Source organism: Bradyrhizobium sp. 14AA (genome assembly GCF_054185205.1).
Genome location: NZ_JAVAYM010000022.1, coordinates 55,667 through 164,762, shown reverse-complemented (window position 1 = coordinate 164,762; position 109,096 = coordinate 55,667). Strand labels below are relative to the sequence as shown.

General features: G+C 64.0%; 118 protein-coding genes, 1 tRNA gene, 3 pseudogenes and 1 riboswitch (2 of these 123 cut by a window edge). Of the genes and pseudogenes, 63 read left to right on the top strand and 59 right to left on the bottom strand.

What is annotated here, in order from left to right:
- The 7 genes from RAD15_RS32365 to RAD15_RS32335 all read left to right on the top strand — a co-directional run.
- Positions 1-1,438 carry the 3' portion of a form I ribulose bisphosphate carboxylase large subunit gene (locus RAD15_RS32365; RefSeq protein ID WP_458182507.1) on the top strand. It extends 23 nt beyond the left edge of the window, so the window shows 1,438 of its 1,461 coding nt (coding positions 24-1,461); its start codon lies beyond the left edge, outside the window; it ends in the stop codon at positions 1,436-1,438.
- A gap of 11 nt (positions 1,439-1,449) precedes the next feature.
- Positions 1,450-1,857, top strand: a complete 408-nt coding sequence (locus tag RAD15_RS32360) for a ribulose bisphosphate carboxylase small subunit (RefSeq protein ID WP_458182506.1) — start codon at positions 1,450-1,452, stop codon at positions 1,855-1,857.
- Between the two features lie 98 nt (positions 1,858-1,955).
- Positions 1,956-2,888, top strand: coding sequence for a CbbX protein (gene cbbX / locus RAD15_RS32355; protein ID WP_458182505.1), 933 nt, complete (start codon positions 1,956-1,958; stop codon positions 2,886-2,888).
- Complete coding sequence (rpe, locus tag RAD15_RS32350) at positions 2,885-3,586, top strand: ribulose-phosphate 3-epimerase (protein WP_458182503.1); 702 nt, start codon at positions 2,885-2,887, stop codon at positions 3,584-3,586. The genes cbbX and rpe overlap by 4 nt, the downstream gene beginning before the upstream one ends.
- A gap of 321 nt (positions 3,587-3,907) precedes the next feature.
- Positions 3,908-4,981, top strand: coding sequence for an FIST signal transduction protein (locus RAD15_RS32345; protein ID WP_458182501.1), 1,074 nt, complete (start codon positions 3,908-3,910; stop codon positions 4,979-4,981).
- Positions 4,982-4,983: 2 nt separating this feature from the next.
- Positions 4,984-6,855: a putative bifunctional diguanylate cyclase/phosphodiesterase gene (locus tag RAD15_RS32340; RefSeq protein WP_458182524.1), complete on the top strand. Its 1,872-nt coding sequence runs from the start codon at positions 4,984-4,986 to the stop codon at positions 6,853-6,855.
- A 189-nt stretch (positions 6,856-7,044) separates the two neighbouring features.
- Positions 7,045-7,257: a hypothetical protein gene (locus RAD15_RS32335; RefSeq protein WP_458182500.1), complete on the top strand. Its 213-nt coding sequence runs from the start codon at positions 7,045-7,047 to the stop codon at positions 7,255-7,257.
- 17 nt (positions 7,258-7,274) lie between these two features.
- Here the strand turns inward: RAD15_RS32335 and RAD15_RS32330 are convergent, their stop codons facing one another.
- On the bottom strand, positions 7,275-8,111 hold the full coding sequence (locus RAD15_RS32330; RefSeq protein WP_458182498.1) for a universal stress protein: 837 nt from the start codon (positions 8,109-8,111) through the stop codon (positions 7,275-7,277).
- Positions 8,112-8,316: 205 nt separating this feature from the next.
- Between RAD15_RS32330 and RAD15_RS32325 the strand changes: the two genes are divergently transcribed.
- Both RAD15_RS32325 and RAD15_RS32320 read left to right on the top strand, forming a co-directional pair.
- Entirely contained in the window at positions 8,317-9,858 is a 1,542-nt protein-coding gene (locus RAD15_RS32325) for a Do family serine endopeptidase (RefSeq protein WP_458182496.1), read from the top strand.
- A 267-nt stretch (positions 9,859-10,125) separates the two neighbouring features.
- On the top strand, positions 10,126-10,488 hold the full coding sequence (locus RAD15_RS32320; RefSeq protein ID WP_458182523.1) for a hypothetical protein: 363 nt from the start codon (positions 10,126-10,128) through the stop codon (positions 10,486-10,488).
- Between the two features lie 6 nt (positions 10,489-10,494).
- Here RAD15_RS32320 and RAD15_RS32315 read toward each other — a convergent pair whose 3' ends face one another.
- Together RAD15_RS32315 and RAD15_RS32310 are read right to left on the bottom strand one after the other, a co-directional pair.
- Positions 10,495-10,779 carry a DUF6496 domain-containing protein gene (locus RAD15_RS32315; protein WP_458182495.1) on the bottom strand — a complete coding sequence of 95 codons (285 nt, stop codon included), beginning with the start codon at positions 10,777-10,779 and terminating at the stop codon, positions 10,495-10,497.
- An 85-nt stretch (positions 10,780-10,864) separates the two neighbouring features.
- Entirely contained in the window at positions 10,865-11,059 is a 195-nt protein-coding gene (locus RAD15_RS32310) for a DUF3072 domain-containing protein (protein WP_458182493.1), read from the bottom strand.
- A gap of 114 nt (positions 11,060-11,173) precedes the next feature.
- Here RAD15_RS32310 and RAD15_RS32305 point away from each other — a divergent pair.
- Both RAD15_RS32305 and RAD15_RS32300 read left to right on the top strand, forming a co-directional pair.
- Positions 11,174-11,391, top strand: a pseudogene (locus tag RAD15_RS32305) (hypothetical protein).
- Between the two features lie 18 nt (positions 11,392-11,409).
- Positions 11,410-11,619: a hypothetical protein gene (locus RAD15_RS32300; protein WP_458182491.1), complete on the top strand. Its 210-nt coding sequence runs from the start codon at positions 11,410-11,412 to the stop codon at positions 11,617-11,619.
- 87 nt (positions 11,620-11,706) lie between these two features.
- Here RAD15_RS32300 and RAD15_RS32295 read toward each other — a convergent pair whose 3' ends face one another.
- The gene (locus RAD15_RS32295) at positions 11,707-11,952 is read right to left on the bottom strand and encodes a hypothetical protein (protein WP_458182489.1); all 246 of its coding nucleotides are present in this window, start codon (positions 11,950-11,952) and stop codon (positions 11,707-11,709) included.
- 95 nt (positions 11,953-12,047) lie between these two features.
- Positions 12,048-12,305, bottom strand: coding sequence for a hypothetical protein (locus RAD15_RS32290; RefSeq protein ID WP_458182487.1), 258 nt, complete (start codon positions 12,303-12,305; stop codon positions 12,048-12,050).
- Between the two features lie 112 nt (positions 12,306-12,417).
- Between RAD15_RS32290 and RAD15_RS32285 the strand changes: the two genes are divergently transcribed.
- Positions 12,418-12,669 (top strand): hypothetical protein, encoded by a 252-nt coding sequence (locus RAD15_RS32285; protein WP_458182486.1) that lies wholly within the window; start codon positions 12,418-12,420, stop codon positions 12,667-12,669.
- Positions 12,670-12,764: 95 nt separating this feature from the next.
- Here the strand turns inward: RAD15_RS32285 and RAD15_RS32280 are convergent, their stop codons facing one another.
- Positions 12,765-14,255 carry an HWE histidine kinase domain-containing protein gene (locus RAD15_RS32280; protein ID WP_458182484.1) on the bottom strand — a complete coding sequence of 497 codons (1,491 nt, stop codon included), beginning with the start codon at positions 14,253-14,255 and terminating at the stop codon, positions 12,765-12,767.
- A 13-nt stretch (positions 14,256-14,268) separates the two neighbouring features.
- Positions 14,269-20,559 (bottom strand): HAMP domain-containing protein, encoded by a 6,291-nt coding sequence (locus tag RAD15_RS32275; RefSeq protein ID WP_458182482.1) that lies wholly within the window; start codon positions 20,557-20,559, stop codon positions 14,269-14,271.
- A 283-nt stretch (positions 20,560-20,842) separates the two neighbouring features.
- On the opposite strand from RAD15_RS32275, the gene RAD15_RS32270 reads away from it, so the two are divergent.
- Positions 20,843-21,139: a hypothetical protein gene (locus RAD15_RS32270; protein WP_458182480.1), complete on the top strand. Its 297-nt coding sequence runs from the start codon at positions 20,843-20,845 to the stop codon at positions 21,137-21,139.
- A 15-nt stretch (positions 21,140-21,154) separates the two neighbouring features.
- Here RAD15_RS32270 and RAD15_RS32265 read toward each other — a convergent pair whose 3' ends face one another.
- A complete protein-coding gene (locus RAD15_RS32265; RefSeq protein ID WP_458182479.1) occupies positions 21,155-21,673 on the bottom strand; it encodes a DUF4142 domain-containing protein in 519 nt (172 codons plus the stop codon).
- Between the two features lie 96 nt (positions 21,674-21,769).
- On the opposite strand from RAD15_RS32265, the gene RAD15_RS32260 reads away from it, so the two are divergent.
- From RAD15_RS32260 to RAD15_RS32250, 3 genes are all read left to right on the top strand, one after another.
- Positions 21,770-21,964, top strand: a complete 195-nt coding sequence (locus tag RAD15_RS32260) for a hypothetical protein (RefSeq protein ID WP_458182477.1) — start codon at positions 21,770-21,772, stop codon at positions 21,962-21,964.
- Positions 21,965-22,080: 116 nt separating this feature from the next.
- Positions 22,081-22,212 carry a hypothetical protein gene (locus RAD15_RS32255; RefSeq protein ID WP_257787559.1) on the top strand — a complete coding sequence of 44 codons (132 nt, stop codon included), beginning with the start codon at positions 22,081-22,083 and terminating at the stop codon, positions 22,210-22,212.
- Positions 22,213-22,280: 68 nt separating this feature from the next.
- The gene (locus RAD15_RS32250) at positions 22,281-22,499 is read left to right on the top strand and encodes a hypothetical protein (protein ID WP_458182476.1); all 219 of its coding nucleotides are present in this window, start codon (positions 22,281-22,283) and stop codon (positions 22,497-22,499) included.
- Positions 22,500-22,642: 143 nt separating this feature from the next.
- On the opposite strand, the gene RAD15_RS32245 is transcribed toward RAD15_RS32250, so the two are convergent.
- Positions 22,643-22,891 carry a hypothetical protein gene (locus RAD15_RS32245; RefSeq protein ID WP_458182475.1) on the bottom strand — a complete coding sequence of 83 codons (249 nt, stop codon included), beginning with the start codon at positions 22,889-22,891 and terminating at the stop codon, positions 22,643-22,645.
- Between the two features lie 172 nt (positions 22,892-23,063).
- Here RAD15_RS32245 and RAD15_RS32240 point away from each other — a divergent pair, with 172 nt between their 5' ends.
- The gene (locus RAD15_RS32240) at positions 23,064-23,231 is read left to right on the top strand and encodes a hypothetical protein (RefSeq protein WP_458182473.1); all 168 of its coding nucleotides are present in this window, start codon (positions 23,064-23,066) and stop codon (positions 23,229-23,231) included.
- Here RAD15_RS32240 and RAD15_RS32235 read toward each other — a convergent pair.
- The 7 genes from RAD15_RS32235 to RAD15_RS32205 form a co-directional block, all read right to left on the bottom strand.
- On the bottom strand, positions 23,228-23,716 hold the full coding sequence (locus tag RAD15_RS32235) for a DUF3147 family protein (RefSeq protein ID WP_458182471.1): 489 nt from the start codon (positions 23,714-23,716) through the stop codon (positions 23,228-23,230). The two genes, RAD15_RS32240 and RAD15_RS32235, sit on opposite strands and share 4 nt — an antisense overlap.
- Entirely contained in the window at positions 23,716-24,063 is a 348-nt protein-coding gene (locus tag RAD15_RS32230) for a DUF3147 family protein (protein ID WP_458182470.1), read from the bottom strand. The genes RAD15_RS32235 and RAD15_RS32230 overlap by 1 nt, the downstream gene beginning before the upstream one ends.
- The gene (locus tag RAD15_RS32225; RefSeq protein WP_458182467.1) at positions 24,060-24,635 is read right to left on the bottom strand and encodes a phosphatase PAP2 family protein; all 576 of its coding nucleotides are present in this window, start codon (positions 24,633-24,635) and stop codon (positions 24,060-24,062) included. Before RAD15_RS32225 ends, RAD15_RS32230 begins: the two co-directional genes overlap by 4 nt.
- 78 nt (positions 24,636-24,713) lie before the next feature.
- Positions 24,714-25,604, bottom strand: coding sequence for an SDR family oxidoreductase (locus RAD15_RS32220; RefSeq protein ID WP_458182466.1), 891 nt, complete (start codon positions 25,602-25,604; stop codon positions 24,714-24,716).
- Between the two features lie 66 nt (positions 25,605-25,670).
- Complete coding sequence (locus RAD15_RS32215; protein WP_458182464.1) at positions 25,671-26,222, bottom strand: DUF4142 domain-containing protein; 552 nt, start codon at positions 26,220-26,222, stop codon at positions 25,671-25,673.
- Positions 26,223-26,309: 87 nt separating this feature from the next.
- Positions 26,310-26,537, bottom strand: coding sequence for a hypothetical protein (locus RAD15_RS32210; RefSeq protein WP_458182462.1), 228 nt, complete (start codon positions 26,535-26,537; stop codon positions 26,310-26,312).
- Between the two features lie 8 nt (positions 26,538-26,545).
- Positions 26,546-28,333: a thiamine pyrophosphate-requiring protein gene (locus RAD15_RS32205; RefSeq protein WP_458182460.1), complete on the bottom strand. Its 1,788-nt coding sequence runs from the start codon at positions 28,331-28,333 to the stop codon at positions 26,546-26,548.
- Positions 28,334-28,477: 144 nt separating this feature from the next.
- Here RAD15_RS32205 and RAD15_RS32200 point away from each other — a divergent pair, with 144 nt between their 5' ends.
- Positions 28,478-28,852 (top strand): PRC-barrel domain-containing protein, encoded by a 375-nt coding sequence (locus RAD15_RS32200; RefSeq protein ID WP_458182458.1) that lies wholly within the window; start codon positions 28,478-28,480, stop codon positions 28,850-28,852.
- 22 nt (positions 28,853-28,874) lie between these two features.
- The gene (locus RAD15_RS32195; protein ID WP_458182456.1) at positions 28,875-29,033 is read left to right on the top strand and encodes a hypothetical protein; all 159 of its coding nucleotides are present in this window, start codon (positions 28,875-28,877) and stop codon (positions 29,031-29,033) included.
- Positions 29,034-29,092: 59 nt separating this feature from the next.
- On the opposite strand, the pseudogene RAD15_RS32190 reads toward RAD15_RS32195, so the two are convergent.
- Positions 29,093-29,479 (bottom strand): annotated as a pseudogene (locus RAD15_RS32190) (winged helix-turn-helix transcriptional regulator); the annotation flags it as partial.
- On the opposite strand from RAD15_RS32190, the pseudogene RAD15_RS32185 reads away from it, so the two are divergent.
- From RAD15_RS32185 to RAD15_RS32165, 5 genes and pseudogenes are all read left to right on the top strand, one after another.
- Positions 29,459-29,629: pseudogene (locus RAD15_RS32185) on the top strand (short-chain dehydrogenase); the annotation flags it as partial. The pseudogenes RAD15_RS32190 and RAD15_RS32185 sit on opposite strands and share 21 nt — an antisense overlap.
- A 62-nt stretch (positions 29,630-29,691) precedes the next feature.
- A complete protein-coding gene (locus RAD15_RS32180; RefSeq protein WP_458182454.1) occupies positions 29,692-30,693 on the top strand; it encodes an NAD(P)H-dependent flavin oxidoreductase in 1,002 nt (333 codons plus the stop codon).
- Positions 30,694-30,801: 108 nt separating this feature from the next.
- Positions 30,802-31,221, top strand: a complete 420-nt coding sequence (locus tag RAD15_RS32175) for a hypothetical protein (RefSeq protein WP_458182452.1) — start codon at positions 30,802-30,804, stop codon at positions 31,219-31,221.
- A 144-nt stretch (positions 31,222-31,365) separates the two neighbouring features.
- Positions 31,366-32,940, top strand: coding sequence for an alkaline phosphatase D family protein (locus RAD15_RS32170; protein WP_458182451.1), 1,575 nt, complete (start codon positions 31,366-31,368; stop codon positions 32,938-32,940).
- Between the two features lie 277 nt (positions 32,941-33,217).
- Positions 33,218-34,036 carry an aldo/keto reductase gene (locus RAD15_RS32165; RefSeq protein ID WP_458182449.1) on the top strand — a complete coding sequence of 273 codons (819 nt, stop codon included), beginning with the start codon at positions 33,218-33,220 and terminating at the stop codon, positions 34,034-34,036.
- Between the two features lie 70 nt (positions 34,037-34,106).
- Here RAD15_RS32165 and RAD15_RS32160 read toward each other — a convergent pair whose 3' ends face one another.
- Together RAD15_RS32160 and RAD15_RS32155 are read right to left on the bottom strand one after the other, a co-directional pair.
- The gene (locus RAD15_RS32160; protein ID WP_458182448.1) at positions 34,107-34,334 is read right to left on the bottom strand and encodes a hypothetical protein; all 228 of its coding nucleotides are present in this window, start codon (positions 34,332-34,334) and stop codon (positions 34,107-34,109) included.
- A gap of 97 nt (positions 34,335-34,431) precedes the next feature.
- Positions 34,432-34,884: a hypothetical protein gene (locus RAD15_RS32155; protein ID WP_458182447.1), complete on the bottom strand. Its 453-nt coding sequence runs from the start codon at positions 34,882-34,884 to the stop codon at positions 34,432-34,434.
- A 157-nt stretch (positions 34,885-35,041) separates the two neighbouring features.
- On the opposite strand from RAD15_RS32155, the gene RAD15_RS32150 reads away from it, so the two are divergent.
- A complete protein-coding gene (locus RAD15_RS32150; protein ID WP_458182445.1) occupies positions 35,042-35,314 on the top strand; it encodes a helix-turn-helix domain-containing protein in 273 nt (90 codons plus the stop codon).
- Positions 35,315-35,332: 18 nt separating this feature from the next.
- The gene (gene hpaD, locus RAD15_RS32145; protein ID WP_458182444.1) at positions 35,333-36,187 is read left to right on the top strand and encodes a 3,4-dihydroxyphenylacetate 2,3-dioxygenase; all 855 of its coding nucleotides are present in this window, start codon (positions 35,333-35,335) and stop codon (positions 36,185-36,187) included.
- 4 nt (positions 36,188-36,191) lie between these two features.
- Here hpaD and RAD15_RS32140 read toward each other — a convergent pair whose 3' ends face one another.
- Together RAD15_RS32140 and RAD15_RS32135 are read right to left on the bottom strand one after the other, a co-directional pair.
- Positions 36,192-37,424 carry an aminotransferase-like domain-containing protein gene (locus RAD15_RS32140; protein ID WP_458182442.1) on the bottom strand — a complete coding sequence of 411 codons (1,233 nt, stop codon included), beginning with the start codon at positions 37,422-37,424 and terminating at the stop codon, positions 36,192-36,194.
- Between the two features lie 77 nt (positions 37,425-37,501).
- On the bottom strand, positions 37,502-38,023 hold the full coding sequence (locus tag RAD15_RS32135) for a DUF3124 domain-containing protein (RefSeq protein WP_458182440.1): 522 nt from the start codon (positions 38,021-38,023) through the stop codon (positions 37,502-37,504).
- Between the two features lie 67 nt (positions 38,024-38,090).
- On the opposite strand from RAD15_RS32135, the gene RAD15_RS32130 reads away from it, so the two are divergent.
- The 4 genes from RAD15_RS32130 (at position 38,091) to RAD15_RS32115 (ending at position 43,493) form a co-directional block, all read left to right on the top strand.
- Positions 38,091-39,821 carry a cation:proton antiporter domain-containing protein gene (locus RAD15_RS32130; RefSeq protein ID WP_458182438.1) on the top strand — a complete coding sequence of 577 codons (1,731 nt, stop codon included), beginning with the start codon at positions 38,091-38,093 and terminating at the stop codon, positions 39,819-39,821.
- Positions 39,822-39,998: 177 nt separating this feature from the next.
- Positions 39,999-41,075 (top strand): 3,4-dihydroxy-2-butanone-4-phosphate synthase, encoded by a 1,077-nt coding sequence (gene ribB, locus RAD15_RS32125; protein ID WP_458182436.1) that lies wholly within the window; start codon positions 39,999-40,001, stop codon positions 41,073-41,075.
- 131 nt (positions 41,076-41,206) lie between these two features.
- Positions 41,207-42,421, top strand: coding sequence for an acyl-CoA dehydrogenase (locus tag RAD15_RS32120; RefSeq protein WP_458182434.1), 1,215 nt, complete (start codon positions 41,207-41,209; stop codon positions 42,419-42,421).
- Between the two features lie 148 nt (positions 42,422-42,569).
- A complete protein-coding gene (locus tag RAD15_RS32115) occupies positions 42,570-43,493 on the top strand; it encodes an MBL fold metallo-hydrolase (protein ID WP_458182433.1) in 924 nt (307 codons plus the stop codon).
- A gap of 130 nt (positions 43,494-43,623) precedes the next feature.
- Here RAD15_RS32115 and RAD15_RS32110 read toward each other — a convergent pair whose 3' ends face one another.
- Together RAD15_RS32110 and RAD15_RS32105 are read right to left on the bottom strand one after the other, a co-directional pair.
- A complete protein-coding gene (locus tag RAD15_RS32110; protein WP_458182432.1) occupies positions 43,624-44,478 on the bottom strand; it encodes a DUF1499 domain-containing protein in 855 nt (284 codons plus the stop codon).
- A 235-nt stretch (positions 44,479-44,713) separates the two neighbouring features.
- A complete protein-coding gene (locus RAD15_RS32105; RefSeq protein WP_458182430.1) occupies positions 44,714-46,342 on the bottom strand; it encodes a fatty-acid--CoA ligase in 1,629 nt (542 codons plus the stop codon).
- A 63-nt stretch (positions 46,343-46,405) separates the two neighbouring features.
- On the opposite strand from RAD15_RS32105, the gene RAD15_RS32100 reads away from it, so the two are divergent.
- A complete protein-coding gene (locus RAD15_RS32100) occupies positions 46,406-47,485 on the top strand; it encodes an extensin family protein (protein WP_458182428.1) in 1,080 nt (359 codons plus the stop codon).
- Between the two features lie 36 nt (positions 47,486-47,521).
- Here RAD15_RS32100 and RAD15_RS32095 read toward each other — a convergent pair whose 3' ends face one another.
- Positions 47,522-48,208: a L,D-transpeptidase gene (locus RAD15_RS32095; protein WP_458182427.1), complete on the bottom strand. Its 687-nt coding sequence runs from the start codon at positions 48,206-48,208 to the stop codon at positions 47,522-47,524.
- A gap of 336 nt (positions 48,209-48,544) precedes the next feature.
- Between RAD15_RS32095 and RAD15_RS32090 the strand changes: the two genes are divergently transcribed.
- Together RAD15_RS32090 and RAD15_RS32085 are read left to right on the top strand one after the other, a co-directional pair.
- Positions 48,545-49,522, top strand: a complete 978-nt coding sequence (locus RAD15_RS32090) for a magnesium transporter CorA family protein (RefSeq protein WP_458182424.1) — start codon at positions 48,545-48,547, stop codon at positions 49,520-49,522.
- 185 nt (positions 49,523-49,707) lie between these two features.
- The gene (locus RAD15_RS32085) at positions 49,708-49,926 is read left to right on the top strand and encodes a hypothetical protein (protein ID WP_458182422.1); all 219 of its coding nucleotides are present in this window, start codon (positions 49,708-49,710) and stop codon (positions 49,924-49,926) included.
- Positions 49,927-50,075: 149 nt separating this feature from the next.
- Here RAD15_RS32085 and RAD15_RS32080 read toward each other — a convergent pair whose 3' ends face one another.
- Both RAD15_RS32080 and pdxH read right to left on the bottom strand, forming a co-directional pair.
- Positions 50,076-50,828: an SDR family NAD(P)-dependent oxidoreductase gene (locus tag RAD15_RS32080; protein ID WP_458182522.1), complete on the bottom strand. Its 753-nt coding sequence runs from the start codon at positions 50,826-50,828 to the stop codon at positions 50,076-50,078.
- Positions 50,829-50,855: 27 nt separating this feature from the next.
- On the bottom strand, positions 50,856-51,497 hold the full coding sequence (pdxH, locus tag RAD15_RS32075) for a pyridoxamine 5'-phosphate oxidase (protein WP_458182421.1): 642 nt from the start codon (positions 51,495-51,497) through the stop codon (positions 50,856-50,858).
- Positions 51,498-51,610: 113 nt separating this feature from the next.
- Between pdxH and RAD15_RS32070 the strand changes: the two genes are divergently transcribed.
- Both RAD15_RS32070 and RAD15_RS32065 read left to right on the top strand, forming a co-directional pair.
- Positions 51,611-52,018: an RT0821/Lpp0805 family surface protein gene (locus RAD15_RS32070; RefSeq protein WP_458182419.1), complete on the top strand. Its 408-nt coding sequence runs from the start codon at positions 51,611-51,613 to the stop codon at positions 52,016-52,018.
- A 110-nt stretch (positions 52,019-52,128) separates the two neighbouring features.
- Positions 52,129-53,097 carry a DnaJ C-terminal domain-containing protein gene (locus RAD15_RS32065; RefSeq protein ID WP_458182417.1) on the top strand — a complete coding sequence of 323 codons (969 nt, stop codon included), beginning with the start codon at positions 52,129-52,131 and terminating at the stop codon, positions 53,095-53,097.
- A 325-nt stretch (positions 53,098-53,422) separates the two neighbouring features.
- Here the strand turns inward: RAD15_RS32065 and RAD15_RS32060 are convergent, their stop codons facing one another.
- A complete protein-coding gene (locus RAD15_RS32060) occupies positions 53,423-54,196 on the bottom strand; it encodes an anti-sigma factor family protein (protein ID WP_458182415.1) in 774 nt (257 codons plus the stop codon).
- A gap of 106 nt (positions 54,197-54,302) precedes the next feature.
- Complete coding sequence (locus tag RAD15_RS32055; RefSeq protein ID WP_015687803.1) at positions 54,303-54,791, bottom strand: sigma-70 family RNA polymerase sigma factor; 489 nt, start codon at positions 54,789-54,791, stop codon at positions 54,303-54,305.
- 172 nt (positions 54,792-54,963) lie between these two features.
- Between RAD15_RS32055 and fabI the strand changes: the two genes are divergently transcribed.
- The 4 genes from fabI (at position 54,964) to RAD15_RS32035 (ending at position 58,925) form a co-directional block, all read left to right on the top strand.
- Positions 54,964-55,779 carry an enoyl-ACP reductase FabI gene (gene fabI / locus RAD15_RS32050; protein WP_458182413.1) on the top strand — a complete coding sequence of 272 codons (816 nt, stop codon included), beginning with the start codon at positions 54,964-54,966 and terminating at the stop codon, positions 55,777-55,779.
- A gap of 15 nt (positions 55,780-55,794) precedes the next feature.
- Positions 55,795-56,394 carry a histidine phosphatase family protein gene (locus RAD15_RS32045; RefSeq protein ID WP_458182412.1) on the top strand — a complete coding sequence of 200 codons (600 nt, stop codon included), beginning with the start codon at positions 55,795-55,797 and terminating at the stop codon, positions 56,392-56,394.
- 177 nt (positions 56,395-56,571) lie between these two features.
- Positions 56,572-57,660, top strand: a complete 1,089-nt coding sequence (gene aroC, locus RAD15_RS32040) for a chorismate synthase (protein WP_458182410.1) — start codon at positions 56,572-56,574, stop codon at positions 57,658-57,660.
- 74 nt (positions 57,661-57,734) lie between these two features.
- Positions 57,735-58,925: an adenylate/guanylate cyclase domain-containing protein gene (locus RAD15_RS32035; protein ID WP_458182408.1), complete on the top strand. Its 1,191-nt coding sequence runs from the start codon at positions 57,735-57,737 to the stop codon at positions 58,923-58,925.
- Positions 58,926-58,946: 21 nt separating this feature from the next.
- On the opposite strand, the gene RAD15_RS32030 is transcribed toward RAD15_RS32035, so the two are convergent.
- From RAD15_RS32030 to RAD15_RS32005, 6 genes are all read right to left on the bottom strand, one after another.
- Entirely contained in the window at positions 58,947-59,708 is a 762-nt protein-coding gene (locus tag RAD15_RS32030; protein ID WP_458182406.1) for a hypothetical protein, read from the bottom strand.
- Positions 59,709-59,787: 79 nt separating this feature from the next.
- Positions 59,788-60,093, bottom strand: a complete 306-nt coding sequence (gene clpS / locus RAD15_RS32025) for an ATP-dependent Clp protease adapter ClpS (protein WP_458182404.1) — start codon at positions 60,091-60,093, stop codon at positions 59,788-59,790.
- A gap of 43 nt (positions 60,094-60,136) precedes the next feature.
- Positions 60,137-60,478, bottom strand: coding sequence for a DUF190 domain-containing protein (locus RAD15_RS32020; RefSeq protein ID WP_458182402.1), 342 nt, complete (start codon positions 60,476-60,478; stop codon positions 60,137-60,139).
- 2 nt (positions 60,479-60,480) lie between these two features.
- Complete coding sequence (gene crcB / locus RAD15_RS32015; RefSeq protein ID WP_458182401.1) at positions 60,481-60,909, bottom strand: fluoride efflux transporter CrcB; 429 nt, start codon at positions 60,907-60,909, stop codon at positions 60,481-60,483.
- A gap of 6 nt (positions 60,910-60,915) precedes the next feature.
- On the bottom strand, positions 60,916-61,305 hold the full coding sequence (gene crcB, locus RAD15_RS32010; protein WP_458182399.1) for a fluoride efflux transporter CrcB: 390 nt from the start codon (positions 61,303-61,305) through the stop codon (positions 60,916-60,918).
- 19 nt (positions 61,306-61,324) lie between these two features.
- On the bottom strand, positions 61,325-62,533 hold the full coding sequence (locus RAD15_RS32005; protein ID WP_458182397.1) for an MFS transporter: 1,209 nt from the start codon (positions 62,531-62,533) through the stop codon (positions 61,325-61,327).
- A gap of 122 nt (positions 62,534-62,655) precedes the next feature.
- Positions 62,656-62,733, bottom strand: a riboswitch (Fluoride riboswitch).
- A 260-nt stretch (positions 62,734-62,993) separates the two neighbouring features.
- Between RAD15_RS32005 and RAD15_RS32000 the strand changes: the two genes are divergently transcribed.
- On the top strand, positions 62,994-63,860 hold the full coding sequence (locus tag RAD15_RS32000) for a DUF1194 domain-containing protein (protein ID WP_458182396.1): 867 nt from the start codon (positions 62,994-62,996) through the stop codon (positions 63,858-63,860).
- A 164-nt stretch (positions 63,861-64,024) separates the two neighbouring features.
- A complete protein-coding gene (locus RAD15_RS31995) occupies positions 64,025-64,660 on the top strand; it encodes a hypothetical protein (RefSeq protein ID WP_458182395.1) in 636 nt (211 codons plus the stop codon).
- A gap of 30 nt (positions 64,661-64,690) precedes the next feature.
- On the opposite strand, the gene RAD15_RS31990 is transcribed toward RAD15_RS31995, so the two are convergent.
- From RAD15_RS31990 to RAD15_RS31980, 3 genes are all read right to left on the bottom strand, one after another.
- The gene (locus RAD15_RS31990) at positions 64,691-65,461 is read right to left on the bottom strand and encodes an enoyl-CoA hydratase/isomerase family protein (RefSeq protein WP_458182393.1); all 771 of its coding nucleotides are present in this window, start codon (positions 65,459-65,461) and stop codon (positions 64,691-64,693) included.
- A 19-nt stretch (positions 65,462-65,480) separates the two neighbouring features.
- Complete coding sequence (locus tag RAD15_RS31985) at positions 65,481-66,122, bottom strand: carboxymuconolactone decarboxylase family protein (RefSeq protein ID WP_458182392.1); 642 nt, start codon at positions 66,120-66,122, stop codon at positions 65,481-65,483.
- A gap of 151 nt (positions 66,123-66,273) precedes the next feature.
- Entirely contained in the window at positions 66,274-67,332 is a 1,059-nt protein-coding gene (locus tag RAD15_RS31980; protein WP_458182391.1) for a class I SAM-dependent methyltransferase, read from the bottom strand.
- 255 nt (positions 67,333-67,587) lie between these two features.
- Here RAD15_RS31980 and RAD15_RS31975 point away from each other — a divergent pair, with 255 nt between their 5' ends.
- On the top strand, positions 67,588-68,190 hold the full coding sequence (locus RAD15_RS31975; RefSeq protein ID WP_458182390.1) for a hypothetical protein: 603 nt from the start codon (positions 67,588-67,590) through the stop codon (positions 68,188-68,190).
- A gap of 20 nt (positions 68,191-68,210) precedes the next feature.
- Here the strand turns inward: RAD15_RS31975 and RAD15_RS31970 are convergent, their stop codons facing one another.
- On the bottom strand, positions 68,211-69,041 hold the full coding sequence (locus RAD15_RS31970) for a GntR family transcriptional regulator (RefSeq protein WP_458182521.1): 831 nt from the start codon (positions 69,039-69,041) through the stop codon (positions 68,211-68,213).
- Positions 69,042-69,210: 169 nt separating this feature from the next.
- On the opposite strand from RAD15_RS31970, the gene RAD15_RS31965 reads away from it, so the two are divergent.
- The 5 genes from RAD15_RS31965 to RAD15_RS31945 are packed head-to-tail and all read left to right on the top strand — an operon-like array spanning position 69,211 to position 74,142.
- Positions 69,211-70,146, top strand: coding sequence for a hydroxymethylglutaryl-CoA lyase (locus RAD15_RS31965; protein ID WP_458182388.1), 936 nt, complete (start codon positions 69,211-69,213; stop codon positions 70,144-70,146).
- On the top strand, positions 70,143-71,357 hold the full coding sequence (locus RAD15_RS31960; protein WP_458182386.1) for a CaiB/BaiF CoA transferase family protein: 1,215 nt from the start codon (positions 70,143-70,145) through the stop codon (positions 71,355-71,357). The genes RAD15_RS31965 and RAD15_RS31960 overlap by 4 nt, the downstream gene beginning before the upstream one ends.
- A gap of 39 nt (positions 71,358-71,396) precedes the next feature.
- The gene (locus RAD15_RS31955) at positions 71,397-72,443 is read left to right on the top strand and encodes an ABC transporter substrate-binding protein (protein WP_458182384.1); all 1,047 of its coding nucleotides are present in this window, start codon (positions 71,397-71,399) and stop codon (positions 72,441-72,443) included.
- Positions 72,440-73,288, top strand: a complete 849-nt coding sequence (locus tag RAD15_RS31950) for an ABC transporter ATP-binding protein (RefSeq protein WP_458182382.1) — start codon at positions 72,440-72,442, stop codon at positions 73,286-73,288. Before RAD15_RS31955 ends, RAD15_RS31950 begins: the two co-directional genes overlap by 4 nt.
- Positions 73,289-73,290: 2 nt before the next feature.
- A complete protein-coding gene (locus RAD15_RS31945) occupies positions 73,291-74,142 on the top strand; it encodes an ABC transporter permease (protein WP_458182380.1) in 852 nt (283 codons plus the stop codon).
- A gap of 38 nt (positions 74,143-74,180) precedes the next feature.
- Here the strand turns inward: RAD15_RS31945 and RAD15_RS31940 are convergent, their stop codons facing one another.
- The 8 genes from RAD15_RS31940 to RAD15_RS31905 all read right to left on the bottom strand — a co-directional run bounded on the left by RAD15_RS31940 (position 74,181) and on the right by RAD15_RS31905 (position 83,222).
- Positions 74,181-75,428 (bottom strand): class I SAM-dependent RNA methyltransferase, encoded by a 1,248-nt coding sequence (locus tag RAD15_RS31940; protein ID WP_458182379.1) that lies wholly within the window; start codon positions 75,426-75,428, stop codon positions 74,181-74,183.
- On the bottom strand, positions 75,421-76,155 hold the full coding sequence (locus tag RAD15_RS31935; protein ID WP_458182377.1) for a TlyA family RNA methyltransferase: 735 nt from the start codon (positions 76,153-76,155) through the stop codon (positions 75,421-75,423). Before RAD15_RS31935 ends, RAD15_RS31940 begins: the two co-directional genes overlap by 8 nt.
- Before the next feature lie 26 nt (positions 76,156-76,181).
- The gene (locus RAD15_RS31930; protein WP_458182375.1) at positions 76,182-76,736 is read right to left on the bottom strand and encodes a nucleoside 2-deoxyribosyltransferase; all 555 of its coding nucleotides are present in this window, start codon (positions 76,734-76,736) and stop codon (positions 76,182-76,184) included.
- A 37-nt stretch (positions 76,737-76,773) separates the two neighbouring features.
- The gene (gene dxs / locus RAD15_RS31925; protein ID WP_458182374.1) at positions 76,774-78,702 is read right to left on the bottom strand and encodes a 1-deoxy-D-xylulose-5-phosphate synthase; all 1,929 of its coding nucleotides are present in this window, start codon (positions 78,700-78,702) and stop codon (positions 76,774-76,776) included.
- A 609-nt stretch (positions 78,703-79,311) separates the two neighbouring features.
- A complete protein-coding gene (locus RAD15_RS31920; RefSeq protein ID WP_008132970.1) occupies positions 79,312-79,563 on the bottom strand; it encodes an exodeoxyribonuclease VII small subunit in 252 nt (83 codons plus the stop codon).
- Between the two features lie 72 nt (positions 79,564-79,635).
- Positions 79,636-80,565, bottom strand: a complete 930-nt coding sequence (locus RAD15_RS31915) for a histone deacetylase family protein (protein WP_458182372.1) — start codon at positions 80,563-80,565, stop codon at positions 79,636-79,638.
- A gap of 134 nt (positions 80,566-80,699) precedes the next feature.
- On the bottom strand, positions 80,700-82,355 hold the full coding sequence (locus RAD15_RS31910) for a bifunctional metallophosphatase/5'-nucleotidase (protein ID WP_458182370.1): 1,656 nt from the start codon (positions 82,353-82,355) through the stop codon (positions 80,700-80,702).
- A gap of 108 nt (positions 82,356-82,463) precedes the next feature.
- Positions 82,464-83,222 (bottom strand): enoyl-CoA hydratase-related protein, encoded by a 759-nt coding sequence (locus RAD15_RS31905; RefSeq protein WP_458182369.1) that lies wholly within the window; start codon positions 83,220-83,222, stop codon positions 82,464-82,466.
- Positions 83,223-83,466: 244 nt separating this feature from the next.
- Between RAD15_RS31905 and RAD15_RS31900 the strand changes: the two genes are divergently transcribed.
- On the top strand, positions 83,467-84,720 hold the full coding sequence (locus tag RAD15_RS31900; protein WP_458182368.1) for an MFS transporter: 1,254 nt from the start codon (positions 83,467-83,469) through the stop codon (positions 84,718-84,720).
- 138 nt (positions 84,721-84,858) lie between these two features.
- Here RAD15_RS31900 and RAD15_RS31895 read toward each other — a convergent pair whose 3' ends face one another.
- On the bottom strand, positions 84,859-86,637 hold the full coding sequence (locus RAD15_RS31895; RefSeq protein WP_458182366.1) for an acyl-CoA dehydrogenase: 1,779 nt from the start codon (positions 86,635-86,637) through the stop codon (positions 84,859-84,861).
- Between the two features lie 251 nt (positions 86,638-86,888).
- Here RAD15_RS31895 and RAD15_RS31890 point away from each other — a divergent pair.
- A tRNA-Gln gene (locus tag RAD15_RS31890) sits at positions 86,889-86,963 on the top strand.
- Positions 86,964-88,272: 1,309 nt separating this feature from the next.
- Here RAD15_RS31890 and groL read toward each other — a convergent pair.
- From groL to RAD15_RS31875, 3 genes are all read right to left on the bottom strand, one after another.
- Positions 88,273-89,925 carry a chaperonin GroEL gene (groL, locus tag RAD15_RS31885; protein WP_458182364.1) on the bottom strand — a complete coding sequence of 551 codons (1,653 nt, stop codon included), beginning with the start codon at positions 89,923-89,925 and terminating at the stop codon, positions 88,273-88,275.
- A gap of 144 nt (positions 89,926-90,069) precedes the next feature.
- On the bottom strand, positions 90,070-90,387 hold the full coding sequence (locus RAD15_RS31880; RefSeq protein ID WP_458182362.1) for a co-chaperone GroES: 318 nt from the start codon (positions 90,385-90,387) through the stop codon (positions 90,070-90,072).
- 772 nt (positions 90,388-91,159) lie between these two features.
- The gene (locus tag RAD15_RS31875) at positions 91,160-91,333 is read right to left on the bottom strand and encodes a hypothetical protein (protein ID WP_458182361.1); all 174 of its coding nucleotides are present in this window, start codon (positions 91,331-91,333) and stop codon (positions 91,160-91,162) included.
- A gap of 83 nt (positions 91,334-91,416) precedes the next feature.
- Here RAD15_RS31875 and RAD15_RS31870 point away from each other — a divergent pair, with 83 nt between their 5' ends.
- Positions 91,417-92,280, top strand: coding sequence for a transglutaminase family protein (locus tag RAD15_RS31870; RefSeq protein WP_458182360.1), 864 nt, complete (start codon positions 91,417-91,419; stop codon positions 92,278-92,280).
- A 544-nt stretch (positions 92,281-92,824) separates the two neighbouring features.
- Here the strand turns inward: RAD15_RS31870 and RAD15_RS31865 are convergent.
- Positions 92,825-93,217, bottom strand: a complete 393-nt coding sequence (locus tag RAD15_RS31865) for a hypothetical protein (RefSeq protein WP_458182359.1) — start codon at positions 93,215-93,217, stop codon at positions 92,825-92,827.
- A 679-nt stretch (positions 93,218-93,896) separates the two neighbouring features.
- Here RAD15_RS31865 and RAD15_RS31860 point away from each other — a divergent pair.
- The 5 genes from RAD15_RS31860 to RAD15_RS31840 all read left to right on the top strand — a co-directional run bounded on the left by RAD15_RS31860 (position 93,897) and on the right by RAD15_RS31840 (position 99,057).
- Positions 93,897-94,088 carry a hypothetical protein gene (locus tag RAD15_RS31860; protein WP_458182357.1) on the top strand — a complete coding sequence of 64 codons (192 nt, stop codon included), beginning with the start codon at positions 93,897-93,899 and terminating at the stop codon, positions 94,086-94,088.
- A 169-nt stretch (positions 94,089-94,257) separates the two neighbouring features.
- Entirely contained in the window at positions 94,258-95,190 is a 933-nt protein-coding gene (locus tag RAD15_RS31855; RefSeq protein WP_458182355.1) for a class I mannose-6-phosphate isomerase, read from the top strand.
- Positions 95,187-97,472 (top strand): glycosyltransferase family 4 protein, encoded by a 2,286-nt coding sequence (locus RAD15_RS31850; RefSeq protein WP_458182354.1) that lies wholly within the window; start codon positions 95,187-95,189, stop codon positions 97,470-97,472. Before RAD15_RS31855 ends, RAD15_RS31850 begins: the two co-directional genes overlap by 4 nt.
- 35 nt (positions 97,473-97,507) lie before the next feature.
- Positions 97,508-98,806 carry a glycoside hydrolase family 130 protein gene (locus RAD15_RS31845; protein ID WP_458182520.1) on the top strand — a complete coding sequence of 433 codons (1,299 nt, stop codon included), beginning with the start codon at positions 97,508-97,510 and terminating at the stop codon, positions 98,804-98,806.
- A gap of 50 nt (positions 98,807-98,856) precedes the next feature.
- Positions 98,857-99,057, top strand: a complete 201-nt coding sequence (locus RAD15_RS31840) for a hypothetical protein (RefSeq protein ID WP_458182352.1) — start codon at positions 98,857-98,859, stop codon at positions 99,055-99,057.
- A gap of 333 nt (positions 99,058-99,390) precedes the next feature.
- Here RAD15_RS31840 and RAD15_RS31835 read toward each other — a convergent pair whose 3' ends face one another.
- The 3 genes from RAD15_RS31835 to RAD15_RS31825 form a co-directional block, all read right to left on the bottom strand.
- Positions 99,391-99,723 (bottom strand): hypothetical protein, encoded by a 333-nt coding sequence (locus RAD15_RS31835; RefSeq protein ID WP_458182351.1) that lies wholly within the window; start codon positions 99,721-99,723, stop codon positions 99,391-99,393.
- A gap of 174 nt (positions 99,724-99,897) precedes the next feature.
- On the bottom strand, positions 99,898-100,182 hold the full coding sequence (locus RAD15_RS31830) for a hypothetical protein (protein WP_458182350.1): 285 nt from the start codon (positions 100,180-100,182) through the stop codon (positions 99,898-99,900).
- 76 nt (positions 100,183-100,258) lie between these two features.
- The gene (locus tag RAD15_RS31825) at positions 100,259-100,456 is read right to left on the bottom strand and encodes a hypothetical protein (protein ID WP_458182349.1); all 198 of its coding nucleotides are present in this window, start codon (positions 100,454-100,456) and stop codon (positions 100,259-100,261) included.
- Between the two features lie 702 nt (positions 100,457-101,158).
- On the opposite strand from RAD15_RS31825, the gene RAD15_RS31820 reads away from it, so the two are divergent.
- From RAD15_RS31820 to RAD15_RS31800, 5 genes are all read left to right on the top strand, one after another.
- Entirely contained in the window at positions 101,159-101,323 is a 165-nt protein-coding gene (locus RAD15_RS31820; RefSeq protein ID WP_458182346.1) for a hypothetical protein, read from the top strand.
- Positions 101,324-101,446: 123 nt separating this feature from the next.
- Positions 101,447-101,650, top strand: a complete 204-nt coding sequence (locus RAD15_RS31815) for a hypothetical protein (protein WP_458182345.1) — start codon at positions 101,447-101,449, stop codon at positions 101,648-101,650.
- Between the two features lie 255 nt (positions 101,651-101,905).
- Positions 101,906-102,175, top strand: a complete 270-nt coding sequence (locus RAD15_RS31810; protein ID WP_458182343.1) for a hypothetical protein — start codon at positions 101,906-101,908, stop codon at positions 102,173-102,175.
- 69 nt (positions 102,176-102,244) lie between these two features.
- Positions 102,245-102,436 (top strand): hypothetical protein, encoded by a 192-nt coding sequence (locus RAD15_RS31805; RefSeq protein WP_458182341.1) that lies wholly within the window; start codon positions 102,245-102,247, stop codon positions 102,434-102,436.
- Positions 102,437-102,803: 367 nt separating this feature from the next.
- The gene (locus tag RAD15_RS31800; RefSeq protein WP_458182340.1) at positions 102,804-103,076 is read left to right on the top strand and encodes a DUF1488 domain-containing protein; all 273 of its coding nucleotides are present in this window, start codon (positions 102,804-102,806) and stop codon (positions 103,074-103,076) included.
- Positions 103,077-103,944: 868 nt separating this feature from the next.
- Here the strand turns inward: RAD15_RS31800 and RAD15_RS31795 are convergent.
- Positions 103,945-104,181 carry a hypothetical protein gene (locus RAD15_RS31795; protein ID WP_458182339.1) on the bottom strand — a complete coding sequence of 79 codons (237 nt, stop codon included), beginning with the start codon at positions 104,179-104,181 and terminating at the stop codon, positions 103,945-103,947.
- A 251-nt stretch (positions 104,182-104,432) separates the two neighbouring features.
- Between RAD15_RS31795 and RAD15_RS31790 the strand changes: the two genes are divergently transcribed.
- Entirely contained in the window at positions 104,433-104,678 is a 246-nt protein-coding gene (locus tag RAD15_RS31790) for a hypothetical protein (protein WP_458182338.1), read from the top strand.
- 180 nt (positions 104,679-104,858) lie between these two features.
- Here the strand turns inward: RAD15_RS31790 and RAD15_RS31785 are convergent, their stop codons facing one another.
- The 4 genes from RAD15_RS31785 to RAD15_RS31770 form a co-directional block, all read right to left on the bottom strand.
- Positions 104,859-105,977 (bottom strand): ATP-binding protein, encoded by a 1,119-nt coding sequence (locus RAD15_RS31785; RefSeq protein WP_458182336.1) that lies wholly within the window; start codon positions 105,975-105,977, stop codon positions 104,859-104,861.
- A 350-nt stretch (positions 105,978-106,327) separates the two neighbouring features.
- Positions 106,328-106,693 carry a response regulator gene (locus RAD15_RS31780; RefSeq protein WP_458182333.1) on the bottom strand — a complete coding sequence of 122 codons (366 nt, stop codon included), beginning with the start codon at positions 106,691-106,693 and terminating at the stop codon, positions 106,328-106,330.
- A gap of 121 nt (positions 106,694-106,814) precedes the next feature.
- Positions 106,815-107,984: an extracellular catalytic domain type 1 short-chain-length polyhydroxyalkanoate depolymerase gene (locus RAD15_RS31775; protein ID WP_458182331.1), complete on the bottom strand. Its 1,170-nt coding sequence runs from the start codon at positions 107,982-107,984 to the stop codon at positions 106,815-106,817.
- Positions 107,985-107,988: 4 nt separating this feature from the next.
- Positions 107,989-108,408, bottom strand: coding sequence for a CopG family transcriptional regulator (locus RAD15_RS31770; protein ID WP_458182330.1), 420 nt, complete (start codon positions 108,406-108,408; stop codon positions 107,989-107,991).
- A gap of 196 nt (positions 108,409-108,604) precedes the next feature.
- Here RAD15_RS31770 and RAD15_RS31765 point away from each other — a divergent pair, with 196 nt between their 5' ends.
- Positions 108,605-108,832 (top strand): hypothetical protein, encoded by a 228-nt coding sequence (locus tag RAD15_RS31765; RefSeq protein WP_458182329.1) that lies wholly within the window; start codon positions 108,605-108,607, stop codon positions 108,830-108,832.
- Positions 108,833-108,930: 98 nt separating this feature from the next.
- On the top strand, positions 108,931-109,096 hold the 5' portion of the coding sequence (locus tag RAD15_RS31760; RefSeq protein WP_458182327.1) for an inorganic diphosphatase. It continues 20 nt past the right edge of the window; 166 of the gene's 186 nt are visible here — the first part of the coding sequence; it begins with the start codon at positions 108,931-108,933; its stop codon lies beyond the right edge, outside the window.

The window sequence follows — 109,096 nt, the reverse complement described above, 5'->3', positions numbered from 1 at the left end:
CCGCGGCAAAGAGCGCTATCGCTCGGGCGTCATGGAATACAAGCGCATGGGCTATTGGGAGCCCGACTACACGCCAAAGGACACCGACGTCATCGCGCTGTTTCGCGTGACGCCGCAGGATGGCGTCGATCCGATCGAGGCGTCGGCCGCAGTGGCCGGTGAATCCTCGACCGCGACCTGGACCGTGGTGTGGACCGATCGTCTGACGGCCGCGGAGAAATACCGCGCGAAGTGCTATCGCGTCGATCCGGTCCCGGGCACGCCGGGCTCGTATTTCGCCTACATCGCCTATGACCTCGACCTGTTCGAGCCGGGCTCGATCGCCAACCTTTCCGCCTCGATCATCGGCAACGTGTTCGGCTTCAAGCCGCTCAAGGCGCTGCGTCTGGAGGACATGCGCTTCCCGGTCGCCTATGTGAAGACGTTCCAGGGACCGGCGACCGGCATCGTGGTCGAGCGCGAGCGACTGGACAAGTTCGGCCGGCCGCTGCTGGGAGCGACGGTGAAGCCGAAGCTCGGGCTTTCCGGCCGCAACTACGGCCGCGTGGTCTACGAGGCGCTGAAAGGCGGGCTCGACTTCACCAAGGACGACGAGAACATCAACTCGCAGCCCTTCATGCATTGGCGCGATCGCTTCCTCTATTGCATGGAGGCGGTGAACCGTGCGCAGGCGGCCTCCGGTGAGGTCAAGGGCACCTACCTGAACATCACCGCGGGCACGATGGAGGACATGTACGAGCGCGCCGAGTTCGCCAAGGAGCTCGGGTCCTGCATCGTCATGATCGACCTCGTGATCGGCTACACCGCGATCCAGTCGATGGCGAAATGGGCGCGGCGCAACGACATGATCCTGCATCTGCATCGCGCCGGTCACTCGACCTATACGCGGCAGAAGAGCCACGGCGTATCGTTCCGCGTCATCGCCAAATGGATGCGCCTGGCCGGCGTCGACCACATCCATGCCGGCACCGTGGTCGGCAAGCTCGAGGGCGACCCCAACACCACGCGCGGCTATTACGATGTCTGCCGCGAGGACTTCAACCCGACGAAGCTCGAGCATGGCCTGTTCTTCGATCAGTCCTGGGCGAGCCTGAACAAGATGATGCCTGTCGCCTCGGGCGGCATCCATGCCGGCCAGATGCACCAGCTGCTCGACCTGCTCGGTGAGGACGTCGTGCTGCAATTCGGCGGCGGCACCATCGGCCATCCCATGGGCATCGCGGCCGGCGCGATCGCGAACCGCGTGGCGCTGGAAGCGATGATCCTCGCCCGCAACGAGGGCCGCGACTACGTCCATGAAGGGCCGGAAATTCTGGCCAGGGCGGCCGAGACCTGCACACCGCTGAAGGCGGCGCTCGAGGTCTGGAAGGACGTCACCTTCAACTATCAATCCACTGACACGCCGGACTTCGTGCCGACCGCGCTCGAAACCGTCTAGGGAGAGCCAAGATGAAACTGACGCAAGGTTGCTTTTCGTTCCTGCCTGATCTGACCGACGACCAGATCACCAAGCAGGTGCAATATTGTCTTACCAAAGGCTGGGCGGTGAATATCGAATTCACCGACGATCCGCATCCCCGCAATACCTATTGGGAAATGTGGGGCCTGCCGATGTTCGATCTCCAGGACGCCGCCGGCGTGATGATGGAGCTCGCGGAGTGCCGCAGGGTGTACAGCGACCGCTACATCCGTATCAGCGGCTTCGATTCCAGCCATGGCTGGGAATCGGTGCGGATCTCCTTCCTCGTCAACCGGCCGCCGCAGGAGGCGGAGTTTGAGCTGGTGCGGCAGGAGGTGGGCGGCCGCGCGATCCGCTACACCACCGTGCGCAAGCAGGCCGTGCACGCGTCAACTTGAGCCATCCGTTCCGCGCGGAGCTCTCCCTGCTCCGCATCCTTGGGCGGACCACTGCTTCGCCGCTCCCCCGCGGCGAAGCTCTTTTCTTCGAGGTGCCAATGCTCGATGTGCCCCATGCAACGACCACTGAGCCCACCGAAACCAGTTTCGACCTCCGCAAGGAGGCCGAGGCGGCCGGGATCACCGGCACGCTGCAACAGCTCGAGCAGGAACTGATCGGATTGAAGCCGGTCAAGAGCCGCGTGCGCCAGATCGCGTCACTGCTGCTGATCGAACGCATCCGGCAGCGTGCGGGCCTGGCCTCCGCGCCGCCGACGCTGCACATGTCGTTCACCGGCAATCCCGGCACCGGCAAGACGACCGTCGCGCTGCGCATGGCCAAGATCCTGCACGGGCTCGGCTTCGTGCGGCGCGGGCAGGTGATCTCGGTGACGCGCGACGATCTCGTCGGCCAGTACATCGGTCACACCGCGCCGAAGACCAAGGAGATCTTGAAGAAGGCGATGGGCGGCGTGCTGTTCATCGACGAGGCCTATTACCTGCACAGGCCCGACAACGAGCGCGACTACGGCCAGGAAGCGATCGAGATCCTGCTCCAGGTGATGGAGAACCAGCGCGAGGACCTCGTGGTGATCCTCGCCGGCTATGGCGAGCGCATGACGAGCTTCTTCGCCTCCAATCCCGGCTTCCGCTCGCGCATCGCCCACCACATCGAATTTCCCGATTATGCGGAGGACGAGCTGCTCGTTATCGCCGAGCTGATGCTGAAGGAGCGGGGCTATCGCTTCTCGGCGGCGGCGCGCCAGGCGTTCGAGAAATACATCGCGCTGCGCCGGACGCAGCCGTTCTTCTCCAATGCGCGCTCGATCCGCAACGCCGTCGACCGCATCCGCTTGCGGCAGGCCGATCGGCTGGTGTCCGATCTCGACCGCATGCTCGACGTCGCCGACCTCGAAACGATCGACCCCATGGACGTTCTGGCGAGCCGCGTCTTCAGCGGCGGCGCCGATGCGCGGAGTGCAAAGCCATGACCAGTGAGATCATCATCGCTCCCTCGATCCTGGCCGCGGATTTCGCGCGGCTCGGCGAGGAGATCGCGGCAATCGACGCGGCCGGCGCCGACTGGATTCATTGCGACGTCATGGACGGACACTTCGTGCCGAACATCAGCTTCGGCGCCGATGTCATCAACGCCATCCGGCCGACGACAAAGAAGGTCTTCGACGTGCATCTCATGATCGCGCCCGTCGATCCCTACCTCGAGGCGTTCGCGAAGGCCGGAGCGGACTTCATCACGGTGCATGCGGAAGCCGGCCCGCATCTCGACCGTTCGCTTCAGGCCATCCGCGCGCTCGGCAAGAAGGCCGGCGTCAGCCTGTGTCCCGCCACGCCCGAGGGCGCGATCGCCTATGTGCTCGACCGGATCGATCTCGTGCTGGTGATGACGGTCAATCCGGGATTTGGCGGCCAGTCCTTCCTGGAATCTCAACTCGCGAAGATCGGACGGATCAAGGCCATGATCGGCGACCGGCCGATCCGGCTCGAGGTTGACGGCGGAATCACGCGCGACAATGCCGCTGCCGTCGCCGCCGCGGGCGCCGATACGCTCGTGGCGGGTTCCGCCGTGTTCCGCGGCAAGAGCGCTGCAGAATACGCCGCCAACATCGCGGCGATTCGCCTTGCTGCCGAGACCGGCCGAGTTCCAAAGCGGCGAGACAACGCAGCGTAGCTGTGCGCATCGGTGGCGACGCACGCATCCGGTAGATTACGGATGGGCATGATGAGGTGATGATACCGAGGCATCGATGGCCTCGTTGCATACGATTTGCCCGGGGTCTTACGGAGAATCCATCACGAGTCGGCCTTGCGCTTCATGCGCGGGTAACCAACGGTGCCGAAGCACCCGTTCGATTAACGGCGGGGCAATGCGCGGCGCGACAATCTGTGGTTCAAGGACTGCAGAGAGCGTGGGATGCAGATTCAATACCTTCACTGGAATGCTGCCCATGGCTGGCGCGGAGCAGATGCCCTGCGCGAGCCTCCCCAACTCGTGCTCTATTTCGGCTGCCGTGAAGGACTGGAGAACGGCGAGCGCTATCGCGAGCTTCGCGGTCGCTATCCCGTCGGCCATATCGTCGGTTGCAGCACCGGCGGACAGATCCATGGCGACGACATCTGCGATGACGTCATCGTCGCCGTTGCCTTGCGCTTCGACCATACGCAGGTGCGGCTCGTGCATGACGTCGTCGAAACCCGCGAGGCGTCGCGCGCCCGCGGCGCGCGTCTTGCGCGCCAGCTGATGGCACCCGATCTGGCGGGCCTGTTTGTCCTGTCGGATGGATTGGCGGTGAACGGCGGTGAGCTGCTTGCCGGGATCACGGAGGTCGTGGGCCCCGACTTGCCCGTCACCGGCGGGCTCGCCGGCGACGGCACCCGTTTTGAACAGACGATCGTCGGGGCGGATTCCGCGCCGCTGCCGAACCGCGTCGCCGCAATCGGATTTTACGGCGCCTCGTTCCATTTCGCCCATGGCTGCGCCGGCGGCTGGGATGTGTTCGGCCCGCGGCGCAAGGTGACGAAGTCGGATGGTCCGGTAGTGGCGGAGCTCGACGGCGAGCCGCCGCTGGATCTTTACACGCGCTATCTCGGTGAGGAGGAGGCTGCGGCCATGCCGGGTTCCGGCCTGGCATTCCCCTTGCGGATTCACGACGAGGCAGAACCGGGTCGGCAGATCGTGCGCTCGGTGTTCGCCGTGGACCGCGATGCCCGGACCCTGACGTTCGCCGCCGACATTCCGGAGGGATGCACCGCGCAGCTGATGCGAGCCAATTTCGACAGTCTCGCGGCGGGCGCCGGCGAGGCTGGCCGGCAGGCGCGCAGCGCTCTCGCGGGCGAGGTTGCCGGCGACAAGCTTGCGATCCTGGTGAGTTGCACCGGCCGCCGCAGGGTGATGGGGCAGCGCACGCAGGACGAACTGGACGCCGTCGCCGCCGAACTCGGCGAGGACGTCGTGCGGATCGGTTTCTACTCCTACGGCGAGATTGCTCCGCCGGCCGCGTCCGGCCGCTGCGAACTGCACAACCAGACCATGACCGTCACTGTCATCGGGGAGGCGGTCGGTTGACCATGCATCGCCTGCTCGCCAGACAGATTCGCCAGTCGACGGACGAATCCGGAAACGTCGATCTGGCCAGGCTCGGCGAGCTCGTCAGCGCGGCCTATGAGGAGAGCGACCGCGACCGCCGCCGCACCGACCGCGCGATCAAGCTGATGATCGAGGAGCTCGAACAGACTCACAAGCGCGCCGAGCAGGACCTGCTGCGGGCGCGCGAGTTCCTCGACAGCATCATCGAGAATATCCCGATCGCGGTGTTTGCCAAGGATGCGAAGGATTCCCGTTACGTCCTGCTCAACCGCGCCGGCGAGGAATATTACGGAATGCCGCGCGAGGTCATGCTGGGCAAAACCCCGGAGCAGATCTTTCCGGACGACATCGCCCGCGTCGTCAACGAGCAGGATCGCCGCGTCGTCGACAGCGGCTCGCCGATGTTCCTGGAGGGGCATCTGCTCGAAGTCGGCGTCAAGGGCCGTGATCGTCTGGTCAATTCGCGCAAGCTGCTGATCAGGGACGACAGTGGCGCGCCGCAATACCTCGTCGGCGTGATCGAGGACATCACGGAGCGGATCACGAACGAGGCGCGGATCAGCCATCTTGCGCATCATGATGCGTTGACCGACCTGCCGAACCGCAGCGCTTTCAACGCAGCGTTGGACGAACGGCTGGAGCGGGCGCAGGAGGTGGCAACCAGTTTTGCGGTGCTCAGCCTCGATCTCGACCGCTTCAAGGAGGTCAACGACGTGTTCGGCCATCCCGTCGGCGACATGCTGATGCGGGCTGCCGCGGATCGTCTTGCGGCGGAAGCCGACGGCGCCTTCGTTGCCCGCATCGGCGGCGACGAGTTCATGATCCTGATGCCTGACCACGTCCGCCGCGAGGACGTTCTGACGCTCGCCGAACGCCTGGTCGAGGCGATTGGAAAGGAGCTCGAGGTCGACGACTATCTCCCCCATGTCGGCCTCAGCGTCGGCATCGCGTTCTATCCGGATGACGGCGTGAATGCCGCCACGCTGCTCGCCAACGCAGATTCCGCGCTCTATCGCGCCAAGCGCGAGGGCAGGGGCAGGGTCCGCTTCTTCGAATCCGAGATGGACCAGGAGCTGCGCGATCGAAGGCTGTTGCAGCACGATCTGCGACTGGCGCTGGAGCAGAACCAGCTCCTCGTCTACTTCCAGCCGCAGGCGCGGATGGATGGCGAGGTCATCGGCTTCGAGGCTCTGCTGCGCTGGAACCATCCGACGCGCGGCTTCGTGCCGCCCGACCAGTTCATTCCGCTCGCAGAGGAGAACGGGATGATCGTCCAGATCGGCGAATGGGTCTTGCGCGAGGCGTGCCGCGAGGCGGCGTCTTGGCCGCGCCCGTTGCAGGTCGCGGTCAATCTGTCGCCGGTCCAGTTCCAGGCCGGCGACCTCGAACGGTCGATCCACCAGATCCTGCTGGAGACGGGGCTTTCGCCGATGCGGCTCGAGGTCGAGGTTACCGAGGGCGTGCTGATCGGTGATTTCACCCGCGCGCTCAATCTGCTGCGGCGGTTGAAGGCGCTCGGCCTCCGTATTGCGATGGACGATTTCGGCACCGGGTACTCCTCGCTGTCCTATCTCCAGTCGTTCCCGTTCGACAAGATCAAGATCGATCGCAGCTTCATCTCCAATCTCGAGGCGACGCCGCAATCGGCCGAGATCGTCCGCGCGGTCCTCAGCCTCGCGCACGCCCTGAAGATGCCTGTCATCGCCGAAGGGGTGGAGACGGAAGCGCAGCGCACCTTCCTGGCCCGCGAGGCCTGCGAGGAGATGCAGGGCTATCTCGTTGGTCGTCCCGACCTGATCGAGCGCTATCTCGATCTGGTCGGCGTGACCGTGGAGCGCCGTCTCTATGCCTAGCTCCCGGTCTTGTGGCGGCAGGATTCCGAGCGCAAGCTAGCGCAGTTTTGGAACTTTCGCGTCGATACGCATTTCCCAAGAATTAACTTGAGGCCGGGCGCGTAGCGGGCGCAGTAAATGTTTTGCACAACCGCCATCGGCCTGACGCAAATCAGGGCAATAAGCCGTGTGAGTGCGAGGGAGGGTCTCATGGAGAACGTACGTCGCTACCGGGCGCTGGCGTCCCTCTGTCGTCAGCAGGCGGCCTACCGGCCGCTCCAGAACTGGGAACTCCTCGGCCAGGCCGAACATTTCGAATATCTTGCGGAAGTCGAACTCAAGGCGCATTTCGACGCGTGCAATGCGCAACGCAACGAGGAAACCGTCGCGGCCACGGCGTGGGAGACGCCTGCCGCGGCGTGAAGGCGGGGCTGGCTTCGCTAATGCGACATCAGCGTCGGGACGGTCATGGCCGACAGCATGGCGCGGGTGACGCCGCCGAGGACGCGTTCCTGCAATCGCGAATGGCCGTAGCCGCCCATCACCAGGAGATCGAGGGTCTCGTCGGCCGCCAGCGACAGGATGGTCGGCTGGATGTCGGCGCGCGCGGCCGACAGGCCGACCGTGCGGGTCGAGAGGCCGCGCCGGCCGAGATGTCTCGCCAGATTGCTCGCTGAAGCCTCGCCGGGGGCCACGTCGGCTTCGTTGATGGTGATGATCACGATCTCTTCGGCGCGCGCCAGGAATGGTGCCGCGTCCCGCATCGCACGGCCCGCGAGACGGCTGCCGTCCCAGCAGATGCCGATCCGGTTCGCCCTGAAGGCCCCACGGAAGGTGTACGGCAGGAACAGCACCGGGCCGCCCGCCTGAAACAGGATCTCGCCGGGTACATCGTTGTCGAATGAGCCTTGCGCCGGATCGGGCTGGAGCATGATGCTGAGGTCGTGCAGTCGCGCCATCTCGCCGAGAAAACCGACTGCATCCGCCGGGATCGCGCCGAGCGGGTGGCAGGCGTGGGAGATGCCGGCGTTCACCGCTTCGCTTGTGAACACCGCGAGCGCGGCCTCGGCCCGCTCCATTGCGCGCTCGCGTTCCAGCTCGAACACGGCCGCTACGGCCGCGCCGCCATCCATGACGTAGGCTGCGCCGGTCGTGACATAGCCGACCGCGACCGCGTCGAGGTGGGCGTTGAGGTACGCCGCGAGCGAGACCGAACCGTCGATCACGGGGCGCATCGGGCGCTCGGTCGGGATGTGGACGAGAATGTCTTTGTACATGACGCGCCTCCGATGGACAGGATCCGGTGGCCGCAGTTTTTCACCGCCCGCACGGGGCGCGTTGAGCTGCATCAAATGTACGATTTTCCAGCGGCGCCGGGCGGCGGATTCTTTGCCAACATTTAATCGCGTGGACGGGACGCCGTAAGGTGGCAACGACCATGTTGGGGGCAAGGCGACATCTCCTCAACATGGATATTTCGACATGAACGATCGCGTCAATTCCGACACCGCGGCCCGCAAGATCTTGAGGCCGCGCCGGCTCGCGCTGCTCGGCACCGTGGCCGCGCTTGGCATGGCGGTGCTGGCGACCGCTCCCGGCTCTTCCCCGTTCAGCGCGATCTCCTTCATCGCGCCGGCACAGGCTGCGGAAAGCGCCGCGACCCCACCGGGCTTCGGCGATCTCGTGGCCAGGGTCAAACCCGCCGTCATCTCGGTGCGGGTCAAAATCGACCAGGACAACGACAAGAGCGCGATGCTGCAGCAGAACCGGATGGATTCCGATGAGGACTCCCCGTTCGACCAGTTCTCGCGGCAGTTCGGCTTCCGCGGCCCGGGCATGAACGGCATGCCGCGCCAGCGCCACCAGACGATCACGGGCGAAGGCTCCGGCTTCTTCATCTCGGCCGACGGCTATGCCGTGACGAACAACCACGTCGTCGACCACGCTGCGTCGGTGCAGGTGACCATGGACGACGGCACGGTCTACACCGCGAAGGTCGTCGGCACCGATCCGAAGACCGATCTCGCTCTGATCAAGGTCGACGGCAAGAAGGATTTTCCGTTCGTCAAATTCTCCGACCAGAAGCCGCGCATCGGCGACTGGGTGGTCGCGGTCGGCAATCCCTTCGGCCTCGGCGGCACCGTGACAGCCGGCATCGTCTCGGCCAGCGGCCGTGACATCGGCAACGGCCCCTATGACGACTTCATCCAGATCGACGCGCCCATCAACAAGGGCAATTCCGGCGGTCCCGCCTTCGACATGAACGGCAACGTAATCGGCGTGAACACCGCGATCTTCTCCCCCTCGGGCGGCTCGGTCGGCATCGGCTTCGACATTCCGGCCTCGACGGCCAAGCTCGTCGTGGCGCAGCTGAAGGACAAGGGCGCGGTCACCCGCGGCTGGCTTGGCGTGCAGGTGCAGCCGGTGACATCGGATATCGCCGACAGCCTCGGCCTGAAGGAAGCGCGCGGCGCGATCGTCGACAACCCGCAGGACGGTAGCCCGGCGGCGAAGGCCGGCATCGAGGCGGGCGACGTCATCACCGCCGTCAACGGCACCGCGATCAAGGATTCCCGCGATCTCGCCCGCACCATCGCCACCTTGGCGCCGGGCACGTCCGTGAAGCTCGACGTCTTCCACAAGGGTGGCAGCAAGACGGTGACGCTCGCGCTCGGCGAGCTGCCGAACGAGCAGCAGGCCAAGGGAGACGGCAAGTCCGACGAGGGCAAGGCGCAGCCGGATGCCGGCACGCCGCGGCTCGGGCTCAGCCTGGCTCCGGCCGGCGACGTCCAGGGCGCCGGCCAGAAGGGCGTCGTCGTCACCGAAGTCGATCCGCAAGGGCCGGCGGCGCAGCGCGGCATCCAGACCGGTGACGTCATCCTCAATGTCGGCGGCAAGGCCGTCGCCAATGTCGGTGACGTCCGCTCGGAGCTGGCGCAGGCCAAATCGTCGGGCAAGCGCAGCGTGCTGTTGCAGGTCAAGAGCGCGGAGGCGACGAGGTTCGTCGCGGTGCCACTCGCGTAAGTCGAGCGCCGATCGACGCAAGTCCAAAAAGGCGGCCCTCGGGCCGCCTTTCCTGTTCGCACTCAGGAGTCCCGCGAACCTGCCGATAACATTCTCGTTAACGGCAGGAACGATGACCCGGTTCGTCCGAAAAAGCCGTGTTCGGTCATCACAGTTCCGGAGTCGCACATGCGGCGGCAAGGAAGCCGCCACGGCGACGGGTTGCAAGCGTGGAACTCCGAACCGTCCGGCGCTTCGGCCGGCGGTTCGCATTTGATCGGTGCCGACATGGATCGATTGAAGCTCTCGCTGTGGCGTGTGCTGCTGGTGGCGCCATTGGTGCTTTGGGGCGGTAACGCCCTCGGGCGTGACGACGGCCGCTACGCCGACTCACCGCTGAAGCCCTGGTTCGATAGCTTGCGCAGTCACCTCGGTCCGTGCTGCTCGGATGCGGATGGTTTTGCCGTCGCCGATCCCGATTGGGAATCGCACAACGGACATTATCGCGTACGCCTCGATGGGGAATGGGTCGAAGTGCCGGATGAAGCCGTCATCACCGAGCCGAACCGGGCCGGCCGCACCATGGTGTGGCCGGTGAAGACCGCGTTCGGGGTTTCGATCCGCTGCTTCATGCCGGGCAGCATGATCTGACGGAGATCAGCGCGACCGTTTGGAGGATTTGCGCTTCGACGATGTCTTCGACGACTTCTTCTTGGCGCTCTTTTTGGCGCTCTTCCGCTTCGAGGCCTTCTTCGGGACCTTCTTGCCCTTCTTGCGGGCCTTCGACAGTCCGATCGCGATCGCCTGCTTGCGGCTCTTCACGCGTCCGCCACGGCCTTTGCGGCCGCTCTTGGCCGTGCCCTTCTTGTAGCGCCGCATCTCGCTTTCGACATCGCTGCCGGAGCTGCGCGAGTAGCGGCGTTTCTTTGCCTTGCGTGCCATGCATGTTCTCCCTTGGCCGAGGAGAACCATCCGACACAGCCATGGTTCCGAGAGCGCGCGCCACGTTCCGGACGCGCAAGGCAGCCTAGAATGAGTTCGCCAGCTCGATCTCGTCTTCCAGCACCCGAATGCGCCGCGCCGCCTCGGTGAAGGAAAGGTCCCGCGCATATTGCGTGGGCTGATACGCCTCTTCGCTCAGCCGTTTCAGCCTGAGGCCCTGCGCCCTTGTCATCTGCTCGCTCAGGAAAACCCTGGCGTCATATTTACCCTGAACCTGCATCTCACCTCTCCGTCCCGAAATCTGGCTTGACTATATGTTCTTATTTTGTTCTAACAAGCCATGGACAACAGAATTAATGAAATTCGACGTAAAATCAGCGCCTTGAGGCTGGAAATGGCCGATATCGAGGCGTCGGTGCGCGACCTCGTCGATCGCGATCGCGACTGCACGGAAAAGGCCCTGGCGCAGATGGACCTGCGCCGGAAGATCAACCTGCTGATCGGCGAATGGCGGCCGGTGGCGGCGACGTCCTGCCTGATGTCCGCCATCGGGCGCGCCTTCGCCTCGTGAAGAACGTCGGCAATCCCGAGCGCGCGATCGCGCGCCGCTGAGTCCTTTGGGAGTGTGCCGTGGAGGAAGACCCGAACACGTACCGGATTCTAAAACTGCGCGCCGAGATTCTCGAACTCGGCTCCGCCATCCGGCAGTTGCAGCGCGAGGGACTCGACGACGCTGCGGCCCAGCTCCTGATCGCACGCAAGCGCGCACGGCTCGATCATCTCGTGAAGACAAATCCGGCAGGCGGTCATCCTGACATCACGGACGGCCATCGCAGCTGAAGCGTGCGCGCGATGCGAACGATGATGTCGAATATCTCAAGTAAAGAGCCCCGCCATGGCGGGGCCCTGCAGAATTTCGGCGAGCGCCTACTTGGTGTTGCTCATGCCGCTCTTGTTCGTCATGGTGCCGCCCTGATCGGAGCCGGGGCCAGAACCGCCCTGGCCGGAAGGATCCGCGCCCTTGGTGGACTTGGTGTTGGCACCCGTGGTCTGCGATGACGTCGACATCGAGGACCCATGCTTGGCCTTGTGCGACTTGGCCTGCGCGGCGAACGGCGCGGCGGCAAGGCCGGTTGCCAACATCACGGCGAGAGCGAGCTTGGTTGTCTTCATGCGGGGAACTCCCTGAGTTAAATTGACGCAGGCAGCCAACCGTCATTGGCCGCAGGAGTTCCCAACAAAGCGGGCTCCCGCGCTTCGCGCACGCTTCAAGATTGCTTGTCCTCTGCGAGAATGAACACGACGCCCGTGAGCGTTGCGCCGATTGCGAACGTCGTGACCAGCGTCAGGGCAAAGACGACAACAGCCTGGCTTCCGCCGTGATTCAGCAGGTTGGCGACGGCCGGATTGGAGAGAATGAGCGCGAGACTGAAAGCGAGGCCGAGCGCCGCGCCCATCAGCGCATGCGTCAGTAACTTGATGAGGCCGCTGGGAGAGATCAGGTCGGACGATTTTTTCGTGCGCATGGGAACTGCATCCCGATCTTGCATACAAACGCGCGCGATATCCTCTGGTTCCAGGCGGGTGAAGGAATTGTCATCGTCCGCTTCATCCGACGTTCATGCCGGGCTTGCGAGGATGAAGGCCATCAACACGGGAACATTCGACATGGGTAAGGTAGTCTTTCTTTACCGCTCGCTGGCCTACCGCAACGCCGCCGCAGACATCCTGCGTAAGGCGCGCAAGCTGCCGCGCGGGGCAGAGCGAAGCGCGGCCCGGCGCTATGCGAAAGCGCTGCGCGATCTCGCCCAAACGGAGGCTTGGCTCGAAGGACGCGTCGCTCGCGAGCCGCGAACGGAGCAGCGCATGGCGAGCGCGGCGTCCGGCTAGAGCTTTTTTCCGCTCCCATCGAATCGGAAGCTCTGGATTCTTGCTGTGACGTGTCTTCTTGACGCGAACCGGCCGCCACTTCGCTGCAAAATGCTCTAACCGGATGCGCGTTGCAATTCGGCGGAGCTGGCGGCCTCGAATTTGCCGGGTGCCGCCGTCGCCGCAGTCTTGCGCGTCAACGGCACCTCCAGGCGGCACAACAGGCCTTCGGCTCGCCAATCGAATTGCGCCTGGCCGCCGAGCTGGGACTCGACGCTCGCGAGCAGGCTCCGCGTACCGAAGCCGCGAGATTTCGGCGTTCTCACGAGCGGACCGCCGGACTCCTCCCAGATCAGGGTGAGGTGGTCGTCCTCGACCTGCCAGCTGATCATCAGCCGCCCCGATCGCGTCGAAAGCGCGCCATACTTGGCCGAGTTGGTGAAAAGCTCATGCAGCGCCAGCGCCAGCGTCTGGGCGGTCGTCGGCAGCAGCTGAACTTCGGGACCCGCCAGCCTGATCTGGCCGCCGAGCGAATAGGGCGCGAGCTCCTCGTCGATCAGCTTCGAGAGCTCGGCGCCCTGCCAGCTCGACAGCGAGAGGATCGTGTGCACGCGCGCCAGTGCATTGATGCGCCCCTCGACGGCGTTGACATAGGCCTTGACCTCGTCCGCGCGGGTCAGCCGCACGATCGATTGCGCCAGCGCCAGCGCATTCTTGGCGCGATGGTCGACTTCCCGCGCCAATAGGTTTTGCCGTTCCTCCGCGCGCTTGCGTTCGGTGATGTCGACGGTGACGCCGCTCACGCGCACCACGCGGCCGCTGTCGTCCACGGTTGCGGCCGCCGTGCCGACGCACCAGCGCACCTCGCCGTCGGGCCGCACGATGCGGAATTCCGTCTCATAAGCACGCGTGCCCTTGTTGAACTCGGCGATCGCCTTGCGCAACTGATCGACGTCATCCGCATGCAGCAGCGCCTGAACGCTCGCCGGAGTGACCTCGAAGCTCTCCGGGGTGACGCCGAAGATGCGATACTGTCCCTCGTCCCACATCCAGTCGCCGCTGATCCAGTCCCAGTCCCAGGATCCCATCTTGCCGGCCGCAATCGCCATGCTGCGCCGCTGTTCGCTCTCGCGCAGCTTGGCGGTGGAGTTCTCCAGTTCCGCCGTGCGGGCGCGGACGCGGTCCTCGAGTTCCTGATTCAGCCGTTCGAGCTCGCGGGTCTTGCGGTAGAGCTCGGAAAACACCTTGATCTTGGCGCGCAGCACCTCCGGCACGACCGGCACCGGCACGTAGTCGACCGCACCCATCTCGTAGCCGCGCAGCCGGTCGATGTCGCTGACCTGAATGGCCGAGATGAAGATCATCGCGGTCTTCTGGAAGCGCGGATGCTCGCGGATCATCGCTGCGAGCTCGAAGCCGTCGAGCTCCGGCATGCAGACGTCGACCAGGATCACCGCAATCTCGGTCTTGAGCAGAACCTCCAGCGCCTCGCGGCCCGAAGAGGCAACCACGAGGTTCTCGCCGAGATCCTTCAATATCACCTCATAGGCGAGCAGCTTGGCCGGCTGGTCGTCGACGAGCAGGATGTTGACCTTTTCGTGGTCCATTCGCGGATCCAACTCAGCGGTGCAGCCACATGCGGATCGCAAGCAGCAATTGATCGGTGTTGACGGGTTTGGCGAGGTAATCGGACGCGCCGGCTTCGAGGCATTTTTCCCGGTCGCCCTTCATCGCCTTGGCGGTCAGCGCGATGATCGGAAGGCGGGCGAAGGCCGGGTTTTCGCGAATGACACCGATGGTCTGATAGCCATCCATCTGCGGCATCATGATGTCCATCAGCACGATCGCGATTTCCGGATTGGATCCGACCAGCGTCACCGCTTCGCGACCGGTCGTGGCCGTCAGCACCTTCATGCCGCGTCGCTCCAGCACGCTCGACAACGCGAAGATGTTGCGGGCGTCGTCGTCGACGAGCAGTGCGGTCTTGCCGATCAGGTCCTCGTCGGAACTGTTCAGCTTCTCCAGCATGCGCTGCTTCTCGACCGGCAGTTCCGTGATCACGCGGTGCAGGAACAGAGCGGTCTCATCGAGCAGGCGTTCCGGCGATTCCACGCCCTTGACCACGATGCTGCGCGCCATGGTGTGGAGTTCCGCATCCTCCTCCGCCGAAAGCTCGCGCCCGGTGAAAACGACGACCGGGATGTTGGACAGCGCCTCGTCGTTGCGGATCTGATCCAGCACCTCGAAGCCGCTCATGTCGGGCAGCCTGAGGTCGAGGACCACGCAGTCGCAGGGTGCTTCGCGCAGCGTCGAGAGCGCGCCGGCGCCGGTGTCGGTCGCGACGATCTCGATGTCGTCGTGATGCAGCAGCTCGCGGATCGAGAGCTGTTCGGCCTCGTTGTCCTCGACGATCAGGAGTCGCTTGCGCCTGGGACGCGCATATTCCTTGATCTGGCTCAGCGCGGCCGAGACGCCCTCGGTCGTCGTCGGCTTGTTGACGAAGGAGAAGGCGCCGCGCGCCAGCGCATGCTGCCGGTCCTCGTCGAGCGTGATGATCTGCACGGGAATGTGGCGCGTCAGCGGGTTGTGCTTGAGCTGGCTCAGCACGGTCCAGCCGAGCATGTCCGGCAGGAACACGTCGAGCGAGACGGCCCGCGGCTGATATTGCTTGGCCAGTTCCAGTGCTTCGGCGCCGCGCGCGGCGACCAGGACCTTGAAGCCCTTGTCGCGCGCAAGATCGACAAGAATGCGCGCATAATGCGGGTCGTCCTCGACGATGAGCAGGATGCTGTCGCCGGGCTCGAGATTGAGCCTGTCGTCAGGGATCTGCTCGATGACCCGCGGTTGCTCGGGGGCGGCCGGTTGCAGCGCCGGCGGCTGGCCGTGTTGCTGGGGCGCGGGACGCGGCGCGAGCGTCGGGCCGGAATATTTCAGCGGCAGGTAGAGCGTGAAGGACGAGCCCTTGCCGGGCGAGCTGCGCAGATGGATCTCGCCGCCGAGCAGGCTGGCGAGCTCGCGGCTGATCGCAAGGCCGAGGCCGGTGCCGCCGTATTTGCGGCTGGTGCCGGCGTCCGCCTGCTGGAACGCCTCGAAGATCAGCTTCTGCTTCTCTAGGGGGATGCCGATGCCGGTATCGGACACTTCGAACGCGATCACCGCCGGCGCGGAGTTCAGCACCGGGTGATCCATGCCCCAACCGCCGACCGCGGCGACGACCTTCAGGCGCACTTCGCCTTCGGCGGTGAACTTGAAGGCGTTGGAGAGTAGGTTCTTCAAGACCTGCTGCAGGCGCTTGGAGTCCGTGACGATGCTGCGCGCGAGGTTCGGGTCCACGTCGATCTTGAACGACAAATTGCGGTTCTCGGCCTCGTGCCGGAACGGTCGGCCGACGGTTTCGAGCAGGTTCGCGGTCAGGATTTCCTCCGCGTCGACCGTCACCGTGCCGGACTCGATCTTGGAAAGGTCGAGAATGTCGCTGATGAGGTTCAAGAGGTCGGTGCCGGCGCCGTGGATGGTGCGGGCGAACTCGACCTGCTTGGCGGAGAGATTGCCGTCCGGATTGTCCGTGAGCTGCTGGCCCAGGATCAGGATCGAATTCAGCGGCGTGCGGAGCTCGTGGCTCATATTGGCGAGGAATTCGGACTTGTACTTCGAGGTGAGCGCAAGCTCGGTCGCCTTTTCCTCCAGCGCGCGGCGGGCTTGCTCGATCTCCTGGTTCTTGCGCTCGACCTCGACGTTGCGCTCCGCGAGCTGCTGCGCCTTCTGTTCGAGCTGGTCGTTGGTCTGCTGCAATTCGCGCTGCTGGGTCTGGAGCTCGCCGGCGAGCTGCTGCGACTGCTTCAGCAGGCCCTCGGTCTGCATCGTCGCCTCGATCGAATTGAGCACGATGCCGATGGAGTCGGTGAGCTGCTCCAGGAACGTCATCTGCGAGGTCGTGAACGAGGTGAGCGAGGCGAGCTCGATCACCGCCTTGACCTGGCCTTCGAACAGCACCGGCAGCACGACGAGGTTCTTCGGTGCGACACGGAATAGCGCCGAGTTGATCGGCACCACGTCGGGCGGGATGTCGGCGATCACACGCGGCCGCTTGTCGAGCGCGCATTGGCCGATCAGGCCGTCACCGAACGGCAGCACGCGCTGATAGGGATAGGCGCCGTCGCCGGCATAGGAGGCGAGCAGCAGGAGCTGCGGATTGTCCTCGTTCTCGACCTGATAGATCACGCCGGTGTGGGCGTTCACCAGCGGCGACAGCTCGGTCAGCAGCAGCCGGCCGACGGTGGCGAGATCGCGCTGGCCCTGGAGCATGTTGGTGAATTTGGCGAGGTTGGTCTTCAGCCAGTCCTGCTCGGTGTTCACGTCCGTCGTCAGACGGAGGTTCGTGATCATCGTGTTGATATTGTCCTTCAGCTCGGCGACTTCGCCGCGGGCGTCGACCTGGATTGATCGCGTCAGGTCGCCCTTGGTCACGGCGGTCGCCACTTCAGCGATCGCGCGCACCTGCGAGGTGAGGTTGGCCGCCAGCAGGTTGACGTTGCCGGTGAGGTCCTTCCAGGTGCCGGCGGCGCCGGGCACGTCGGCCTGACCGCCCAATCGTCCCTCGACGCCGACCTCGCGCGCCACCGAGGTCACCTGATCGGCGAAGGTCGCGAGCGTTTCGGTCATGTTGTTGATGGTGTCGGCGAGCGCTGCGACCTCGCCCTTCGACTTGACGGTGAGGTTCTGCTTGAGGTCGCCGTTGGCGACCGCGGTCACCACCTTGACGATGCCGCGGACCTGTTCCGTCAGGTTCGCCGCCATGAAGTTGACGGTGTCGGTGAGATCCTTCCAGGTGCCGGCCACACCAGGAACCTGCGCCTGGCCGCCGAGCTCGCCCTCGGTGCCGACTTCGCGGGCAACGCGCGTCACCTCGCCGGCAAACGCATTGAGCTGGTCCACCATGGTGTTGATGGTGTTTTTCAGCTCGAGGATTTCACCCTTCACGTCCACGGTGATCTTGCGGGACAAGTCGCCGCGCGCCACGGCCGTGGTGACTTCGGCGATGTTGCGGACTTGCGTGGTGAGGTTCGCCGCGAGCAGGTTGACGTTGTCGGTAAGGTCCTTCCAGGTGCCGCCGACGCCGGGCACGACGGCCTGACCGCCGAGCCGGCCTTCGGTGCCGACTTCGCGCGCGACGCGCGTCACTTCCGCGGCGAAGGAGCGAAGCTGCTCCACCATCGTGTTGAGCGTGTCCTTGAGCAGCAGGATCTCGCCGCGCACGTCCACCGTGATCTTCTTCGAGAGGTCGCCGCCGGCGATCGCGGTCGCGACCTCGGCGATGTTGCGGACCTGGGCCGTCAGGTTCGAGGCCATGAAGTTGACGTTGTCGGTGAGGTCCTTCCAGGTGCCGGCGACGCCGGGCACCTCGGCCTGGCCGCCGAGCTTGCCTTCGGTGCCGACCTCGCGCGCCACGCGTGTCACTTCGCCGGCAAAGCCGTTGAGCTGGTCCACCATGGTGTTGATGGTGTTCTTCAGCTCGAGGATTTCGCCCTTCACGTCCACTGTGATCTTGCGGGACAGGTCGCCGCGCGCCACGGCGGTCGTCACTTCGGCGATGTTGCGGACCTGGGCGGTGAGGTTGCCCGCCATCGAGTTCACGCTGTCGGTGAGGTCCTTCCAGGTGCCGGCGACGCCGGGCACGTTGGCCTGGCCGCCGAGGCGGCCTTCGGTGCCGACCTCTCGCGCGACGCGCGTCACCTCGCCCGCGAAGCGGTTGAGCTGGTCGACCATCGTGTTCAGCGTGTCCTTGAGCTGAAGGATCTCGCCGCGCACGTCCACGGTGATCTTGCGCGAGAGGTCGCCGCCGGCGATGGCGGTCGCGACCTCGGCGATGTTGCGGACCTGGGCGGTGAGGTTGCCCGCCATCGAGTTGACGTTGTCGGTGAGATCCTTCCAGGTGCCGGCGACGCCCGTCACCTGGGCCTGGCCGCCGAGCTTGCCCTCGGTGCCGACCTCGCGCGCGACGCGCGTGACTTCGCCGGCGAAGGCGTTGAGCTGATCGACCATTGTGTTGAGCGTTTCCTTCAGCTGAAGGATTTCGCCCGACACGTTCACCGTGATCTTCTTCGACAGGTCGCCCTTGGCGACCGCGGTCGCGACCTCGGCGATGTTACGAACCTGGCCCGTCAGGTTCGAGGCCATCGAGTTGACGCTGTCGGTCAGGTCTTTCCAGGTGCCGGCGACGCCGCGCACCTGGGCCTGGCCGCCGAGCTTGCCTTCGGTACCGACCTCGCGCGCGACGCGCGTGACTTCGCCGGCGAAGGCGTTGAGCTGGTCCACCATGGTGTTGATGGTGTCCTTCAGCTCCAGGATCTCGCCGCGCACGTCCACGGTGATCTTCTTCGACAAGTCGCCGCCGGCGACCGCCGTCGTCACCTCGGCGATGTTACGAACCTGCGCGGTCAGGTTCGACGCCATCGAGTTGACGCTTTCCGTCAGGTCCTTCCAGGTGCCGGCGACGCCGAGCACGTTGGCTTGACCGCCGAGCCGGCCTTCGGTGCCGACCTCGCGCGCGACGCGCGTGACTTCGCCGGCGAAGGCGTTGAGCTGGTCCACCATGGTGTTGAGCGTTTCCTTCAGCTGAAGGATCTCGCCCGAGACGTTCACCGTGATCTTCTTCGAGAGGTCGCCGCCGGCGATGGCGGTCGCGACGTCGGCGATGTTGCGGACCTGCGCGGTCAGGTTCGACGCCATGAAGTTGACGTTGTCGGTGAGGTCCTTCCAGGTGCCGGCGACGCCGGGCACCTGGGCCTGGCCGCCGAGCTTGCCCTCGGTGCCGACCTCGCGCGCCACGCGCGTCACTTCCGAGGCGAAAGAGTTGAGCTGGTCCACCATGGTGTTGATGGTGTCCTTGAGCTCCAGAATTTCGCCGCGCACGTCCACGGTGATCTTGCGCGACAGGTCGCCGCGCGCCACGGCGGTGGTGACGTTGGCGATGTTGCGCACTTGCGCGGTCAGGTTGCCGCACATCGCGTTGACGGAGTCGGTGAGATCCTTCCAGGTGCCGGCGACGCCGGGCACGATCGCCTGGCCGCCGAGCTTGCCGTCGGTGCCGACCTCGCGCGCCACGCGCGTCACTTCGGAGGCGAAGGAGCGGAGCTGGTCCACCATCGTGTTGATGGCTTCCTTGAGCTGAAGGATCTCGCCGCGGACGTCGACCGTGATCTTCTTGGAGAGGTCGCCGTTGGCGACCGCGATCGTCACTTCGGCGATGTTACGAACCTGGTTGGTCAGGTTGTTCGCCATCGAGTTGACGCTCTCGGTCAGATCCTTCCAGACGCCGGTCACTTCCGGCACCTGGGCCTGGCCGCCGAGCTTGCCTTCGGTGCCGACCTCGCGCGCCACGCGCGTCACCTCGGAGGTGAACACGCCGAGCTGCTTGATCATGGTGTTGACGATGGTCGCCGACTGCAGGAATTCACCGCGCAGCGGCCGGCCGTCGACGTCGAGCTTGACGGTCTGGAGCAGGTCGCCTTGCGCGACCGCCGCGACCGCGCGGGTCACTTCGCGTGTCGGCCAGAGCAGGTCGTCGATCAGGGTGTTGACGGAGCCTTCCATGTCGGCCCAGGAGCCGCTGGCGAGGCCGAACTTCACGCGCTGGCGCGTCTTGCCCTCGCGGCCCACCACCTGGCCGACCAGTTCGAGCTGCTGCGCCATGCGCTGGTTGGCGGCGATGATTTCATTAAAAGTGTCGGCAATTTTGCCGTCGATGCCGAGATAGTCGCCGCTCATCCGCACGGAGAAGTCGCCGCTGCGCATGGCCTGCAAGGCGAGCAGCAATTCCGCCCGCGAATCCGGCTCCGAGAGACCGTTGGTTTTTGGCTTTGGGACGCGACGACCGGAGCGTGATGCAGTTCCGGGATCGAGGTCGCTCATACTGATTCCCCCGCAGGCGTCGGCCGAATCCTGAGGCACGACGCGATTGGTCAAAATAGAGCGTCAGCCCAATTCGAAATCAAGCGCCAAGGTTGCGGCGCGAGGAAATGGAACCTGCTTTGCTCAGCCCGGCCAAATTAACGAGGGGCAATCGGATTGGTTCCAAACGAGGTCGGAAAAATCATCCGTGGTCCGCCGCCCCGTTTCGTGCCCCCGCGCACCCCGCCCTTCGGAACGGAGCGCCGGCCCTGTCGGTTAGCCCGCAAAGACAGGGAGAGCTCATATGAAAGCAGGATTTGCCGCGTTGGCCGTCTTGTTGTTTGCCGCCGGACCTCTGCTCGCGCAGGGTGGTTCGCCCAGCGGTCGCGGGGCCGTGTCCGGCGATCCCGCCGCAAGCTCGGCCACCCCGCGCGCGGAAACGCCGACCACGGGCGCGGCCACCCGGTCGAACCCCAGCGGCAGCGGCACCTCGAGCTCGGGCGGCAAGGATGACAATGGCGATGCCGGCAGGGACAGGATGCCGGAGAGCGACCGCACCGTGCGGCCGGAGAGCCAGCAACATCATCCCAACGACAAGTAAGACAAGCAAGAGCGGCTATTTGTCCGCCATGGTGCGCTCGGCGTCCTTCACCTGCGAGCGCAACGCCGGCAATTGTCCGCGCGCGAACGCTGCCAGCGCCGCATTGTCGGGCGCCTTCAGATAGCGTTCGAGCAGGGCAATTGCGGAGGCATATTCGGGGATCTGCGCGGCATAAAAGCTTCTGACGTAAGTCGGGCCCTCCGAAGTTTCGGGCTCGGCGAGGCTCGCGCCGGCAGACGACGCCTTGGTGGTTCGCGGCTCGGTACCGATCGCTTCCTGAATCTGCTTCAATGTCTTGTCGCGCTTGGCGGCTTCTTCGGCGCGCAGAGCGGCAAGGTTCTTGATCTCCGCATTGCCCTTGAGGTCGGTGCTCTCAAGAAGGCCCTGCTGGAAGCGGCCGAACGCGTAGAGGCCGCTGATGACTTCGGTTGCCGTCGGTGCGCGGTCGCCTCGTCGTTCGCCGGTGCTGTCGGCGAACGCCGTGGTGGCGAATGCCAGGACCAGTGCCAGAACTATTGCGCCAAGATTCCGCATGCATCTCCAATCGCCGATGGTGCACCTGGTTCCCCGAACGTTACGATGCGGTAAGGGGCGGTTGCGACGCTGGAGTTCCATCCCCAGTTCTTGTTGATGAAACAGTCTGACATTTTCAGGGATAACGCCGACAATTGTCTTCAGCTCGCCGAGCGGGCCGAAGGACAGCCGGCTCACAAACGCTTTTCGCGCATGGCGGATGCGTGGACTGCGCTCGCCAACGAGCAGGATTGGCTTGATGGTGAAGTCCCGCCCGTCGGGGTCCGCACGCCTTCAAAGAGGGAAGCGTAAGCGCTCTCTTTTTCGTGAATCCGCGTGTGAGACCGCTCACGGAAGGCAGGCGACCAATCCAGGATCATCGGGAACAGTCGATCGCTTGGTTTTTGATTCCAGAAGGAGGTTTTGCGATGGCTCCACGTCTGGCTCTTCTTTCACTCATTCTCGCCTTTGGCGTCTCGGTCGCGTTCGCGACGGTGACGACGGTGCGGCAGGTACATCTGGAAAATGCATCGGCTGCGGTCCATGCGGCGCACAGTTAGCGTCACGCCGGAACATTCGACGTGGCGGTGCGTAAGCGCTTCGATACCTCGAGAGGCGAGAGCACATCATGGCCCATTCCCACCACGGCATCGTCAAGGACAAGCGCGCCGAAGAGCAACCGAGCGACAAGCAGCGTGCGCAGACCGTGCACAAGACGGATTCCAGGACGGAGCCGAAGGGTTCGCCGTCGCGTGAGGCGACGCGCGATCCCAAGCTGAACGACAATGCCAAGACGCCCGGCTCCGGCATGACGCCGGATGATTCGGGCGCCGCGCCGAGCGGCTGAATCTGCAAGGAACGAATCCCCGCGCGAAGAGTCGACGGGTTGCTTCCGGTTGTCATGCCCCCGGTGCGCCGGAAGCAATCTCCAAGAACGGCCCTGGCACCCTCCGTGCCGGGGTCGTTTTGTTGACGGATGGCTTCTGTGGATCATTCCCCGGTGCCGTTCTCGGGATCTCCCTGAGTATGTCCCTCAGGTCCGCGGCCAAACACGCCGAAGCTGCTTGACTTCACGCCGGCCGCGGCGTCGACGCCCGCGGCAGCCAGTCCGAACTTGAGGAGTTCGCGGACCGCTGCCGCTCGCGTCGGCATGCGATGTTTGAACCGGAAACTGTCAACAGCGGCCAACTCTTCCGGCGAGAGCATGACCTGAAGGCGCTCGGCGCGAAGGTCGTTCATGGTCGATCACGCAAATTGAGTAGGTTGAGTAGGTTACTCAACGAACCAACTTGGCGGGAGTTCCACAAGAGTCGAGAAAGCCCCCAAATGAGTAAAAATATCAAGCAAAATCAATAAGTTATATTGAAACGACTTTCGCCGTGGCGCATTCTCATGGAAAGGGAGAGAGGCCATGACGGACGAAGTCAGGTTACCCCGCAAGCTTTCCGACGAGCCCGAAGCGCCCAAGCCGGTGCGTCCGAGTCATCAGAAGGTCATCGATCATGTGGAGCGCTGGGCCAACAGCCCGGGCCTCCGGCCGCCGGAGTTGCAGTCTTCCACGGATGCGGAAGCAAGCTAGGGCTTCGCGAAGGGAGAGTCCTTTTCCGATGGCAAATGGGCTGATCGGCGCGGTTTGCGGGAGACGATGCGAAGCTTGCGCCTGAGCCACCAGGTCGACACGGAAACTATAGCCCAAACCGTCAACGCTGCGATGAAAGCAAATGCGACGCTTGCTTCCACTGTGACGTGGAAGACTGCGGCGAAGCCCGCGAGGCCGACGCTGCCCAGCGCCGCCCCTGCCGCATCCAGCGCCGCCGCCTGCTGTCCGCGCCGGCCTCCGCTCAGACCGGCCTTCTCCTTGGCCCGACGTTCGTGGCTTTCGATCAGCGTCGCGCTGGCGCAAAAGATGGCCGGAAGCGCGAGAAAGAGCCCGCCGACCGAGACGCCGAAATGCGAGCCGACGAAGCCCGCCAGCACCGTCGCAAGACCGCCCAGCACGAAGCGAACGGCGTATTCGTACCAGCGAGTCTGTTTCAGAGCCGATGAAGACAGCTTGACCAGCATCAGGCGGCACCTCCAAGACCCGCAAGCAGGCCGAAGGCGACGGCAAGCCATACGGCCAGAGCGATGATCGTGGCCGACAGCGCGGCAAGACGAAGCCTCATCAGCATCTGGCAGACGGCGAAGCTGTAGCAGGCAAGCGCGATTGCGCCATAGATCATCGTCCAGCTTTCGGCCGCGGCATATTGCGCGCCATGCTGGACGATGGCGATGCCGAGGGTGGCCAGCGCGACCGACGGCGCCGCGCCGAGAAGTCCGGCAAAGCTCTTCGGTTTGAGCATGTCGCCCAGGATTGCGAAGGCAGAGACGATGACGCCGCCCGCGATGAAGCGCACGAGATACTCCGTCATCGCCGTGCCCGCGAAACCGTGCGCGACCGCGCCAGCGTCAGCGGGCGAAGCAGCCGCTCGACAGCGATGCCCAAAGTGAAACCGGCCAGCACGTCACTCGCCCAGTGAGCAAGCAGGACAACGCGTGTCAGGGAAAGCCCCACTGCGAGAGCGCGAACCACGCGCCGCGGCCTTGTCGGCAGCAGACCAGCGGCCGAGGCGAGGGCGCCCATGTGCACGGCATGACCGGAGGGAAATGCGTCTTGGGATCGTCCCGATACGGGAATGCCGCGCCAGTGGCCGATGGCCGTCAGCCGATCCGGTCTCGTCTGATCGAACACTGATTTCAGGACATGCGGGAGCACGGCCGTGGCCAGCGATACCAGCAAGAGGTGAGTTGCAGCCGGACGCTGCTCCGGCCGGCGCAATTGGGCGTAGAGCCATCCGGCCGCGGCGAGCCCGATGAGCACGTGCTCGTCGGCTCCCCAAGTCAGCGCCTCGGCCGCATTCTCGAGCCCCGAATTGGTGTGGTTGGCGATCTTGTCGGCGATCGCATGATCGACGCGGGTTGGTTCTACTGTTACGAGTGCCATTGGTCCGTTGTTGGCGAGCTGTCTTCGTGACGGTTTCGTTACGCGCGTGCGACAACGAAAAATCCGATCCGGCGGTTCCTACGGCTGCCCGGATCCGCCGGCGGAGCCATACACCTGGCCGGTCGCATAGCTGGCGTCGGCGGCCGCAAGCTGCACATAGATCGAGGCAAGTTCGGCGGGCTGGCCGGGACGGCCGAGCGGAGTCATGCCGCCGAATTTCTCGAGCTTCTCCATCGTGGCGCCGCCGGACACCTGGAGCGGTGTCCAGATCGGCCCCGGCGCGACGCCATTGACGCGGATGCCCTTGGAGGCGAGTTGCTTGGCCAGCGACTTCACATAGTTCATCGTCGCAGCCTTGGTCTGCGCATAATCGTAGAGATCCGGCGAGGGGTCGTAAGCCTGCTCCGACGTGGTGCCGATGATGCAGGAGCCGGGCTTGAGATGCGGCAGCGCCGCCTTGATGATCCAGAACGGCGCATAGATGTTTGTCTTCATGGTCGCGTCGAAATCGTCGGACGAGACGTCGAGGATGGAGGCGCGGGTCTGCTGCCGCGCCGCGTTGTTGACGATGATGTCGAGCCCGCCGAGGCCGTGCACGGCCTGCTCGACCAGCGTCTTGCAGAAGGCTTCGTCCTTGAGATCGCCCGGGATCGCAAGCCCGGTGCGCCCTTCCTTCCTGATCAGCGCGATCACGTCCTTCGCGTCGGGCTCTTCCGCCGGCAGATAGTTGATCGCGACGTCGGCCCCCTCGCGCGCATACGCGATCGCGGCGGCGCGGCCCATGCCGGAATCGCCGCCGGTGATCAGCGCCCTGCGGCCGGTGAGCCGCCCAGCGCCCTTGTAGCTGGTCTCGCCATGGTCCGGCCGCGGCTCCATTTTGCCGGCGAGGCCCGGCCAGGGCTGCGACTGCTTCTTGAACGGCGGCTTCGGATAGCGGCTGACGGGGTCGATCAGGTCCTGCTCGGCCATCGATGTATCTCCTTTCGCTGTCGAGGCGGCCAGCGAAGCGGCGGCGAGCGTTGTGCTCGCGGCAACTTACTTGGACTGACCGACGCTCGGCGCCTTGCCGAGCTCCTTGGCCATGTCGAGGTGGTGCTTGAGCGCCGGCAGCGTCTTGCCGGCCCAGTCCTTCAGCGCGGAATTGTCACCGCCCTTGGCGTAGCGTTCGAACAGCGACACGGCGTCCTCGTGCGCGCTGACCTGATAGGAATTGTAGTCCGAACTGAAGTCCTTGCCATTTGCCCCCTTGAGCTTGTCGAGCTTGCTCTGGTGCGAGCTGTCGAGCGCCGTCGGCAGGGTTGCCTGCACCTTGCCGTCGCTGACGAGGCCCTTGAGCTCGCCGCTGGTCTTGGTGTGGTCGGTCACCATCTGCTGGGCGAAAGTCTTCTCCCGCGCGTTGCCCTTCTGCTCGGCGAGCTTGCTCGACTCGATCTCGAACATGTCGCTGATGGCGACCTCCTTGACGAAGTCGGCGGTGGTGGGCGCGACGCCGAGCGCCGAGTTGACGCCGGTCTTCTCGCCCAGCGATTGGGCGAGCGCGGGGCCTGCGACAAGCACGCAAGCAAGGGCGATGATGGTGCGTTTCATGGTCCGGTCCCTCCGATTGGGCGCGCGGGCCGTCGCCGCGCGATGTTGCGCCGACCAACACGCCGTACTGCACGAGGTTCCTAACGGCTAGTCCGTGGGATGGCGACCGGTGCGCGGATTGATGGGATCGGTCGGCTTGCGCCGAAGGCGCTCGGGCAGAAACGGCTCGGCCGGCTTGGCGGTCGCGTTGGCGCGCACATCCGCGTGGCGTTGCGCACGCTCATGCGGCGTCCGGTTGTCGTTGAACTGCCAATTCACGTCGACGCCGTCGACGGGATCGTTGATGCCATGTTGGATATCGCGGTAATCGCTCATGGTTCACCTCATTCCTTTCCGGGCAGGATCTTCTCCAGGACCTGTCGAGCCGCCCCCTTGATCGCTCCGCTCTCGTTCGGATCGCCCTTCATCAGGGCGAGCGAAAAGTTCTTCGCCTGCTGCAGCGTGATGTGCGGCGGCAGCGGCGGCACCTCGGGATCGGTCTTCACTTCCAGCACCACGGGCATCTCGCTCGCCAGCGCCTGCTCCCAGGCCGAGCCCAGCAGCTGAGGGCTGTCGACGAAAATGCCGGTGAGGCCGATCATCTCGGCGAAGCGCGAGTAGGCGACGTCGGGAATGCGCTGCGAGGCTTCGAATTTGGGATCGCCGTTGATGACGCGCTGCTCCCAGGTCACCTGGTTGAGATCCTCATTATTGAAGACGCAGACGATGAAGCGCGGATCCTTCCAGTCGCGCCAGTACTTCGCAGCGGTGATCAGCTCGGCCATGTTGTTCATCTGCATCGCACCGTCGCCGACGAGCGCGATCACGGGACGGTCGGGATGGGCGTATTTCGCGGCAAGCGCATAAGGGACCGCGGCGCCCATCGAGGCGAGGCCGCCGGAGAGTGACGCCGTCATGCCGCGGCGCATCTTCAGGTCCCGCGCGAACCAGTTGGCGCACGAGCCGGAATCGCTGGTGATGATCGCGCGGTCGGGCAGGCGCGGAGACAACTCCCAGGCGACGAGCTGCGGATTGACCGGCGCGGCGGGCTGATGCGCGCGCTCGTCCAGGGCCTTCCACCATTTCGTTACGTCGTCCTCGATGCCCTTGCGCCAGGCACCGTCGGTCTTGGGCGCGAGCCGCGGCAGCAATGCGCGCAGCGTCTCGGCGGCGTCGCCGACGAGGCCGACCTCCATGGGAAAGCGGATCGACATCATGCTGGCGTCGATGTCGATCTGCACGCCGCGCGCAACGCCTTCCTCGGGCAGGAATTCGGCGTAGGGAAAGGCGGACCCCACCATCAGCAGCGTGTCGCATTCCATCATCATGTTGTAGCTGGGCTCGGTGCCGAGCAGGCCAATCGAGCCGGTGACCCAGGGCAGGTCATCCGGCAGCGCGGCTTTGCCGAGCAGCGCCTTGGCGCAGCCGGCCGACAGCCGGTCGGCAACGGCAATCACCTCGTCGGTGGCGTGGAGCGCGCCGGCGCCGACGAGAATGGCGACCTTCGTGCCGGCGTTGAGCACCTCCGCGGCGCGGTCGAGCTCGGTTTCGCGCGGCGTGATGCGCGGGGCGCTATAGCCGACACCGGAATGCAGCGTGCCGTGCGCGCGCGGCGGGCTTTCGTAGGGCTCTTCCTGGAGATCGTTGGGCAGGATGATCGCGGCGGGAGTCCGTCGCGCCAGCGCCGTTCGCACCGATCGATCAACCAAATGGCGCACTTGCGAGGGCGAGGATGCCTGCACGACATAGGCGCCGGCGACGTCCTTGAACATCGAGACCAGATCGAGTTCCTGCTGATAGCTCCCGCCCAGCGCATTGCGTGCCTGCTGGCCGACAATCGCCAGCACCGGCTGGTGATCGAGCAGCGCGTCGTAGAGCCCTGTGATGAGATGCGAGGCGCCTGGCCCCGACGTTGCGATGCAGACGCCGAGTCGGCCCGAGAATTTCGCGTAGGCGCTTGCCATGAACGCCGCCATCTCCTCGTGCCGCGCCTGCACGAAACCGATCTTGCCGTCTGCCCGGTTCATCGCGCCGAACACGCCGTTGATGCCGTCGCCTGGATAGCCAAAGATGTGGCGCACGCCCCATTGATGCAGACGCTGGACGATGAAGTCGGAGACAGTCTGGGACATCGCGCGGCCCTTTGTTTCGAGAGCTGTTTGAAACTCAGAGAACCGCTCGTTGCTTGCGATGTTCCTGATCCGCTCGCGGAACACGTACCGGAACGATCGCTCGCCCATCAGGTTGATTCATGCACTGGCTGATGGAGAATTGAGATGCTGAATCAAGGCGAGCTGGATCGCAGCGAGATGGGCCGGCTGATCGGCAGCGACAAGGTCGAGGGAACATCGGTTTACGGCGCCGATCGTAGCCGCATCGGTTCGATCGAACGCGTGATGATCGACAAGGTGAGCGGCAAGGTATCTTACGCGGTGCTCGGCTTTGGCGGCTTCCTCGGGCTCGGCAACGATCACTATCCCTTGCCCTGGCAGTCCCTGAAATACGACACCGAGCTTGGCGGATATGTCACTGGCATCACCGCCAAGGAACTGGCAGGCGCGCCGAAATACGGCGAACGGAGCGATTGGAACTGGGGTGATGACGCTGCAGTTCGCGGTATCAATTCCTACTACGGCGTTCCCTTTGCATAGTGCTGCATAGAAAGGGAGATCGATGAGCAAGGAACGGCCAAACGACGATCCCCGGCAACAGAGTGACTGGGGATCGCACGCCCAGACAGACAAGCCGTGGAAGGGCAATCCGGAGAAAGAGCAGAAGTCGGGCGAGGCAAAGCCCGACCTCGAGAAGTGGCACAAGACGAAGACGCATTGATGATGCGGTGAACGAGGTGTGGGGCGCTTCCGGCGCCTTCCCTACGCTCTGCCAGTAGCTCACACCACCGCTTCCTTCCGCCCCGGTCCCGCATGCACATGCACCTGTTTGGCGTGCAGCGGCTCGCCGCATTCCGAGCACACCATCACCGGATCGAACTGCTTGCCGCAACTCTTGTGCTCATGCAGTAGCGGGCGGCCGCGCTCGTCGCCCATGTGGGTATCGCCCCAATGCACCATCGTCATGATGATCGGGTAGAGGTCGAGGCCCTTCTGCGTCAGGATGCATTCGTAGCGCTTGGGCGCCTCGGAATAGGGGACGCGGCGCAGGATGCCGAAGCGGACCAGCTTCTTCAGCCGTTCCGAGAGCAGGTGCCGCGTGATCTGGAGCGAGGACTGGAACGCCTCGAATCGGCGCACGCGCAAGAAGCAGTCGCGCAGGATCAGCTGGAGGCGCTCGGTCCGAACGCGCTCGACAATCCCGACCTCCTGGTGCCACCATCATCGGTCGCGGACGCCTATTGGCAGCTCTATCAGCAGCCCAAGAGCGCCTGGACCTTCGAGATGGAGATCCGACCCTTCGGAGAGAAATGGTGACCGCGGCACGATAGTCCGGCTAGACTGATCCCAACATCAACAAATCCCGGGGAGGTACTTTAGTGAAGACCGCGATCACCGAACTGTTCGGCATCGAGCATCCCATCATCCAGGGCGGCATGCATTTCGTCGGTTTTGCCGAGCTGGCTGCTGCCGTCTCCAATGCCGGCGGGCTCGGCATCATCACCGGCCTCACGCAGAGGACGCCGGAATTGCTTGCGAAGGAGATCGCGCGTTGCCGCGACATGACCGACAAGCCGTTCGGCGTGAACCTCACCTTCCTGCCGACCTTCTCGGCGCCACCCTATCCAGAATACATCGCCGCCATCGTCGAGGGCGGCATCAAGGCGGTGGAGACCGCGGGCCGCAGCCCGGAGCAATACATGCCGGCGCTGAAGGCCGCCGGCATCAAGGTCATCCACAAATGCACCTCGGTCCGTCATTCGCTGAAGGCCGAGCGCATCGGTTGCGACGCCGTCAGCGTCGACGGTTTTGAATGCGGCGGCCATCCCGGCGAGGACGACATTCCGAATATGATCCTCTTGCCGCGTGCGGCGGAGGAATTGAAGATCCCGTTCGTTGCCTCCGGCGGCATGGCCGATGGGCGCAGCCTCGTCGCGGCACTGTCGCTGGGCGCGGCCGGTATGAACATGGGCACGCGCTTCATCGCCACCCAGGAAGCGCCGGTGCATCAGAACGTGAAAAACGCGCTGGTCGCAGCGACCGAGCTCGATACCCGCCTGATCATGCGCAGCCTGCGCAACACCGAGCGCGTGCTCAGGAATGCCAATGTCGATCGCCTCATCGAGATCGAGCGCGAGAAGGGCGACAAGCTGAAGATCGACGACATCCACGACCAGGTCGCGGGCGTCTATCCCAGGATCATGCTGGAGGGGCAGATGGATGCCGGCGCCTGGAGCTGCGGCATGGTCGCCGGCCTCATCCACGACATCCCCTCCTGCAAGGAACTCGTCGATCGCATCATGGGGGAGGCGGAAACCATCATCCGCAGCCGCCTGATGGGGTTCCTGGATGGGACGGGGGCGACGCGAAAGGTCGCCTGACACCGTCAAACTTCTTAACCACGGCGGCACTTGGCCGCTGGAATTGCGCGCGACGCCTCCTAAATAGGGGTAAATTACCCCATTCAAAATCAATTTCAGGAGGCGTCCGTGGTCCTGAAAAGCGTTCCTTTCGCAATTGCCGTTGCCCTCGTGATCGCGTGGGGCGGCATCGCGCGCGCTGACGACTACAAGCCTGGCGAATATCTCGGCCTCGACCTTTCGAAGGCCGTGCTGTCGCCGAAGCGTCTCGGACCCGAGACGCAATTCGCGCCGGTCGCACTCGAAGCGAAGGGGGGCAACGAGGCGCAGGCCCGCGCCGAGCCGGTCGACGTGCCGAAGAAGGTCGCAGCCGAACGCGTGCACGTGGCCGAGCCGAAGGTCGTGCACGCCAAGCCCGCGCAGCCGCGCGGTGCAGCCCGCGCCAAGCTCGCGCATCGCCGCGGCAATCCGCTGGATGCACAGGCGAGAGATACCCGTATCCAGACCTGGCCATGCCGTTCCGGCGGCATCTGCAACTGGCAGCGCTAGGCGCTTGTTTCGCCTCGTGCACCTTCACTGCATCTCGCCCGTCATCCCCGCGTCGCAAAACCGTAGGCGCGGAGTCAAGAAACCGTAAGCTGGGAGTCAAACGGCGCAGGCACCTTCCGTCGCGATTCGACGAAGGTTTCCTGAATGGCAACGCTCCGCGCCGCGCGCGCATGGACCCGGCGGCAATTCCTGGTCCGCTCGACTTCAAGCCTCGCCGTTGCCTCGCTCGGCACGCTCGCGACGCCCCGCCTCAGCCGCGCGGCCGATCGCCCACAGATCGCAGGCGGCATTCAGTCCGGGGATGTCTCGGACGAGTCCGCCGTGATCTGGGCGCGCGCCGACCGGCCCGCGCGCATGCAGGTGGAATGCTCGACCGTCGAAAGCTTCAAGACGATCATTGCGTCGGCTTCGCGCGATGCGTTGCCGGACACCGATTGCACCTCAAAGCTGCTGCTGAACGATCTGCCGCCCGGGCAGGACATCTTCTATCGCGTGCGCTTCGACGACATCGCGACCGGCATCGCCGGCGAAAGCCGCATCGGCCATTTCCGCACACCGCCGGCCGCCGGCCGGTCGATCTCGTTCGTGTGGTCCGGCGACGTCGCGGGGCAGGGCTGGGGCATCGACATCTCGCGCGGCGGCTATCGCGGCTATCGCACCATGCGCGACAACCGCCCGGACTTCTTCATCCACTCCGGCGATCACATCTACGCCGACTGCACCATCCCTTCCGAGCAGAAGCTGCCGAACGGCGAGACCTGGCGCAACCTGGTGACGGAAGAAAAAGCCGAGGTCGCGCAGACGCTGGCGCAGTTCCGCGGCAATTACAAATACAACCATCTCGACGAGCACTTCCGCGCCTTCCACGCGGAAGTGCCGATGTTCGCGCAATGGGACGACCACGAGGTCACCAACGACTGGTCGCCCACCGGCAGCTACGATGACGCCGGCTTCGAGGACGACGGCACCCCGCGCCTGGTCGCGCGCGCCCGCCGCGCCTTCTTCGACTTCATGCCGGTCCGCGACATCGGCGCACGGCAAGGCCGGGTCTATCGCCGCATCGGTTACGGTCCGCTGCTCGACGTCTTCATGATCGACATGCGCAGCTATCGCGACGACAGCTGGAACAAGGGCGGCGATCACCGCGGCTGGATTCTCGGCGCCGAGCAGCTCGCCTGGCTGAAGCGGGAGCTAGCCGCCTCGCGTGCGACCTGGAAGGTGATCGCGGCCGACTTGCCGATCGGCCTGATCAGCCTGGATGCCGTCGCGCTCGGCGACGGGCCGCCCGACCGGCGCGAGCACGAGATCGCCGATCTTCTGGCGTCGATCAAGCGCGCCGGCGTGCGCAACATCGTCTGGCTCACCGCCGACATGCACTACACCGCCGCGCACTATTACGATCCGAACAAGGCGCAGTTTAGGGAATTCGAGCCATTCTGGGAGTTCGTCTCCGGTCCGTTGCACGCAGGCACCTGGGGGCCGGGCGAGCTCGACAACACTTTTGGCCCGGTCGCAATGTACCAGAATGGCTGTAGCCCGGCGCAGGGTGAGAACCTCGCGCCCTGCTTCGGCTTGCAATTCTTCGGCCGCGTCGACATCGACGGTGCCAGCGGTGTCATGACCGTGACCCTGAAGGATGTCGACAACCGTGACCTCTGGTCGGTCGACATCGAGCCGAAGCCGCAGACGCGCCCGGCCGTGGTGGCGCAGCATTCGTGAGGGACGGGTAGCTCCAACGCCGGTCGTCATGCCCGGGCTTGTCCCGGGCATCCACGTTCTTCGTGTCGCAAAGCAAGACGTGGATGGCCGGGACAAGCCCGGCCATGACGTCGGAGAGGCATTGCGCGCCCCAAACTAACCCGATCTTGATTGGTCGCGGCGTGCCTCCCGCGCTATGCTGGCCGTTCCCGCCATCTCTTTTTCCATCACCGAAGAGACTGCTCACGCGGCAACGCCGCGCGCATCCGGCGGGCTGAACTATGTCAGGAGCCTGTTCATGGACAATCTGAAGACACAGGGCATCAGCATGCCCAAGCTCGGCCTCGGCACATTTCGCATGCAGGGCGATGCCTGCCGTGCCGCGGTCGAGAGCGCGCTGTCGATCGGCTATCGCCACATCGATACCGCCGAGATGTATGCCAACGAGGAGGCGATCGGCGCCGCGCTGGCCGCCGCCCGCGTGCCGCGCGGCGAGCTGCATGTCACGACAAAAGTCTGGCACGAGAACCTCGGCCCCGACGCGATCTGTCGCGCCTTCGACGCCAGCCTGAACAAGCTCGGGCTCGACCATGTCGACCTCTATCTCGTGCACTGGCCGTCGAAGGCCGCGAACTGGGGCGCGGTGTTCGAGACCTTGATGAAGCTGAAGCAGGAGGGGCGCACGCGGGCGATCGGCGTTGCCAATTTCACCACGGCGCTGCTCAAGATCGCGGTCGAGGACATCAAGGCGCCGATCGCCTGCAACCAGATCGAATATCACGCGATGCTCGATCAATCGAAGGTGCTGGCCTATCTCAACGCCAGGTCGATTCCGCTGGTGGCCTATTGCCCGCTGGCGCAGGGGCGCGTTGCTTCCGATCCGGTGCTGGCCGAGATCGGCGCGAAGCATAATGCGACTGCTGCGCAGGTCGCGTTGAAATGGTTGCTCGACCAGAACGGCGTCGCCGCCATTCCCAAGGCGTCACGCCGTGAGAGTCAGCAGGCCAATCTCGATGCGCTGAAGATCACCCTCGACGATGCCGATCGCAACAGGATCGCGGCGCTGGCGAAGGACAGGCGCTGCGTCAATCCGGGCTTCGCGCCGGCGTGGGATTGATTCCGCCGAATGTTTCAAGCATGCAAGGAAATGGCCCCGTGAGGGACCATTTCCACGTTTGCGTTGCGCATTAGTCCCAGTGGTGGCGATGGCTGCGCTTGACCACCACGACCCTGTCGCCATGGTGACGCCAGCCGCGATGCCAGCCGTTATCGCGATGCATGCCGTATTCGGCACGAGCGCCATACAGGCCGTGATGATGACCACGCTTGATCACCACCGTTTCCGCACTCGCCAGCGTCGGTGCTGCGATCGCGAGAGCGCCGAGGGCCGCAACCACATAACCAAGCTTCTTCATGATGTCCTCCTCCAATCGAATGCCAATCTAAACCGCGCATTCGCATGAACGTTCCGGAGCAATCGCAGGAGAATTCTGAACGGATGTTCAGATGAGGTTAATCGCAGCGTTGTTGTGCCGGCGTCGGCGCGCCCGTTGCGACGTACTTGCCGTCTCTGATCGTGTATTCGCCTCGTTCGCTGCGATTGTAGATCGCGCGCAGGCTGCCTTCCTTCGCCAGCAGCAGCCCGAACTCGCGGGTCTGGTGGAGCGAGGGGAAGTACACCATCACATTGAGCACGCCGTCGGCGTTGGCCGTGGCGGACACCACCTCGTTCTCGTCCCTGGCCTCGCCGAAATTGCGCCGGTACATCACCCGGCCGTCCTTCCGGATCTCGTAAGTCAAGAGCGCGCCCTTGTCGCGGTCGGGCCGAACCGCACAGTCGACCGCCCACGAGCCGAGCAGGCCCCATTGCTCGACCGTCGCCGCAAGCGTCTCGGCACCAGCCGTGGATACGAACGCAACCCACAGCACCGCAGCCGCCACCCAGCGGCCTAGACAACGCGTCATGTTCTGAAAACCCCGCCTCGAAGAATTCCAAAGTGTAGCATCCTGCCCGCGGCCGTCCACGGCAGCCACCGATCGCGCGCGAATTTGATCCGCGTCAATGAGACCGGGCTTTTCCGGGTTAGGATGGCGTTTCCCGAAGGCGAACGTGGGTAGACCAATGCTGAATCAAGTCATGGATTTTGCGGGCGAAGTGCTGCCGGGGAGCTGTGCCGCGCCGCCATATTCGGAGACCGCGTTTCTGACCGAGCTGGGCGACCGCCTGAGGTCCTCGCGCATGCGCTGCGACCTGTCGCGCCGCGAGCTCGCCCGCCGCTCCGGGATTTCCGAGCGCTACATCGCCCAGATCGAGGCCGGCAAGGGCAACGTCTCGATCGTCCTCCTGCTGCGGCTGGCATCCGCGATCCACGGCAGCCAGCCCCAGGCGGCTTGACGCTTCGAGGTGGCCACCATGGGGCAGCTCGTACTCGCGGCCAAGGTCACCCACGTTCCATCATTGATGCTGTCGGAGCAGCCCGGCAGCCCGTTACGTGCCGCGCGCAAGGCAGCCGTCGATTCTCTGCGAGAGCTCGGGCAGCGGGCGAAGGAGCGCGGCGTCACCAGCTTCGTGGTGTTCGATACCCACTGGCTCTCGAATTTCGGCTATCACATCAACGCCAATGCGCGGCACCGGGGCTCGTTCACCAGCCACGAGGCGCCGCAGATGATCCGGGATCTGCGCTACGATCTGCCCGGCGATACCAGGCTTGCTGAAGCCATCGCAGGCCGGGCCGAAGATGCAGGTCTGAATGTCATTGCCCACCAGGTGGCAAGCCTCGGGCTCGAATACGGCACCATCGTGCCGATGCACTACATGAACCCGGACGGCTTCGCGAAGGTCGTTTCGGTTGCCTCGCCGCTGTTCACATCGTTCGAGGAAAGCCGGGTCCTCGGCGAAGCGACCCGCCGTGCCATTGCAGAATCCGGCGAACGGGTCGCGGTCCTCGCCAGCGGTTCGCTCTCTCATCGGCTCTGGCCCAACAAGAAGCTCGGTCCGGAGGCGTGGACGTCGGTCGCCAGCGAGTTTAACCGCCAGGTCGATTTGCGCGTGCTCGAGCTCTGGCAGAGCCGCCGTTACCGCGAATTCCTCGACATGCTTCCCGACTACGCCATCAAGTGCAATGGCGAGGGCGGGATGGCGGACACCATCATGCTGTTCGCGGCGCTCGGCTGGGATGACTATTGCGGTGCCGCCGAGCAGCTTTGCGACTATTTTCCGTCCTCGGGCAGCGGCCAGGTCAACGTGGAATTCCACGTCGATGCATGAGGCGTCAGGCCCGCTTCTCCACATTGGCGCTGCGGGCCGGCACCCCGAATTCCTTGCGGCAGACCTCGGCCAGCACGGCGACGCCCTCGCGGATCTGCTGGTGCGAAGGGCTTGCAAAGCACAGCCGCAAGTGCGAGCTGGAATGGTTCTTGTTGGTCGACCATTCCGGTCCCGGATTGATCGAGACGCCGGCGGCGAGCGCGGCCTGATAGAGCTTTAGCGTATCGACCTGCTCGGGCAGCTTGACCCACAGGAAGATGCCGCCCTTGGGCTCCTCGAATTCGGCGGCGGTCCCGAACTGCTCGTTGAGGGCTTCCATCAGCGTATCGAGCTTGGTGCGCAGCGCTTTCGTCAGCGCCGGCACGTGGGTCGAAAAATGCGGCTTGCAATAGGTTGCGAGCACCATCTGCTCCAGCGCGCCGGAGCCGGCGTCCGTCTTCAGCGCCAGCATCCGCGACATCACATCCCAGGGCGCCACGATGAAGCCGACGCGCAGCGCCGGCGCGATCGACTTCGAGAACGAGCCGATATGGATGACCCCGCCGTTCGGGCTCATCGCGTAGATCGCCCGCGGCCGCTGCCCCGACCAGACGAGGTCGGCGTAGCAATCGTCCTCGAAGACAGGAACGCCGTATTCCGCCGACAGCCGCAACAGTTCGGCGCGGCGGCTCTCCGGCATGATGCTGCCGGTCGGGTTCTGCACGGTCGGGATGGTGTAGATGTATTTCGGCCGGATGCCGCGGCTCTTCAGGTCGGCCAGCGTCGCGGCCAACGCGTCCATGCGCATGCCGTCCTTGTCGAGGGGGACGCCAACCACGTTGACGCCGAGCCGTGCCAGGCGGGTCAACGATCCCTGATAGCTGTCCTGCTCGAAGATCACCGTGTCGCCGCGCGTGAGCAGCGTCGCGTTGACGAGGTCGAGCGCCTGGAGCGAGCCGGAAACGATCAGGAGATCGTCGACCGTGCAGTTGATGCCGGCATCGCGCTTCAGTTTTGTCACCAGGAATTCGCGCAAGGGCAGGTAGCCTTGCGGCCCGTGCGCCAGCCCGTAGGTGGCGAGCGAGCGCCCCTCGCGCTGCAGCACCGTGTTGGTTGCTTCAATCAACTCGTCGAGGGGCACCTGCTCGGAGTCGTTATTGCCGCCGACGAAGCTGTATTTGGCGAGGCCCGTCCAGCGCGCAGAAGGGGCCGGCAGCCCTGCGGGAAACAGGGGCGCGAAATCGAAGCTGGACGTCATGGGAGCGTTCCTCGTTTTGTTCTTGTTGAACGGCCGGCTTTGCTCCGGCTGTCTTGGTCTTGCTGGCCGCCCGGCTCTTACTTCTTGCCTGCCGTTCGGGTCGGACGGCCCTGGCTGATGAAAGCGTAGTGCGCATTGGCGACGCCGCCAACCATCAGGGCCTCGACCACGGGCTCGGAGATCTCACCCGTCGCGGCCCAGTCGACGATGAAATTGGCGCCCGTCCCGCCGCGCACATCGTCGGTCGGAATGAAGATCGAGACGGTGGCGAGCGGCTTCAGGGCGACCGGCGCCTTCAGGTAGCTCTCGACCTGCTTGCCTGCGGTGTCGAAATAGGCGATGCGCTTGACCACCAGCGGCTGGGTCTCGGAGGCGTTGTGCACGCTCAAGGTCACCGAGAAGTCGACCCGGAGCTTGCCCTGGCTCATCGCAACGCTGGAATAGGCCGGCACATAGAACCCGCCGGAGACGGCGAGTGCCTCCTTCGGCAGCGCGGTGAGCGAATCGGCAAAGGTTTGCTCGATATTGATCTTGGCTTGAGCGGCGGCGGGTGCGGCGAAGGCGCATAGCAGCATTGCCGCGAACAGCCCTTCGCGCATGTGACGAATTGCTCGCTTGCCGCGCCGCAACCCGTCTCTAGGGTGCGGCAAAACGGACCAATTTGGCATGCATGAGCTCATTCGCGACATCACTCTCTGTATCTTGTTTGCCTGGATGCTGGGCCTGCTCGCCCATTTCTCCCGGCAACCGCTGATCCTGGCCTACCTTATCGCCGGCTTCTGCATTGGTCCATTCGGCGCCGGCTGGGTCAAATCGCAGGAATCGATCAGCGTCATTTCCGAGCTCGGCCTGATCTTCATGCTGTTCATGATCGGGCTGGAGATCGACCTGAAGAAGATCGTGCGGGCGGGCAAGGTGATCCTGTTCGCGGCGGGTGGCCAGCTCCTTGGCGGCTGTCTGCTCGGCGTGCTGTTCTTCGTCGGCATCGGCCTGTCGCTGACCGGCGGGCATTTCGATGCGGTCTATCTCTGCGTCGCCTGCGCGCTGTCGAGCACCGTCATCATCGTCAAGGTGCTCTACGAGAAGCGTGAGCTCGACACGCTGCCGGGCCGCATCACCCTCGGCGTCCTGGTGCTCCAGGACATCTTCGCCATCCTGTTCCTGGCGGTGCAGCCGAGCCTCGCCAATCTCGAGGTCAGCGTCATCCTGCTCTCGATCGGCCGCGTCGCGGTACTGGTTGCGGCGGCGCTGCTGGTCAGCCGCTATGTGCTGCCGCGCCTGTTCCACCAGATCGCCCGGCGTCCCGAGCTCATCCTGCTCGGCGCGCTCGCCTGGTGCTTTCTGGTCGCCGAGACCGCGGAGCGGCTGTCGCTGTCGCGCGAGATGGGCGCGCTGATCGCCGGCGTCTCGCTCTCGACCTTTCCTTACGCGCTCGACGTCACCGCCAAGGTCACCACGCTGCGGGACTTCTTCATCACGCTGTTCTTCGTCGCGCTCGGCATGACCATCCCCGTGCCCGGGCTCTCCGTGATCGGCCTGGCGCTGATGATCGCGGCCTTCACCGTGGTGAGCCGCCTCGTCACCACCTTCACCCCGCTCTATCTGCTGAAGCAGGGCCTGCGCGCCAGCCTGTTGCCGGCCCTCAATCTCGCGCAGATCTCCGAGTTCTCGCTGGTGGTGATCCAGACCGGCGTCGCCGATCACCACATCGCAGCCGAGACGGCGAACGCGGCCTCCTTCGCCTTCGTGGTGCTCGCGGTGCTCTCGACCTTCGTGATGACCCGCAGCGACGAGATCACCCGCTGGGCGATCGGCCCCCTGAAGCGGATCGGCCTGCGCGATCTCGATCACGGCAACGGCCACGCCGAGGAGGGTCACGAGGGCGGCCATGGCGAGGCCCGCCGCATCGTCATCCTCGGCTTTTTCCGCGCGGCGAGCGCGCTGCTGGCCGAGATCGAACGGCAGGCTCCGGTGCTGCTGGAGCAGATCACGGTGATCGATTTCAACCCCAATGTGTACCAGACGCTGCTTTCGCGCGGCCTGCACGTGATCTATGGCGACATCAGCAGCGCGGATACGCTGCTCCATGCTGGCGTCGGCAAGTCCGAGATGATCATCCTCAGCGTGCCGGATGCGCTCCTGAAGGGCGCCAGCAACGAGAAGCTGGTCCGCCACGTCCGCACCCTGAACCCGACCGCCATGATCGTTGCCACGGCCGATCTCCTGTCGGACGTCGGCGAGCTCTACGAGGCCGGCGCCAGCTACGTCACGGTGACCCGGCTCAGCGACGCCCATGAGCTGTTCACGGTGATCGAAGCTGCCCAGGCCGGCCTGCTCGCGGACAAGCGCGCCGAGCTCGATCAGCGGCTCGGCGAGCGGCGCGAAGTGCTGCCCTAGGGCCTCCGGCTGCCTTCCGCTCCGGCCGTCCGCGCCTATATCCCCTGGTATCTTCGGTGCAAGCCCGAATGCCGGTCCGGAGGCTGTCCCCGGACATATGTGGTTGCGTCCAGGACACTAGCGCGCCGGCCCAAGTCCGGCTAAGCCACCCGCCGATTAACCGACAGAGATTGGGAAATGCCCGATAGCGTTCAGGAAGTCTTGCAGGCCTTTGCCCGGGGCGAGCTCGTGGTCGTCACCGACGACGAGGACCGTGAGGGTGAGGGCGATCTGATCGTCGCCGCTTCGCTCTGTACTGCAGAGAAGATGGCGTTCATCATCCGCCACACCTCAGGCATCGTCTGTGCGCCGGTGACCACCGAGGACGCGCGCCGGCTGCGGCTCGATCCGATGGTCGCCCACAACGATTCCGCGCACACCACCGCGTTCACGGTCTCGATCGACTACAAGCCCGACGGCGGCACCGGCATCTCCGCCGAGGAGCGCGCTTCGTGCTGCCGCGCGCTTTCCAATCCCAATGTCGGCGCCAACGATTTCGCCCGTCCCGGCCACATCTTCCCGCTGATCGCCAAGGACGGCGGCGTGCTGCTGCGCTCCGGCCACACCGAGGCCGCGGTCGATCTCTGCAAGCTTTCCGGCCTGCCGCCGGTCGGCGTCATCAGCGAGCTGATGAACGACGACGGCAGCGTGATGAAGGGCGAGCAGGTCGCGCAGTTCGCGGCCCAGCACAAGCTCAAGCACGTCACCATCGCCGACATGATCGCCTACCGCCAGGCGCGCGAGAAACTGATCGAGCGGGTCTCGACCTTCGTCACCGAAAGCCCGATCGGACCCCTGCAGGGCTATGCCTACCGCTCGCCGTTCGATTCCATCGCCCACGTCGCCTTCGTCTACAATGGCGTCGGCGACGGCAAGAACGTGCTGACGCGCTTCCACAAGCCGAACATCGTCAAGGATACCTTCACCGGGCACAAGCGCATGGCCGCCGTGCTCGAGCATTTCAAGAAGACCGGCCGCGGCGTGCTGGTCTACCTGCGCGACGGCGCCGCCGGCGTGCCCGTGTCCCCGCTTCCGGACGAGACCTCGACGGAGGCCGACCGCAACCGCCAGTGGCGCGAAATCGGCGTCGGCGCACAGATCCTGCGCGATCTCGGCGTCACCTCGATCCGCCATCTCACCTCTTCGGTGCATGACTACAAGGGCCTGTCGGGCTTCGGCATCGAGATCGTCGCCAACGAGCAGCTCGAAATTTGACCGCGTCGTTTCCGGGTTCGCGCCGTTGCGCGACCCGAAATGACCGAGATCAGGATGCAATTGCACTTGTTGCCGCGGCGCTTTAATTTGTCGGGCAATTCTTGACGGAACCAGATGCGAAAGGACGTTTCATGAGCGTGCGCCCTCAGTCCAAGGACAAGCCGGCTGCGGCTTCTTTCCAGTGGGACGATCCATTCCTGCTCGACGAGCAGCTCACCGAAGACGAGCGCATGGTGCGCGACACTGCCCGCGCCTACGCCCAGGACAAGCTGCTGCCGCGCGTCACGAAGGCCTATCTCGAAGAGACGACCGACCGCGAGATCTTCAACGAGATGGGTGAGCTCGGCCTGATCGGCATCACGCTGCCAGAGGAATATGGCTGCGCCAATGCGAGCTACGTCGCCTATGGCCTCGTGGCGCGCGAGATCGAGCGGGTCGATTCCGGCTATCGCTCGATGAACTCGGTGCAGTCCTCGCTGGTGATGTACCCGATCTACGCCTATGGCGACGAGAACCAGCGCAAGAAGTACCTGCCGAAGCTCGCCAGCGGCGAATGGGTCGGCTGCTTCGGCCTGACCGAGCCGGACGCCGGTTCCGATCCGGCCGGCATGAAGACCCGCGCCGAGAAGGTCTCGGACGGTTATCGCCTCACCGGCAGCAAGATGTGGATCTCGAACGCGCCGATCGCCGACGTGTTCGTGGTCTGGGCCAAGTCGGCGGCGCATGACAACCAGATCCGCGGCTTCGTGCTGGAGAAGGGCATGAAGGGCCTCTCTGCCCCCAAGATCGGCGGCAAGCTGTCGCTTCGCGCGTCCATCACCGGCGAGGTCGTGATGGACGGCGTCGTGGTTCCCGAAGATGCGCTGCTGCCTAACGTCTCCGGTCTGAAGGGTCCGTTCGGCTGCCTCAACCGCGCCCGTTACGGCATCTCCTGGGGCGCGCTCGGCGCCGCCGAGGACTGCATGCACCGCGCCCGCCAGTACACGCTCGACCGCAAGCAGTTCGGCAAGCCGCTCGCCGCGACCCAGCTGGTACAGAAGAAGCTCGCCGACATGGAAACCGAGATCGCACTTGGCCTCCAGGGTTCGCTTCGCGTCGGCCGCCTGATGGACGAGGGCAAGTTCGCGCCCGAGATGATCTCGATCATGAAGCGCAACAATTGCGGCAAGGCGCTCGATATCGCCCGCGTCGCCCGTGACATGCACGGCGGCAACGGCATCTCGATCGAGTACCACGTGATGCGCCACGTCCATAACCTCGAGACGGTCAACACCTACGAGGGCACCCACGACGTCCACGCCCTGATCCTGGGACGCGCGATCACGGGCATCCAGGCGTTCTTCTGAGCCCGCGCTCTTCGGCGTGGCGATGCGAAAACTCCCAATTGCGTCGTGGCCGGGCTTGTCCCGGCCATCCACGTTCTAGTCGGAGAGAAGAACGTGGATGCCCGGCACAAGGCCGGGCATGACGAAGTCAGCAAGGTATGAGCAAGCCATGTCCGACAACGACGACATCCCGTTCAACCGCAACTTTCCTCTGAAAGCCGGAATCGTCGAGGAAGTCCGCCCCGGCGTGCGGCGCGTGCTCTGCAACAATCCGAGCCCGTTCACCTTCACCGGCACGGTCAGCTACATCGTCGGCAAGGGCAACGTCGCGATCATCGATCCCGGTCCGGACGATGCGGCGCACGCGGCAGCATTGCTCGATGCCGTGCGCGGCGAGACCGTGAGCCATATCTTCGTCACCCACACCCACCGCGACCATTCGCCGAACACCGCCCGGATCAAGCAGGCAACCGGCGCGCCCGTCTATGCCGAAGGCCCGCACCGCGCCTCGCGGCCGCGCTTCGAGAGCGAGAAGCACAATCCGGAATCCGGTGTCGATCGCGACTTCGCGCCCGATGTCAGGGTCGCCCATGGCGACGTGGTCGAGGGCGACGGCTGGCGGCTCGAGGCGGTGGCGACGCCTGGTCACACCGCCAACCATCTCGCCTTCGCCTGGCCCGAGCGCAAGTTCAACTTCGTCGGCGATCACGTGATGGGCTGGTCGACCTCGATCGTGGCGCCGCCCGACGGCTCGATGATCGACTACATGGACTCGCTCGACCGCCTGGCTGCCCGCGAAGAGGATCTCTATTTCTCCGGCCACGGCCCGGAGATTCCGGACGGCCCGCGCTTCGTGCGTTTCCTGATCCGTCACCGCAAGGCGCGCGAGGCCTCGATCCTGCACCGCCTTGCGAAGGGCGAAGCCGACATCCCGACCATGGTCCGTGCGATCTATATCGGCATCGACCCGCGCCTGACGACGGCCGCCGGCTACTCCGTGCTGGCGCATCTGGAAGATCTGGTCGCGCGCGGCGTGGTGGCGACGGACGGCGATCCCGTGATTGGCGGGACCTATAGGATGGCGGGCGCCTAGCTCCGCTCGTCATTCCTGGGCGCCCCGAAGCGGCGAGCCTGGAATCCAGAGATTGAGGCGCGAGATTCTCAGGTGCGCAACGGCGCACCGGAGTTCGCGCTGACGCGCGTCCCGGAATGACGCTAGCGCGTCACTTCTTCACCGTCTTCGCGGGTGTCTTCGGCGGCGCGACCGGCGTCTTCTTCACCGGTTTGAGCGCATCGGCATCGGCGGCGGTGTTGAGATCGTCCATGAATTTGGTCACGCGCGCGGCGTTGCTGCCGAGGTCGCTGTCGAAATAGCGCGAGGCGGAGCGGATATCGACCCGGGAATCGTCGCCGTCGGGCACGACCCTGATCGAAATGTCCTCGCGCAAACCCATGATCGGCGTGCGCGCCACCGCCTCGATACGGCCGATGCGGCGCGGCGGCTGCGGTTCGCGCTCGTCGATGACGAGCCATTTGCGCTTGATGACGAGCTGGCGCGCGATCGCATAGGCGCGGTCGACCGAAATCTCGAGCTCGATCGGCTCGATACTGGGGTAGAACTGGCGTTGCTGCTCGGCCGAATAGAGGCCGGCATAGACCGCGGTGTTGGCGCCGTCGCCGCCGCGCAGGCGCGCCAGCGCGTCGAAGCGCGGCGGATCGATCGGATCGGTGGTGATGTCGTGGATCGCCGGCAGCTTGCGGTATTGCAGGCCGAGATAAGCGGGATAGGCGAGGATTGCCCCGTCGATCAGGAAGGCGAGCAGGATGCGCGCCATGCCGCGCGAGCCGTTCTGCCAGATGGCGGCGAAGCCCGCGAGCCCGAACAGGATCGATAGCCCCGCGATCGCGAGGCCGCCGAAGAAGGTGGCGAGCGCCGGCTTCGGCTCCAGGAAGCCGAAGCGGACGATCAGGATCGAGACGACCACCGCCACCACCGCGAACACGGCCAGATTGCGCGCCCAGCTCGCGAGGCTGGACACGGGCTCCGACTGATAGGGAGCGGAAAACCTGCGGGCCATCGGGTGAGCTCTGCCGGGGTCTCGGGGCGGTGCCGGCCGAATTGGCGCGACGATGGTCCGTTGAGACCACGGCCCGGGGGCAAATTCAAGGGAGACCGGGCTGTTACGGCCCGTCATTCCGGGGCGCCCGAAGGGCGAACCCGGAAGCTCGAGATTCCCCGGCCCGCAATTGCGCACCTGAGGTCTGGTCCTTTCGGACCATCCCGGAGTGACGGTGGGTGGGTGCTTGGCCCGCTTACGCCGCCGCGTTCGGGAAGCGGTAATCCTTGAACTGGTCGCGCAGCGCGGTCTTCAGGATCTTGCCGGTGGCCGTGTGCGGGATGCCTTCGACGAAGGCGACGTCGTCAGGCATCCACCATTTGGCGATCTTGCCGTCCATGTATTTCAGGATGTCCTCGCGGCTGGCCTGCTGGCCCTGCTTGAGCTGCACGATCAGCAGCGGCCGCTCGTCCCATTTGGGGTGGAACACGCCGATCACGGCGGCTTCCGCCACGGCCGGGTGGCCGACCGCGAGATTCTCCAGGTCGATCGAGGAAATCCACTCGCCGCCGGACTTGATCACGTCCTTGGAGCGGTCGGTGATCCGCATGTAGCCGGCCTCGTCGATGGTCGAGACGTCACCGGTGTCGAAGAAGCCGTCCTCGTCGAGAATGTTGGTGTCGACCCGATAATAGGCCTTGGCGACGGCAGGGCCGGAGACCTTGAGGCGGCCAAAAGTCTTGCCGTCCCAGGGCAGCTCCTTACCGGCATCGTCGGTGATCTTCATCTCGACCGCGAACGGCGCGTAGCCCTGCATCTGGAGCACGTCGAGCCGTGCATCGCCGGTGGCATTCTGGAACGGCGGCTTCAGCGCCGCGACGCTGCCGATCGGGCTCATCTCGGTCATACCCCAGGCGTGGCGGACGTTCGAGCCCATGTCGAGGAAGGCCTTGATCATCGAGCGCGGCATCGCCGAGCCGCCGCAGATCACCATCTTCAGTTCCGGCAGCTTCAGATTGTTGGCGGCCATGTGCTGGAGCAGCATCAGCCACACCGTCGGCACGCCCGCGGTATGTGTCACCTTCTCGGTCGAGAGCAGCTCGTAGACCGAGGCGCCGTCGAGCTTGGCGCCGGGCATCACCAGCTTGGTGCCCTGCGAAGGCGCAGAGAACGCGATGCCCCAGCTGTTGGCATGGAACAGCGGCACCACCGGCAGCATCGTCTCGGAGGCGCTGGTGCCGAGTGCGTCGACATTGTTCGCCATCAGCGCGTGCAGCACGTTGGAGCGGTGCGAATACAGCACGCCCTTGGGGTCGCCCGTCGTGCCCGAGGTGTAGCACATCGCGGCCGCCGTGTTCTCGTCAAAATCCTTCCATTTGAATTTGCCGTCGGCCTCCGCGATCCAGTCCTCGTAGGCCACCACATTCTTCAGCGTGGTCTGCGGCATGTGCGCCTTGTCGGTAAGCACGACGTAGCGTTCCACGCTGGTCAGCTTGTCGGCGATCTTCTCCAGGACCGGAACGAAGGTGATGTCGGTCATCACGATGCGGTCCTGCGCATGGTTGATGATCCAGGCGATCTGCTCGGGGAAAAGGCGGGGATTGACGGTATGGCAGATGGCGCCGATCCCCATGATGCCGTACCACACCTCGAGATGGCGCCAGGTGTTCCAGGCGATCGTTGCGACGCGGTCGCCGAGCTTGATGCCGTCGCGCTCCAGCACTTGCGAAACCTTGAGCGCACGCTTGTGGATTTCAGCATAGTTGGTGCGGTGGATCGGTCCCTCGACCGACCGCGTCACGACCTCCTGCTTGCCATGAATCCTGGCGGCGTGTTCGATGATCCGGTGGCAGAGCAGGGGCCAGTCTTGCATCAAACCAAGCATTCCGATTCCTCCGAGAAGCCGCTGGGCGCTTTATCGCTCTCAGCGTTGGGCCAATGAATTGTCATGAGTTTTAGCCTGCCGGACTTTCGCCGCAAATGGTCTTGTCGCGGCTATATGTCCGCTGGCGCGGCAATGGTTACCGCCGCGCTCGGGCTATCCCTTGTGCTCGCCGAACGGGCGGAGGCGCGAAAATATGCTTCCCCGCTGGATATCTTCGGCATTGCTGCACCACGGCCGCGCGCGACGGTTCATTCCGCGAAGATCCCGCTACCGAGACCTCGCCCCGAGGAGGCCCCCAAAGCCTCCGACGAGGCCCCGCCGGAGGCCGACGGCAAGCCGTCTCCGGACAAGCCCGGCGGCAGCAAGCCCGCCGAGGCCGCGCCGCCGCCCGAGAAGCAGGTTTCGGCCTGCCGGCTCGCTCTGACCGAGGAAATCGCGATCGCGCCGTCCATTCCCGACATCCGCGGCCCCGGCGCCTGCGGCGGCGAGGACCTGGTCCGGCTGGAGGCCATCGTCCTGCCGGACAAGCGCAAGGTGGCGGTCAAGCCGGCGGCGATCCTCCGCTGCACCATGGCGTCCGGGATCGCCGACTGGGTGCGCAAGGACATGGTGCCGCTGGCCGCGAGCCTCGGCTCGACCATCAGCGATCTCGACAATTTCGACAGCTTCGAATGCCGCGGCCGCAACCGCATTGTCGGCGCGCTGCTGTCCGAGCACGGCAAGGCCAACGCGCTCGACGTCCGCGCCATCAAGCTCGCCAACGGGCAGTCGATCGGCCTGACCGACCGCACGATGTCGCGCGACGTGCGCGAGCGCGTGCTGCATTCGGTCTGCTCGCGCTTTTCCACCGTGCTCGGCCCGGGTTCGGACTGGTACCACGAGGACCACATCCATCTCGACCTCGCCCAGCGGCGCAACGACTACCGGATCTGCCAGTGGAACGTCTGGGATCCCCTGCCGCAAGTCGCCCCGCTGCTGCCTGCGGAACGCCCTGAGGACGCGCCGCCGCGCGAGGTCGCGGCCAAGCCCGAGGCAAAGGAAGGGGCCGATGACGAGGCAGCGGAGAAATCCCCGGCGCCTGCGGACAAGCCGGCGGCCAACAAGGCTCGGCCATCCAAGCGGGCAACAAAAAAGCGCCGGTGAAACCGGCGCTTTTGAATGTTCAAAAGTCGAAGGCGATCAGTAGCTGCCCGCCTGGCCCGTGCCGCCGGCGCCGAGCGCCAGACGCGAATTGTAGGGCGAGTCGCCGTGCTTCGGCTCGAGCACCACGACGATGGTGCCGACCTTGACGCGGCCGTAGAGATCGATCGCGTCCTCGTTGGTCAGGCGGATGCAGCCCGACGAGATCGAGGCGCCGATATATTCCGGCTGGTTGGTGCCGTGGATGCGGAACAGCGTGTCCTTGCCGCCCGAGTAGAGATACATCGCGCGGGAGCCCATCGGATTGTCCGGACCGGGCGCGACGAAGGTCGGAACGCCGAGGCGCGAAATCTCACCCGGGGTCGGATGCCAGGCCGGCCATTCGGTCATGCTGCCGACCTTGGCGATGCCCGACCAAGCCATGGCCTCTTCGCCGACGGTGATGCCGTAACGGATCGCCTTGCCGCCATCCAGCACGTAATAGAGGTAGTGATTGTCGGAATCGACCACGATCGAGCCCGGCGATTCCTTGCGGTGATACTCGACGATGGCGCGGCGGAACGGTTCTGCGACCGGGGTGTTCTCGTACCGCACCTTGGCGAGCAGTTCCTTGTCCTTCGGCTTGAAGGCCTTGGTGTCGGTCGCCTCGAAATGCGTGCCCTGCATGCAGCCCGACAGCATCAGGCCAGCGGCCAAAATCCCTAACTTAACTTTCAGCGACGACATGATTTGCTTCCAATCAAAACAATACCGCGCGGGAAAGCTTGAGCTTAGCGCCCAAGTTCCTCGACTCCGTTAATCCCATTATCGTTGAAATCTGCCACAATTCCAGCACTGAAGGCCTTTTCCCGCGCTGCGAGACCGCAGCTGTGGCTTTTCTGCCGCAAGTTTTGCGGCGCTGTGGGGTTTTTTGGGCAAAGGGCGCCGGACTGTCGATTCCGTGCCACAGTTGAGCCATGGCGTCGCCACAAATGCAAACCGTCCGTTAATGTGGTTGTCATCGTGAACTTGTCAGAATCGCGCTAAGGGCTGTCATTCTGTCGCAGGTTCTCTGGAGTTGTCATGTTTTCGGTGTTTGTTCCCTCCGAGTCCGCCCTCAAGAAGGCCGTTATCGAGGATCTCACGGTGTTGCCGGAGAGCGCGGTCTGGATCGACCTCTTCAATCCGAGCGCCGCCGAGGACAAGGCGGTGGAGCGGCTCGCGGGCATCGCCATCCCGACCCGGGAAGACATGCAGGAGATCGAGATCTCCAGCCGGCTCTATATCGAGAACGGCGCGCGCTACATGACCGCGACGCTGATGTGCCACTCCGATACCGACATGCCCCGGACCACGGCGGTGACCTTCATCCTCGGCGACCACCGCCTGGTGACGGTGCGCTATGACCTGCCGAAGCCGTTCGCCCTGGTCGAGGCCAAGCTTGCCCGTTCCTGCACGCCTGCCGTCACCGGCGAGATGGTGCTGATGGAACTCCTGGACGCCGTGATCGACCGCTGCGCCGACATTCTGGAGCGCTGCGGCGCCGAGATCGACCAGGTCAGCCACGACATCTTCGAGCCCGAGAGCGAGCGCCACGGTCATGCCAAGCAATACTCCCAGATCCTGATCTCGATCGGCCGCAAGGGCGATCTGACCTCGAAGGTTCGCGAGAGCCTGGTGTCGATCGGCCGCGTCGTCACCTTCCTCTCGGCGGTGGTGGAGGGCGTGAAATGGTCGAAGGACATGCGCGAGCAGCTCAAGACCATGCAGCGCGACGTCGCTTCGCTGACCGACCACGCCTCCTATCTCTCCAACAAGATCACCTTCGTGCTCGATGCCATGCTCGGCGTCGTCAATCTCGAGCAGAACAACATCATCAAGCTGTTTTCGGTCATGGCCGTTGTCCTGATGCCGCCGACGCTGATCGCCTCGATCTACGGCATGAACTTCAAGGCGATGCCGGAACTCGAATGGGCGCACGGCTATCCGATGGCGCTGGTGATGATGCTGATCGCCGCGATTCTTCCGTACTGGCTCTTCAAGTGGAAGAAGTGGCTGTAATAGCTACCGAGACCTTACGCCGGTCGCAGAGACACGGTGCATCGTGTCGCAGAATAGATCGGGATTGAGGCCGCGCGGTGATGTGTGCGCAGTGCCCCAATTCCTCCGGTAAAATTTGAGCGGTGGGCTGAACGTTTGCGCGAAACTTGTCTGCGATAAGTAGTGCGTAGCCGCGAGGAACAACCATGGTTGAAAAACACATAACGTCGCCCCGCAACGTCATCGACCTGGCGAACTATCGTCAGGTCCTGGCGAGCGGCAAGGCGTCGTCGATGTCGGCACGCATGTGCCGGCACTGTGGTGCTCCGCTGCTCGACGGTGAGAACGACGACGACTGCTCGACTGCATTCAGCACGGCCGCTCCGCGGCCGCGCGAGAGGTCTCGTCGGATTCGAGTCGATTGAGGAACGGAAGGTAAGGGCGATCCAGGTCTTGCGGCGGCGTTGTCTGGATCGCCTTGCTTCCCTAGTCACTATTCCAATTCAGTCATCGCGAGGAGCCTGTCATCGGGCCGCGCTGCGCGGACCCGTTGGTTCGCAATGACGAGAAGAGCCTAGACGTGCTGGCCGCCGTTGATGTGGATCTCGGCGCCGTTGACGTAGGAACTGGTGTCCGTGCACAGCACGTAGATGATCTTGGCGACCTCGTCGGGCGTGCCGAGCCGGTGCATCGGAATCTGCTGGTCGACGATCTTCTCGGTGCCCGGCGACAGGATCGAGGTGTCGATCTCGCCCGGCGCGATCGCGTTGACGCGCACGCCGACGCGGCCGAAGTCGGAGGCCATCTCGCGCGTCAGCGCCGCCAGCGCGGCCTTCGAGGTGGCATAGGCGGCGCCCGCGAAGGGATGCACGCGCGAGCCCGCGATCGAGGTGACGTTCACCACCGAGCCTTTGGCCGCCTTCAATTCCTCGATCAGCCCGCGCGCGATCATGATCGGTGCGAAGAAGTTGACGTGGAAGACATGCGTCCAGGTGTCGAGCTCGGTGTCGACCGAGCCGAGCCTGGAGCCGCCCGCGCCCTTCGGCGAAATCGCGGCGTTGTTGACGAGCGCATGCAGCATGCCGCCCTCGAGCCGGTGGCGGATCTCGGAGATCGCGCGCGCGGTGTCCTCGGGGTTGCCGAGGTCGACCTGGATGTGGTCCTCGGGGCCTGCGTCCCACGGGCAGTCTTCCGGGAAGGGATGCCGCGAGCATGTGATGACGCGCCAGCCGGCCGACGAGAAGCGGATCACGGTGGCGTGGCCAATGCCGCGGCTGGCTCCAGTCAGGAGCAGCGTGCGGCGCGGCGCATTGGACGAATGCGGCATGGACATCTTTCAGGTCGGCCCAAAGCTTTAAGGGTACATCCGCGTCTTGGACCACGGTTGGCCGGCCGCGTCACGGCGAAATTCGATGCGGTCGTGCAGACGGAATGGGCGGTCGTGCCAGAACTCGATGCGCGAGGGCGTGATGCGCCAGCCGCTCCAGCCCGGCGGCCGCGGCACCTCGCCGATGATGTGCCTCGCAGCGACCTTCGCGATGGCCTGCTCGAAGGCGAAGCGGCTCTCCAGCGCTTCGGACTGCTTGCTCGCCCAGGCGCCGATCTGAGCCTGCTTGGGGCGGGTGGCGAAATAGGCGTCGGCCTCGGCCTCGGTCACCGGCGTCACGTTGCCGCGGATGCGGACCTGACGGCGCAGCGACTTCCAGTGAAAAAGTAACGCTGCCTTAGGATTTGCGGCGAGTTCGCGGCCCTTCTGGCTCGCGATGTGGCTGTAGAAGACGAAACCCTCGGTATCGAAGCCCTTCATCAGCACCATGCGCACGTCAGGCAGCCCGTCGGGGTCGACGGTTGCGAGCGCCATGGCGTTCGGATCGTTCGGCTCGCTCTTGATCGCTTCGTTCAGCCAGGCCTCGAACAGCGCAAATGGTTCGTCGGCGGCGGTGAAATCACCGGATGTTAAGGGTGTCTGGTGTTTCATCGAGGTCGTGTCGGTCATGTCTGGAGTCCGAGTTGCGTCCCGCGGTCCAAAACGCGTTGCTGTCCGCTACCGCCCTATATAGGGCATGGGGACGCGTTGGCCTATCGGCGATCAGGCCGTCCGGCTTTGTCATGACGATCATTCTCATAGGGCTCGGCACCGGCGGTTGCAGCTTTTCCCGCAGTGACAAGAGTGCCTACGCCAAGGCCGACGACAGCGACCTGACCGGCTCGATCTTGCTGCCGGCGAAGGAGGCCGCACCGACCGAGACCGATCTTGCCTTCGCCCGCAACGCCGCCTCGGACGTGCTGAGCAAGGGCGACAAGGATTCCAGCCAGCATTGGGAGAATCCGGAGACCGGGGCGCGCGGCTCGGTGACGCCGATCGCGCAGTCCTATGCCGCCGAGGACGGCCGCAAGTGCCGCGATTTCCTGGCGAGCTATGTCAACGGCAGCACCGAAAGCTGGCTCCAGGGCGCAGGCTGCCAAAGCACCCGTGGCCGTTGGGAGATTCATACGCTAAAGCCGTGGCGGAGCTAGGATTCGGCGCGCGCCCCTAGTTGCAAAAATGCCACTCTCTTCCCACATGAATGCGCAGGTGGGGCGGGGAGCCCTTTGAACAATTCGATTTCTTGAAGGAGACGTGACGGATGCGCGACCCCTATGAGGTCTTGGGGGTGCCGCGGAGCGCCAACGCTGCCGCGATCAAGAGCGCCTATCGCAAGCTTGCCAAGAAGCACCATCCCGACAGCAACAAGGACGACCCCAAGGCCGCCGAGCGCTTCTCCGAGATCAATTCGGCGAACGAGATCATCGGCGACGAGGACAAGCGCAAGCAGTTCGACCGCGGCGAGATCGACGCCGACGGCAAGCCGCGCTTCCAGGGGTTTCCGGGCGGTGGCGGCGGGCCGCGCGGGCGCGCGGGTCCCGGCGGATTCGAAAGCTATACGTTCCGCTCCGGCGGCGCGGGCGGTGGCCCGGGCGGCGGCGCGTTCGAGGACATCCTCAACAGCATGTTCGGTGGCGGGATGCGCGGCGCGCGGCCCGGGGCCGGCGGCGGTGCCCAGTTCGAATTCGACACCGGCGGGGTCGGGCTCGATCTCGACGTCAACGTCGCCATGTCCGTCTCGCTGGAAGAGGCGGTCGGGGGCGGCGAGAAGCGCGTCCGGCTGCCGACGGGCAAGGAGCTCAACGTCAAGATTCCGGCCGGCGTCACCGAGGGCCAGCAGATCCGGCTGAGGGGACAGGGCGAGAGCGCGCAGGGCCATCCGCCCGGCGACCTCCTGATCACCATCAGCATCGCGCCGCACCCGTACTTCAAGGTCGAGGGCGCAGACTTGCGGATCGATCTGCCAGTCACCCTCTATGAGGCGGTGCTTGGGGCTAAGGTCCGTGTGCCCACCCTCGGCAATGCCGTGGAGCTATCGGTCCCCAAGAACACCTCCAGCGGCCGGACCTTCCGTCTCAAAGGTAAGGGCTTGCCGAAATCTGGTGGAACCGGGGATCTCTTCGTCACCATCAGGATTATGCTACCGGACGGGAACGACGCCGAGCTTGAAGCATTGATGGAGAAGTGGCGGGACCAACACCCCTACAATCCACGTAGCGGGCTTGGTTAGGGCTAGTCGGCAGCTGAAGGGGTTTTCCTGAAAGCCTGGAGCATCTCCTGACAGATGATGCTCATCATATGCCTGAGGCGCGAGAGCGCTTCTTGGTTCGTGTGCTCGACGTGTCGGCTGTCCGGCGGGGCAGCCGATAAAAAAGTGCGGCCTCGAGAGGGGGACCAGCGCGGTACCAAAAACCCCAATCGAGGCCGCCTGCGTCGATCGGCGGATCGAACGCTGCTCATTTTCGCGTGATCATCCGGTGCGATAATGAGACGCGCCGATGTCTTGATTCCAAATTTTCAATGACGGAATCGAGGCACCGCGCCTGCGCGGTTGTCTAGGTGCCGTTTTTCTCTGCTTGGTCGTACACGGCCTGCGCCACCTTGGTCAGCCGGTCGCGATCGGCGCCGCCGCCGCTGACGACGTAGCCGACGCCGCGCTCGGACCAGAACAACGCGCCGTCCTTGTCGGTTCTTGCGTAGCGCATTTGCGTCGCACCATTCTCGGTCTTTGCAGTGTAGATCGTGTACCGCTCGCCCGAGGCGCCCTCGTACATCAGGAACGACGCCGGCCCGTTCGGTCCCGGCAAGAGCCGGCCGCCGACGAGCTTGAGCCCGCTCGCCTCCAGGTTCGGCGCGAACACGGTCCAGCCGCAGCGCCTGGTCAGCCAGGCCTGGAGGTGGTCGCGCTCGTTGCCGCCGACTTCGACGGGGTGGCGGACTTCGACGACATAGAGGCGGTGGGCGTCGAGTGCGTCGGTGGTGAAGCTCTGGAAGGTGGAGGGGGCGTTGGCGGCGCCGTGCGCGACCCAGCCGGCCGTGCCGCCGGCGACGAAGGCGACGAGCACCGCTGCGGCGGCGCCATAGAGCCATTGCCGCGGGCGGCGCTCCAGCCGCTCGAGCTCCAGCCGTGCCGGCACCGGCTCCTGGGCGACGGAATCGTAGCGGGCGTGCAGCATCTCGGCCATGGCGCGCCAGGACTGCACGCGCTCGGCATCCTCTGGGTGGGCGGCAAGCCAGGCCTCGACGTCGGCGCGGCGCTCGGCCGGCAGCTCGCCATCGACATAGGCGTGCAGCTCGTCTTCGGTGATGGGAATATTGCGGTCGTTCATATCGGTCGTCTCTGGCTCTGCGGCCCAAAATATCGTTTGCGGTTCAACTGCGCCTCGTCCCTCCACATGCAGGGGACGTGGAACGTGCGATGCATCAACCCTGCCATCATTTCACGCGCCTGAGCGCCGGGCGCTCGCCCTCCAGCGAAGCTTTAACGTGGGCTCTCGCCCGCGCCAGGCGCGACATCACGGTGCCGATCGGCACGCCCTGGATGTCGGCGACCTCTCGGTAGCTCATGCCCTCCAGCATCACCAGCAGCAGCACCGAGCGCTGCTCCTCGACGAGCGTCGCCAGCGCCCTCTCGATGTCGCGCCCTTCGGCTTCGGTCCCGCTTGCATCCGGGTTGTTCTCCGTCAGCTGCGTGAATTGCGGGCGCCGCGCCAGCGAGCGCCGCCGGTTCTTGTTGAGGTTGGTCAGGATCGTGTAGAGCCAGCTCCTGACGTCGCCTCCGAGGAACAGGCGCTCCGAACGCAACGCGCGCACCAGCGTGTCCTGCACCAGATCGTCGGCCGCATCCGCATCGCGCGTGAGCGCGCGGGCGTAACGGCGCAACGCCGGGATCATGGCTTCCACACTCTGGCGAAACGCACTCATGCCGTCTTCGATGTCCTGCCGTTCGGCGCAAGCGCCACAATCATCATAACACCCGAACGGAACGGCTATTCCGGCGCTCGAAACAGCGTTAACGCCGCGTATTAGGACTGTACCGCAAGGGAGGGCTGGTGTACCTCCAGACCTCAACGAGAGCTCGACGGGACGTTCAAAAATGGCGCAGAATTCAGGTCTGATGCAAGGCAAGCGCGGGGTGATCCTCGGCCTTGCCAACAACCGCTCGATCGCCTGGGGCATCGCCAAGGCATGCCACGCGGCCGGCGCCGAGCTCGCCTTCACCTATCAGGGCGACGCGCTGAAGAAGCGCGTCGAGCCGCTCGCCGCCGAGATCGGCGGGCTCGTGCTCGGCCATTGCGACGTCACCGATGCCGCGACCATCGACGCGGCCTTCGCGGTGCTGAAGGAGAAGTGGGGCAAGATCGACTTCCTGGTGCATGCGATCGCCTATGGCGAGCAGCTCGACGGCCGCTACGTCGACACCACGCCGGAGAATTTTTCCAAGTCGATGCTGATCTCCTGCTACTCGTTCACGGCCGTGGCGCAGCGTGCCGAGAAGCTGATGACGGACGGCGGCTCGCTCATCACGCTCTCCTATTACGGCGCCGAGAAGTGGATGCCGCATTACAACGTGATGGGCGTCGCCAAGGCGGCGCTGGAAGCCAGCGTGCGCTATCTCGCCGCCGATCTCGGCGAGAAGAACATCCGCGTCAACGCGATCTCGGCAGGTCCGATCAAGACGCTGGCGGCATCAGGCATCGGCGATTTCCGCTATATCCTGAAGTGGAACGAGAACAACGCGCCGATGCGGCGCAACGTGTCGACCGAGGACGTCGGCGGCAGCGCGCTGTATTTCCTCTCCGACCTCTCGCGCGGCGTCACCGGCGAGGTGCATCACGTCGATTCCGGCTACCACGTGCTCGGTATGAAGCGGCCCGACGCGCCGGACATCTCGTTCGGCGGCAAGGACTAGCATTCAAGATCTGGAATGCCTGTGCCCACGATCTATTATCTTCGCCACGGCGAGACCGAGTGGAATGCGCTCGGCAGGCTTCAGGGCACCAAGGACATTCCGCTGAATGCGCGCGGGCGCGGCCAGGCCGAGCAGGCCGGCAGCATCCTCGCCGATCTCTTCAGGCGCGAGGGCCGCGACAAGGCAGCGCTGCCCTACGTGTCGAGCCCGCTCGGCCGCGCGCGCCAGACCATGGAACTCGCGCGCGGCAAGCTCGAACTGCCGGTGGCGGATTACGCGCTCGACGATCGCCTGCGCGAGATCGGCTACGGCGCCTGGGAAGGGCTGACGCTGGCCGAAAGCGAGGCGACCGATCCCGACATCTATGCCCGGCGCCTTGCCGACAAATGGACGGTAGGCCCCGCGGGCGCGGAGACCTACGCCGATGTGCAGGTCCGCGTGCGTGCCTGGTACGACCAGCTCCGGACCGACACCGTCGCGGTCGCTCATGGTGGCACCTGCCGGGCCCTGATGGTGTCGCTCGGCCTGGAGACCCCCGTCAGCGCCGCCGAGCTCTATATCGAGCAGGGCGCCGTCTACGTGTTCCGCGACGGCCGGCTGGAGAAGTACAGCTAACCTCACTTGCCGTCATTCCGGAGCGCCCGCAGGGCGAATCCGGAATCTCGAGATTCCGGGTTCGATGCTCTGCATCGCCGCGGAATGACGGAACTAGGGTTGAACCCGGTGCTCCGCGGCGCTACGACGTTGACATAAAACGTATATGCAAAAAGTCAGCGCTAGGCGGCATCCGCGATGTCCTTCAACACCTTCGGCCACATGTTCCGCGTTACCACCTTCGGCGAGAGCCACGGGGTGGCGATCGGCTGCGTGGTCGACGGCTGTCCGCCCATGATCCCGCTCACCGAGGCCGACATCCAGCAGGACCTCGACCGCCGCCGGCCGGGCCAGTCGCGCTTCACCACCCAGCGCCAGGAGCCGGACCAGGTGAAGATCCTGTCCGGCGTCATGGCGCATCCGGAGACCGGCGTGCAGGTCACGACCGGCACCCCGATCGGGCTTTTGATCGAGAACACCGACCAGCGCTCCAAGGACTATTCCGAGATCAAGGACAAGTTTCGCCCCGGACACGCCGACTTCACCTATGAGGCCAAATACGGCCTGCGCGACTATCGCGGCGGCGGCCGCTCCTCGGCGCGCGAGACCGCGACGCGCGTCGCCGCCGGCGCCATCGCGCGCAAAGTGCTGCCGGACGTGAAGGTGCGTGGCGCGCTGGTGCAGATCGGCCCGCACAAGATCGATCGCGAGAAGTGGGACTGGGACGAGATCGCCAAAAATCCGTTCTTCTGTCCGGACAAGGACAAGGCCGCCTTCTTCGAGACCTATCTCGACGGCATCCGCAAGAGCGGCTCCTCGATCGGCGCGGTGATCGAGGTCGTCGCTGAAGGCGTGCCGGCCGGACTTGGTGCGCCGATCTACGCCAAGCTCGATTCCGATCTGGCGGGCGCGATGATGACCATCAACGCGGTGAAGGGCGTCGAGATCGGCGCCGGCTTTGGCGCGGCGGAGCTCACCGGCGAGGAGAACGCCGACGAGATGCGCACCGGCAATGACGGCACGCGCTTCTTGTCGAACCACGCGGGCGGCGTGCTGGGCGGCATCTCCACGGGTCAGCCGATCGTGGTGCGTTTCGCCGTGAAGCCGACCTCCTCGATCCTCCAGCCGCGCCTCACCGTCGATCGCAAGGGCGCTGAGACCGAAATTTTCACGAAAGGCCGCCACGACCCCTGCGTCGGCATCCGCGCCGTCCCGGTCGGCGAAGCCATGATGGCCTGCGTGCTGGCCGATCATTTCCTGCGCGACCGCGGGCAGGTCGGGCGCTAGTGCCGCCGTAGGTGTCGCGGTACTAGCCCACCGCGCAGCTTGACGGCGCTACAACTTCGTCCGCAAATGCGGGCATGGAAACCTCCGAGCTCCACCGCATCACCAACTGGCTGATCGACGGCGCGAGGTCGTCGGGAACTCCGGCCGAGATGATCGCCGACGTCTGCGAGCATCTGGTCGAAGCCGGCCTGCCGATATGGCGGTTCGGCATCTTCATCCGCACGCTCCATCCGGAAATCTTCGGCCGCAACTTCATCTGGCGGCAGGGCGGGGAGGTCGAAATCGGCACCGCCGATTTCGAGATCCTGGACACGCCCGAATTCGCCAAGAGCCCGCTCCGGATCGTGTTCGAGCAGGGGGTGGAGGTCCGTGGACGCATCGGCGATCACGACGGCGAGCGGTTTCCGATCCTCAACGACATGCAGGCCGAAGGGGCGACCGACTATGTCGCCGTGCCGATGCCGTTTCTCGACGGCTCGGTTCACGCCACCAGCTGGGTGACACGGCATCCCGGCGGCTTCAGCGACGACCACATCGCTGCCATCCGCTCCATCGTGACGCCGCTGGCGCGCGTCAGCGAGATCATCAGCCTGCGCCGCACCGCCGAGATGCTGCTCGACACCTATGTCGGCAACCGTGCCGGCGCCCGCATCCTCGGCGGCCAGATCCGCCGCGGCCACAACGACACCATGCAGGCCGCGATCTGGCTCTCCGATCTGCGCGGCTTCACCGCGCTGTCGGACCGGCTGCCGGCCGAGACCGTGGTCGAGATCCTCAACCATTATTTCGATTGCCAGGTCGCCGCGATCCGGGGCCATGGCGGCGAGGTGCTGAAATTCATGGGCGACGGCCTGCTCGCGGTGTTCCCGATCGACGAATATGTCGGCGATGCCACCCATGTCTGCACGCGCGTGCTGGAAGCCGCGCGCGAGTCCCGCGCCAGCGTCGAGGCGCTCGCCTTTCCGGTCGGCGACGTCGTCGAGCGCTTCCGCTTCGGCGTCGCGCTCCACGTCGGCAACATCCTCTACGGCAATATCGGCGGCGGCAACCGGCTCGACTTCACCTGCATCGGCCCCGCCGTCAACCTTGCGGCAAGGCTCGAGAAGATCACCGGACGCCTGGGACGGACCGTCGTCGCCTCGGAAGGCTTTGCCAAAGTCTGTCACCACGATTGGCGCGAGCTTGGCGAATTTCCGATCGCGGGATTTTCCAAGGCGCAGCGCGTGTATGGGCTGGCGGAAGAAACGCCGGTGGTGATGGCCTAACGGCCGGCGCCCGCGGCGGCGCTAGCCGTCGCGAACATAAGATTGCTTCAGGCCGAGGGTCAGGACGCTCAAGGTGATCCACAGCCGCAGCATGGCGAAGCTGAAGATGAAGACGAAATAGATCAGGTTCTTGGTGAACTGCGTCGCAGACGAGGTCTGCCAGAAATTCCAGATCGCGGTGCGCACCGCTTCCTGTCCATAGGCGAGGCCGACGTTGACGACGCCGAGCACGATGACGGCGGCGCCGAGCCACAGTCCGCGCCGTGCGAATTCGCCGATCGCGGCAAACAGGTCGACCTTGCCGTCGTCGCGCTCGGCTCGGACGATCATGAGCAGCACGATGGCAGCGATCCATGCGCTCCAGAATCGACCGGGATGGGTGAACTGGTCGAACGCCATGCCGTCGAGGCCCGCCATCAGATGATACGAAGCCTCATAGCCGGCTGCTGCGGCGCTGAGCGCCGCCGCGATCATCACGAGCATGATCCGCCACAGGATGGAGAAGGAGAGCTTGAACTGCTCGCCCAATGTCAGCGTGCCGAGCGAGGATTGGCCGCCCGCCGCCTCAATCGATTGTTGCGCCGTCGCAAAGAAAGCCAGCAGCACCGAAATGTCGGCAATGATGATGGCCGGCAGCGCCACGCCGCCGCCGCCGAACGCGATCACCCGCATCGCCGCCGCCAGGATCAGCCAGGGCAGGGCATGCAGGAGCTTGACCGGACCGAACGAGGTCTCGTGGCGGGCCGGCTTGAGCTCGAGCTGTTTGCGCAGTGCGACTGTCATCGCGCCGTGGTGACACAGGAGATTAAACCTGCGGTAGCGCGGATCGGTAAAATTGGCCCGAAGCGGGCAGGCGGCGCCGTTATTCTTCCGGCTCGGTCGTGAACAGCAGCGGATAGCCCTTGGCGCGGCCGGCATCGGTGGCGCGCGTGGCCTTGGTCTCGGCGACGTCCCTGGTGAACACGGCGACGACGCAGGCGCCCAGCTTGTGCGCGGTAATCATCACCTTGTAGGCCTGATCCTCGGTCATGCGGAACTCGGCCTTGAGGATCATGGTGACGAATTCGCGCGGCGTGTAGTCGTCGTTGATCAGGATGACCTTGTGCAGCTTCGGCCGTTCGACCTTGGTCTTGATCCGCGTCTTCGGCTTGGTGACAGTGTTGTTCATTCCGCCTCCCGGACACGGCGCGCTCGGGGTCCTGCCGCGGCGATCAGCCTGCGGCCTTCGCACCATATTGCAGGACCTGCACCTTCTCCAAGGTGATCAGCCCGCTCGACATCATGCCATCCAGGATGGGCAGGAATGCGTTGATGTTGTCCTCGCTGTCGACGATCTCGATCAACAGCGGCAGGTCTTCCGAAAGCCGCAGGATCTTCGACGTATGCAGCCGGCTCGACTTGCCGAAGCCCATGGGGCCGCGCAGCACGGTGGCGCCGGCAAGGTGCCGCTCGCGCGCCGTCATCACGATCGCTTCATAAAGCGGCTTGCCCTGGAAATGATCGCTCTCGCCGATGAAGATGCGGAGCGAGACAGCCTGATTGGGAATTTGCATGGTCAGCTCCTCGTCAAGCGGTTGTAGCGGCTCGCCATCATATGCCCTGCCCACACCGACACCAGCCAGCAGGCGACTGATGCCGCGATATAGCCGAGCGCCGTGTATTTCATGCCGCCGTGAAACAGGCGGAAGGTCTCCAGGCTGAAGGTCGAAAAGGTGGTGTAGCCGCCGCAGAACCCGGTCATGACGAATTGCCGGTGCTCGGGCCGCGCCAGCAGGCGGCCGTCGGGTCCGGTCAGCGTCGCGTAGAAGCCGATGATCAGCGAGCCCGTGGCATTGATGAAGAGCGTCGCGACAGGGAAGCCCGGCCCGGTGTCGAGCGCGAGACCGACGAGATAACGTGTCAGCCCGCCGACGATGCTGCCGGCAGCAACCCAGGCGTAGAGCATCGCAGCGCGCCAGCGCTCGGCAGAGGAGGGGGAATTCATCTGCCTCTATCCTCCCAGGCTGTCCGCGAGGAGGAAGCCGCAACTGACGGCGGCAAGGCACAGCCCGACCGAGGCCACGACGTTGCCGAGTGCGTGCATCGGCTCGCCATTGCGAGCGAGCGTCAGCGTTTGCAGGCTGAACGAGGACACCGTGGTGTAGCAGCCGAGAAATCCGGTCACCGCGAACAGCCACGGATTCGGCGAGGCGAAGGCCGAGCCGGGATGGGTTGCCAGCGCGCCAAAGATGCCGATCAGGAAGGCGCCGGTGACATTGATGGTCATCGTGCCCCACGGAAACGTCTCGCCCAGCCGCCGCGCGATTGCGCCGGACACGAAATAGCGAGCGCAGCCGCCGAGCACGCTGCCGATCACGATTGCAAACACTCCGCTCAGCACGATGAGCAGCCCCCCGCCATCACTTGTCCTCCGTTGCCAGACCGTTGCCGACGGCCAATAGCCCCATGAGCGCGACCAGCGCGAAGCCGAGCCCGGCCAGGAACGTGCCCATCGGACCATAGGCGTCCCACAGCGCGCCGGCGATCACGCTCGCGGCCAGCAAGGCAAGGCCGGTGAACAGGTTGAAATAGCCGAAGGCGGTGCCGCGCAGGCTTGGCGGCGCGGCGTCGGCGACGAGGGCCGAGAGCAGGCCTTGCGTCAGCCCCATATGCAGCCCCCACAGCACGACCCCGAGTGCGAGGCCTCCGAGGCTCGGCAGCAGCGCGAGCGCGAGATCGGCACCCGCAAGGAACACGAGGCCGAGCGCGAGCAGGCCGCTACGATTGATCCGGTCCGACAGCACGCCGGCCGGATAGGCCGACAGCGCGTAGACGATGTTCATCAGCACCAGCACCGCCGGCACCCACATCGCATTCAGCCCGATGTTCTGGGCGCGCAGGATCAGAAAAGCCTCGCTGAAACGCGCAAGCGTGAACACGATGCCGACCGCCACGACACGCCAGTACATGGAACCGAGCTGCCGCATCGCGGCAACGTTGAGCGGGTTCTTCGCAGGCTCGCGACTCGGGTCCGGCTCCGGCTCGTTCACGGCGAACGCAATCAATCCGAACGACAGGAACGCCGGCAGCACGGCGACCCAGAACACCAGGGCAAAATTGTCCGCCGTCCACCACATCAGGCCGATCGCGACGAGCGGCCCGACGAAGGCGCCGATGGTGTCGAGCGACTGCCGCAGGCCGAAGCTGGCGCCGCGCAGGCCCGTGGGCGCGATGTCGGCGATCAGCGCATCGCGCGGCGCGCCGCGGATGCCCTTGCCGATGCGGTCGATGAAGCGCGCCGCCACCAGCCATCCGACGCTGGGCGCGAGCGGGAACAGCGGCTTGGTGAAGGCGGCCAGCCCATATCCGAGCGCGGCGAGCAGCTTGCGGCGGCCGAGCCAGTCCGACAGCGCGCCGGAAAAGATCTTCGTGATCGAGGCCGTCGCCTCCGCAATGCCCTCGATGAAGCCGACAGTCAGCGTCGAGGCGCCGAGCACGGTGACGAGATAGACCGGCAGCAGCGCGTGGATCATCTCGGAGGAGATGTCCATCAGCATGGAGACGAAGCCGAGCACCCAGATCCCCCTGGGCAGCCCGCGACGTGCAGCATTCGGTGTCGTCGTCGTCACGCCGTGAACTTCTCCTTGGCCTTCACGGCCGCCTTCTGCCTTCGTCACCAGGCAACAAAAAACCCGCCATCGGCGGGTTTGTCCATGCTCCCGCCAAAGGCAGAGGCTTCGAGATTGCCCCTCCTCGAGCAGGAGTCATCAGCCCACTGCGATCATCGACCGCCGGGCGGTTGTCGGGGGACTCCATCCCCATCTGTGCGGCCAGCCTAGCATGGAAATCGCGCCGGACAAGTGGGCGGGGCGCTCTGTCCAGTGGCTCGGCGTTCCGGCCGCGCTGCACGAGACGCGGCACGACGGCGTCAGCGCTCGCGCCTGTCCAGCGGCGCGAGCGCGGCAACACGGCGGCAGCTTTGCGTTAAGCAACGCAAATCTCTAACTCGAATGTGAAGCGCAGGCGATCTTCGCCCTTTGCGGCAAGGCGATTGCATGTCACCATCGCGTCATACGACGGGAGGCTGCGATGCGCGTGCTGTTCTCGATCGGGGCTGTGCTGGTGGCCGGCATGTTCGCCGGAGGGGACGTCGCGGGCATCGCGGCACCAGGACCCAAATTTGAATCGCCTACAAGCCGGCAGCGGCTGGCGGCCGACGGGGACGCGCAGACAGTCGATGTCGAATTGATCCTCGCGGTCGACGTCTCCTACTCCATGGACATGGACGAGCTTGCGATCCAGCGCGAGGGTTACGCGCAGGCGATCCAGTCGAAGGAATTCCTGCAGGCGCTGAAGATGGGGCCGAACGGCCGGATCGCGGTGACCTATTTCGAATGGGCGGCCTCCACCGACCAGAAGATCATCATTCCCTGGCGCTTGGTCGACGGACCGGAGACCGCGGACGCGGTCGCCGCCGAGATCATGAAGACGCCGATCCGGCGTGCCTCGCGCACCTCGATCTCCGGCGCGATCTCGTTCGCGATGCCGCTGTTCGACGAGGATCCGTATCGGGGTCTGCGCCGCGTCATCGACATTTCCGGCGACGGCCCCAACAACAATGGCGGCCCGGTCACGGTGGCGCGCGACGCCGCGCTTGAGAAGGGCATCGTCATCAACGGCCTGCCGATCATGGTCAAGGAGCCGTCCTATTCGACCATGGATATCGACAATCTCGACCTCTATTACGAGGACTGCGTGGTCGGCGGTCCCGGCTCCTTCGTCATCTCGATCAAGGACCGTGAGAAGTTCAAGGAAGCGATCCGCACCAAGCTGCTGATGGAGGTCGCGGGCCGCACGCCGGAGCGTCCCGTGGTGCGCGTTGCCGACAAAGACAAGGAGCCGCGCGTCAACTGCCTGATCGGCGAGAAGATCTGGTCGGACCGCTGGGGGCGCTAGATCCCGGCTGAGACCTTTTGCCCGCCTCAGCGGGTGGTCGGGTTTAACGGCTCGTTAACCGGTGCATGGCCCTAATCGGATAGTTTCTGTTCGTTCCGGCCGGCATCATGACATTGCCGGAGCGAGTGAAAGCGGGGTCGTCAGACCCGTTCCCGAGCAATCCAATGGCCATCGTCACATCGAGCACCAGCCAGATTTCTCCCGCCAACGAGCGGGTGTATCACCAGAGTGCTCTGGTCGGTGACTGGAAGGGCAATTGGGTGGGCAACAACCAGGACGTCAGCTTCAAGGTCGTGAACATCCGTGGTGCTCGGGCACAGGTCGAGTACACTCATAACGGGCACACCGAACGCGGCTTTGGCGAGGTCCAGGGCTCGTTGATCACCTTTGGCGGGGTCACGGTCGGCACCAAGGACGGCAAGAACATGGTGCTCCTGTTCTCCGTGGGAGGCGCCGGCAAGCAGACCGCCAATCTCGAGAAGCAGGCGCCGCCGGCCTCCGACAGCCGTCTCATGGGAAGCTGGGGCGGCTATTCCAGCGACAATGGCAAGAGCGCGAGCTTCAAGGTGCTCTCCGTCGACGGCAAGGAAGCGCAGGTCAGCGTCACCACCGACGGCATCACCCGCCAGGGCACCGGCTACGTCTACAAGAACGTCATCATGTTCGGCCAGGCGCAGATCTCGACCGACGACGGGCAGAACGGCAAGATCATCTACCAGGTCGGCACCAAGTCCTTCATGGTGCCCGTGACGAAATATCCGCCGGCGGATACCTCGTCGTCCGTCGACAAGACCGCCTGAACGCACGCCTCTCGGCGCGGCAAGCCGTCCTCACCATTTTGGCGCCCGCTTCTCCACGAACGCCCTCAATCCTTCCTGGGCCTCGTCAGACGTCGCAACGTTGCAGAAATCGTCGACGGCGCTTGCAATGCTGCGCCGGTAGTCGAGATCGATCTGGCGCATGAAAGCGGCGCGGCCCATCCGCAGCACTGCGGCCGATTTACCGGCGAACTGCGCAGCGAGCTTGCCGACCTCGGCCTCGAGCTCCGCATCCGCGACGACGCGGTTCACCACGCCGAGCTCGCGTGCTTCCGTGGCGCTGAAGACGCGGCCGGTGAACAGCAGCTCGAATGCGCGGTGACGTCCGACGATGCGCGGCAGATGCGCGTAGTGGATCGCGGGAATGACGCCGACGTCGATCTCGGGATAGCCGAACGTCGCGCTCTCGGATGCCAGCACCACGTCGCAGGACACCGCCATGGTCATGCCGCCGCCCCGCGCCGCGCCGCCAACCGCGGCGATCGAGGGTTTTCCGAGCCCGTACTGGGCATCGTAGAGGTCGATATAGAGCGCCTGGAGGAATTCGCGGATCTGGGTGCCGGATTTGCCGAGCAGGATGTCGAGGTCGAGGCCCGCCGAAAAGCGCTTTGCAATTGCGCTCGCCAGGACGACGACGCGCGCATCGTCGTCGGCAGCACGTTGGAACGCGCCCACCACCGCGCGGATGACCTCGAGGCTCAGCGCGTTGACCGGCGGCCGACGCAGCGTGATGCGGGCGACGTTGCCGACGAGTTCGTAAGCGACGGGATTGTCAGATGTCACCGGGGTCTCCATGGCGCCACTATTTCGCGGCAAGCGGCGGCAGCGGGGGCACGCTGTCGTTCGGCGCTTCGGCCTGCATCGTGATCAGCGTCATCGAGACCAGGTCGTAATAGCCGATCAGGCCGATGATATCCATGATGCCGCGCTCGCCGAATTTCTGCTGCGCGGCGCGGTAGACGTCGTCGGTGACCTTCCTGTCGCGATAGAGTGCCATCGCGAGGTCGTACAGGGCGGCTTCATCGTCCTTCATCGCCTTCGGCCGCACACCGTTCGCGACGTCCTTGGCGACATCAGGGTCGAGCCCGGCTTTCATCGCGAGCGGATAATGCGCGAACCATTCATATTGCGCCGTCCACTGCCGTGCGGTGATCAGGATGGCGAATTCGCTGAGGCGCGCCGGCAGCGACGAATTCCAGCGCAGATAGTCCGACATCGCCGAGAGCTTTGGCGCCAGCTCGGGGTTGCGGATATAGGCGCGGTAGGGCGGGTTGACGAATTTGGCGTTGCGCGGCGGCACCGCGATCGCGTCCGCCCATTCCTTCTGGGGCGGCGTGAGTTCGTCGGCCTTCAGCGGCGCGAAGCGGGTCGGCTCGGCTGCGCGGCCGACGCCGGAGACCGTTACAGCGAACAGCGCAGCCAGCGCCAGGCCGAGATATTTCATCGTCATCCTCCCATTGCGGCGGACTCACGCCGCCTCGTTCGATCGCAAGCTTACGTTGCGATGCGACCATGGCAAGGATGTCAGCGCCGGGCGAGGCTGCGGCATTGGCATGGCCGTATGCCGTGTCGACGCTCCCGGTGCGTGATGGAGATCAGACCCGTGCCTCCAGGATCAGGTTGAAGGGCGTTTCGGCGGCGCGGCGGAAGCGCGACAGGCCACCTTCGGCGGCGACCTTGCGCAGCCTTGCCTCGCCGGCCTGAGCGCCGAGCGCGAGGCCGACCTCCTGATCGAGCGAGGCCGGCGTGCAGATCATGGTGGACGCGGCGTAGTAGACGCGCCCGACCGGGTTGAGATTGTCCTCGAGGCGGTCGCCGGCGAACGGCTCGACCAGCATGCAGGTGCCGTCATTGGCCATGGATTTCCGCACATGGCTGATGGCGCCGACGGGATCGCCCATGTCGTGCAGGCAATCGAAGAAGCAGACGAGATCGTATCCCTCGGCCGGATAGGACTTGGCCGAGTGCACCGCGAAGGTGACACGGTCGCCCAGCTTTGCTTCAGCTGCCGCCTTTCGCGCCGCCTCGATCGAGCCCTCGTGATAGTCGAAGCCGTAAAAGCGGGAGTTGGGAAAGGCCTCCGCCATCAGCCGGGTCGAGACCCCGTGTCCGCAGCCGACGTCGGCGACCTTGGCGCCGCGCTTCAGCTTGTCCACGACGCCGTCGAGCGCGGGCAGCCATTCCTGCACCAGATGATGCATGTAGCCGGTCCGGAAGAAGCGGGCCGTGCCGCAGAACAGGCACTCGCTGCGCCGGTTCCAGCCGACACCCTTGCCGCTTCTGAACGCGTCCGTGACCTTCGGTTCGTCGAGAAATGCCGCGGCAATGACATTGCCGACCGCGCCGAGGAACACCGGGCTATCCTGGTCGGCAAGCGCCATCGCCTGCTCCGGCAGCATCGAGAATTTTCCCGAAGCGGCATCATATTCGACGTAGCCGGATGCCGCCTGGCTTGAGAGCCATTCGCGGACATAACGCTCCGCCGTTCCGGTCGCGCTCGCCAGCTCCGCGGAGCTCATGGGCCCCTTGGCGGCGAGGGCGCGGTAGAGGCCGAGCTTGTCGCCGAGCAGGACCAGCGATGCGTTCATCGCCGCCCCGACCTCGGTGATCATCTTGCCCATAAAGGCATTCAACCTGTCGGAATTGACCTCCATGACAGCCTCCATCCAGTGTCTGGCATTTTCAAAGGTCTGCGCAATTGCGCGTTACGGGACTGCTTCACGCCATCGCGATCAAGGCGACGGCCCGGCTTGCACGTCCTTTAAATGGGTCAATCCGGGGCGAGGGAGGTTCAACGCGTCAGGACGAGGCGATCCCGGGAACTGGATGGCGCGATCGGCGGCATTGCATCGCTGGCATTCGCACGGTCCGGCGCGTATAATTTATGAGCTTTCCTGACGGTTACCTGAATGCCCGGTCTTCCACGTTCATGCGGTCTTGCAGCCATTTTCGCGGTGCTCTGCCTCGGCGGAATCCCCGCGCATGCGCAAGTGGCGCCCTTGCAGTATTGGATCCCGGGTGGGCCTTTCGGCTCCGGCGGCAACGCCGTCCAGAGCTCGGAGGGCTACGGCAATTTTCCGAGCTTCAATGGCGGCGATGCGGGCGGAGGCTACGATTTCCGTCCCGGTTTCTTCGTCGGGAGCCAACACGGCAATCTTGGCATGAGCGGCCTCAGCCAGCCCGCGCCGGCCGGCAACTTCAGTGCGCTCTCTTATGACGGCACGCAGTTCGGCTACAACACCAAGACTGCGGGCGGCATGCCCGTCACGTTCTTTGCCGGCTTCGATACGCTGAAATACAATGGCGGCATCGGCAGCTCGCTTGCGCCGCTGACCTCCGGCGTTTCGCCCGGTTACGGCGCATTCGCGGGTGTCGAGTTCAAGCCGACCTCCAACCTCAGCCTGTCGTTCGGCGCCGGTTTCACCCAGCAGGATTCCGGCCGCATGGACAGCGACATCAGATCGAACATGCTACCCGGTGAATCGCCGGCATTGAGCGGGCTGCGGCGCTGAGGGGCACCGCGTCACAGCCATCACGACAAGCCAGCCACCAGCGGACGTTGCAGGTGCTTGGCCATCAGTTCCGCCGCTTCGGCGTAACGCCGCGTTTCCAGGACGTCGAGCAGGCGCAAGTGCTCGCGCACGTGTCGCCGCATGCCATCGCGATCGGCGAAGCTGCGGTAGGCGAACAGGCGTCTGATCGAGTTCACGCGCCTGAGCGCCTCAAGAAAGAAGGGATTGCCGGCGCCGCGGATGATCTCCTCATGGAATTCGCAGCCGGAGTGAAAGACCTCGCTGATCGTCATCTTTTCAAGTTCGCCTTCCAGAATGCGTAGCTGGCGCTCGCGCAAGCGTGCAATCACCTCCTCCGGCAACATGAAGTCGGGCTGCGCGATTGCCGCCGGCTCGATGACCGCCCGAAACGCCGTCGCCTTGGCCAGTGCTTCGGGGCTGGATAGAGTCTCCGCGAAGCGCCAGCCATAGCCCGGCAGACGAGCGATCCATCCCTCGGCCGCAATGCGGTCGAGCAACCGTTGCAGCTCGGCCCGGCTCAGATCATAGCGTCGCATCAGCTCCGCCTCGGTGACGTCCGCCGAGAGGCGGCTTGCGAGCACGTCGCTGGCGATGGTCGCATACACCTGCTCGCTGCGCCTGACTGCCGCCAATGCCGGCTGGGCTGCGCCGCTTGTCGGATTCTTGGCCAGCACGAAGCCGCGGTGCGGTTCGCCGCGCGCCAGCCCCGCCGCTTCCAGAGCCTTCAGGCCGAGCCGGATCGGCGCACGCGAAAGATCCAGCGCGTCCGCAAGCCTTTGTTCGATCAGGCGATCGCCGGCCTTCATGCCGTCGCGCCGGGCGAGCGCCATGATCAAGCCGGCGAGGTGCTCGGCACGCTCGGAACCGCTGTTCTTAGCGGCGGCCTGTCGGGAACTGTCAGAGGTGGTCATTGCTATGCACGCAAAGATTGGGTCTTGACAGACTGTCCCATAGATTGTTCTTTGATGCAACAATATACAATTAAGCAGGGAGAGCCCGATGGCCCGCGTGCCGGATATCCATATTTGCGAGGCCGCTGCCCGCGATGGCCTGCAGAATCTCGACATCTTCGTTCCGACTGAAGCCAAATGCGCGCTGATCGACACGATCGCCGCGGCCGGCGTGCGCGAGATCGATGCCGGATCGTTCGTGCCGCCGAAGGTCGTGCCGCAATTCGCCGACGTCGATGCCGTGATGGCGCATGCGCTCACACACAAGTCGGCAACCATTGGTGCGCTGGTGCCGAACGTAAGGGGCGCCGAGCGCGCCATCGCCGCCGGTGTCAACGCCATCTACTTCGTGATCTCCGCCAGTGAAACGCACAACCGCGCCAATGTGCGCCGTTCGGTCGAAGAGCAATTCGAGGGGTTTCGCGCAGTCCGCGCCGCGATTGACGCCCGTCCGGTGGACCAGCGGCCGCAGCTGATGGGCGCGATCTCGACCTCCTTTGGCTGCTCGCTGGAAGGCGAGGTCAGTGAAGCGGCCGTGTGCAGGGTGGCGCGCGCTTTTGCCGAGGCCCGCGCCGACGAGATCGGGCTTGCCGACACCGTCGGCTACGCGACCCCAAAGCTGATCGGGCAGGTCGTGGCCGCCGTGCGGCACGAGGTCGGATCGCAGATGACGTTGCGGCTGCATCTGCACGACACGCTCGGCGCAGGCCTTGCCAATGCCGTCGCCGGCCTCGAAGCCGGCATCCGCCGTTTCGACGCAGCGGTGTCCGGGTTGGGCGGCTGCCCCTTTGCGCCCGGTGCGCGCGGCAACATCGTCACCGAGGATCTCGTGTTCATGCTGGAACGCATGGGGCTTTCCACCGGCATCGACCTCGACCGCCTGATGCAGACCCGCGAGATCCTCGCCCGTCATATCCCGGCAAAACATCTGACGGGACATCTGCACGAAGCCGGCATCCCCAAGATTCTGCGGAGGGCGGCATGACGTCGGCTGCCGGCCAGACGGCCGCGGAGCTTCGTCCGCTCGCGGGCATTCGCGTCGTCGAGTTCAGCCAGATGGTGATGGGGCCGAGCTGTGGTTTGATCCTCGCCGATCTCGGCGCCGACGTGATCAAGGTCGAGCCGCCGAAGGGAGACCGCACCCGGTATTTCAAGGGGCCGGCCGCCGGCTTTTTCGCCACCTACAGCCGCAACAAGCGCAGCATTGCGCTGGACACGTCGACCGCGGAAGGCCAGGGCGTCGCTCGCCGGCTGATCGAGAACAGCGACGTCTTCATCGAGAATTTCAGGCCCGGCCTGTTGAAGCGGATCGGCCTGGACTACGAGACTGTCGCTGCCTTTGCGCCACGCCTGATCTATTGCTCGCTGAAGGGCTATTTGCCCGGGCCTTACGAGAACCGCCTCGCGCTTGACGAGGTCGTGCAGATGATGGGCGGCCTCGCTTACATGACCGGCTTGCCCGACCGGCCGATGCGCGCCGGCGCCTCGGTCAACGATATCATGGGCGGCATGTTCGGCGTGATCGCAATCCAGGCTGCGCTCGCCGAGCGGCAGCGGACCGGCCATGGTCGCTATATCCAGAGTGCGCTCTACGAGAACAACGTGTTCCTGATGGCGCAGGCGATGATGTGCGAAGTGGTCAGCGGCCAGCCCTCGATTCCCTATTCGATCAAGGACAGTCCGTGGCCGGTTTACGATCTCTTCGACACGCGGGACGGTTCGAAGCTGTTCGTCACCATCGTCGGTGAGGAGCAATGGGAGGCGTTCTGCCGCGCTTTCGATCGAGAAGCCTGGCTCATTGATCCGCGCTTTGCAACGAGCAACGACCGCGTCGATCATCGCGGCTGGCTGATCCCCGAAATCGCCGAGATCTTCAAGCAGTGGGACAAGGTCGATCTCGCCGCGCGCCTCGAGCAGCTTGATCTGCCCTACGCCCCGGTGAACAAGCCCGGCGATCTCTTCGATGACCCGCACCTCAACCAGTCGGGCGGCCTGACCGACATTCGGCTACCCGACGGCAGCGGGGCAAAGACGCCGCTACTGCCGATTTCCATGGACGGCCGGCGCCTGCCTAACCGCTACGATCCGCCTGAGATCGGTGAGCACAGCGGCGAGATCCTGAGCGAAATCGGGATGGCCCCGGACGAGATCGAAACGCTGCGACAGGCAGGGACGATCAAGGTCGCGCCGTCCTGACGATCGGCGCAATCGGACAAAAACAGGGAGGAGGAGCACATGAGCATTACCAGGCGCCAGGCGCTGATCGCGGGCTCCGCGCTGGCCGGCACATCGCTGCTGCCGGGACGATCGAGCGCGCAGAGCAAGCAAGTTTCGCTTGCATTCGGACCGGTGTCGCCGGTCTACGCCATCGGCATGATTGCGGAGCTGAAGGGGTACTTCAAGGAGGAAGGGCTCGATTCCAAGCTCGTCACCGGCAATTCCGGGACGTTCGGCCGCCAGGCGCTGGCGGCAGGGCAGGTGCTGTTCGCGCACGGCGATGCCAGCCACCCGCTCCAGCTCGGCGCGCGTGGCAAGCCCTGCAAGATACTGCTCGCCACCGAGATGGTGTGTTCCTACGCCAACATCATGGTCCGGCAGGACCTCCACGACAGCGGCATCAATTCGGTCGAGAAGCTCGCGGACTACAAGCGCGCGGACGGCGCCAAGCCAATCGTCGCCGCCACCGCCATCGGCTCGGGCACCTGGGTGTTCGGCACCTATGTGTTCGAGGCGCGCGGGCTCGGCGAGAAGGTGAACTGGGTCGCAGGCGGGGGGCCCAACACGATGTTCCCCTCGCTCCAGACCAAGCAGTTCGACGCCATCATGGCGCCGCCGAGCTGGATCGTGGAGGTCGAAAAGAAGGGCTTTGGCAGGACGATTTACGACACATCCAAACCCGGCGTGTTCGACAAGGACTTCGGCGGAACGTTGCCTGTCCTCGTGATCTACACGCTTCAGGACACGGTCGAGCAGGACAAGGCGATGGTGCAGGCCTATGTGAGCGCGATTTATCGCGCGATGGCCTTCGTGAAGGCGGCGCCGCTCGCCGAGGTGCAGGCGCTGGTTGCGCCGAAATACTTTTCGGGCATCGACCCCGACGCGGTCAGTGCCGAGCTCGGCTTCGACAAGTCGACCTGGGCCTATGACGGTGTCATCGACAAGGCATCGTTCGAACGCGGCGCCAAGCCCTGGTACCGCAAGGGCACGGATATTCCCGAGACCAAATACGAGCATGTCGTCGACATGAGCTTCCTCCAGGCGGCCAGGGCGAAATACAAATGATGGCCGCACCCAGCCCGGGCCGCGCGCGAGAGAGTAACGACGATGACACGGCGGCGGCGCGCACGCGCGTCGCCGTGCAAGGGCTCGCCAAACGCTTCAGCGCGACGGGCCGCGAATTCGTGGCGGTCGATGACGTGTCTTTCGAGGTCAAGCAGGGCGAATTCGTCGCGCTGCTCGGTCCATCCGGCTGCGGCAAGAGCACTATCCTCAACATGGTCGCGGGACTATTGCCGCGCTCCGGCGGACGAATTCTCATCGACGACGACACCGTCGAGACCGGCAAGGTCAACCCCAGGGTCGGCTACGTCTTCCAGCGGGACACGCTGTTTCCCTGGCGCACCGTGGAGCAGAACATCGGCTATGGGCTGGAGATCGCGGGGCTGCCGAAGACCGAGCGCGCTGGCCGCGTCGCTTCGGCAGTCGAGAAGGCCGGGCTCTCTGGATTTGCGCAAAGCTTCCCGCGCATGTTGTCCGGCGGAATGCGCCAGCGCGTCGCCTTGATGCGCACGCTGATTCTGGAGCCGGAGATCCTCCTGATGGACGAGCCGTTCGGCGCACTTGACACCCATACCAAGCTGGAGATGCACAAGACGCTGCTGGAGATCTGGGAGCGCGAGCGGCAGACCGTGCTGTTCGTGACGCACGATCTCGGCGAGGCGCTGACGCTCGCAAGCCGCATCATCCTGCTCTCGGCGCGGCCCGGGCGGCTCAAGGAAGATTTCGACGTCGCCATTCCGCGGCCCCGCGATCCCGTAGCCGTGCGGGAGACCGCCGAATTCGGCCGCCTCTATTCCCACATCTGGCATTCACTCGGCGAGGAATTCCGCCGCACCAGGGCTGACTGACCATGGCCAAAAGCCGCACCATGATCCTGTTCTGGCAGTTGGCCATTCTCGCGGCCGTGCTCGTCGTCTGGCAGTGGGGCTTTGAATGGAGCAAGGCGCTGCTGCCGAAGGCTTACGTGCCAAAAATCCTCGATCCTTATTTCGTCGCCAAGCCGTCGCTGATCTGGCAGAGTTTTCTGCGGCTTGGTTGTTTCGCCGATACCGCGGGCTTCGCCGCCTGCATCAAGGGTAACGACAACAATCTGTGGCTCGCCACGCTGGTCACGCTGAAGAATACCTGGTGGGGCTTTCTGTTCGGGTCAGCGAGCGGAATTGCGGCTGGCCTGATCCTCGGCCGTTCGGACTTCCTTGCCCGCGTGTTCGGGCCCTACATCGTGGCGCTCAACTCGATACCGCGCATCGCGCTGGTACCGCTGGTCATCCTGATCTTCGGCCTGGGTGATCTCTCCAAGATCGCGACGGCATGGCTCGTCGTGTTCTTCGTGGTGTTCTTCAACACTTTTGAAGGAACGCGCGCGGTCGACCGCGACCAAATCGCGGCCGCCCGTCTCCTGGGCGCCAGCGAATTCACCGTGCTACGGACCGTGGTGATCCCCTCCGCGCTCGCCTGGGTGTTCGCTTCGCTCCTGCCGGCCGTTTCCTTTGCGCTGATCGGCGTCATCGTCGGCGAGTTCATCGGCGCCGAGCGAGGGCTCGGCAAACTCATCATCGAAGCGGAGGCGCGGGCCAATGCCAGCGAGATGATGGTCGCCATCTTCGTCATGATGTTCGTGGGGATCCTGCTGGCGATCGCGGTGCGCTCGCTGCAGTCCTACCTGTTGCGATGGCAGCCGCAATTCGAGCCGTCGGCATAGCCGTCTGGAAGGGATCGAGGGGCGCGGCTGGCGTGCCGTCACCGCCTGAACCGCGCCACCAGCTCCACATGCGGCGTGTGCCGGAACTGGTCGACGGGCACCACTGCGTCGATCGTGTAGCCACCGTCGATCAGCAGCCGTGCATCGCGGGCGAAGGTTGCGACGTTGCAGGACACTGCGACCACCACAGGCACCTTGCTCGCGGCGAGCTTCAGCGCCTGCGCCTGCGCGCCCTGGCGCGGCGGGTCGAACACCACGGCATCGAAGTCGCGCAGCTCCGGCGGCACCAAGGGACGGCGAAACAGGTCGCGCGGCTCGGCCTTGATCGGCTTCAGGCCCGGCGTGCGCGCGGCCTTTGCCAGCGCCGCGACAGCGCCGGCGTCGTTGTCGAGGGCCGTGACGCGCGCCTTCTCCGCGAGCCGCAACGCGAACGGGCCGACGCCGCAGAAGAGATCGAGAACCTCCTTCGCCTTGCCGACGCGTTCGGCGACGAGCGCGGCCAGCGTCTCTTCTCCTGCGACGGTCGCCTGCAGGAACGAGCCCGGCGGCAGCGTCACCTCTGCGCGGCCCATCCTTATTGTCGGCGCTAGGCGTTGCAGCACCAGCTCACCGTGCCGCGTCAGCCGCGCCAGGCGATGCTGCTCGGCGACGCGCGACAGCGCCGTGACCAGCGGCGTCGGCAGCGGGCCGGAGCCGCGCACGTCGACGTCGAGGCCGTTGGCAGTCGCGGTGACCTGGATGTCGAGCGGCTTGGTCACCGGCATCCTCGACGTCAGCGGTTCGGCAAGCGCCCAGGCTGCATCGAGCGCGCCCTCGAGCGCGGGATCGAGGATCGGGCAGCGATGGATCGGGATCACGTCGTGCGAGCTCGCCGCCGAGAAGCCGACCTTGAGGATGTCATGCGTGCCGAACCGGCCGTGCAGCGTGACGCGCCTGCGCCCATTGCCGTGGGCGTCGACCAGCGGCGCCACCTCGCAATCGATGCCGGCTTGCGCCAGCGTCTCGACCACGATGTTGCGCTTCCAGGCGCGATAGGGCTCGGCCGCCCAGTGCTGGATCGCGCAGCCGCCGCAGACGCCGAAATGCGGGCAGAACGGTTCGATGCGCTCGGGGCTCGCGACATCCACCGCCAGCAGCTTGCGGCGGTCGGGATGATTGCCGGCGACGTGGTCGACCTCGACGGTCTCGCCTCGAAGCGTGTAGGGCACATAGATGGCTTCGCCGGCGTCGAGGCAGACGCCGTCGCCGCGATGGCCGACGTGATCGATCCTCACGCGCTCAACCACGGCGCGCGCCCAGGAAGAATTCGATGTTGCCGTCGCCGCCCGTGATGGACGAGGGGAACACCTCGATGTCGGTGCAGCCGAGCGAGGCGGCGAAGGCCGCGATGTCGTCGCAGATCTCTCGCTGCACGGCGGCGTCGCGGATGATGCCCTTCTTGTTGTGCTTCCGCTCAGCCTCGAATTGCGGCTTGATCAGCGCCAGCAGGCTCATGGGCGCCGCGGCCAGCGACAGCGCCACGGGCAGCACCGTCTTGAGCGAGATGAAGCTGACGTCGATGACGACGACATCGGGCCGCGCCGGCAGGCGCTTGCCGTCATAGGTGCGGATGTCGGTCTCCTCCATCGACACGATCTTGGAATGACCGCGCAGCGAGGGATGCAGCTGGCTGGTGCCGACGTCGATGGCGAACACCAGGCTCGCGCCGTTGGCCAGCAGCACTTCCGTAAAGCCGCCGGTGGAGGCGCCGACGTCGAGGCAGACGTGATCCTCGATCTCGATCGGGTACCTCTCCAGTGCCCCCGCCAGCTTGACGCCGCCGCGCGAGACGTAGGGGTGCGCCGGCTCGGCCTGGATCACCGCGTCCTCGGCGATCGTCTCCGAGGGTTTTGCGACCTGCTTGTCGTCGGCCGTGACGAGACCGGCTTCGATGGCCGCGCGCGCCCGTGCCCGGCTCTCGAACAGGCCGCGCTCGACCAGCAAAACATCCGCGCGCTTGCGGGCAGTGGACAATCGACTCTCCAGGACAGGGCTGTCGCTTATGTAGCGATCAATCGCGCGGCTGCCATCCGGACGCAAGTCTCGAACGCGGCCAGATCGTGCCAGACGTCGATCGGCATCGTGGCGGGCGTCACCAGCGGGCAGCCGTGCAGCTCCAGCGCATGGATCATCATGAGGTTGTCGACGAGGCCGAAATCCTCGACCGTCAGCCCCTGCGCGTCGACCAGCCGCCCGTCCTCGGAGGTCACGTCCATGAAGCGACTGATGCGGTCGGCATAGGCGGCACCGTCGTTGGAATAGGCGAGGCAGAACTTGCGGCGCCCGGCCATGTAGCCGAGCTCGTAGACCGTGCCCGGATCGGCGCCGGCGCCGCGGAACGGCGTAAGGTTGGCAATAATGGCGTCGGCCGCGTCCATCATCGCCTCGTTGCCGCAAAAGATCTGCCGCGAGGCATCGCCCGCGGTGAGGTCGATCACGTTGTCGAGGGGATAGAGGCCGACCAAGCCGTGCGCGGCGCAGATTGCAGCCTTCTGCCGGCCGATCTCAACCGCATCCGGCAGGAACACGTCGGGACCTGCCAGATAGATTTTCATGGAGTGGTATCGCTTCGCCGCAGGTCGAAGCTCGCCCTCAGGCGAGCTTGACCGTCTCGGCCTTGACGTCCTTGCCGAGCGCTTCGAACACCTTGGCGACGATGCCCTTGGCGTCGAGACCGGCGCGGCCGTACATCGCGGCCGGCGTGTCGTGGTCCTGGAACACGTCGGGCAGCACCATCGAGCGGAACTTGACCATGCCGGTGTCGAGCACGCCCTGGTCGGTCAGGAACTGCGCCACATGCGAGCCGAAGCCGCCGACCGAGCCTTCCTCGATGGTGATCAGGATCTCGTGGTCGCGGGCGAGCTTGAGCACCAGCTCGGTGTCCAGCGGCTTCATGAAGCGCGCATCCGCGATGGTGGTCGAAAGGCCATGGGCGGCGAGCTCGTCGGCCGCCTTCTCGCATTCGGCGAGGCGCGTGCCGAACGAGAGCAGGGCGATCTTGCTGCCCTGCCGGATCATGCGACCCTTGCCGACCTCGAGCGGAATGCCGACCTCGGGCATCTCGATGCCGCGGCCTTCGCCGCGCGGATAGCGCAGCGAGCTTGGGCGGTCGTCGATCGCAACCTGGGTCGCCACCATGTGCACGAGCTCGGCTTCGTCCGCCGCCGCCATGATCACCATGTTCGGCAGACAGCCGAGATAGGCGTTGTCGAACGAGCCCGCATGCGTCGCGCCGTCGGCGCCGACGAGGCCGGCGCGGTCGATGGCGAAGCGGACGGGCAGGTTCTGGATCGCGACGTCATGCACGATCTGGTCGTAGCCGCGCTGCAGGAAGGTCGAGTAGATCGCGCAGAACGGCTTGTAGCCTTCGGTCGCAAGACCGGCGGCAAAGGTCACCGCATGCTGCTCGGCGATGCCGACGTCGAAGGTGCGGTCGGGGAAGGCCTTGTTGAAGATGTCGACGCCGGTGCCCGACGGCATTGCCGCGGTGATGGCGACGATCTTCTCGTCCTTCTGTGCTTCCTTGACGAGGCTCTGGCCGAACACGTTCTGGTAGGCCGGCGCGTTCGGTTTTGCTTTTGCCTGGGTGCCGGTGGCGACGTCGAATTTGACGACGGCGTGGTACTTGTCGGCGGAGGCTTCCGCCGGGCCGTAGCCCTTGCCCTTCTGCGTCACGACGTGGACCAGAATCGGGCCGGTCTCCATGTCGCGCACGTTCTTCAGCACGGGCAGCAGATGGTCGAGGTTATGACCGTCGATCGGCCCGACGTAGTAGAAGCCGAGCTCCTCGAACAGCGTGCCGCCGTCCATCATGAAGCCGCGGGAATATTCCTCGACGCGGTTGGCGCGGTTGGCAATGATCTTGGGCAGGCGCTTGTTGATCTGCTTGGCCGCCTCACGCAGCGTGCGGTAGGTCTTGCCGGAGTAGAGTCGCGACAGATAGGCGCTCATGGCACCGACCGGCGGCGCGATCGACATGTCGTTGTCGTTGAGGATGACGATCAGGCGGGAGTTCATTGCGCCCGCATTGTTCATGGCTTCATAGGCCATTCCCGCCGACATCGAGCCGTCACCGATCACAGCGATAACGTTGTTCTTGCCGCCGGAGAGGTCGCGCGCGACAGCCATGCCGAGGCCGGCCGAGATCGAGGTCGAGGAGTGCGCCGCGCCGAACGGATCGTAGTCGCTCTCGCTGCGCTTGGTGAAGCCGGAGAGGCCACCGCCGGTGCGCAAGGTGCGGATGCGGTCGCGCCGCCCGGTCAGGATCTTGTGCGGATAGGCCTGGTGGCCGACGTCCCAGATCAGCCGGTCGCGCGGCGTATCGAAGATGTAATGGATCGCGGTGGTGAGCTCGACCACGCCGAGACCCGCACCAAAGTGACCACCGGTCACCGAGACGGCATCGATGGTCTCCTGCCGCAGCTCGTCGGCGACCTGGCGGACCTGCTCGATCTTGAGCTTGCGCAAGTCATCCGGTGTCCGGATGGTGTCGAGAAGCGGGGTCTTGCTGTATGCGTTCACGGCGATTTCCAATTTGTCAGCGCCGGAAGGTCATTCCGGTGCGCGATGGGTTTGCACAATATCGGCGCAGCGCGAGTCCTAAAACCGTCGGAGCCACCTGCATGGGGCCACGCCCCGTCTTCAAGCTTAGGTGAGCTTAAGTGCGCTCCGGTTCAGTCTCTGTGATCCCTGTCACTTAGATCGGCTTCGTCCGTCCCAGCCAATTTCATTAGCGATTCGAAGCGCTTGTCGTCGGTAATCGGTGCCCACGCAAGGCTTACAAAAAGCCACACTCCGCGCAGCTTTACACCAAAGCTTGGGCCAAAGCCAACCCGCCGGGCCGATTACGGGTATGCAGGTGCAACTCGCGGGCCAGAGTGGTTAATCGTGGACCGGGACGGACCGTTCCCGCCTGCCCGGTTATTTCGCAGGTTTTTTCGGTGAAATAAGAGCTCTTTACGCCCCGTTGCGGCCCGTTCGGGCCGGTGGGGAGGCAGCCAGTCGCAGGTTCCGGAACCTGAGCGTCGGCGGAACCATGCCGTGCCATGAAAATAATGCAGACTGGTCCTGCCGCATGATGACGAGCATGCGGCCGGCGGCGGCCAAAAATGGCGTGCGGTCGTGTCGGCCTTACTGCACGTCGAGCGGTGCGGTGCCGGTCGCCTGGCCGCTGGCGTCGGTGGTGATCTTGTCCACGCGCGCCTCGGCCTGGCGCAGCAGTTCCTCGCAGCGGCGCTTCAGGGCTTCGCCGCGCTCATAGATCGTCACGGATTCCTCGAGCGGCACCTTGCCGTCCTCGAGCCGCTTCACGATCGTCTCGAGTTCCTCGATCGCGCGCTCGAAGGTGAGCCGGGAGACGTCGACTTGGGTGTTTTCGGCCATATCCGTTTCCGATTGCCCGATTCGCTTTCCTTCAGAGAAAGCAGAGTTTTGCGGGCGCAATGTGGCGGTGCGTCAGGCGCCCATCAGGGCGCCGACATGCGCCGTAACAGATTCTTTCAGTCCTTGCAGGTCATAGCCGCCCTCTAGCACCGAAACAACGCGGCCTCCGGCGGTCTTGTCGGCAAGGTCCATCAGCTTGCGCGTCACCCAGGCATAATCATCCCCGCGCAGGTTCAGCGAGGCCAGCGGATCGCGATAATGCGCATCGAAGCCGGCGGAGATGATGAGAAGCTCGGGGCTGAATTTCGTCAGCTGCGGCAGGATCAAATTCTCGAACGCGGAGCGGAATTCCGGCCCGCCGTCCTCGGAAGCGAGCGGCGCGTTGACGATGGTGTCGTGGTCGCCGCGCTCGCTCTTCGCACCCGTGCCCGGGAACAGCGGCATCTGGTGCGTCGAGCAATACATCACGGTCGGGTCCGACCAGAAGATGTCCTGCGTGCCGTTGCCGTGATGCACGTCGAAATCGACGATGGCTGCGCGCTTGATGCCGTATTTGCGTTGCGCGTGGCGCGCGGCGATCGCGACGTTGTCGAAGAAGCAGAAGCCCATCGGCTTGCCGATCTCGGCGTGATGGCCGGGCGGGCGCACCGCAACGAAGGCGTTGCGGTGCTCGCCGTTCATCACCGCTTCGGTCGCCGCGACCGCACCGCCGACGCCGCGCATCACCGCTTCCCACGTGCCCGGCGACATCGAGGTGTCGCCGTCGATATAGACCTGTCCGCTGGACGGCGCGATGTGGCGCAGCTCGGTGACGTAATGCTCGTTGTGGCACAGCGTGACGAGGTCGAGATCGCCTTCCGGGGCCTGGTCGCGCGCCAGGAACTGGAAGCGCTCATGCGACAGCGCTTCCTCCACCGCACGCAGGCGGTCCGGCCTTTCAGGGTGTCCCGGCGGCGTGACGTGGTCGAGGCAGGCCTTGTGGGAAAGAAGAAGCGTGCTCATCAGGTCGGCCTCACAGGGAACGGGCTCTCGGCGTCGCTTGGCGCATCCGGCGCCAAAACGCAATGCAAAACCCAATCTAGGCGTTTGGGCAGGAATGGCAAAGGGTTGTCCCGGGGCCGGCCGTTTGATCCGGATCAATTCACGCGCAGGATCCGGCTCAGCGGCAGCGGACCGATCGGTCCATGCGCCCGGAAGAACGCGAACTGAGCGTCCGCGTCATAGCCGCCATATTGCGGCGAGGCGCCCTGTTTGGCGACGGTAAAACCGTCGCCGCCGACGGCGAGGTAATCGTTGAGGGTGACGCGGTAACCGCTTGCAGGCTCGATCGGCCTGCCGTTGAGCGTCATCTTCTCGGGCAGGATGCGCTCGCCGAATGGCTTCGACGCATCCCAGGCATAGCTGAACCCGTTCGACACCTGGAGAATCCGCGGCCGCTTCGGATCGAGCCATTGCTGCTCCAGCATGTCCTTGAGCTGGCTGCCCGTCAGCGTCAACGTGACGAGGCGGTTGCGGAACGGCTGGCTCGCGAACAGCTCGCCAAAGGACACCGCGCCGTTCTCCTTCGGCACGATGTCGGTGCGGATGCCGCCGGGATTGGTGAGCGCGATGACAGCGCTGCCATCCCTGGCATCCTTCGTCGCGGCGAGCTGCGCGTCCGCAATGATGTCGCCGAGCGCGCTTTCGCCGGCCTCGTTCGGAATGCGCGACAGCGTCTGCGTGATCGATCCGGCCGGCCGGTTGGCGATCGGCGCCGAAAGCTTGTCATAGGCCTCGATCAATGCGGTCTGCTCGGGGTCCTTGGCGAGCGAGGCATTGGCGACGATGACGTTCTCGCCCCTGGCGCTGACGATGTCGCGGGTCACAGGATCGAGCTTGAGGTCGATCGCGGTGACCAGCGTGCCGTATTTGTCGCCGCTGGTGACCAGCCGTCCGTCGATGTCGCAGACATAGGCACGGTGGGTGTGGCCGCTGACGACGACGTCGACCGTACGGTCGAACTTCTTCACAATGTCGACGATCGGCCCCGTAATCGCCGGGCATTCATTGTAGTCGCCGGCGGGCTCGCCGCCCTGATGGATCAACACCACGATCGCCTCGACGCCACGCGCCTTCAGCTGCGGCACCAGCGCGTTCACCGTCTCGGCTTCGTCGCGGAATTCGAGCCCGGCAACGCCCGACGGTGAGACGATGCCCGCGGTCTCCTTCAAGGTCAGCCCGATGAAGGCGACGGGGATGCCGTCGAATTCACGGATCTCATAGGGCGGCAGCACGCTTTTCCCGGTCGCGGTCTCGATGGTGGAGGCCGCCAGATAGTGGAATTTGGCACCCGTGAAGGGATGCGGTCCCTGGCAGCCGTCGACCGGATGGCAGCCGCCGTTCTGCATCCGCAAGAGCTCGGTTCTGCCCTCGTCGAACTCGTGATTGCCGACCGAAGTGATCGCAAGTCCCATCATCGAGAGCGCCTCGACCGAAGGCTCGTCGTGGAACATCGCCGACAGGAAGGGGCTTGCGCCGATCAAATCGCCGGCGGCGACGAAGATCGTGTTCCTGCGCCCCTCGCGCAGCTGCTTCACCAGCGTCGCCATGTATTCGGCGCCGCCGGCCGCCACCATGACCTTCCTGGTCTTGTCTTCGGGATCATTGATGCGAATGCCGCCCGGCGTCGGGCGCAGATTGCCGTGGAAATCGTTGATAGCGAGGATGCGCAGCTCGACCGGCGCGGCGGTTTGCGCCGAGGCGGGGAGGGTGGCGATGAGGGCGAGTGCGGCAAGGATGGATCGGTATCGCATGGAACCGAGACTAGACGGTCCAAGCGAAGATTTCACGAAGCATTGTCGTGAACACACCTCCCTTTATTCCTTGTCCCCTTGTGGGTCCCGCAAGGGGGAAGGCCACCTCTACCGCTTCTTCCTGTTCGCGAACGCATTGAAAGCGGCAATCGCTTCGTCCGATTTCAACCGCTCGCCGAACAGATGCGCCTCCTGGTCGATGCGGCGGGTGAGCTCTTCCGGCGGCGTGCGCAGCAGCTTGCGCGAGGTCGCGACCGCGTCGGCCGGAAGCCTGCAGATGTCGCGCGCCACCTTGCGCGCCTCGACCTCGGTGTGTCCCGGCGAGACCACGGTGTTGACGAAGCCGGCGGCGTGGGCCTCCGCGGCGGTGAAGGTCCGCCCCATCAGCAGCATCGCGAAGGCGCGCTGATACCCCATCGTGTTCGGCATCAAAAGGCTGGCCGCGCCGACCGGCACGAGCCCGAGCTTGATGTAGGGCGCGGAGAACGTCGCGGCTGTCGAGGCGAGCACGTAGTCGCAATGGAACAGCATCACGGTGCCCACGCCGATGGACGCGCCGTCAACGGCGGCGATGATCGGCTTGGTGTTGAGGGCGAGCGAATAGAGAAACTTGGCGCCGTTCGACAGCGTCTCCGGCCGCGCCGTGTCGGCGTGGAGAAAATCGTCGATGTCGTCGCCGGCGGTGAACACGCCGGAGCCGCCGGTGACGATCATGCAGCGGATGTCGGGATTGTTCTGCGCGGTGTCGATCGCGCGGCTCATCTCCCGATACATGTCCTGCGTGATCGCGTTCTTCTTGCTCGGACGGCGCAGCGTGATCACGCGCGTCCCGTGCTCTTCGGTGACGACGATATTACCATTCGGCATGAGCGCCCCCTGCGGTCGCCGCGACGCTTGCCGCCCGCGAGTCTCGCAGGCATCAGCCTACATCATCTTGCAGGCGTGCCAATGCGCTGGCTCAAGCTTTTCGCCGCCGATTTCCGTGAGATGGGCGCATGGTGCCCGCGGCCGGATTGCGCGCCGCAACAATTGGCTACAATGTTTCATTTGAAAAACCAGGGGTTGTAAGGCACGATCGCACCCTTGTTCCATTTGGCCGATTGCTCGATTGATGATTGCCACAACGGGCGTTGACGAATCCTCGCTGCACTACCGAGGCTGGCGTGTCGTGCTGGCCTGCTTCCTCATGGCCTTCTTCATGTTCGGCTTCGGCCTGTATGGCCAGGGCGTCTATCTCGCCGAGCTGCAGCGCGCCCATGGCTGGCCGGGCACGCTGGTCTCCGCGGCCAGCACGTTCTCGTTCCTCCTGACCTCCGTCCTCGTCATCTTCACCGACGATCTGCTCGCCCGCATCGGGCTGCGGTCGCTGATCCTGTGCGGTCTGTCGGCGCTCGGCGCTTCGACTGTGCTGCTGGCGCTGATGCAGACGCCCTGGCAGCTCTATCTCGCCTATGCGCTGATGTCGGTCGGCTGGACCGGCATGGGCACCGTGGTCATCGCGACCGTGCTGAACTCATGGTTCGAGCGGCGCCGCGGGCTCGCGCTCAGCCTCGCCTTCAACGGCGCGACCTGCGGAGGCATCATCCTCGTTCCGCTGCTGCTGTCGTTGACCGGCAGCATCGGCTTCCGTTCCGCGATGCTCGCGGTCACGATCGCGATGGTGGTGCTGGTGTTGCCCGTTGTCGTGACCTTCATCGGCTGGCCCGACAGGACGTCCTCGGCATCGGGCGCGCTTCCGTCCGGGGCAGGCACGGACGCGCCGGCCCGTTCCCGCAGGACGCTGCTCGCCAACGCCGCGTTCTGGACCATGGTGCTGCCGATCGCGATCGCACTGCTCGCGCAGATGGGATTCATCATCCACCAGGTGAGCTTTCTCGAACCGCTGATCGGTCGCTCTGCGGCGGGGCTCGCGGTCACCGTCATGGCGGCGATGGCCGTGGTCGGGCGCCTGTCGCTCGGCCTGTTCGTCGATCGGCTCGATCCCAGGCTCGCCTGCGCGGCGTCGATGACGAGCCAGGCGGCGGCGCTGTTCGTTCTCGTGCAGAGCGGGAGCCCGACCGTGCTCCTGCTGTGCTGCGCCGTCTACGGCTTCTCGATCGGCAACATGATCACGTTCCCGCCCTTGATCATCCAGCGTGAGATCGGCGCTGCCGCCTTCGCGGCCGCGATGGGATTGGGCACCTCGATCAGCGGCATCGTCAGTGCCTTCGGCCCCGGCATCGTTGGCCTCGTGCGCAGCCTGACCGGCAACTACACGACGGCGTTTGCGCTGTGCGTGGTGCTGGATGTCGTGGCCGCGGGAATCGTGCTGTGGCGGCCGGGGAAGAGGCTGGAAGATTCGCACACTCTATCACCGTCACCCTGAGGTGGCCGCTTCTTCAGCGGCTCTCGAAGGGCGACGCCCGGCTGCTGCATCTCGGCCGTGCATCCTTCCAGGCTCCCCACGCGACGCTTTGCGTCGCATGGCTCGCACCTCAGGATGACGGGATCAGCAGCATACTAGTTACCCCAGCAGCACCGCATCCGCCGCCGCGACCGACTCCGCGCTCTCCGTCACGGTGCGCTCGAGCGCGCCCGCCTGCACCGTGATGTTCTCGGCGAAGAAGCGCGCGAGCGAGACGTAGCGCGCGGCGTCCGCGGTGCCGTCGGCCTTGGCCGCGAGCGCTTCGGAGGCCAGCATGCAGCCGCCGAGCGTCGAGCCGAACTGCTGCAGATACGGCGTCGCGCCCGCGAGCGCCTCGTTCGGTGCCGAGGCAACGCGCTCCAGCAGCCATTTGCTGGTGCGCGTCAACGCCTCCAGCGCCTCGCGCAGTTTGGTGCCGGTGGTGCCGAAAGCGGGATCGTTGGACGCTTCGACCTGTTTGACCGTCGCCGCGAGCTCGTCGAGCAGCGCCCACACCGAGGCGCCGCCATTGGCCGCGAGCTTGCGCGTGACGAGGTCGATCGCCTGGATGCCGTTGGTGCCTTCGTAGATCGCGGTGATGCGGGCGTCGCGATAGTGCTGCGCGGCGCCGGTCTCCTCGATGAAGCCCATGCCGCCATGCACCTGCACGCCGAGGTAGGCGACCTCGTTGCCGATGTCGGTGGAGTAGCCCTTTGCCATCGGCGTCAGCAGCGCCGCGCGCGCGGCGGCATCAGCACGCACCTTCGGATCCTTGGCGCGGGTCGAGACGTCGATCGCGACCGCGGTGGCATAGCAGATGGTGCGCGCGGCGGCGGTCTGCGCCCGCATCCGCATCAGCATGCGCTTGACGTCGGGATGCACGAAGATCGCGTCGGAGCCTTCGCCCTTCTTGCCGATTGCGCGGCCCTGCTTGCGTTCCTGTGCGTACGACAATGCCTGCTGATAGGCGCGGTCGGCGACGCCGACGCCCTCCAGACCGACGCCGAGACGGGCCTGGTTCATCATGGTGAACATGCAGCGCATGCCCTGGTTCTCTTCGCCGATGAGGAAACCGATCGCACCGCCATGATCGCCCATGGTCATGGTGCAGGTGGGGGAGGCGTGCATGCCGAGCTTGTGCTCGACGCCGCTGGCGAAGATGTCATTGCGCGCGCCCAGCGAGCCGTCGGCATTGACCATGAACTTCGGTACGAGGAACAGCGAGATTCCCTTGGTGCCGGCCGGCGCGTCGGGCAGGCGCGCCAGCACGAAATGAACGATGTTGTCGGTCATGTCGTGCTCGCCATAGGTGATGAAGATCTTCGTCCCCTTGATGCGATAGGTGCCGTCGGCCTGCTTTTCGGCGCGGGTGCGCAGCGCGCCGACGTCGGAGCCGGCCTGCGCCTCGGTGAGCTGCATCGTGCCGGTCCATTCGCCGGAGACGAGCTTTTCGAGATAGATCGTCTTCAGCTCGTCGCTGCCATGGGCGTCCAGCGCCTCGATCGCCGAGGCCGTCAGCAACGGACAAAGGCCGAAGGCGACGTTGGCGGCGCTCCAGATCTCGGTGCAGGCGGCGTTGATCGCGATCGGCAGGCCCTGGCCGCCGAAATCCTCGGGGCCCGAGACCGCATTCCAGCCGCCCTCGGTCCAGCGCTTGTAGGCATCCGGCCAGCCCGGCGCGGTCGTGACCTTGCCGTCATCAAGCTTGATGCCATGCTCGTCGCCGACCTTGTTGAGCGGCGCCAGCACGTCGGTTGCGAACTTGGCGGCTTCCTCCAGCACGGCAGCGGTGATGTCGGCGTCGAAATCGCCGTAATGGCCGGCTTCCATAGCGGCCTTGAGGCCCGCGCCGTGGTTGAGCGACAGCAGCATGTCAGAGATCGGCGCGCGGTAGGTCATGGCTCACTCCCGTAAACAGATATTGGCGCCGTATTCCCATGAAACGGGGGAGGTCTCAATGGGCGGAACGCCTCCTGTCGGAAACAGGCCCATCGCCGGGCCTATAATAGAGTGTGGCGCGGCCGGTCCCCCGGCCAGCGGTATTTTGCCCCTCCAGGCGGTTGAAATGCCGCGCCGCTCCCTATAGACCGGCTGCGACCGAAGGGAATCTGCGGCAGGTGAGTTCTTCCGCCGTTCCGTCAGTCGCCTTTTGGGGCGTAGCCAAGCGGTAAGGCAGCGGATTTTGATTCCGCCATTCGGAGGTTCGATCCCTCCCGCCCCAGCCATTGATATTACAAGGGAAATTCCGTTTTGGGCGGCTTCGTTTGGAAATGCCGGAATCCGCCGCCCGGTGAAGAAATGGCGCAATTTCATAGTGGGCGCCGGGTGAGCGATCCCCGAAACTGACTTGTGTCACAAAAGCTCTCATGAAACGTCGAGAAGAGGTCCGACTATCGAAGGCTCCTCGTCTCTCGTCGGAGACGGCGTCTGGTTTGTTTGCTCAGCACCATAGCTCTGGAGCGTAGGTTCGACTCCCACTCTCTCCGCCATCTCCACGATTCTGTACGCCAGCCTACGATATTGAACTATTTTGCGCGCGTCAGCGCGAACAGGCGTCTCGATATTGGAGTGCGTCGACGAATATTGAGAACGCAGCGGAAGATTGCCGTCAGCCGGGGTAATACAACGCAGTCTTCGACAAAGCGTCTGCCGTTAAAGACGACTTCGCCTTCAACGCCTACGTGTAGTTCGCGCCCGGTCTTTTCAAACTCCGTGTACCTGGTGATTGGTGATTGAAGCGTCCCAGCGCGCCCACGCGCGGGCCGTCCGGACGCTCGGCGATTGCCTCTTCGCCGCGCGATACCCGGCCGCCCGGTAGTCGGCGCGCCACCTCATCAATCAGACGCCAACCGCGCGGCGCGTGTACCTTAAAGCGAACTGTGAGTCTGGTTGACTAGGACTGTCACGGTTTTCCAGGTCGGTCTATCAAAGGGATTTCCAGTCAAATCTCGCTTATCTTCGAGGCCCTCGTCCGCCGGTCGAATTCCGAGTCCCGTCGGTGCGGCCGGCTTTTGCTTACACAGGGCATCCGGCCGAAACAGGGAGTTTCAGAACAGCCAACTGCGGCCCACTTCGCACTCGAAATCCCGGAGAGTGCCCGTGCGAGATTTGCGTCTTTAATTTCGGCTCTGGCGCCTTCGGCCTAGGCGCCGCTCTCCACCAGTCGGTAGTCATCGAATGTTGGCGCGATGACGCACAATAACGTAAGTGCGGCCTGCAATCACCAGCACTCGATCGGCAATGGGTGCTCCAAACCGCAGACAAGGACGATAGTCATTCGGCGGGGAGTCGGACGCCGTTCAGCCCCGGGGTCATTCTCGACGTAGTAAAATCAGGACTTAAGCGCCGCGGCGCGGCTGATTAAGGGGTCAAAGCTCGATCAGCATTCACACTATGAGGCTCAGTGGCAAAATGCCATCCGTGCTTTTGATTGATCCGGCTCGTCCAAAGCCGCGTCGCTGTCGAGCAGCTGAACTGAAGAGGCCCGGCATTGCTGCCGGGCTTTTCCATCGGATGGCGGCTAAACGATTGGACTTAGAAGTCCATACCGCCCATGCCACCCATACCGCCACCGCCGCCAGCTGGCATACCGCCTCCCGCGCCTTTCTTCGGCAACTCGGCCACCATGGCCTCGGTCGTGATCAAGAGCCCCGCAACCGACGCTGCGTTCTGGATAGCTACACGTACGACTTTGGTCGGGTCGATGATGCCTTTAGCGATCAGGTTGACATATTCGCCGGTCTGCGAGTCGAAGCCATAGGCGTACTGATCCTTCTCCAGAATTTTGCCAATGATAACCGAGCCGTCTTCGCCTGCATTGATCGCGATCTGGCGGGCCGGCCAGGACAGTGCCTTGCGCACGATCTCGACGCCCGTCTTCTGGTCGTCGTTCTTGGTGCGCAGGCCCTTAAGATGCTCGGATGCGCGCAGCAGGGCGACGCCGCCGCCGGGAAGGATGCCCTCCTCAACCGCCGCACGGGTCGCATGCATCGCGTCATCCACGCGATCCTTGCGCTCCTTGACCTCGACTTCAGTTGCGCCGCCGACGCGGATCACCGCGACGCCGCCTGCGAGCTTGGCCAGCCGTTCCTGGAGCTTCTCACGGTCGTAGTCCGAGGCGGTTTCCTCGATCTGCGCCTTGATCTGCTGAACGCGTGCTTCGATGTCGGTTTTCTTGCCGGCGCCGCTGACGATGGTGGTGTTCTCCTTGTCGATCATCACCTTCTTGGCGCGACCGAGCATGTTGAGCGTCACGTTCTCGAGCTTGATGCCGAGATCTTCCGAGATCGCCTGACCACCGGTCAGAACCGCGATGTCCTGCAGCATGGCCTTGCGGCGATCGCCGAAGCCAGGCGCCTTGACGGCCGCGACCTTGAGGCCGCCACGCAGACGGTTGACCACGAGGGTGGCGAGAGCTTCGCCTTCGACATCTTCCGCAATGATAACCAGCGGCTTGCCGGACTGCACGACTGCTTCCAAGAGCGGAAGCATCTCGTTAAGGTTGGAAAGCTTCTTCTCGTTGATCAGGACATAGGCGTCTTCGAATTCAGCGCGCATTTTGTCGGCATTGGTGATGAAGTAGGGGGAGATATAACCGCGGTCGAACTGCATGCCCTCGACGACTTCGAGTTCTGTCTCGAGCGATTTGGCTTCCTCAACCGTGATGACGCCCTCATTGCCGACCTTCTTCATGGCGTCGGAGAGAAACTTGCCGATCTCGGCGTCACCGTTAGACGAGATCGTGCCAACCTGGGCGATCTCCTCGTTCGAGGTGACCTTCTTGGAGTTCTTGACAAGGTCGGCGACAACGGCTTCCACAGCCAAGTCGATACCGCGCTTCAGGTCCATCGGGTTCATGCCGGCTGCAACCGACTTGGCTCCTTCTCTGATAATGGCCGCGGCCAATACGGTCGCGGTGGTGGTGCCGTCGCCAGCAGCGTCGGCCGACTTGGAAGCGACTTCGCGCACCATCTGGGCGCCCATGTTCTCGAACTTATCTTCGAGTTCGATTTCCTTGGCGACGGTGACGCCGTCTTTGGTGACGCGGGGAGCGCCGAACGACTTATCGAGCACGACGTTGCGGCCCTTGGGGCCGAGGGTCACCTTGACCGCGTTGTTGAGAATGTCGACGCCGCGTAGCATGCGATCGCGGGCCTCGACGCCGAATTTAACTTCCTTGGATGACATGATGATCTCCGTTTTTGACTGGTCAGATCCCCAAAAGGCCGCGCAATTGGGCGACGTTCTTGAGGGCTGAGATCTAGATTGCGGGCCACATCCTTCGAGACGTCCGCTGCGACGACGCCTTAGGATAAGGAATCTGGCTGGCCCTTACGCGGCCTTCTTGCTGGCGGCCGGAAGATCGGTGAGAACGCCCATGATGTCGCTCTCTTTCATGATCAGCAGGTCGCGGCCGTCGATCTTGACTTCAGTGCCGGACCACTTGCCGAACAGCACGCGGTCGCCGACCTGCAGATCGATCGGTATCAGCTTGCCAGCTTCGTCCCGGCCGCCTGGGCCAATCGCCGTGACTTCGCCCTGGGAGGGCCTTTCCTTGGCGCTATCCGGAATGATGATGCCGCCGCTGGTCTTCGCTTCGGCATCGATACGCTTGATTACAACGCGGTCGTGGAGCGGACGGAATTTCATGGCGTCCTCCTTCGCTTTTTGTGATTATTGGGGATTGGCAGTCGCAATGAACGAGTGCTAGCGCCCTTCACATAAGCCCGAAACTCGAAGGCGCAAGGGTTTCGGCTCGCGATGCTTGATCGCTGAGTCGATTCAGCGAGTGACTCCGCAGCGAACAGGAGGGTTAGTCATCACGGCCTGTAGCGTTTGTCACGCCAATCCCTCATGGGCGAAACCTTCCGGCGATCAGTTTACCTGCCGACTTAGCTTCAGCCCGTGAGGTAACTTGTAAATTAGCCGTTTAGGCGCATAAGGATGGCATGTCTGACTCGTCTTACCGATCCTGCAAGTGCGGCGCTGTCTATAGCCGAACCGAGTCCATGGCTCCCGCCGGACAGATCAGCAGCTTTGAGTGTTCCGTTTGCGACGCAACTCTTGAGACATGGAACACGACTTGGGTGCCTACCTATCACTTCCTTGCCGGGCCGGTGAGACCTCCAGAACGATGAGGCCGCTTCAGTCCTACTGGCTCGTTTCGACTCCGCTTGAGCTAGTTTGACTTTGGCATTTGTTCTGAGTGCGACAAGTCCCATATCAAGCTCAGCCGATGGTACCTATCGGCGACAGCGAGTTCGGTAGCGCTTATGCCGTACTTTTCCGACTGTGAGATGGCACTCTAGCTGCCGCAGGGCCGTTGTCTCTTTGAGAATGGTCTCAGGCCGCGATCGCAGTTATCAGGGGCTTCGGAACCGATGTCCTCTGCTTGGCAACGATTTCACACGTCAGGGGACATTTACTCCCGGCGACCGTCCCACGAACCAATGGTGCAGATCTCGGCGAACGAGAGAGCGGAAAATGCTCCGCAGGCCAGGAAAGTAGGCACCGCGCTCATATGGATGAACCACAGCGTTCTGCCCGATGCCTCGACTGCAATCGTCCAGGTCTCGGTCTGGATCGACATTTGCATGGGCACGTTCTATTCGGCCATACTTCAGAAGGGGACGACCGGATGAAGGGTCTGATCACAGGCTTCCTCGATTGGAGCTTTCGTTGAGTACGGTGAAGGTTCTTCACACGACGACTTATCGTTTCAACGAACACGTTCGGCTGCTGCCGCACCGCTTGATGCTTCGTCCGCGCGAAGCCCGCGAGCTTCGGTTGATTTCCAGCAGCGTCACGGTAACGCCGCATGCGGCCTTGACGTGGGCGCACGATGTGTTTGGGAATGCGATCGCTACGGCCACGTTTCAGATGACAGCCTCCAACCTGGTGATCGCCTGCGCCACGGAGCTTCAACTCGACGCAGTTGAATGGCCGGTGTTCGATATCGCTGTCTCGGCCATGTCTTATCCATTCCGCTATTCTGATGAAGACTGGACCGATCTCGGCGCCCTGGCTCTCCCACAGTTTTCGGACACGGCGGGACTCCTGCGAAATTGGGCGCAAATGTTCGTGCGAGGAAGTCGGACTGACACGTTATCGCTGCTGAAGGATCTCAGCGTCGGCGTCTCCGAAGCTATCCGGTATCAGAGCCGTGAGGATGAGGGCACCCAGACGCCGGTAGAAACCCTGAATCGTGGCTGGGGGTCTTGCCGAGATTATGCGGTGTTGTTCAGCGAAGCAGCACGCATGCTCGGGTTCGGAGCCAGAATCGTCTCCGGCTACCTTTACAATCCCGAACGCGACAGCGTCGGATCGAGCGGTGCGGGATCAACCCATGCGTGGGCGGAGATCTTCGTACCGGGAGCTGGCTGGATCACATTCGACCCCACAAATCGTAGCCTCGGCGGCTTCAATCTAATCCCGGTCGCGGTCGCGCGCGATATCCGGCAGACGATCCCAGTGTCTGGCAGCTTCGTCGGTAGCATTGGCGCTTTCGCTGGGATGTCCGTGGAAGTTCTTGTCACGTCTTAGATCGACGGGACATTCGGCGGTTCCGGCCGCGAGACGTAGAGGCCCTCGACATTGCGCACTTTGGCCACGAAATTCGGATCGGTTGAGAGCTTGAGCGTCTCCATCCGGTGCGGCGGCAGCCCGAAAGCTCGCCGACACCAATAGGCCCTGGTCCTGCCTATAGCGGGAGCTCCAATGAGTGGCGCTCTCAGGGCAACTCTCCAACGTCCTCACGATCACGGCTTCGATGCGGGCTTCGTCAATCGTGCGCGGCGCGCCGGAGCGCGGGTCGTCGTGCAGCCCGGCGACGCGCTTCTCCATAAAACGACGCCGCAACAGCCTGCGGTCCGCCGGTTCAGGCCAGCTTGGTCGCGACTTCCGGTTCTCACCACCCTCCGCACAGCTCAGCACGATCCGGGCTCTCAGAGCCAGCGCCTGCGGGGTCTTCCGACGCATCGTCAGCGTCAGTTCGGCACGCTCATCGTCGCTCGACATCAGGTGAGAGCGCGACAAGCAGATCAGTGCCGCCAGGTTCGCTGGATCCCCAATCCTACGAACCGATCACTCAGCTCTTTGTGGGCGTCCTCAAGAGTTCGGCTTCCACGCCGGCTGCGCATGCCTTGGCGAAGGAATAGTCCATGCTCGTGGAGGCAACCGCCTTCACGAATTCGGTGATGACGTTGTCTCTTGAGTATGGGCCGGCCGCCTTAAATTTGGTGACGGCGCCGTCTGCCGCAGTGAACTGCGCGACGCACATGGGGACCAGGATCGACATCCGGCCGTTGCTTTCTGCCGTTGCGTTCATGGTTCTGGCAGTGCCGTCGGTGACCCAGCCGCCCCAACCAAATCCGATCGTCATTGCTGCAACAGCGCCGAAAGCGATACCTTGCAGGAAGCGAGTCCGGGCCTCACCCTGCAGGATTGCGGGTATTCTCATAATATCTCCTTTGTCGCGCACACAAGCGCGTTCACAGCCGCGGACGCCGCTTGCATCCGCGCTTAGTCAAAGCATCTGGTCGAAAAATTGCGCCTTCCGATGGCACTCTAGCTGCCGCTACGACGACGAGCCGCGACGTCGGACGTCGCCGCTTCATGGACAGCTTCAAGGTGACTATGGCCACCCGTAGTTGAACCGTAGACTGTTGTCCTGATGCTGTACAGCACGTTCTTGGCTTCCAGCCCGTAGACCCACGCAACCGCCGCGCACATCGAAGTGATGCCTCGTCGGTCAATCCATTAACGACGTGTCGGAGCTCGAAGCCACGCCCGGCTGCAAAGCAGACGGTGCAGCACTGGCGCTCAAATGGCTAAGCGCGTCGCGTTGCTGCCTTGTCAGGGTCCAGTCCAAAAGAAAATTGCGATTCTGCTCGCTATTCGGCAGATAGCCACTATATCTAACACATCACCGCGTGCGCCCCGGGCTGTTATCGGTGACTGAGAGCGTTGCGCTCCCGCCTCAACCAACAAGGCGGTCACATGTCAGATACCCTCAAATTTGATCTTCGCGATTGGCTGGTGCCTCCGGTGCTGTTGCCGATCTTCTTTGCGCTGCTGATCGCTGCCGCCGTGATTGTTCAGTGGTAGTCCGTCCCAAGTGACGTGACGGCAATGGAGTCTGAAAAGAAAGCAGGGCAGGAATGGCAAACACTGCGATCATCAGGGATGCCTACGGCGCTCCGGCAATGTTCGTTGGTTCGAAAACCGGCAAGGATGATGCCGCTTTTGTCTTTATCAGGGTCGGCGATGAGGAGCGCCGGATGCGGTGGGCCGAATGGGATTCGCTCCCCGCCTGGACCGGAGTTCGTCCATCCTGGGCAACCAAAGTCTGACGCGTCCGGCGAGCATACAACCTGACGCCGAAATCCGTTCCGATCGTGGGCGGACTGCGTCGCGACAACTGCGCACACCCGCGACGCGCTTGGCCACGCCAAATCATATGGACAGTGTCGACCAACGGCATATCGCCCCGGTATGCGCTTCACCGGTCAGGAGAAATTTGTGGCTATCGAGCATGCTGCCGTACAGGTTGAACGCAAGCCGTGGGGGATGGCCGATCTCCATCCATGGAGTAGCATCGACGTTGCCGGTGACTTGGTCGGAGAGCTGTGGTTCCAGCGCACGCGTGAGCATGCACCCATCCCGGCCCTGCTGGTCAAATTACTGTTCACCAGCGAGCCCTTGTCGATTCAGGTTCATCCGGGCGATGAATTTGCCCACTCAATCGGCTTGCCCAACGGCAAGACTGAAGCCTGGTACATTCTCGCAGCAGCGCCAGGCGCGCGGGTTGCACTCGGGCTGAACCGGCGCCTCACGCCGCAGGCATTGCACGCAGCGATCAGGGACGGATCGATCGCCGATCTCTCGCAATGGCGGCCCGTCGCGAAGGGCGACATCATCTTCGTTCCCGCCGGTACGATCCACGCCATCGGCGCCGGTATCGTGCTCGCTGAAATTCAGCAGCGCAGCGACACAACCTTCCGCCTGTTCGACTACGGGAGGCAGCGCGAGCTGCATGAAGACAGCGCCGTCGCCGTTTCCGACGCCGGGCCGCTTCGAGCCCAATCCGGTCCACGGCGCCTCACAGAGGGGCGAACTGTTCTGATCACAAGCCCGCATTTCGTCATCGAACGGATCGACCTGCCGGCGAGTTCGAATTGGGCGCTCGATGCCGATCGGGAGACCTGGATTCTTGCAATCGAGGGCAGGGCGCGCATCGGATCGAGGGACGTGTCGGTCGGTGACGCGATCTTCATCGAGCGCGATCGAACCGTCATCGAGGTCGGCGGGGAGGGCCTGCGCGGCCTGATGGCCTATCCGGGGCCTGATCCCGTGGTTGCCTTGCTGCACGAGGCCGGAGAGCTGACCAAACATGCCGGCATGTCCGCCGGTCCCGCGCCGAAATCAGCCGAGACTGTCGAGGTACAAGCATGACGTCACGCCGCCGCGTCGCCATTATTGGCAATTCACTGCCCCGCCGATGCGGGATCGCAACCTTCACGACCGACCTGCAGCAGGCGATCTCTACATCGCGTCGAAATCTCGAAGCCTGCATCGTGGCGATGACCGATCGCGGTCAAAGCTATGATTATCCCAAGGCAGTCGCTTTTGAGATCCAGGATGACAGGATCGAAGACTACATACGTGCAGCAGACTTTCTGAACGCCGGCCGGTTCGACGCTGTGTGTCTGCAGCACGAATTCGGAATTTTCGGCGGCGAAGCCGGCGGCTACGTCCTCGAATTGCTGTCGCGCCTCACCATGCCTGTCGTGACGACGTTCCACACCGTGCTGGGCAGTCCAACGGCCGCGCAACGGGCGGTCATGGAGCGCATTGTCGACGCGTCGTCGAAGGTCGTCGTGATGGCCAACAAGGGCCGCGAACTGCTTCGCAGCGTCTACCGGGTGCCGGATGACAAGATCGAAGTCATAGCCCACGGCATTCCCGACGTCCCGTTTGTCGCGCCCGATGCGGCGAAGGCCAGGCTCGGGTTTGACGGAAGGTCGGTCATTCTGACGTTCGGGCTGCTGTCCCCCAACAAGGGCATCGAAGTCATGATCGACGCCATGCCGTCGATACTGAAGCGTCGAGCGGATGCGGCGTATGTTGTGCTCGGCGCGACGCATCCGAACTTGATTCGAGACGAGGGCGAGGCGTATCGCAATCGACTGATGAGGCGCGTCCGCGAGTTGGGTGTCGAGGACCACGTTGTGTTTCTCGACCGCTTCGTCGATCTGCCCACGCTGCTCGAATTCATCTCGATGTGCGACGTCTATGTCACGCCCTACCTCAACGAGGCGCAGATGACGTCGGGAACGTTGGCCTACAGCTTCGGATTGGGGAAGCCTGTTGTCTCGACGCCTTACTGGCATGCCCGCGAACTGTTGGCCAATGGACGCGGGGTCCTGGTGCCGTTCGGCGATGCGGCAGCTATCGGCAGCAAAATCGCGGAATTGCTCACCGATGACGTTCGCCGGCAAGCGATGTGCCGGCGTGCCTATGCGGTCAGCCGAAGCATGACGTGGGACCGCGCCGCCGAGCACTACGTGTCGATTTTTGAGAGTGCGTCTCAGGGACACTGGCTCAAGGTCATTGCGCCTTCCAAGGCAGCGGGGCTCGAGCCACGCGGTCCTGCGGGGCCGGACATGCAAATCGGTCATTTCCTGTCGATGTGCGACGATACCGGCCTGTTCCAGCACGCCGTGCACTCGGTGCCCGATCGCTCGCACGGCTATTGCGTCGATGACAACGCTCGCGCGATGCTTCTGGCCTGCGCCCTCAACAATCCGGGCGAGGAGCCGCTTCCGGAAGTCCTGACGGCTCGCTTCGCCGCTTTCGTGCAGCATGCATGGAATCCCGACATCGGACGATTCCGCAACTTCATGGGCTTCAATCGAACCTGGCTCGAGGCCAGCGGGTCCGAAGACAGTCACGCGCGAACGCTTTGGGCCCTCGGCGAGACCGCGCTCAGCGACGCAACCCCGTCGCGGCGCCAGTGGGCGGCCGCCTTGTTCGCTGAGGCTCTCGCGGCTGTGGAGAGCTTTCGTTCACCTCGGGCGTGGGCGTTCACCCTGCTGGGTCTGGGCGCCTATTGCGCCGTGGCTCAGGATGATTTCTACGCCCAGAAGATTCGGCATTCTCTTGCCGGCAGGTTGATGTCTTGCTTGGCCTCCGTCGAAACACCAGACTGGGTGTGGTTCGAGGAAGGGTTGGCTTACGACAACGCGCGGCTGCCGCAAGCTCTGATCATGACGGGCGCTGCGACGCAAACACCTGAATACCTCAGCGCCGGACTGCGGTCCCTGCGCTGGCTGATGACGCGACAAACGACGCGGGCAGGGCATTTCCGGCCGGTCGGCACGGCCGGCTTCGGGGATGTGCGGCAACTTCCTCGCGCCTTTGACCAGCAGCCCGTGGAAGCGACTGCAACGATCGCTGGCTGCCTCGCGGCATGGCGGGCGGACGGCGATGCCGAGTGGAAGGCGCTTGCGACCCGAGCCTTCACCTGGTTTCTCGGCGGCAACGACCTGTCAATCCCGCTGGTCGATCTGCACACCGGCAGTTGCCACGATGGATTGCATCCCGATCGTGTCAATCAAAATCGGGGCGGCGAGTCGGTTGTGTGCTATCTGCTTGGGCTCGCAGAGATTCGCCAGCTTGCGCGCGTCAACGCCGACCAGACCAAGCCCGCAGCCCTGCACGCCATCGGCGCCTGAATCTTGCCTCCTGCTCTAGCGATCGAGGACACACCGTGTCACAGGCCACCTTCCTGAACCGGCAGGCGCTCTATTTGCATCCCGACCCCGCGCGAGTGATCGTTCGCCCGTTCAAGCCGGCGACTGAACCCCGCGATCTCAATCCGACCGACAAGACGCGCGCAAATCATATCGTCGATCGCGTTCTCGCCCTCGACCCCGAAGCCGTTGCCTCCCAGCTCGCGGAGGTCCTCGAGAACTTCCTCGGCCGGCACCGCAACCTTCTGGAGAAGTTCGAGGCTCGCGCCGACGAAATGGAAGACGCGTTCACCACGCACGGAAGTTTCTCGAAGATCCAGCGCCAGCTCATTGGCGCCTATTTTCTCAACGAGTATTCGTTCGAAGCCTCTGCCTTGTTCAATCCAAGCATCGTGCCCCACCCCGACCAATCGGGCGCGCCGAAGGGCGGCCTGCGCTTCATTCTCAGTCTCCGTGCCATCGGCGAGGGGCACGTGTCGTCACTGACGTTTCGGACCGGCACATTCGCAGCCGACGGCAGTGTAACCGTTGATCCGACGGCGCGGCTTGCCTCGAGTCCCCGGATCTGCCATCGCGCATCCGGACCAGACGGCGATCGTGTCGAACTGGTCTTCAAGCCCGAGGAAGAGCTCAGCGAGCGCGTCATCTTCCCGGTCACCGAGTCCCAGTCGAATGGCATTGAGGACGCCCGCTTTGTCGAGTTCAGCGATCGCGGCCAACAGACCTACTACGCCACCTACACCGCCTATAGCGGACGGGCGATCCGCTCAGAACTGCTTGAGACCCGCGATTTCATGTCGTTCCGGTTCGTGCCCTTGCGAGGCGCCGCAGCACGCAACAAGGGAATGGCGCTGTTCCCGCGCAAGATCGCGGGCAAATATGCCATGATCGCGCGACAGGACAATGAGAACCTGTATCTGATCTATTCAGACGATCTGTACACCTGGGACGGCGGTCAGGCCATCCTGAAGCCGGAATTTCCGTGGGAGTTTGTTCAGATCGGAAATTGCGGATCACCTATCGAGCTCGATGAGGGGTGGTTGCTGCTGACGCATGGCGTCGGCCCGGTGCGCAAATACTCGATCGGGGCGGCGTTGCTGGACAAGCACGATCCCTCGAAAGTGTTGGCCCGCTCTCGCGAGCCGTTGCTGCGACCCGAACCGTCGGAGCGGGAGGGATACGTTCCCAACGTCGTGTATACCTGCGGGGCGATGCGGCACAACGACCAGATCATTCTGCCGTACGCGGTGTCGGATACGTTTTCAAATTTCGCGACCATCAGGATTTCGGCCCTAATGCAGGCGATGAAAGGTTAACTGCCGCTTGCGCGGCGCCATTTCGTCGGTTGAAAGATCAGGGAGCCTGAATGAGCGAACGACTTGAAACGCTGAAGAAAGCCCGTGAACGCATGATCGAGGACAGGGACGCGCATGCAAAGGTGCTGGCGGCTCCTTTCGACCGGGACAAGGCCGAGCGGGCACGCAACAGGTTCGTCGAGATGCAGATCCTTGTCGATGCGCTGGATCGCGCCATTACTGGAGAGGAAGCCATTTCACAAAGAGGCTGAGCCGCGGCGGCAGCGCAAGGCACGGCATCGACGAATGCATGGCTGTGCGGGTGCACAAGCGCCAATGCGAGTTTTTTTGGCTGAACGAACTTCCCGGTTCGACCCCGGATCTCACGGCGGCAGATCAATCCAGGCTTGGCGCCAGATCACTTCGGGCGTCCCAGCCTGTCCACGGTATGCGGTCTGTCATCGACGCGAAAATGAGTAAGCGCATGGCAGGTTCTCCCGTCGTTGACGTTTTCTGATTCCGCAGTCGGCCGCGGACTGTGCCTGCCATGCCGATGAAGTAGAGTTCATCAGTTCTCGTATCTTGAGCAGCGCTCTCCTTTAACGCTAGTTGCCGTTGGCGTCAGTCTTCTGCTTGTGCAGAGATCGGGCGATCTGCCCACGAAGCTGCGCCGTCTCCAGCAGGTTGCCGACCGATCCTGCAGTGTTGAAGATCTCCCGCTGCGACGCTGTCGGCGGTGCGCTCCATTGCATGATGATTGGTCCGGCTGTACGACATGAACTGCGTCGCGGTACGTCCGCTAATTCCTGCTTGTCATCAGCGAGCGAGACAAGACGGTCCTGCAGCTCCTGAAGTTTGCATCTTTCGCCGGGGCGGTCGACCCTTGGTAGGCTCGTCGTACTCGGCTGCTTCTGCGCGACATTGCTGAGATTTGCCATGTCGTGGCCTTTATAGGCGCCTCGGTGCATTTCCAGCCAAGATCGATGCTGGCCAGGAAAGAATGCCAGCGTTGCCGTGAAATCCGATTTGCTGTTGCAGAGGGGCGGGGACGCGCTGACAGCGGCGTGCTCTTCGACTGCAATCCCTGACTCGCAGTTGCGCGCCTGCCTACCTTAACAGCCGCGACAGATATTCTTCAGTTTGGCCGCGATCCGGGCGTCTTCAGCGATCAACGGATCCTTGTATGCAGCTCGCGATGCTTCGTAGCCGGTCGTCGCGGGCTTCTTCACCTTCGGAGGAAACGCGGCGTCGTAACAAGCGAGGCGTCCGCTCGTGCTTTCGATCGCGCGGCAGTCCGACTCCCCAGCGCGAGCGCCTTGCGCGAATGCGCCGAGCGCCGAGGCGACAAGAAGCGCCCTTATCCAGGTGCCTCTCAGCGTAGCAATCACACGGATCATCTGATGCCTATTTTTTTCTGCCCGAGGCGGAGGCCGTTTGCCCGCCGTTGGCGCGGCGCGGCGGCACAGCCTTCCCTCAGTCTTCGAGCTGATCGAACTCGTCAGGCAGCAGGATCCGGCCTCGCGGCGTGCATATCCGCACGTCCAAATAGCCCTCCCGCAGCAGTTCGTGCGCTTTCTTCAAGGCGGCAGCCGCCGTGTCGCGGCTCAGATTGATGCGGCCCGCTCCGTTGTCCCCGCCAACCAAGTATTGCAGTTGCGTTGCTCTATCCACGCATGACACCCGCTGCAAATACCAGGAGCACAAGAAACAGCGGAACGATCACCGGCGGCACGATCCTATCCGCCAAACGAACTCGAGACATCCACGCTCCTCTTCTTTCGGCTGGAGCGTTCGCTGCCCTCAGTCACCATTAGAGCCGCGGGACGGGCGGTGATAACCAACTCTACGCGCACGTCTAGGGAATAGCGAGCGCTAACTGGGAATGGCAAACGTTAAAGCGTCGTCGAAATCGAGTTTCCACGGCTCTCTGCCTCGTGGTCCCATGCTTGCCGCACAAGCCAACGAGGCAATCGAGTGATGTGGGCGCTTGGTCCGGGATGCGCACCTTGGTTGCCTGGATGCGGGGCGGACCGGAAGCGGTTAGCCTGGCGTCCGAGGCGACGAGTCGGCCATCGATCCAAACCAAGTACCACGACGGTTTCACGCAGAACGCGTCGGGGCCAGGTCGGGCGCCACGTAGCGAGGATTGCTCTTTCCTTCATTCTATATTTGTTGCGGTCGGTGGCCCGGCATTATCGGTACTGGCTGAAGTCTGAGCGCATATTCTCGAAGAGGAGATCTTTGCGCGTTCGTCGGCGTGCACACGAACTCCTGTAGGTGCATTTGTGGTCATTCCCACCTTCAAACGTGGGCGCAAATCCGGAATCGCAGACGATCAATGGCATTTGCCTCGGGGATCCCCATATAGGATGAATGACCAACTGGCGAAAATCGACCACGCGAGAGATGCCCAAGACCAAGGCTGAACTCCGACAGATGCTGACCGAGGCTGTCCGCAACACGCACGACCCGGACCAGGCGCCAAAGCGTCTGATGAAAGCCAAGGAGATCGCGGCTCGGGAGGCCTGCGTCGACTAGGTTTCTCGCGTCAGTCCCACCGGTCGGCTCAACCCGAGATATGACCGAGTTCATTCGCGACGACTACAAAAGTCTTCATAGAGGAGCAATATGCGCAAACGTTCCAGATCCACTGAGTGCAGGATGGAAGAGGGACCGCAAGCGGTGTCTTTTCAGATCGCGAATGGAAACGCGCGGCATGCCTGCATTTTGCAAACCTCCTTCCCATCGAAAGTGCAGGCCCAGAAGTACCTTCTTGCAAATTGGCCGAAGATTGAAAAGATAGCTCGCGACGCTCTTGCGACAGGAACATTTGAGGATGGCCGGATCAAGCTCATGATGACCTGAAGAGATCATCAGGAAAAGGCAGGAACGCTTACACCGCTATCACACCTCGATTTGAGACGTGCAGGAAATGGACCGGGTCACCTGCGACCCGAACAGCGAAGCCCTAATGCTCGCGGCGGCCGTGGCAACAGCGCACGAGCGCGCGAAGAAGCTGCCTTTCATTGGGCGATTGGGAAGAAAGCGTTGGCTTTTGCGGCGGAAGGAGCGCATCCTGCTTTGCGGGCAGCGCTGGCGTTTTGCGAAAGGCAGGCGCGCATGACCATCCGTTCTCGACGAGAAGTCGTCACCTTCAACCATCCGTTCCGAATCAGGAGTATCGACCGCCTTTTGCCGGCCGGCGCCTATGAGGTCGTGACCGACGAGGAGATGATCGAGAGCCTTTCGTTCGCAGCGTTCCGTCGCGTTGCCACCATGATCAAGGTACCGGCTGAGGGCTCGCGGGGATTGGCGATGGAGGTGATCTCGATCGGTCCGCTGGATTTGGCGGACGCGCAGCGCATCGACGCAGGCATATCCGATGGCTAACAGGCTCCTTGTTCAGCGGACCGCCGGGAGCAGTTTGAGTCGGTCGCGGGTCGGCACCTGGTTTCGGTTATGAAGGACGTCACGACGGAGACGATGGATTTGGCCGCCGCGCGGCATCTTGCGGTTGGCTTCAGCTTACGCGCCTATACTCCGCATAAGATCGCCCACGAGCTGCTGCGCTGGGATCAGGAATTCAAAGATGTCGATTACACGGAGCTCGTTGCGGCTGTGACGCTTTGGCAAAGTCGCTCGCGCGACTAGACATTGGCGATGAAAGGGATTGCAATCATGAGCAAAGGCCCGCCACATCTTTTTAGGGATACCACTCCCGGGACACGCGACGATATCGCGCGTGCGGTGAAGCTCGACCGAATAGGGACGGCCGTCGCAGTGTACCTGCCGCGAGCCGATTGCAATTCGATTCCAGAGTAGCTATTTACAGACTTAGCGCAGCCGGATCGCTTCGGCGTGTTTTCCCCGATGCGCAAGCTTTGGGCTTGCCGACTCTCGAGAGCGATGTTGGCGAAGCGGCGGTGCTTCTCAGCGTGCACGTTTAGAGTGACCATCGCATCGAGTTTCCCTCGATGCAGACAGCACGCAGTTTGCGAAACTTGATCGGTCCAACCCAATGATCGAATTTCCAAATCATAGCCGTTCGTATGACAAAACGCGGCGTGCTGTGCATTTTTGGGGATATGATAGCGCGATTGAGGCATCATTCTTCATAGAGGAAGGCGCGTTGCAGCGACTTCAACCGGATGCTTGCCTCGATGAATCTGATTTCCTGAACGCGTTTGATTGCCATCGCGATGTGATATTTGCCGCCGCCGCAAAAGTGTACCTCCGCGGCAGCAGGGGCTCCTATGATCTGATGGCCGCTAATTTTACGAAGCGCTCTTGAACGAAAGCCTGCCATGACCAACGATGCCGCGGTCGTCCGACAACAATCAACATGCTCGCCGTCGATCGAGCAGTGAGACAATGGAAAAATTCAAGATTAGGATCGCTCGCATCGAAGTGGTTTCGTCGAATGAACGATGCGAGGACATCTGTTTGACGTTTGATTTCGAAGGTCATCGGTCCAGGTTTACTCTGCCAATCTTCCTGAACCCTCGTGAATTTGATGACACCGAAATCGTCAAGGTAGCTCGGAGCAAGTTACATGACGTTTTTCGGCAGCTTTGCAGTCAATGCGAGAATTGGCAGTTATCAGAAGACGAGCGTCGCGACCTTGCAAGCATCAACGTGCGGCCAGCGCCGCTCTTACAAAGCCAGCGGCGGTCGTTGAAATCGAAATGAGCCATTGTTTCTTGATGCGGCCTTCGTGTGATGCGAGGTCACCCGGGAGTTCACGGAGGCACGCTTCGTCTGGATCTCAGACCAGCGGGCCTACCAACTTCTGGATGCGAATTGGATCGTCACGATCCTACATGAATTTCCACGGACCTGTTTCAGGCAGTCTTACGTCGCGTCGCGCGCCGCAAGCGTTGAAGCGGAGGGATAACTAGAGGCCGCTCTGCGCCGCGCGCGAAAGTAGCAGAGGCGAGGGCAGGGAGAAATTTCCCGAGGCCTTGATCAAGTGCCGCTTGCCGCCGTATCTTTGTGCAACGGCCTGGGAGCGATCCTACGGCCGGGTCCGTGTCCTGCGGGCCGTTGGGCAGCCATGGCGGGTCCGGTGAAGCTGGCATGTTTCCCTTCCCTTTTAGTTAACTCATGTGGGGTGCTGTCCATATTTAACCCGTTGTTCCGCAACTGAGTTTCTGGGTGTCCTAATTTGCTTTTGAGGTGATCTCTCGAACCTCTCCGCGCCGGAGGTTCAGGGCTTCCGCTTCCTGACGTCCCAGCCTGTTGCTCAGCAATGCTGCTGTCCACCCCTCAGGGATGGCGTTCAAGACCTGACTAACGGCTTCTTCGCGCGGAGTCGCGGCAACCCATATCTGATGTTTGCGGTCATCTGTGGTGACCCGAACTAAATGGACATCAGAGTTGTCATTCGCGGCTGCCATATCCGCACCATCCTTTTGAATGTTCCAAATGAGGCCGCGTCAATCGGCGCCCTCTTTTTCATTTGGACCGGTCGTCCTTATAAATCATGCAGAGAAGATCCTGCTGCCCGTGTCCAGCCACAGCTTTCGCTGCTCCTGCCATGGGTCCCTCCTGTCCGGAATGAGTACTCTCTCCGCATCAGGTTTGGAGCCCGGCACTGCCCATGATGCCGTCGCGATGATCCGCGAGATTCCAGGTTACGATCGGCCGCGTGACCGCGCTGATCGGTCTCTTCAATCAGAAGCGCGCCGGCGAGCGGATCGTGCCGAAAGAAAAGCCGGCGACCAACGTCGTCGACGATGGAAGCCTGCGGCGGAGCGTCGGTCAGGAAGTCAGGCAGGCGCGACAAGAGGCCAAAAAAGGCATCTATAGCGGCCAGAAGGAGGATCGCCAAGCAAGAAGCCTGCGAAACTGCGAAGAAGCGACGACCGAGCCGCAGCATAAGTCCGCTCGATGACGGGATTCACCCCAAAGGCCCTTGATCTAGTTCGATGAACGGCGCCAGTCGCCGACGGGCCATCCAAGGGGGCCAGAAAACTTCATGCCCTCGGCAAAGCTTGAATTCGCGGCCCTGGTTTGCGGGAGCGTCTCAGCGAGTCCGCACATCACAATGAGGATAGCCGCAGCAGAGGGAAAATTACGAACGCGGAAGGCTAACTGTAAACGTCGTGCCAGCCGCCTCCTCGGAGGTGACGGCGATGTCACCGCCATGAGCTTCGACGATCAGTCTCGCGATGTAGAGTCCGAGGCCCAGATGCGTGTGCTCGCCGGGGTCCTTGACCGGGGCACGCATCCACGACTGAAAGATAGTCTTTTGGCTTTCAGGAGGAATCGGTGGACCAAAATTGTGAACGCTCACATTGAGCGTGCGGGGATCGTTGCCCGTTATCATCACCGTGACCGGACTGGATGCGTCGCTGTACTGGATCGCATTGCCAATCAGATTGGATAGCACCTGTCCCATCCGTGCCGCGTCCCAGAGACCGCTCGGATCGCCTTGGTGAGTGACTATGAGAAGTTGCTTCTCGTTGATGCTGCGCAGTTCATCCGCAATTGCCTGACACAGCGCCGCCATGTCGGTTTGGGATTTTGCAATCGGGATATCGGTCCCGAAAGACGAGCGAGTGAGATCGAGGAGATCGTCTAGAATCCGCGTCGCACGGTCCGTCGTCCGAACGAGATCGGACACCATTTTCGCCTGCTTCGGATCTGTTGTTCCCGCGCGCTTCATCCAATGCGCGGCCATGGAAGCAGCGCCTATGGGATTGCGCAGATCGTGACCAAGGATGCCGAGAAACAGATTCCGGGAATTATTGATGGTTTTTGTGTAATGAGCGACTGACTCTGTAACCGCCTGATCGATCGCTTCGTTGAACCGGGTAAGATCATCTAAATCGGTGCTGGCAAGGTTCTTGTGGTGCGCTACCCACTGCTTGACGACACTCGCCCGCAAGGCCCGATATTCCGAAACCATTTGATCGATATCGAAGCCGTCGGCGAGACGAAGAGCCGCATGAATTTCTGCGGCACTCCGACGAAACGACTCGTCTCCCTGGTCTAAGCCGTGCGACTTATCTACCTGCTCGGCCGGCGTTTGAGGAGACTCCAGGTCGGCAGCGACGAATTTGAGAATATCGACAATATGGTCTTCGAGAGCGAGCTTCGACATGCCATCGCTCGCCGGCGAGCGGGTCCGCGCGAACTCGATCCATTCCCGGACGATTGCGCGTTCGTTATGCCGAATGAAATCAGCCAAGCGCTCATGCCCTTGGTCCGCAGCTCTGTCATCTGGATTGCTCAAAACGGGCCCCATGGCTTGCTTGCGTCGGTCTAACTATAGCTCAGGCTTGTCGAAATTGCTGCGGCGCCTGGTTCAGCAACGTCCGTTTTCAGCTCGTGAAGCCTCGGGGAGGCGGGCTCCTCGGCAGAACACGGCAGGCTTGGCGCAGCGGCCGGCTGCGGATCGGTCACCACGAGGCCAACAAGCCGAACCCGAAAGCTTCTAGTCTAATGGGCGGGCGATGTCCGATCAAAAGTGACATTCGCCTCCCGACCTCCCGACCTGGTTGCCTCGAGCCGATAGGGGAGGCGGTCCGGTGCTGGGATCTAATTCGGCGAGGCGTTTCGATCCTCGCTAAGCTGCTTCACGGCTCTGACCACCTCGTCCGGATGATAGGGTTTCTGCAGGGACAGGCTGCCGGGCACGGGACGGGGTGTCACGGGAGAGAACCCTGTTGCGTAGATCACCGGCAGGCCGGGGTCATTCTCGCGACAGCGCTCTGCGATCTGCCAGCCATCGATTGTTCCCGGCAACCTGACGTCGGTCACCAGCACGTCCGCGACCTGGCGCTTGCACCATGCCAACGCTTCCTCGCCGGTGCTGGCGTGGATTACCTCGTAGCCCGCCTCGCGCAGGGTCTCGACGACGAACTCACGGACAAGGGGGTCGTCTTCGACGACAAGTACGCGCACCCGGGGCTCCTCAAGTCACGATGTTTCTTACCAATCTCGAACGGCCGGCAACTGGCGAAGTTCCGTCGGGCGCGATCAGCTGGCGGTTGCCGACCGCGTCCCCGACAAGCGGACGGTACTTCTAGTTTCGCCTACGTGGGAGCGAATGCTCGAGGAAGAAACGCAGCATTTCCCTCGTCGCATCCGGTCCGTCCGGATCGGTGTAGGAGCCGGCGGGGCTGCCTCCCGACCATGCGTGTCCGGCTCCGTGGATTTCCCAGTGCTCGAGGATACCGCGGCCGCCGGTGTCGGTATGTACCGTGCGGGTGTAGGCATGCCCTCCCGGTACCAGTCCGCGATGCACCTTTACCGTCGTCCTCGTCCCGCGGACCGACTGCCGGACTATTTGACCGCCGTTTTTCGAATGCACCGTGGTGTCGCGATCGCCGTGGAAGACGATCATCGGAATGGACGGACCGTCGCCCTGCATTGCCTCGGACCCGCCGCCTTGCTTCATGGCCATCAGCGCAGAGGGAAGATCGGTTGCGGCCCCGCAGGCCAGTCCGGAATGTATGCCGATCGCCGCGTACAGATCGCCGTAAGTGGATCCCATGACTGCGGCGGCCGCGGCCCCGGCCGACAGTCCGCCGATGTAGATGCGCCGTGAATCGACCGCATGATCGCGCATAATCTGGCGGGTGATGCCGGCGATGAGCGAGGGTTCGCCTGTGCCCCGCTGCTGGTCAGCGGGACGAAACCAATTCCAACATTTCGCCTGGTTCGCCTCAGTCCGCTGCGCGGGATAGGCTACGAAGCAGGTCTGTTCTTCCGCGATGAAATTCATGCGCGTGCCGGCGGCGAAATCCTCCGGCGACTGCGTGCAGCCGTGGAGCATGATCACCAGCGGAATGGCCTGGCCCTGATAACCGCTGGGGATGAACAGCCGGTAGGCCCGGCTTCCCGCAGCATTTCCGTAGATGCCTTCGACGAATTTGGCGCCGTCCGGCATGATGTCCGCCGTGGGCGGCGGAGCGCGCCTCAGCGGTCCTCCGAGTCCAAAGCCGGGGAGATGCTTGGCGAGGTCCGACGGCGCGCGAGCCGTGCGCGGCCGCGCCCTCGTCTCGGCGGCATTCGCCTTGGCGTCGATCAACGGCAGCTCTTTTTCTGTCGCGGTGGAGCGCTGTGTGGTGGGGGCCGTGAGGTCCGGCGCGTTCTGACCCCGGAGCATGTGCTGGAGGAGCGCCGTGGCTTCGACGAGCTGGCCAGAGCGCGTGAGACGTGTGGCTTCCCGAACGATGTCCAGTTTCAGCATTGTCTTAACTCGTTCTGTCGGCGAGAGCGGATTTGACGGCCGGACTGGCGTGCAGAGCTCCCAGCACGGAGACGGAGGCAATGGTTGCGCGCGCAAGCTCGGGTGTGACGTCCTGGGCGATGGCGGCGAGACCGAGAACATTGATGTGCAGCATCTCGCCCGCCCGCCGCGCCGCCTCGAGATCCTCGCGGCTGAAGTTCCGCAAGCCGAGGTCCAGGCTCTTTCGCGCCGTGGATTGCTTGACCACGTCGGCGTGACGTTCGAGCTGGTTGCGGATTGCGGTTCGGATGAAATCGGTACGGTTCGAGTAGAATCCTTCCTGCACCATCAAGTCGACGTGACCGAGATCGACGAAACCAAGATTGATCGTGATTTTTTCAGTGTCGGAGGGCTTTGGTCGGATTTCGTGAACATTGCTGGGCATTTTATACCATCCTGCCACCATCTGCATGGATGGTATATGGATGGCAAACGTTCCACATCAAGGGGGGACCTAAAACCGGACACGCCTTGGCAGCGTCGTCGCGCGCCGACTGGGTTCGCTGAGCCATTGCTCCTGTACGCAGGAACCGAGGTTGTCAGTCCGGATTGATCCTGCAACTTTGATCAGGAGAACCCTCATGAGATGGATGTTGACCGCGGTTTGCATGGCCGTGATTTCGCTCGCTTACGCGCCTGCGGCGGATGCAAAGGGTTGCATCAAGGGGGCCGTCGTCGGCGGGGTTGCCGGTCATATGGCGGGACACGGCAAGCTGGGCGCTGCCGCCGGCTGCGTCGTCGGCCATCACGAAGCGAACAAGGCTGATGCGAACAAGGCAAACGCCCAGGCGCCTTCGGCACAAAAGTGAGCGCGATGTACTCAGCCGGCGCGGCGGCATTTTTGCGCGAAGGTGATCGAAATCCGCTCTCTCTTCCTTAGCACTCCGCTTAACAGAGACAGTACGTCATGCCGAATTTTTTCAACCTGCCGCCCTTTACGGAAGATGGGGAGGTCCATGTCGTTGTGGAAACGCCGCGCGGAAGCCGTGCCAAATTCGCCTATGACCCTAAGCTTGAAAGCTTCGCGTTCAGCAAGTCACTGCTGACGGGGCTTACCTATCCTTACGACTGGG

What these genes read in the sequence shown, in the direction of transcription:
- RAD15_RS32360 (WP_458182506.1), top strand. Translation starts at nt 1,450, where the DNA reads ATGAAACTGACGCAAGGTTGCTTTTCGTTCCTGCCTGATCTGACCGAC.
- cbbX (WP_458182505.1), top strand. Translation starts at nt 1,956, where the DNA reads ATGCTCGATGTGCCCCATGCAACGACCACTGAGCCCACCGAAACCAGT.
- rpe (WP_458182503.1), top strand. Translation starts at nt 2,885, where the DNA reads ATGACCAGTGAGATCATCATCGCTCCCTCGATCCTGGCCGCGGATTTC.
- RAD15_RS32340 (WP_458182524.1), top strand. Translation starts at nt 4,984, where the DNA reads ATGCATCGCCTGCTCGCCAGACAGATTCGCCAGTCGACGGACGAATCC.
- RAD15_RS32335 (WP_458182500.1), top strand. Translation starts at nt 7,045, where the DNA reads ATGGAGAACGTACGTCGCTACCGGGCGCTGGCGTCCCTCTGTCGTCAG.
- RAD15_RS32330 (WP_458182498.1), bottom strand. Translation starts at nt 8,111, where the DNA reads ATGTACAAAGACATTCTCGTCCACATCCCGACCGAGCGCCCGATGCGC.
- RAD15_RS32325 (WP_458182496.1), top strand. Translation starts at nt 8,317, where the DNA reads ATGAACGATCGCGTCAATTCCGACACCGCGGCCCGCAAGATCTTGAGG.
- RAD15_RS32320 (WP_458182523.1), top strand. Translation starts at nt 10,126, where the DNA reads ATGGATCGATTGAAGCTCTCGCTGTGGCGTGTGCTGCTGGTGGCGCCA.
- RAD15_RS32315 (WP_458182495.1), bottom strand. Translation starts at nt 10,779, where the DNA reads ATGGCACGCAAGGCAAAGAAACGCCGCTACTCGCGCAGCTCCGGCAGC.
- RAD15_RS32310 (WP_458182493.1), bottom strand. Translation starts at nt 11,059, where the DNA reads ATGCAGGTTCAGGGTAAATATGACGCCAGGGTTTTCCTGAGCGAGCAG.
- RAD15_RS32295 (WP_458182489.1), bottom strand. Translation starts at nt 11,952, where the DNA reads ATGAAGACAACCAAGCTCGCTCTCGCCGTGATGTTGGCAACCGGCCTT.
- RAD15_RS32290 (WP_458182487.1), bottom strand. Translation starts at nt 12,305, where the DNA reads ATGCGCACGAAAAAATCGTCCGACCTGATCTCTCCCAGCGGCCTCATC.
- RAD15_RS32285 (WP_458182486.1), top strand. Translation starts at nt 12,418, where the DNA reads ATGAAGGCCATCAACACGGGAACATTCGACATGGGTAAGGTAGTCTTT.
- RAD15_RS32280 (WP_458182484.1), bottom strand. Translation starts at nt 14,255, where the DNA reads ATGGACCACGAAAAGGTCAACATCCTGCTCGTCGACGACCAGCCGGCC.
- RAD15_RS32275 (WP_458182482.1), bottom strand. Translation starts at nt 20,559, where the DNA reads ATGAGCGACCTCGATCCCGGAACTGCATCACGCTCCGGTCGTCGCGTC.
- RAD15_RS32270 (WP_458182480.1), top strand. Translation starts at nt 20,843, where the DNA reads ATGAAAGCAGGATTTGCCGCGTTGGCCGTCTTGTTGTTTGCCGCCGGA.
- RAD15_RS32265 (WP_458182479.1), bottom strand. Translation starts at nt 21,673, where the DNA reads ATGCGGAATCTTGGCGCAATAGTTCTGGCACTGGTCCTGGCATTCGCC.
- RAD15_RS32260 (WP_458182477.1), top strand. Translation starts at nt 21,770, where the DNA reads ATGAAACAGTCTGACATTTTCAGGGATAACGCCGACAATTGTCTTCAG.
- RAD15_RS32255 (WP_257787559.1), top strand. Translation starts at nt 22,081, where the DNA reads ATGGCTCCACGTCTGGCTCTTCTTTCACTCATTCTCGCCTTTGGCGTC.
- RAD15_RS32250 (WP_458182476.1), top strand. Translation starts at nt 22,281, where the DNA reads ATGGCCCATTCCCACCACGGCATCGTCAAGGACAAGCGCGCCGAAGAG.
- RAD15_RS32245 (WP_458182475.1), bottom strand. Translation starts at nt 22,891, where the DNA reads ATGAACGACCTTCGCGCCGAGCGCCTTCAGGTCATGCTCTCGCCGGAA.
- RAD15_RS32240 (WP_458182473.1), top strand. Translation starts at nt 23,064, where the DNA reads ATGACGGACGAAGTCAGGTTACCCCGCAAGCTTTCCGACGAGCCCGAA.
- RAD15_RS32235 (WP_458182471.1), bottom strand. Translation starts at nt 23,716, where the DNA reads ATGCTGGTCAAGCTGTCTTCATCGGCTCTGAAACAGACTCGCTGGTAC.
- RAD15_RS32230 (WP_458182470.1), bottom strand. Translation starts at nt 24,063, where the DNA reads ATGACGGAGTATCTCGTGCGCTTCATCGCGGGCGGCGTCATCGTCTCT.
- RAD15_RS32225 (WP_458182467.1), bottom strand. Translation starts at nt 24,635, where the DNA reads ATGGCACTCGTAACAGTAGAACCAACCCGCGTCGATCATGCGATCGCC.
- RAD15_RS32220 (WP_458182466.1), bottom strand. Translation starts at nt 25,604, where the DNA reads ATGGCCGAGCAGGACCTGATCGACCCCGTCAGCCGCTATCCGAAGCCG.
- RAD15_RS32215 (WP_458182464.1), bottom strand. Translation starts at nt 26,222, where the DNA reads ATGAAACGCACCATCATCGCCCTTGCTTGCGTGCTTGTCGCAGGCCCC.
- RAD15_RS32210 (WP_458182462.1), bottom strand. Translation starts at nt 26,537, where the DNA reads ATGAGCGATTACCGCGATATCCAACATGGCATCAACGATCCCGTCGAC.
- RAD15_RS32205 (WP_458182460.1), bottom strand. Translation starts at nt 28,333, where the DNA reads ATGTCCCAGACTGTCTCCGACTTCATCGTCCAGCGTCTGCATCAATGG.
- RAD15_RS32200 (WP_458182458.1), top strand. Translation starts at nt 28,478, where the DNA reads ATGCTGAATCAAGGCGAGCTGGATCGCAGCGAGATGGGCCGGCTGATC.
- RAD15_RS32195 (WP_458182456.1), top strand. Translation starts at nt 28,875, where the DNA reads ATGAGCAAGGAACGGCCAAACGACGATCCCCGGCAACAGAGTGACTGG.
- RAD15_RS32170 (WP_458182451.1), top strand. Translation starts at nt 31,366, where the DNA reads ATGGCAACGCTCCGCGCCGCGCGCGCATGGACCCGGCGGCAATTCCTG.
- RAD15_RS32165 (WP_458182449.1), top strand. Translation starts at nt 33,218, where the DNA reads ATGGACAATCTGAAGACACAGGGCATCAGCATGCCCAAGCTCGGCCTC.
- RAD15_RS32160 (WP_458182448.1), bottom strand. Translation starts at nt 34,334, where the DNA reads ATGAAGAAGCTTGGTTATGTGGTTGCGGCCCTCGGCGCTCTCGCGATC.
- RAD15_RS32155 (WP_458182447.1), bottom strand. Translation starts at nt 34,884, where the DNA reads ATGACGCGTTGTCTAGGCCGCTGGGTGGCGGCTGCGGTGCTGTGGGTT.
- RAD15_RS32150 (WP_458182445.1), top strand. Translation starts at nt 35,042, where the DNA reads ATGCTGAATCAAGTCATGGATTTTGCGGGCGAAGTGCTGCCGGGGAGC.
- hpaD (WP_458182444.1), top strand. Translation starts at nt 35,333, where the DNA reads ATGGGGCAGCTCGTACTCGCGGCCAAGGTCACCCACGTTCCATCATTG.
- RAD15_RS32140 (WP_458182442.1), bottom strand. Translation starts at nt 37,424, where the DNA reads ATGACGTCCAGCTTCGATTTCGCGCCCCTGTTTCCCGCAGGGCTGCCG.
- RAD15_RS32135 (WP_458182440.1), bottom strand. Translation starts at nt 38,023, where the DNA reads ATGCGCGAAGGGCTGTTCGCGGCAATGCTGCTATGCGCCTTCGCCGCA.
- RAD15_RS32130 (WP_458182438.1), top strand. Translation starts at nt 38,091, where the DNA reads ATGCATGAGCTCATTCGCGACATCACTCTCTGTATCTTGTTTGCCTGG.
- ribB (WP_458182436.1), top strand. Translation starts at nt 39,999, where the DNA reads ATGCCCGATAGCGTTCAGGAAGTCTTGCAGGCCTTTGCCCGGGGCGAG.
- RAD15_RS32120 (WP_458182434.1), top strand. Translation starts at nt 41,207, where the DNA reads ATGAGCGTGCGCCCTCAGTCCAAGGACAAGCCGGCTGCGGCTTCTTTC.
- RAD15_RS32115 (WP_458182433.1), top strand. Translation starts at nt 42,570, where the DNA reads ATGTCCGACAACGACGACATCCCGTTCAACCGCAACTTTCCTCTGAAA.
- RAD15_RS32110 (WP_458182432.1), bottom strand. Translation starts at nt 44,478, where the DNA reads ATGGCCCGCAGGTTTTCCGCTCCCTATCAGTCGGAGCCCGTGTCCAGC.
- RAD15_RS32105 (WP_458182430.1), bottom strand. Translation starts at nt 46,342, where the DNA reads ATGCTTGGTTTGATGCAAGACTGGCCCCTGCTCTGCCACCGGATCATC.
- RAD15_RS32100 (WP_458182428.1), top strand. Translation starts at nt 46,406, where the DNA reads ATGAGTTTTAGCCTGCCGGACTTTCGCCGCAAATGGTCTTGTCGCGGC.
- RAD15_RS32095 (WP_458182427.1), bottom strand. Translation starts at nt 48,208, where the DNA reads ATGTCGTCGCTGAAAGTTAAGTTAGGGATTTTGGCCGCTGGCCTGATG.
- RAD15_RS32090 (WP_458182424.1), top strand. Translation starts at nt 48,545, where the DNA reads ATGTTTTCGGTGTTTGTTCCCTCCGAGTCCGCCCTCAAGAAGGCCGTT.
- RAD15_RS32085 (WP_458182422.1), top strand. Translation starts at nt 49,708, where the DNA reads ATGGTTGAAAAACACATAACGTCGCCCCGCAACGTCATCGACCTGGCG.
- RAD15_RS32080 (WP_458182522.1), bottom strand. Translation starts at nt 50,828, where the DNA reads ATGCCGCATTCGTCCAATGCGCCGCGCCGCACGCTGCTCCTGACTGGA.
- pdxH (WP_458182421.1), bottom strand. Translation starts at nt 51,497, where the DNA reads ATGACCGACACGACCTCGATGAAACACCAGACACCCTTAACATCCGGT.
- RAD15_RS32070 (WP_458182419.1), top strand. Translation starts at nt 51,611, where the DNA reads ATGACGATCATTCTCATAGGGCTCGGCACCGGCGGTTGCAGCTTTTCC.
- RAD15_RS32065 (WP_458182417.1), top strand. Translation starts at nt 52,129, where the DNA reads ATGCGCGACCCCTATGAGGTCTTGGGGGTGCCGCGGAGCGCCAACGCT.
- RAD15_RS32060 (WP_458182415.1), bottom strand. Translation starts at nt 54,196, where the DNA reads ATGAACGACCGCAATATTCCCATCACCGAAGACGAGCTGCACGCCTAT.
- RAD15_RS32055 (WP_015687803.1), bottom strand. Translation starts at nt 54,791, where the DNA reads ATGAGTGCGTTTCGCCAGAGTGTGGAAGCCATGATCCCGGCGTTGCGC.
- fabI (WP_458182413.1), top strand. Translation starts at nt 54,964, where the DNA reads ATGGCGCAGAATTCAGGTCTGATGCAAGGCAAGCGCGGGGTGATCCTC.
- RAD15_RS32045 (WP_458182412.1), top strand. Translation starts at nt 55,795, where the DNA reads ATGCCTGTGCCCACGATCTATTATCTTCGCCACGGCGAGACCGAGTGG.
- aroC (WP_458182410.1), top strand. Translation starts at nt 56,572, where the DNA reads ATGTCCTTCAACACCTTCGGCCACATGTTCCGCGTTACCACCTTCGGC.
- RAD15_RS32035 (WP_458182408.1), top strand. Translation starts at nt 57,735, where the DNA reads ATGGAAACCTCCGAGCTCCACCGCATCACCAACTGGCTGATCGACGGC.
- RAD15_RS32030 (WP_458182406.1), bottom strand. Translation starts at nt 59,708, where the DNA reads ATGACAGTCGCACTGCGCAAACAGCTCGAGCTCAAGCCGGCCCGCCAC.
- clpS (WP_458182404.1), bottom strand. Translation starts at nt 60,093, where the DNA reads ATGAACAACACTGTCACCAAGCCGAAGACGCGGATCAAGACCAAGGTC.
- RAD15_RS32020 (WP_458182402.1), bottom strand. Translation starts at nt 60,478, where the DNA reads ATGCAAATTCCCAATCAGGCTGTCTCGCTCCGCATCTTCATCGGCGAG.
- crcB (WP_458182401.1), bottom strand. Translation starts at nt 60,909, where the DNA reads ATGAATTCCCCCTCCTCTGCCGAGCGCTGGCGCGCTGCGATGCTCTAC.
- RAD15_RS32000 (WP_458182396.1), top strand. Translation starts at nt 62,994, where the DNA reads ATGCGCGTGCTGTTCTCGATCGGGGCTGTGCTGGTGGCCGGCATGTTC.
- RAD15_RS31995 (WP_458182395.1), top strand. Translation starts at nt 64,025, where the DNA reads ATGGCCATCGTCACATCGAGCACCAGCCAGATTTCTCCCGCCAACGAG.
- RAD15_RS31985 (WP_458182392.1), bottom strand. Translation starts at nt 66,122, where the DNA reads ATGAAATATCTCGGCCTGGCGCTGGCTGCGCTGTTCGCTGTAACGGTC.
- RAD15_RS31980 (WP_458182391.1), bottom strand. Translation starts at nt 67,332, where the DNA reads ATGGAGGTCAATTCCGACAGGTTGAATGCCTTTATGGGCAAGATGATC.
- RAD15_RS31975 (WP_458182390.1), top strand. Translation starts at nt 67,588, where the DNA reads ATGCCCGGTCTTCCACGTTCATGCGGTCTTGCAGCCATTTTCGCGGTG.
- RAD15_RS31970 (WP_458182521.1), bottom strand. Translation starts at nt 69,041, where the DNA reads ATGGCGCTCGCCCGGCGCGACGGCATGAAGGCCGGCGATCGCCTGATC.
- RAD15_RS31965 (WP_458182388.1), top strand. Translation starts at nt 69,211, where the DNA reads ATGGCCCGCGTGCCGGATATCCATATTTGCGAGGCCGCTGCCCGCGAT.
- RAD15_RS31960 (WP_458182386.1), top strand. Translation starts at nt 70,143, where the DNA reads ATGACGTCGGCTGCCGGCCAGACGGCCGCGGAGCTTCGTCCGCTCGCG.
- RAD15_RS31955 (WP_458182384.1), top strand. Translation starts at nt 71,397, where the DNA reads ATGAGCATTACCAGGCGCCAGGCGCTGATCGCGGGCTCCGCGCTGGCC.
- RAD15_RS31950 (WP_458182382.1), top strand. Translation starts at nt 72,440, where the DNA reads ATGATGGCCGCACCCAGCCCGGGCCGCGCGCGAGAGAGTAACGACGAT.
- RAD15_RS31945 (WP_458182380.1), top strand. Translation starts at nt 73,291, where the DNA reads ATGGCCAAAAGCCGCACCATGATCCTGTTCTGGCAGTTGGCCATTCTC.
- RAD15_RS31930 (WP_458182375.1), bottom strand. Translation starts at nt 76,736, where the DNA reads ATGAAAATCTATCTGGCAGGTCCCGACGTGTTCCTGCCGGATGCGGTT.
- RAD15_RS31920 (WP_008132970.1), bottom strand. Translation starts at nt 79,563, where the DNA reads ATGGCCGAAAACACCCAAGTCGACGTCTCCCGGCTCACCTTCGAGCGC.
- RAD15_RS31915 (WP_458182372.1), bottom strand. Translation starts at nt 80,565, where the DNA reads ATGAGCACGCTTCTTCTTTCCCACAAGGCCTGCCTCGACCACGTCACG.
- RAD15_RS31910 (WP_458182370.1), bottom strand. Translation starts at nt 82,355, where the DNA reads ATGCGATACCGATCCATCCTTGCCGCACTCGCCCTCATCGCCACCCTC.
- RAD15_RS31905 (WP_458182369.1), bottom strand. Translation starts at nt 83,222, where the DNA reads ATGCCGAATGGTAATATCGTCGTCACCGAAGAGCACGGGACGCGCGTG.
- RAD15_RS31900 (WP_458182368.1), top strand. Translation starts at nt 83,467, where the DNA reads ATGATTGCCACAACGGGCGTTGACGAATCCTCGCTGCACTACCGAGGC.
- RAD15_RS31895 (WP_458182366.1), bottom strand. Translation starts at nt 86,637, where the DNA reads ATGACCTACCGCGCGCCGATCTCTGACATGCTGCTGTCGCTCAACCAC.
- groL (WP_458182364.1), bottom strand. Translation starts at nt 89,925, where the DNA reads ATGTCATCCAAGGAAGTTAAATTCGGCGTCGAGGCCCGCGATCGCATG.
- RAD15_RS31880 (WP_458182362.1), bottom strand. Translation starts at nt 90,387, where the DNA reads ATGAAATTCCGTCCGCTCCACGACCGCGTTGTAATCAAGCGTATCGAT.
- RAD15_RS31875 (WP_458182361.1), bottom strand. Translation starts at nt 91,333, where the DNA reads ATGCAAATGTCGATCCAGACCGAGACCTGGACGATTGCAGTCGAGGCA.
- RAD15_RS31860 (WP_458182357.1), top strand. Translation starts at nt 93,897, where the DNA reads ATGGCAAACACTGCGATCATCAGGGATGCCTACGGCGCTCCGGCAATG.
- RAD15_RS31850 (WP_458182354.1), top strand. Translation starts at nt 95,187, where the DNA reads ATGACGTCACGCCGCCGCGTCGCCATTATTGGCAATTCACTGCCCCGC.
- RAD15_RS31840 (WP_458182352.1), top strand. Translation starts at nt 98,857, where the DNA reads ATGAGCGAACGACTTGAAACGCTGAAGAAAGCCCGTGAACGCATGATC.
- RAD15_RS31835 (WP_458182351.1), bottom strand. Translation starts at nt 99,723, where the DNA reads ATGGCAAATCTCAGCAATGTCGCGCAGAAGCAGCCGAGTACGACGAGC.
- RAD15_RS31830 (WP_458182350.1), bottom strand. Translation starts at nt 100,182, where the DNA reads ATGATCCGTGTGATTGCTACGCTGAGAGGCACCTGGATAAGGGCGCTT.
- RAD15_RS31820 (WP_458182346.1), top strand. Translation starts at nt 101,159, where the DNA reads ATGACCAACTGGCGAAAATCGACCACGCGAGAGATGCCCAAGACCAAG.
- RAD15_RS31815 (WP_458182345.1), top strand. Translation starts at nt 101,447, where the DNA reads ATGGAAGAGGGACCGCAAGCGGTGTCTTTTCAGATCGCGAATGGAAAC.
- RAD15_RS31810 (WP_458182343.1), top strand. Translation starts at nt 101,906, where the DNA reads ATGACCATCCGTTCTCGACGAGAAGTCGTCACCTTCAACCATCCGTTC.
- RAD15_RS31805 (WP_458182341.1), top strand. Translation starts at nt 102,245, where the DNA reads ATGAAGGACGTCACGACGGAGACGATGGATTTGGCCGCCGCGCGGCAT.
- RAD15_RS31800 (WP_458182340.1), top strand. Translation starts at nt 102,804, where the DNA reads ATGATCGAATTTCCAAATCATAGCCGTTCGTATGACAAAACGCGGCGT.
- RAD15_RS31795 (WP_458182339.1), bottom strand. Translation starts at nt 104,181, where the DNA reads ATGGCAGCCGCGAATGACAACTCTGATGTCCATTTAGTTCGGGTCACC.
- RAD15_RS31775 (WP_458182331.1), bottom strand. Translation starts at nt 107,984, where the DNA reads ATGCTGAAACTGGACATCGTTCGGGAAGCCACACGTCTCACGCGCTCT.
- RAD15_RS31770 (WP_458182330.1), bottom strand. Translation starts at nt 108,408, where the DNA reads ATGCCCAGCAATGTTCACGAAATCCGACCAAAGCCCTCCGACACTGAA.
- RAD15_RS31765 (WP_458182329.1), top strand. Translation starts at nt 108,605, where the DNA reads ATGAGATGGATGTTGACCGCGGTTTGCATGGCCGTGATTTCGCTCGCT.